This is a genomic window from Microbacterium sp. CH-015 (genome assembly GCF_049707015.1).
Classification (GTDB): Bacteria; Actinomycetota; Actinomycetes; order Actinomycetales; family Microbacteriaceae; genus Microbacterium; species Microbacterium aurum.
Window position 1 is genome coordinate 1 of the sequence record NZ_JBNAFJ010000002.1, and the last position, 110,163, is coordinate 110,163.

Below are 110,163 nucleotides of genomic sequence, written 5' to 3' on the forward strand. Positions count from 1 at the left end.
CGCGGACCGCTACCCAGTCGCCGCGCCCGCGCTACCCAGTCGCCGCATCCGCGCTACCCGAAGCCCCGGCTAAACACCGGTTCCAGGCGATCGTTGCATGCGGTCGGACGCGGTAGTAGTCGAGACGACAGGCGTTGACATGCCCGACGAGCAGAAGGCCATTGCGGACCTCATCGCATAACAGCCACCCGTACTTCATCGTCCCGAACCCGCGCCCGCGCGACCCCTGCTGCCCGGGCGTGCGCGCCTTCGTGCGCACGCGCCACGGCTCGCGGCGGGTGGCGGGGTTCGGGCCCGTCAGTTCCTTCGCGGACGCCGCCCTAGCACGCACGGCGCGCCTGCGACACTCCCGCTGGTAGTTCGCCCGCGGGAGTGGGGTGCCCATCTTGACGGGTCATCGCCCACACCTTCCCGTGCCCCATGCCGGGTGCGCCTTCGCGTGACCGACTACGGCGTCGCGGACCGCGTCACGAGTCGGCTGCGGCCACGGCCCCTTCGGTGTCCGATCGGAGCGGGCCTTCTCACCAAAATGCTTGCCAGATACTGAGACCTGCCGCACCCAACCAGAGCAATCCTCCGATGAAACCGGCCGAAACCTCCAGCCCCCACAGGCGCCCGGCGAGGAACCCTCCCACGACCCCAAACGGCAACGGTCCCACCCATCCTATGAATGTGACTAGCCCGTTCCCGAAGGTACCTGGAATGCTGTGCTCGACTGCAGCACGCTGACAGATCAGGAGTGCGCCGAGACCAACGACGATATAGCCAACGAATATGACAGCGCTCAGATAGGGACTCGGTCGAGCCACGACAGGCGAGGAAGGCCTGACCGGCATCGAGGAAGTCGAGCCCGAACTGGCCGCCCCCATAACCGGCCGGCCCTTGGTGGCACGAGGCGTCGTGGTCGACGAAGCAGCGACGCGCCCAGCCGCCGAGTTTGGATTCGGGCGCATCGCCGCGTACCCAGCCCGCGACCTAATCGGTTTCGGACCCCCAAGGTTCGCTTGGCGACTCGTGCCTGCGCTGGAAGCTGACGTGGGGGGTGGGCTCGTCACGGCTGGCATCGCGACCTGCGAAGGGGGCGGTCCAGTGCGCCTCACGGCTATTTCGCACCATGGACAATTCTCGTTATTCGCCGGGTAGACGTGAGTTGGATTCGCTGCGCATATGGGCACCCGTCGTTCTTACCAGACAGGAGTGCCCGCTAGTCGTATGCGGCAAGCCGGCGACAACACCGCTCGCGAAACGCTCGCGGAGCCTGATCCGGATGAGGACCGATCAGAGCGAAGGATCAGGCCCGCGCCCGACCCGATCGGCCGTGAGCCAGCGGAAGACCGTCAACGAGGACGTCGGCGATGCGACATGTGCGCGGAGGTAGCCGCGGCTGGCGAACTCGAGCGCGTGCCGACGCGGCTCCGTGTACACGTCGAGGGGCAGCATCCCGCCCCGGAAGCGCGCGCGGGACACCTCAGCGACCCGCGCACGCAACTCGACCTCATGCTCGACGAAGTACTCGTCCGCGATGGCGAGGATCTCGCGCACGACGCGACGGTTGTCCGAACGTTCATGGAGGGCGTGGATTAGCTCGGGAGGCGTCGGCTCGTCCTGAGCTCGGATTCGAGCGACGTCCTCACCGGTGCGCTTGAGGGCGAAGAAGGCATCCGCCGCCGCATCGTTGTGGCGTCGCTCCGGTGCATGCACGCGGTGCAACTGGCGTTCTGGAAGCCCGGCCCGCGCTCGATGACGCGCCTGGCGCCGCGCTTCGTTTTCGCGCTCACGATACGTCGCCCGCTGATCGGGGGTCGGTGACCAGGTCGCGTCGCGGCCGGCCTCCCGGGCCCGGTCGACGGCGCGCCGACGTGCCTCGTTCGCCCTCTGCGGGTCCGCTGCCTCACGAGCGCGTCGGCGTTCGGCGATCGCCTCGCGATTCCGGTGGTAGTAGTCGCGCTGAGCCTGCTTGTACGCCTCCGGATGCTTCTGCTTGTACCGTTCGCGGGCTTGCTGTCGCTCCTCGGGGTGCTCCTTCGCCCACGCCTTCGCGCGCTCGATCCCCTTCTTGCGCCGCTCCTTCTCGTCACGCTCGCGCTGAGCCTGATCGCGCATGTACTCGCGGTTCTTTCGGCGGATCTCCTCGCGGTTCCGGTCGCGGTACTCGGCGTAGTACGTCGGGTGAGCGTCGTTCCATGCCTTGCGCTGTGCGGCGAGCTGCGCCGCACGCTCGTCATCGCGCGATTGCGCGTCACTCATGGCCAGCCGCCGTGAGCACGCCGTCGAGCTCCGCGAGCGCCGTGAACAATTCCTCGCGCGTCGCCGTCGGGTCGGTAATCGCTCGCGCGAAGAGCCCGCTCATCCGTTCGCGTTCGGCGTCGGACACGTCACCGAGCCGTACGAGACACCACTCGATGTCCTCGGCGAGGCTGTAGCCCGGATCATGTACCTCGATGCCGGGGTAGTACAGAAACGCGAGCACAGCCACGTGCTCCAGGACAGCGTCAACGCGCTCACGATCGCTCATGGCAGAAAGGTGCGTGTGCCGCGCCCACCAGCCGTTAGGTGATGTCTGGGAGCCGTTCTACGCTCATCCGTGTTCGGCCGGAGGGAGGACGCTCGTGGCCGAACAGAGCCGGTGGCACCCGCTTCTTGCAGCGCGGGAAGGTCCGACGGGCACGTGGAGCTTGCTCGACGCGTTCGACCGCGTCTACGGAACCATTGAGCTTCGTCGTGTGAGCGCCACCGACCTCCGCTACCGCGTCAGCTTCCGCGGCGAGCTCATCGGCTGGTCAACGACCCTCCGCATCGCGTGTGAGCGGCTGCACGCCGAGTTCCTTCGCAACCACGGCCCCAACGGCGGACCGATCGCAAGCTGGGGCACGGGCAAACTGGAGCGATAGGCCGGGAGCCCTACGCCGCTTCGATGTCTTCCTGATCGAGGAAACCCAGCGCGGGGAACTCGGCCACGCCATCATCGTTCGAAAGAAGCGAAGCATCGGGGTTCTCGCGGCGCAGGGTCCGCTCGAGAATTCCTGCGGGCCCTCGATCCACGGTGCGGTCGGGCTCGATGTAATGCCCTTCGGTGATCGCGGTCGAGCCGTGTCCTAGGAAGGTGGCGGCCGCGTCGGCACTCGCCCCGCGTGCGATGACTGTCGCGCCCGTTCGCCGATACCAGCGAAGTGTGATCCCCTCCCCAGCGAGATCAGCCAACTCAAGGAAGGCGCGGAAGGTCCGTCGAACGTTGAACGGGCTGAGAGGCCTGCCCGCGCGATTTGCGAAGATCGTCCGCTGCGGGTCGCTGGTCGGGATGCCGACTAGCCGTGCGCGAATCACGGCAGCAGCGAATTCAGGGACCGCGATGCGGCGGATGGAGTGCTCGGTCTTGGGATGGTCCTGCCGGACCGCGCCGCTACCGGTGCGCAACACGACCGTTCCTGTCACGGAGATCGTCATCCCGCCAGGACCGTCGTCGACATCACATACGCGAAGCGCCAGGCACTCGCCGATGCGCAGCGCAGTGCCGAGGAGCACTTCGATGATGTCGCGAACCTGACCGTCGGGCTTGGGTCCCTTGACGTCGGGACCGGTCCGCCAGCGACTGGCGGCGTCGCGGATTGCACCGATCTGATCGATGTTCAGCGCCTGCCGCTCGCCCTTCGGTCTCCGCAACGGGCTTGTCCCCTGCACGGGATTCCGCGGGATCGCATCATGTCGGAGCGCAAACGCGAAGAGCTGGTTGAGGACGGTTCGCGAGTGGTGCGCGCGAGAGAAGGACGCTGCGCTCTCTGATCTGAGGAACCACTCCACGCGGCCCGTGGTGATCTCCCCGAGCGAGAAGTGCTCGAACTGTGGCCTCACTCGGAGCCTGAGATCGTCGCGATAGTTCTTCTTCGTCCCGTCCGACAGCTCGCGCAACTCCAAATCCTCGAGCCACAGGTCAGCGAGGTCTCCGAAGGAGCTGCTGAGGTCGAGCAGGCCGCCGGCTCCGAAACCGGGTCTGTCGAGGAGACGCTCCTTCAAACGGGCTCGCGCCGCAGATTCGCTGCGAGCAGCACCGGTGACTCTGCGCAAGCGACCGTCGGCGTCACGAATGCGCGCGAGCGCCACGTAAGAGGTGCCGCGCCTGGTGATGCTGATGGTCCCGTAGGAGCCGATCAGGGTCCGTGGCCGTCCGCCGTTCATGCGGCACCGCCGGCATGGCGCTGCTCGTCAGCCTGTTCCATGCGCTCGACCCACGCATCGATCTCGGCCTTGCGGAACCTCAACTGGGTGCCGACACGGAATCCATGCGGCCCACGGCCCTTGCTCCGTAGGTCATAGATCGTCTGGACGGAGACCTTCAACTCGGCGGCAAGCTCAGCCAGCGAGACGTAGTTGCCGCGTCCCGACTCAGAGGTGCCACCGCCATCCATATAGCCAAGGTGCGCGGGCGTCACCGCGTACCTTCCAGATAGCTCCAGAAGGCTCGAGAGCGCCCTGCGGCGACTTGGCGAAGTGTCCAGTACTTGACTACCAAACATTCAAACTCCCTGATCAGGGAGTGAAGTTTCGGCGCTTTACCGGGAGTTTTGGTGGACCTGAGGGGACTCGAACCCCTGACCCCCTGCATGCCATGCAGGTGCGCTACCAGCTGCGCCACAGGCCCATTCTTTGGGTTGTCACCGCTGTCGCGGCAACCCTTCGATGCTACTACATCTCCGGAGAGGCCATGACCACCCGCTACTCCGTCGCGGCCGGTGCGGTGCTCTCGATCGGGACGATCGGGCAGTCCTTCCACAGCCGCTCCAGGCCGTAGAATACCCGCTCCTGCTCGTGGAAGACGTGCACGACGAGGTCGCCGAAGTCGAGCAGCACCCAGCGCGATTCCTGGCGACCCTCTCGCCGCAGACGCTTCACGCCCTGCTCCAGCATCGCCTCCTCCACGGCATCCGCGATGGCGGCGACGTTGCGCTCGCTCGACCCGGTCGCCAGGAGGAAGACGTCCACGAGCGGCAGGGGCTCGGAGACGTCGAACGCCAGCAGATCCTCGGCGCCCTTGCTCTCCGCGGCGGCCGCCGCGATCTGGACGAGCTCACGCGTGCGCGCTGCGGCGGTCATCCGATGGCTCCCGTCACGAGGGCGACGATCAGGACGCCGGTCAGCGCGAGTGCGAGCGCGCCGGCGGTGATGACGAGGGCGAGCATCAGCCGGCTGCCCTTCTCGGGCGCCGGCGGTTTGATGATGTCCTCGGCGCTCTTGATGGTGCTGATCGCCGAGCTCGCCGCGATCGGGGTGGGCGAGGACGATGCCGGCAGCTCGCCGTCGACGAGGACCGCGTCGGTCTCCTTGTTGTCGGCGGCGCCAGGCATGGTCCCCGTCGCCCCGAACGAGTCAGGCAGCGAGAACGTCCCGGTGATCAGCACCTCCCCCGTTGCGGCGATCGGCGACGTGAACGAGCCCGTCTCCGGCGTCTGCGAGAGGATCAGCGCATTCGGCGCCGACAGTGCGCCCGTCGCCGTGCTCCCCCGGCCCAGGAGCTGGTCGAAGGATGCCGGGAGTTCGAGCTCGACGCCTTCTCCCGACAGCAGGCCGGAGCCGAAGGTGGGGGCGACGACGGGACGCTCGGTCTCGCGGTCGTCTTCACCGTCCGCCTCGTCTTTCGGGCGGAACAGGGCGTGCGCGTCGTCGGCCGGGCTCTCGTCGGAGGCGGGACCGGCGTCAGCATCCGCGTCGGCGTCATCGGCCTCGTCGGCGGCGACATCGTCGACGGCGGACTCCGCAGGAGCATCGAACACGAGCTCGGCATCGACGGTGGGTTCGGCCGCAGATTCGGCGTCGGCCGCGGGCACCTCATCGATGACGACCGGCTCCTCGGCGGCGGGCGCCTCCTCGTCCATCGTCTCCTCGGCGGCGGGTGCCTCCTCGATGACCGGCGCCTCCTCGGCGGCGGGTGCCTCCTCGATGACCGGCGTCTCCTCGATGACCGGCGCCTCCTCGATGACCGGCGCCTCCTCGATGACCGGCGCGTCGTCGGTGGCGGGCGCGTCGGCGTCCTGCGCCTCGGCGGCATCGTCGGGCGTCTCCGCCGGCCCGTCCGCGTCCGCCGGGGCATCGGCCTCGTCCTCATCGATGACGGGTACGGATGCCGTGCGCAGCCGCTCCTGCTGTCGCTTGGCGCGTCGGGTCAGCGCGGGCGAGCCCAGGTCGACGTCCGCGGCGGCGGCCGGGACCTCGGCGATGATCGGTTCCGCCGCGCGCGGCAGCGGCGCGACAACGGCTGGTGCCGGCTCGGCGGTCTGGCTCTGCTCGATGTCTTCGGGCGTGATGATCGGCGTCGATGCGGTGTTGCGCAACTCACGCAGCTGACGACGCGTCAGCTGCGGAGTGTCGGGCTGGTCGGGTGTGCTCATGCCTCGCTCCGATAAAGGTGGTGCTTCGCAATGTATTGGACGACCCCGTCGGGAACGAGGTACCACACCGGGTGTCCGTTCTTCACGCGGGCGCGGCAGTCGGTGGACGAGATCGCCAGCGCCGGGATCTCGAGCCGGCTGACCACCTCTTCGGGCAGTCCGTCCGTGGACAGGATGTGACCGGGCCGCGACACCGCGACGAAGTGCGCGAGGTCCCACAGCTCGCCGTGGTCGCGCCATCCGAGGATCTGTGCGATCGCGTCGGCTCCGGTGATGAAGAACAGTTCCGCGTCGGGACGCGCCGTCTTCAGGTCGCGCAGCGTATCGATCGTGTAGGTCGGCCCGTCGCGGTCGATGTCGACGCGGCTGACCGTGAACTGCGGGTTGGATGCCGTCGCGATCACTGTCATGAGGTAGCGATGCTCCCCCGCGGTCACCTTCTCCTTCTGCCACGGCATGCCTGTGGGGACGAAGACGACCTCATCCAGATCGAACGACTGCGCGACTTCACTCGCGGCGACGAGGTGGCCGTGGTGGATCGGGTCGAACGTACCGCCCATGACCCCGATCCGCGGGGCGCGCGCCGTTGTCATACCGCGGCCTCAGTGGTGGCCGTGCCCCACCTGCGCCTGGTCGACGGGGTGAGCCTTCGCATAGGCCTCGGCCTTGTGCGCGTGGCGGTTGGCCACGTTGCGGTACGACATGGTGACGAGCCCGATCGCCATGAAGACGATGAACGCGATCAGGCCGAAGATGAAGGTCTCCGCCTGCACGTTGCCGTGGTGCTCGGCCTCCTCCGCTGCGAAGGCGAGGATGGTGGCGAAGGTCATGCGGGCTCCGTTCGTTTTCGGGTGGTCTCAGTTTAGGCGGTCAGGCGCGGATCTGCCCGGACCCGCGCGCGAGCCACTTGGTACTGGTCAGCTCCGGCAGGCCCATGGGGCCGCGGGCGTGGAGCTTCTGCGTCGAGATGCCGACTTCGGCGCCGAACCCGAACTCGCCGCCGTCGGTGAACCGTGTCGAGGCGTTGGCCATGACGACGGCCGAGTCGACCTCGGCGAGGAATCGCTCGGCGCGGGCGTCGTCGGCCGTCACGATCGACTCGGTGTGGTGCGTGGAGTACCGGCGGATGTGCGCGAGCGCCTCGTCGAGGTCGTCGACCACGCGCATGGACAGATCGAGGCTCATGTGCTCGGTGGCCCAGTCGGCCTCGGTCGCCGGGAGGGCGTCCGCCACGAGCGCCCGCACCGCATCGTCGCCGTGGATGGTGACCCCGGCATCCTGCAGGGCCGCCGTGACCGGCGGGATGAGGCGCTCGGCGGCGTCGCGCAGCACCAGCACCGTCTCGACCGCGTTGCAGACGCTCGGGCGCTGCACCTTCGCGTTCACGACGATCTGCTCGGCCCACTCGAGCGGCGCCGAGGAGTCGAGCACGATGTGGACCACGCCGGCGCCGGTTTCGATGACGGGGACGGCCGATTGCGTGACGACCGTCTCGATGAGCTCCGCGCTGCCGCGGGGCACGAGCACGTCGACGAGGCCGCGCGCCTGCATGAGCGCGTGCGCGCCGTCGCGACCGAAGTCGTCGACGGTCTGGATCGCTTCGGGGTCCACTCCGCACTCCGCGAGCGCATCGCGCATGACCGCGACCAGGGCGGCGTTGGTGGACTGCGCCGCCGTGCCACCGCGCAGCACCACGGCGTTGCCCGAGCGCAGCGCGAGCGCGGCGATGTCGACGGTCACGTTGGGGCGGGCTTCGTAGATCGAGCCGACCACGCCGAACGGCACCGAGACCTTCTGCAGCGCGACGCCGTTCGGGAGCGTGCGCTCTTCGATCATGCGCCCGACGGGGTCGGGCAACGCGGCGACGTCGCGCACCGCCGCGGCGAGAGCCGCGACGCGTGCGGCGTCGAGCCGCAGGCGATCGAGGAGCCCGTCCGACAGGCCGTTCTCCTGGCCGCGCGCCAGATCGTCGGCGTTGGCCGCGACGATCTGCGGCGTCGCGGCCTCGATCGCATCGGCGATCGCGCGCAGCGCGTCGGCCTTCGCGGCATCCGGCAGCAGCCCCACTCCGCGTGCGGCGTCGTGCGCCCGTTCCAGGCGCTCCTGCACGGTCGTGGCGATCGTCGTGGTCATCCGCTCAGTCTACCGAGCGGGGTGCGCTCGCCCGGTCGCAGCGCTCAGGCGCCGGTGCGGACGGGAGCGGTGGCGGACGACGGCGTCACGGCGGGATTCGGCGCGAACCAAGTGCCGATTGACGCCCCCGAGAGGGCCTCGTCGACGAGGTCGGCGCTCGTGACGAGCACGCCGATGCCGGATACCGCCGCGAGCCGCGCGGCAGAGGCTTTCGTCGCCGCTCCCCCGGTGCCGACGCTGTTGACGACGGTAGCGCCGAACTCGAACCCGCTGAGGTCGTCGTCGTGCGCGACCGTATCGATCGGCCGGGCACCGGGCTCGGACGGCGGGCGGGTGTACAGCGCCTCGATGTCGCTGAGCAGCACGAGCGCGTCCGCGCCGATGAGCTCGGCGACCATGGCCGCCAGCCGGTCATTGTCGCCGAAGCGGATCTCGTGGGTGGCGACGGTGTCGTTCTCATTGACGATGGGGAGGATGCGCAGACCCAGCAGGCGCTCCATCGCCCGGCGGGCGTTGGAACGGTGGGTGGCGTTCTCGAGGTCGCCGGCGGTCAGCAGCACCTGGCCGGCGACGATCTGGAACGGGCGCAGCGCGTCCTGGTAGCGGTAGATCAGCACGTTCTGTCCCACGGCCGCGGCCGCCTGCTGCGTCGCGAGATCGACGGGTCGCTCATCCAGCGACAGGTACGGCATGCCGGTCGCGATGGCGCCGGACGAGACCAGCACGACCTCGGTGCCGCGCGCGTGCGCGGCGGCGAGCCCGTCGACGATCGTCTGGATCTTGTGGGCGTTCTCGCCGCTGATCGACGACGAGCCGACCTTGACGACGACGCGCCGTGCTCCCGCTAGCTCCGCCCGTTCTCTCACGCTCACGCTTCCTCGTCGTCCTCCCGGTCGTAGCCGGCGCCGCCGGCGCCCAGGCGCTCCGCCTCGAGCTCGGCACGCGCCTCGGCCTTGGCGTCCATGCGCTCGTGATAGCGCTCGCGGCGCTGCGACGTCGTGCGCCGGGGGTTGAGGTCCAGACGCGGGTCGGTGCCGCGCGGCGCCGTCATCAGCTCCGCCGCCGACGAGAGCGAGGGGTGCCAGTCGAAGACGATTCCGTCGCCCGGGCCGATGACCACCGTGGAGCCGGCCACGGCACCGGCGCGGTACAGCTCGTCTTCCACGCCCAGCTTCTCGAGCCGGTCGGCGAGGAAGCCGACGGCCTCCTCGTTCTGGAAGTCGGTCTGCTGCACCCAGCGCACCGGCTTGTCGCCGAGGATGCGGTAGACGTTGCCGTAGGTGCCGCCTTCGACGCGGATCTCGAAGTCGCGCTCGGCGCCCCGCGGCCGGATGACGACCCGCTCCGGGGCCGGCGCCGCGGCCTGCTCGGCGCGGTGCCTGGCCACGATGTCGCCGAGGGCGAACGTCAGCGGGCGCAGGCCCTCGTGGCTGACGGTGGAGATCTCGAACACGCGGTAGCCGCGCTCCTCGAGGTCGCCGCGCACGAGGTCGGCGAGGTCCTTCGCCTCCGGCACGTCCACCTTGTTCAGCGCGACGAGTTGCGGGCGCTCCAGCAGCGGGACCTGCCCCTCGGGGACGGGGTAGCTCGCGAGCTCTTCGCGGATCACCTCGAGGTCGCTCAGCGGGTCGCGACCCGGCTCGAGCGTCGCGCAGTCCAGCACGTGCACGAGCGCGGTGCAGCGCTCGACGTGACGGAGGAACTCCAGACCGAGACCCTTGCCTTCGCTGGCGCCCTCGATGAGACCCGGCACATCGGCGACGGTGAAGCGCGTCTCCCCCGCCTGCACCACCCCGAGGTTGGGGTGCAGCGTCGTGAACGGGTAGTCCGCGATCTTCGGCCGCGCCGCGGAGATCGCCGCGATGAGGCTCGACTTGCCCGCGGAGGGGAAGCCGACGAGCGCGACGTCGGCGACGGTCTTCAGCTCCAGCTGGACATCGCCCTCCCAGCCGGGCGTGCCGAGCAGCGCGAACCCGGGTGCCTTGCGCTTGGGGTTGGCCAATGCGGCGTTGCCGAGCCCGCCTTGGCCGCCGGGGGCGACGACGAAGCGCGTTCCGGGGACGATGAGGTCGGCGAGCGGCTCCCCGTCGGCATCCTTCACGACCGTGCCGACGGGAACCGGCAGCTCGAGGCTCTCACCGGCGGCGCCCGAGCGGTTGTCGCCCATGCCGAACCCGCCGTTGCCGGCGGAGCGATGCGGCGAGTGGTGGTAGGACAGCAGCGTCGTCACCTGCGGGTCGGCGACGAGCACGACGTCGCCGCCGTGACCGCCGTTGCCGCCGTCGGGGCCGGCCAGCGGCTTGAACTTCTCGCGGCGCACCGAGACGCACCCGTTGCCGCCCTTGCCGGCGCGCAGATGCAGCGTCACCCGGTCGACGAAGGTCACCATGTCGGTCTCCTGACGAGAAAACAGCAAGGGGCGAGCCGAAGCCCGCCCCTCACTTCACTGTGAACCCTTACGGTTCCTGAGCTTGTCGAAGGATCACTCCGCGACAGCGACGATGTTGACGACCTTGCGGCCGCCCTTGGTGCCGAACTCCACCGCGCCGGCGGCGAGGGCGAACAGCGTGTCGTCGCCGCCCCGGCCGACGCCGGTGCCCGGGTGGAAGTGCGTGCCGCGCTGGCGGACGAGGATCTCGCCGGCGTTGACGGTCTGGCCGCCGAAACGCTTCACGCCCAGTCGCTGGGCGTTGGAGTCACGACCGTTGCGGGTGGAGCTTGCGCCCTTTTTGTGTGCCATGTCTGTGTCTCCCTGGCTTACTTGATACCGGTGATCTTGACGCGCGTGAGGTCCTGACGGTGGCCCTGGCGCTTCTTGTAGCCGGTCTTGTTCTTGAACTTCTGGATGACGATCTTCGGACCGCGCTCCTCGCCGAGCACCTCGGCGGTGACGGTCACCTTCGCGAGCTTGTCGGCGTCGGTCGTGACGGTGTCGCCGTCGACGAACAGCACGGCGGGAAGCTCGAGCTTGTCGCCGACCTTCGCCTGCTGACGGTCGAGAACGACGATCGTGCCGACCTCCACCTTCTCCTGCCGGCCGCCGGCGCGCACAACTGCGTAAACCACTTCACACCTGTTTTTCTTCTGCGGAGCACACGGCTCCAGCTGTCTTCATGGGACGAGCACGCCCCGAAAGTCCGTGCTTCACTCTCGATGCGGAGGCGGAACTCGACGCACCAAGGGTCCACTTTACCGGATGCCGCGGTGATGGGCAAAAGCAGGCGAGGGCGTGTCGCGGCGCGACCTAGACTTCCGTCATGGCCATCCTGATCGACGATCCGCGATGGCCGGCACACGGCCGGTTGTGGGCGCACCTGGTCAGCGACACCGATCTGGCCGAACTGCACGCGTTCGCGCGCGCCGGCGGCATCCCGTCTCGCGCGTTCGACCTCGATCACTACGACGTTCCGGAGGACGCCGTGCCGCGCCTCATCGCCGCCGGCGCCCAGCACGTGAGCGGGCACGAGCTCGTCACCCGCCTCATCGCGTCGGGGCTGCGGGTGACGGCGCGGGAGCGCCGCGGACTCTAGGAGTCCGCGCCCTCCGGCGTCGCGGCGACCGGCGTTCCGCTGAGCGCGGCCGTCGTGACGCGTCGCCGGCCCCTCCCCTGCCCGGGCGCCTTCGGCTCGGGCAGCGCGTTGAGCACGGAATCGAGCAGGAGGTCCTTCTCGGTGCGCTCGGCGGACTTGCCCCCCTCACCGCGCTTCTTGCGGGGCTTCTTGGGGCGCTCCGCGGTCGGCTCCGCCGCGGGAGCGACCGCGAGGTCGCCGAGCGGCAGCGTGACGTCGGCGGCGGGCTCCTCGTGGGAGTGGATGGTCGACGCCGCGATCTGCGCGAGCGCGGACTTCGCGCTCTCGGTGATCACGTGTGTGCCGCCGCCCGCACCGGCCGGGGCGGAGGGGCCGTTCTGCCGGGTGCGACGCCCGCCGGAGGACTGCTGCTGCGGGCCGCGGTGCTTGACCACCGGGTCGTGGTGCACGATGACGCCGCGACCGGCGCACACCTCGCACGGCTCGCTGAAGGTCTCCAGGAGCCCCAGGCCGAGCTTCTTGCGCGTCATCTGGACGAGGCCGAGCGAGGTGACCTCGGCGACCTGGTGCTTCGTCCGGTCACGGCTCAGGCACTCGACGAGACGTCGCAGCACGAGGTCGCGGTTGGACTCCAGCACCATGTCGATGAAGTCGACGACGATGATGCCGCCGATGTCGCGCAGTCGCAGCTGGCGGACGATCTCCTCGGCCGCCTCGAGGTTGTTCTTGGTGACGGTCTCCTCGAGGTTTCCGCCGGATCCGACGAACTTGCCCGTGTTGACGTCGACGACCGTCATCGCCTCGGTGCGGTCGATGACGAGCGAACCGCCCGAGGGCAGCCAGACCTTGCGGTCCAGCGCCTTCTCGATCTGCTCGGTGACGCGGAAGCGGTCGAACGGATCCTGCTCGTCCTCGTACTTCTCGATGCGCTCGAGCAGGTCGGGGGCGACGCCGGTCAGGTACGACGTGATGGTCTGGTACGCCTCTTCGCCCTGGATGAGCATCTTCGAGAAGTCCTCGTTGAAGACGTCGCGGACGATCTTGACGAGCAGGTCGGGCTCGGAGTGCAGCAGCGCGGGGGCCTGGATCGACTCGACTTGGCTGGAGATATGCTCCCACTGCGACGTCAGGCGCTGCACGTCACGGGTCAGCTGGTCTTCGGTCGCGCCCTCGGCCGCGGTGCGCACGATGACGCCACTGGACTCCGGGAGCACCTCCTTGAGGATGCGCTTCAGGCGCGCGCGCTCGGTGTCGGGGAGCTTGCGGGAGATGCCGTTCATGGCGCCGCCGGGCACGTACACAAGGTAGCGGCCGGGGAGCGAGATCTGGCTCGTGAGGCGCGCGCCCTTGTGGCCGACGGGGTCCTTCGTCACCTGCACGAGCACGCGGTCGCCGCTCTTGAGGGCGAGCTCGATGCGCCGCGGCTGGTTGCCGGTCTCGACGGCATCCCAGTCCACTTCGCCCGAGTACAGCACGGCGTTGCGGCCCCGGCCGATGTCGACGAACGCCGCCTCCATCGACGGCAGCACGTTCTGCACGCGACCGAGGTAGACGTTGCCGATGAGCGAGGACTCCTGGCTGCGGGCGACGTAGTGCTCGACGAGGACGTTGTCCTCGAGCACCGCGATCTGGATGCGGCCGTTCTTGGAGCGGACGATCATGTCGCGGTCGACGGCCTCGCGACGGGCGAGGAACTCGGCCTCGGTGACGACGGTGCGCCGGCGTCCGGCCTCACGGCCGTCGCGGCGGCGCTGCTTCTTGGCCTCCAGGCGCGTGGAGCCCTTGATGCGCTGCGGCTCGGTGATGAGCTCGACGGCGCGGCGGCGCGGTGCGCTCTGACCGCCCGTCGTGTCGTCGGCGTCGGATGCCGGTGACCCGCCGCCGCGGCGACGGTTGCGCCGCCGGGCGCTCGAACCGCCCTGCGAGCCCTGACCGGACGCGTCGTGCTGGTCTTCGCGGTCCTCGCGCGCCGACCCCGGGCGCGCCGGCAGCGGCACGATCTCGGGCGCGTAGAACACCAGCTGCGTGGACACGCTGGAGACGAACTCCGCCGGCAGGAGCCCGAGGCTTACGGCGGTGGGCGGCTCGGGCGTGGTCGGCTCGGGGGCGGCGGGCGCCTGTGCCTCGGTCTCGGCCGTCTCGGCCACGCGTGACTCGGCCTCGGGTGACTCGGCCTCGGGTGACTCGGGGCCGGCCGCCTCGGCCGCCCTGTCCTCGGCGGCGGGCGTCTCGGCCGCCGTGTCGTCGGCGGCGGGCGCCTCGGCCTCGGGCTTCACAGCCGCGGGCACCTCGGAGGCGGCGGTGTCGGCATCCGTCACCTCGACCACGGCGAGCACCTCGGCGGTGTCGAGGCGGGACGGGTCCGCGGCGGCATCCGCGACGGCGTCGGTCTCTGCGATGTCGGCGGAGATCTCGATCTGCACGTCGTCGATGGTCTCGACGGTGGGCTCGTCGGTGGTCTCGGGCGTCAGCGCCAGCTCTTCGTGGGCGGGAGTGGTCTGGTCGTTGTGCTCATCGGCCATCTCTGGCTTACTCCTAGCCGGCGGCTCCGCGGGCCGTCTGGCGAAATCTGGCGGCGTCACCCAGGTGCTGGGGAACCGCGAACTCACTCGGTCTGCAGCCTCACCCGCTCCCTGGCGGGGCTCGTGCTGCGAAGGGCGTTCATCGCCCGAAGTCTTCGGCGATGCCGTGCGCGGCGCGGCCGCGGAGCATCGGCGACCATTATCGCACTTTCATCCGCGGAATGCGCGAAGCCCCACAGCCGGGTCGCCCGGCCGCCTCCCGAGGCCGCCCGACGACACAGGCGGCACAGGCGCGGATGGGATAATCGCGCTCATGTCCCCGCGCACGATCAACGCCCGCCCCGTCGCCCTCGCTGTGTGGCTGGTGATCGCGGGGGTCATCGGCTGGATCGCGGCGTTCGCCCTCACCCTGGAGAAGTTCCACGCCTATGCGAACCCGGGTACGGCCGCGTCGTGCGACTTCAGCATCGTCGTGCAGTGCACGGAGAATCTGAACTCGCCCCAGGGCAGCGTGTTCGGTTTCCCGAACCCGATCCTCGGTCTCACCGGCTGGGTGGCGCCGATCGTGGTCGGCACGGCGATCCTGGCCGGAGCGCGGTTCGCCCGCTGGTTCTGGTGGGCTTTCTTCGCGGGGATCACGTTCGCGTTCGGTTTCGTACTGTGGCTCATCAGTCAGAGCATCTACGTGCTCGGCACGCTGTGCCCGTGGTGCATGGTGACCTGGCTCGTCACGATCCCGACGTTCTACGCCGTCGCCGTGCACCTCGTCCGCTCGGGCGTCGTGTCCGACGCGCCGCGCGTCCGTGCAGCCGGTGCCGCGCTCGCGGCCTGGGTGCCGCTCATGGCGTTCGTCACCTACGCCGTCGTGCTGCTGCTCGCGCAGCTGCGCCTCGACGCGATCCCCCAGCTCATCGACGTCATCTTCTGACGCGCCCGGCATCTTCTGACGCCCGGTGCGCTCACGTGGCGCGCGCTGAGGATCAGAACCAGATGTCCAGCTCGCGCGCCGCGGACTCGGGGCTGTCGCTGCCGTGGACGAGGTTCTGCTGCACCTTCACTCCCCAGTCACGGCCGAAGTCGCCGCGGATCGTGCCGGGCGCGGCCGTCGTGGGGTCGGTCGTCCCGGCGAGCGACCGGAAACCTTCGATCACGCGGTTGCCGGCGAGGCGGATGGCCACCGACGGACCGGAGAGCATGAACTCCAGCAGCGGCTCGTAGAAGGGCTTGCCGGCGTGCTCGGCGTAGTGCTGCTCGAGCAGGTCGCGGTCGGGATCGACGAGCTTGATGTCGACCAGGGCGTAGCCCTTCGCCTCGATGCGCGCCAGGATCGCGCCGGTGAGGCCGCGCGCCACACCGTCGGGCTTGACCAGGACGAGAGTCTCTTCGGTGGGCATGTCAGTCTCCGTTCGTTGCGGGCGGTGAGGTCGTCTGAGCGCGCTGCGCGTTGCGGCGGTCCAAGGCGCCGCCCTTGATCGTCGCATACGCGTACATCGCGCCGAAAATGAGCCCCACGAGGGCGAGGGCGGGTACGAGGAAGGCGCCGAGGACCACGACGAGCTGCCACGCCCAGCCGAGGGCGATTCCCCACCGGTACCGGACGAGGCCGGTCGTGGCGATCATGAGGAGCGCCAGGATCGAGCCGGCGACGATGCCCCACCACTGCGGCACGGCATCGGGGAGCGCGCCCAGGCCGTACGCGGCGAGGCCGCCCAAGAAGACGATGACCGACTCGAAGCCGAGGACGATCTGCGCGAGCGACTCCTCCGCACCGCGCGCCCGTCGCGCCCTCCCGGGCGCCGGCGTGCCCGACGGATCCGGTGCGCTCATCCCTGCCACCCGTCCTTCCAGTCCTCCGCCGCCGCGAGCTGCACGGCCTCACCGGCGAGGACGACGCTCCCGGCGATGACCACGGCACGACGATCGGATGCCGCGGCCCACTCCCGCGCCGCCTCCGCGGCGTCAGCGAGGTCACGGTGCACCGTGACGGGGATGCCGGCCGCCTCGACGAGGTCGGCGAGACGGTCGGGGTCGGCGGCACGGTCGGAGTCCGGCGCGGTGACGAAGACCTGGGTCGCCGCCGGCGCCAGCGTCGACACGATGCCGGCGGTGTCCTTGTCGCCGAAGGCGCCGAACACGATTCCCCATTCATCGAAGTCGAACGAGTCACCCAGCGCCGCCACGAGAGCGCGCGCGCCGTGCGGATTATGGGCACTGTCGACGAGCACGGTCGGCGCGACGCCGACGAGCTGCAGGCGGCCGGGCGAGGTCACCTGGGCGAGCCCCTCGGTGAGGACGTCGCCGGTCAGCGGCTGGGTGCCCCCGCCGATGAGGGATTCGACCGCGGCGATGGCGAGAGCGGCGTTGTGGCCTTGATGTGCGCCGTACAGCGGCAGATACAGGTCCTCGTACGTGCCCGCGAGACCCTGCACACTCAGCTGCTGCCCGCCGACGGCGAGGCGCTGCGCGGTGAGCCCGAAGCCCTCGCCCTCGACCGCGAGGCTCGCGCGGCGGGCCGCGGCGGCCGTCTCCAGCACGCGCAGGGCCGCGGCATCCTGCTGCGCGGAGACGACGGCGGCACCGTCCTTGATGATCCCGGACTTCACGGTCGCGATCTCGGCGATCGTGCCGCCGAGCTTGTCGGCGTGGTCGATGTCGATCGGCGCGAACACCGCGACGTCGCCGTCGGCGGTGTTCGTGGAGTCCCACGCACCGCCCATGCCCACCTCGATGACCGCGACATCCACCGGAGCGTCGGCGAACGCGACGAAGGCGAGCACGGTGAGCAGCTCGAAGAAGGTCAGCGGCGCGTCGCCCTTCGCGGCGAGCTCGGCGTCGACGAGGTCGACGAACGGCGCGATCTCCTCCCAGGCGTCGGCGATCAGACCGTCGTCGATGGGCTCGCCGTCGATCATGACCCGCTCCGTGAAGCGCTCCAGGTGCGGGCTCGTGAACAGGCCCGTGCGCAGGCCGTGGGCACGCACGATCGACTCGATGATGCGACTCGTCGAGGTCTTGCCGTTCGTGCCGGTGACGTGGATGACCCGGTAGCTGCGCTGCGGGTCGTCCAGCAGCTCCAGCACCCGACGGGCGCGCTCCACCCGGGGCTGCACCCACTGCTCGCCCTGCCGTGTCAGCAGCGCGGCGTAGACGGCATCGGCACGGTTGCGGTCGCTCATGAGGTCCTCCCCACGCGGGTCACCGCGATGGTCACTTCTCCGACGTTGGCGTAGGCGCCCGCAGCGACGGATGCCGTGTACTCGGCGTCGATCGTCTCGGCGCCCGCCAGGACCGACCCTTCGCCGACCAGCACCGTGCGCTCGGGGGCGACGACGGCGTACTCGACCGCGAGGGTCTCCCCCGCGACGTCGGCGGCGGTGAACGCCGAGGCGACGGCCGCGGCATCCTGCGCATCGGCGAACAGCAGCTGCAGGCGGATGCGATCGCTGACATCGAACCCGGCCGCGCGCCGGCTCTCCTGCACGGCGCGGATGACATCGCGCGCGAGGCCCTCGGCCTCGAGTTCGGGTGTCGTCGTGGTATCCAGTAGGACGAAGCCGCCGCCGGACAGCAGCGAGATCGCGGTGCCCTCCGCGACGCCTCCCGCCTCGAGCGTCAGCTCGTACTCCGACGGCTCGAGCGCGACGCCGTCGACGATCACGACGCCGTCCACGACCGACCACACGCCCGCTTTGGCGCCCGCGATGACGTGCTGCACCTGCTTGCCCAGCCGCGGCCCGGCCGCGCGGGCGTTGACCGCGAGGCGCTGACTGATGCCGTACTGCTCGGCGAGCCCCTCCGTCAGCTCGATGACCTGCACCGACTTCACGTTGAGCTCGTCGCGCACGATGTCCTCGAACTGCGAGAGCGCGGCGGCATCGGTCACGGCGACGGTGAGCGCCGGCAGCGGCAGGCGCACGCGCTTGCCCTCCTTCTTGCGGAGGGCGTTCGCGACACTCGAGACCTCGCGGACGGTGTCCATCGCGGCGCGGATATCGGCCGCCGCGGGGAACGCGTCGGCATCCGGCCAGTCCTCCAGGTGCACGCTGCGCCCGCCGGTCAGGCCCTGCCAGACGCGCTCGGTGACCAGCGGCAGCAGCGGCGCAGCGACGCGCGTGAGCGTCTCGAGCACCGTGTACAGGGTGTCGAAGGCCTCGGTGGTGCTCTCGTCGCCGGGGACGACGCCGACCCAGAACCGATCGCGGGAGCGGCGGATGTACCAGTTGGTCAGAGCCTCGGCGAAGTCGCGGAGCTTCGCGGCGGCGGTCGTCGAGTCGAGCACCTCGAGCTCGGCGGCGACGTCACGGACGAGGTCGCCCGTCAGAGCGAGGATGTAGCGGTCGAGGACGTTCGTCGAATCGGTGCGCCAGCGCGCGGTGTAGCCGGTGCCGGGCGGGGCCGCGTCGCCGGCGGACGCCGCGTTCGCATAGGTGGCGAAGAAGTACCACGCGTTCCACAGCGGCAGCAGGAACTCCCGCACGCCCGCACGGATGCCCTCCTCCGTCACGATGAGGTTGCCGCCGCGGAGCACCGACGACGCCATGAGGAACCAGCGCATCGCGTCGGAGCCGTCGCGGTCGAACACCTCGCTCACGTCGGGATAGTTCCGCAGCGACTTGCTCATCTTCTGGCCGTCGCTGCCGAGCACGATGCCGTGGCAGGCGACCCCGGTGAAGGCGGGACGGTCGAACAGCGCACCGGAGAGGACGTGCATGACGTAGAACCAGCCGCGGGTCTGACCGATGTACTCGACGATGAAGTCGGCCGGCGCGTGCTCGTCGAACCACTCCCGGTTCTCGAACGGGTAGTGCACCTGCGCGTACGGCATCGACCCGGAGTCGAACCAGACGTCGAAGACGTCCTCGATGCGACGCATGGTGGACCGTCCCGACGGGTCGTCGGGGTTCGGCCGCGTCAGTTCATCGATGTACGGACGGTGCAGGTCGACCTCGCCGGACTCGTTGCGCGGCAGGCGCCCGAAGTCGCGTTCGAGGTCGGCCAGCGAGCCGTAGACGTCGATGCGCGGGTGCTCCGGATCGTCGCTGCGCCACACCGGGATCGGCGACCCCCAGAACCGGTTGCGGCTGATCGACCAGTCCCGGGCGCCCTCGAGCCACTTGCCGAACTGGCCGTGCTTGACGTTCTCGGGCGCCCAGGTGATCTGCTCGTTCAGCTCGACCAGGCGGTCTTTGATCGCCGTCACGCGCACGAACCAGCTCGAGACGGCCTTGTAGATGAGGGGGTTCCGGCAACGCCAGCAGTGCGGGTAGGAGTGCTCGTAGGAGGCCTCGCGCAACAGGCGCCCCTCGGCCTTGAGCAGTCGGATGAGCGGGCGGTTGGCGTCCATCCACAGCTGACCGGCGACGTCGGTGACCTGCGGCAGGAACTTTCCGCCGTCGTCGAGGCTCATGATGAGGGGGATGCCGGCGGCCTCGGTCACGCGCTGGTCGTCCTCACCGTAGGCGGGCGCCTGGTGCACGATGCCGGTGCCGTCGCTGGTCGTGACGTAGTCATCGACGAGGATGCGCCACGCGCGACCCGTGCCCCACACCTCGGCATCCGCGTAGTAGTCGAAGAGCCGGTCGTACTGCACGTCGGCCAGCTCGGCGCCCGAGATCGTGCGCTCGACGGCGTCGGCGGCGTCGGCGGGGTTCTCGTAGCCGAGGTCCTTCGCGTAGCCGGCGAGCAGCTCGGCGGCGAGCAGGTACCGGTGGGCGGTGGCCTCCTCGGCATCCTGCAGAACATCCGCCGCGCCACGGGGACCGCCCGGGACGACGACGTAGGTGATGTCCGGACCCACCGCGAGGGCGAGGTTCGTCGGAAGCGTCCAGGGGGTCGTCGTCCAGGCGAGCGCACGCACGCCGGTGAGCCCGAGGGCCTCGGCCTTCGCGCCGACGAGGGGGAAGGTGACGGTGACCGACGGGTCCTGGCGCATCTTGTAGACGTCGTCGTCCATGCGCAGCTCGTGGTTGGACAGCGGGGTCTCGTCACGCCAGCAGTACGGCAGGACGCGGTAGCCCTCGTAGGCGAGCCCCTTGTCCCACAGCTCCTTGAAGGCCCAGAGGACCGACTCCATGAAGCCGACGTCGAGCGTCTTGTAGCCGCGCTCGAAGTCGACCCAGCGGGCCTGACGGGTGACGTAGTCCTGCCACTGCTGGGTGTACTCGAGCACCGACTCGCGGGCTTTGGCGTTGAACGCCGCGAGCCCCATGGCCTCGATCTCGCTCTTCTCGGTGATGCCGAGCTGCTTCATGGCCTCGAGCTCTGCGGGCAGGCCGTGGGTGTCCCAGCCGAACACGCGGTCGACCTTCTTGCCGCGCATGGTCTGGAACCGCGGGAAGAGGTCCTTCGCGTAGCCGGTGAGCAGATGCCCGTAGTGCGGCAGGCCGTTGGCGAACGGCGGGCCGTCGTAGAAGACCCATTCCTCGGCGCCCTCGCGCTGGGCGATCGACGCGCGGAAGGTGTCGTCGCGGGCCCAGAAGTCGAGCACGTCGCGCTCGATGTCGGGGAACCGCGGGCTCGGCACCAGTGCGCCGCGGTCGGCGGCTGCGGCGTCTGCGGCGGCGGTGTCCGCGGCGGCCCCGAAGGAGCTTGTCGAAGGGCGAGGGTAGGTCATGTCACTCCAGCAGGTGCTCGTGCGTCTTGCAGCGCTTCCTGCGAGGACGATCGCCGTGCGACCGCGGTACCACCCCGCTTGCCGTCGGTCGGAGACCTCGGGCCACTCACTCTGCGGCTGTGACGGGCCTGCCCCGCGCGGTTCTAATGAGCGCCGCCCCGCGCGTGCCGGGGTCGTGCTGTTCTTCCGCGAGCTCCCCGGTGATGGCCGGATCGATGCCGATGCGTCCATCATACGCGGGCCTACGCTGAAGCACATGGCTCGCCGCACCACCGCCCCCACGCCGCCGCGCGATCACACGCCCGACCTCCCGCCGCGCCTGGAGGAGCACACCGGACTCGCGCCGCGCGCCGACGTCGTCGGGGCGCAGGTCGCGCTGGACGCCGGGGACACGGATGCCGCACACGGACGCATCGCCGAGTCGCGGCTGGCCGCGGCATCCGTCGGCCGTCTCGACCTCACCGGAGCGACGCTGACCGACGTCGTGGTGACCGACCTGCGCGCTGTGGAGCTCGTCAGCCGCGACGGGACGTGGCGCAATGTGGTCGTCGAGGGCGGCCGCATCGGAACGCTCGACGCGTTGCGCGCCGGGTGGGACGGCGTGACCCTCCGCAGCGTCCGCATCGACTACCTCTCCCTCCCGTCCGCGGCGCTGGGCGATGTCCGGATCGTGGGGTGCGAGATCGGAACCCTCGACGTGCCCGAGGCGCGGCTGACGCGGGTGCGGTTCGACGACGCGCGTGCCGACGAGGTCGATACGCGGGGGCTCCGGTCGACGGATGTCGACCTCACGGGGCTGGAGGCGCTGTCCTTCACCGATCCGCGGGGTCTCGCGGGTGCGTGGCTGTCTCCGCGGCAGAGCGAGCTGCACGCGGCGTCGTTCGCGCACGCCCTCGGCATCCGGATCGCCCCGTGACGATCGCGACCGCGCGGCTCGATCTGCGTGAGATGAGCGAGGCCGACCTGCCTGCCCTGGCGGCGATTCTCACCGATCCCGTCGCCATGGTCGCCTACGAGGGCGCGTTCAGCGCGGGTGAGGTCGAGGAGTGGCTGCAGCGGCAGCGCGACCGGTACGCGCGCGACGGTTTCGGGCTGTGGGCGGTGGTGCTGCGCGCGAGCGGGGAGATGATCGGCCAGTGCGGCATCACGCTGCAGCGCATCGACGACGACGAGGTGACCGAGGTCGGCTACCTGTTCCAGCGGGCGCACTGGCATCGGGGCTACGCGCTCGAAGCAGCCGCCGCATGTCGGGACTGGGCCTTCGAGCACCTGGCGATCGACGACCTCTACGCGAAGGTCCGTTCGACCAACGTCGCCTCCATGAACGTCGCCATCCGACTCGGCATGACGGTCCGCCGCACCTTCACGACGCACTACCGCGGTGTCGACATGCCGCACCTCGCGTTCGCGCTGGATCGGGTCGCGTGGGACCGCCGCGTGCCGGCGCCGGTGCCGACGGCGTAGGCGTCTGTCGTTCGGCCGATTCCGAGGAGAAAGGCGGATTCCGAGGAGCGGATGCCGGCTTCTGCTCCTCGGAATCCGCCATCTCCGCGGCATCCGCCCGTCCCCTCGCGTCGAGAAGCGCGGCGCTCACCGCACCAGGTGAAGGCCTTGCGCGATCGCGCGCTGCACGAGCGACTGCACCTCGTGCCAGCGGTTCACGACCTGGTCGTAGCCGACCCGGATCACGTGATAGCCGAGGAGCATGAGCTGCGCGTCGTGGCGGATGTCGCTGTCGCGCTGCGCGCCGACGTGGGTGCCGCCGTCGATCTGCAGGACGAGTCGGTCGCCGATGAGAAAGTCGACCCGGTGCCCCGCCAGCCACACCTGCGGTGTGATCGGCACCCGCAACCACGCCAGTCGGGGCGGGATGAACGACTCGAGCCCCGAGCCGGAGTACGGCGATGCCTGCTCCAGGATCTCCTGCGCGCGACCGCGGAAGGGCAGGCGCCGCAGCTCCGGCAGGGTGACCAGGCGCTTGTCGAGCGCCGACTCCCAGACCGCGAGCGCCTCCTCGAACGGCACACAGCCGGCCACGAGTGCGAGCGTGTTCTCGATCGTGTCCTCCACCGCATCGGGATGCCGCGGCACGATCGGCTGCGCCCAGTGCACGACCGCCTTCGGCTCGCCCGTCGCCGCATCGGTGCCGATGTGGACAGTGCTCGAGCACGGCGGCGCGGCCACGTGCGGCCGGTCCGGCGCGTCCAGCACCCACAGGCCCATCCGTTGGGCGCGTGTCACGCACGAGATGACCACCCCCGCGCGCGTGGCCGACAGCAGCAGCGGATCGGCGCCGGGGAGCGCCACCCAGCCCTTCCGTGGCCGCACCAGCTCCCTGGCATCGACGGCGCGCCGCACGGCCCGCTCGCTCCAGCCGTGGTGACGCAAAGTCCGCAGACGCACGATCCCGCCGGCACGCCGCACCGATTCCGTAACTGTTATGCGTGCCAGCCTGGGACTCGGGGCGCCGCCGTAGGGCGCCCGCCCCGGCATCCGTGGACAATTCGGCACGAAGGCGTCCTGTGGAGGAGGCGATGGTCGGCGCGGATTCCGAGGAGAAAACCCGATACCGAGGAGCGGATGCCGGCTTCTGCTCCTCGGAATCCGCCATCTCCGCGGCATCCGCGCTGCGCGGCATCCGACTCGGGCAGCGCCCCCGGGTGCCTGCGGCGGCGCTCCCCGGTAGAATGGGCCCACAACCCACACTCAGGCACGCTCACACAGTGCCGCCTATATCGCTCGAGGAGACCACCATGTCGACGACCATTCCCGACAAGCCCGCGCTGGAAGGCCTCGAGCAGAAGTGGGATGCCGCGTGGAGCGCGGCCGGAACGTACCTGTTCGACCGCGACGCCGCCAAGGCGAAGGGTCGTGCGGGGGTCTTCTCCGTCGACACTCCCCCGCCGACGGCATCCGGGAGCCTCCACATCGGCCACGTCTTCAGCTACACGCACACCGACGTGAAGACGCGCTTCGAGCGCATGCGCGGCAAGACCGTGTTCTACCCGATGGGCTGGGACGACAACGGGCTTCCGACCGAGCGCCGCGTGCAGAACTTCTACGGCGTGCGCTGCGACACCGCCCTGCCGTACGACCCCGACTTCACCCCGCCGTTCCACGGGGATGCCAAGAGCCTCAAGCCCGCCGATCAGGTGCCGATCAGTCGCCGCAACTTCATCGAGCTGTGCGAAGAGCTGACGCTCGAGGACGAGAAGGCATTCGAGGCGGTCTTCCGCCAGCTGGGGCTCTCCGTCGACTGGACGCAGACCTACCGCACGATCTCCGACGAGACCATCCGCACGAGCCAGCTCGCGTTCCTCCGCAACCTCGAGCGGGGTGAGGCCTACCAGTCGCTCGCGCCGACGCTGTGGGACATCGACTTCCGCTCGGCGATCGCGCAGGCCGAGCTCGAGGACCGCGAGCAGCAGGCCAGCTACCACCGCATCGCGTTCCACAAGACCGACGGATCGGGTGACATCCACATCGAGACGACGCGGCCCGAGCTGCTCGCGGCGTGCGTCGCCCTCGTCGCGAACCCCGACGACGAGCGCTACCAGCCCCACTTCGGCACGACCGTGCGCACCCCGATCTTCGACGTCGAGGTGCCCGTGCTCGCGCATCACCTCGCGCAGCAAGACAAGGGCTCGGGCATCGCGATGATCTGCACGTTCGGCGACGTGACCGACATCATCTGGTGGCGCGAGCTCGACCTCCCCAACCGCACGATCCTCGGGCAGGACGGCCGCATCGTCGCCGACGCCCCTGAGGTGCTCGTGACGGATGCCGCGAAGGCCGCCTACGCCGAGATCGCGGGCCTGACGGTGTTCAGCGCGAAGAAGAAGATGGTCGAGCTGCTGGAGGCCTCCGGTGAGCTGCTCGAGGTGTCGAAGCCCTTCAGCCACCCGGTGAAGTTCTACGAGAAGGGCGACCGGGCTCTCGAGATCGTCTCGACGCGGCAGTGGTACCTGCGCAACGGCGCCCGCGATGAGGCCCTGCGCGACAAGCTCATCGCGCTCGGCCGCGGCATGGATTGGCACCCCGACTTCATGCGGGTGCGCTACGAGAACTGGACGAACGGCCTGACGGGCGACTGGCTCATCTCGCGCCAGCGCTTCTTCGGCGTGCCGATTCCGGTCTGGTACCCGCTCGACGAGAACGGAGAGCGCATCGACGGCGAGGTGATCACCGCCGACGTGGCCGCGCTGCCGGTCGACCCGACGACCGACGCGCCCGCGGGCTACACCGAGGACCAGCGCGGCGTCCCGGGCGGCTTCGAGGGCGAGAAGGACATCTTCGACACCTGGGCGACCTCGTCCCTCACGCCGCAGCTGGCCGGCGGCTGGCAGCGCGACGAGGAGCTGTGGAACCTCGTCGCGCCGTTCGACCTGCGCCCGCAGGGCCAGGACATCATCCGCACGTGGCTGTTCTCCACGATGGTGCGCTCGGCTCTCGAAGACGGCCGCGCGCCGTGGACGGATGCCGCGATCAGCGGCTTCATCGTCGACCCCGACCGCAAGAAGATGTCGAAGTCGAAGGGCAACGTCGTCACGCCCGCCGACATCCTCGAGGCCCACGGCACCGACGCGGTGCGGTACTGGTCCGCATCGAGCCGCCTGGGCGCCGACGCCGCCTTCGATCCGCAGAACCCGACGCAGGTGAAGATCGGCCGGCGTCTCGCGATCAAGGTGCTCAACGCCGCGAAGTTCGTGCTGTCGTTCCCGGTGCCCGCGGGTGCCCACGTGACGCACGCGCTGGATGCCGCGATGCTCGCGACCCTCGATCAGGTGGTGCGCGACGCGACGAAGGCCTTCGAGGCCTACGACCACGCCCGCGCACTGGAGGTCACCGAGGCGTTCTTCTGGACCTTCTGCGACGACTATCTCGAGCTCGTCAAGGAGCGCGCCTACAACCAGACCGACGCCGGGCAGGCCTCCGCCGCACTCGCCCTGCGTCTCGCGCTGTCGACGCTGCTGCGTCTGCTCGCCCCCGTCCTCGCCTTCGCAACGGAGGAGGCCTGGTCGTGGTTCGAGGACGGGTCCATCCACACCACCGCATGGCCTGAGCCGCTCGAGATCGCGGGCGACCCCGCGGTGCTCGCCGCGGCATCCGCCGCGCTCATCGGCATCCGTCGCGCGAAGACCGAGGCGAAGGCCTCGCAGAAGACGCCGGTCGCCCGCCTCGTGCTGCGCGCCGACGACGCGACGATCGCCGCGCTGCGGTCAGCCGAGGGTGACCTCAAGGCCGTCGGGCGCATCGCCGAACTGGAACTCATCGGTGGCGGCGACGCTCTCGCCGTCGACGCCGTCGAACTCGCCACCGAGGAGGCCTGACATGCAGCTCGGTACACGCTGGACGAGCGGTGACGAGCCGCCTGCGGCGGTACCGGCCGTGTTGCGCCCGCAGATCGCGGCCGTCGACCGGGCGATGCCGCGGGACGACCTCGGTCAGCCGCGCCCGCGGTGGACGCTGACGTTCCTCGAGGGGCGGCCGATCGCCGAACTCGACACCGGCGTCATCGTGGAGGCGAGCGCCTCGGGCGAGGTCGTCGTCCGTCACGACGACGAGGACGAGTTCGGCTGATCCTCAGCGGCGGATGCCGAGAAGGTGCGCGCGCATCGCGCACTGATCCCACGCCGACTCGGCGACGCGCGCACGTCGGCAGTCGTTACGGAATCGGCGGCGCTCGATGCGCTCGATGACCCCGACCTCCAGCGCCACCGCAATGCGCAGGGCGACCCGGTCCGCGAGCGTCAGGCGTACCGGCGGGGTCGCGATGGCGGCCATCAGCGGGCATCCCGCGCGCGCGGAGGGTTCTGGGAGGGCAGGATGTCGAGGCGAACGCTGTAGCGCACCGCCTCTTCGTCGTCCTGGTCGCGGGTGTCCTCGGCGACCTCGTCGATGATCGCCTGCAGTCGCTGAGCGAGCTGCTCGTACTGCGGCACCGTGAGGGACAGGTTGGCGAACGTCAGGTGCGCATCCCACTGCTCGCTCGGGCGCGCCAGCCGCTCCTGGAGGGTCCGCACGAACCACTCGCCGCGCTGACGGTAGAGCTCGGTGAGCGCCAACTGGGTGGCGGCGAGCCCCGCGGGGGTTGCCGAGGTCTCCTCGCTCCCCACCAGCACCCGTCCCCGCGGCAGCATCCACCAGCGTTCGCGGGCGTTGCCGCGGGTGGTGTCCTCTTCGATGAGGTGGGCGCGGGCGAGGATGCGGAGGTGGTAGCTCGTCGAGCCGCTGGACTCCCCCGTCATTTCCGACAGGCTGCTCGAGGTCTGGGCGCCCTCGCGGCTGAGGATGTCGAAGATCCGCACCCGCAGCGGGTGCCCGAGCGCACGCAGCGCCGCGGTGTCCAGTTCGCGCATCTGCTGTTCGGCCATGATGCAAAGATACCTTTGCCTTGCTTGTTTTGCAAACATACCTTTGTGGTTCACGCCAACCGCGGACTCTAGGGTGGATCCATGACGGATGCCGCGACGAACCCCCTTCTCCTCGAGAGCACGCTCCCCTACGGCCTGCCGGACTACCGGCAGATCCGTCCGGAGCACTATCTCCCGGCCTTCGAAGCGGCGTTCGCGGAGCATCGGCGCGAGATCGAGAACATCACCCGGGTGCGCTCGATGCCGACGTTCGAGAACACGATGGTCGCGCTGGAGCGGTCCGGGGATCTGCTGGGACGCGTCGCGCGCACCTTCTACACGGTGTCCTCGGCGGATGCGACGGCACAGATCCAGGAGATCGACGAGGCTCTCGCGCCGCTCATGGCCGCTCATCAGGACGCCGTGCAGCTCGACGGTCAGCTGTACGGGCGCGTCAAGACGCTGCACGACCGGCTCGACGACCTCGCGCTCGAGCCCGAGCAGCGCTATCTCGTCGAGCGTCACTTCCGCGAGATGACGCACGCCGGCGCCGGGCTCGATGACGCACAGAAGCAGCAGCTCACAGAACTGAACCAGCGACTCTCGGTGCTGACCACGACCTTCGAGAAGAATCTGCTCGCCGACACCAACGACCTCGCGGTCGTGTTCGACGACGCGGCCGAACTCGACGGACTGACCGAGGGCGAGCTGTCGGCGGCGGCGCAGAACGCCACCGATCGAGGGCTGGATGGCCGCTATGTCGTCACGCTGACGCTGTTCACCGGGCATCCGTATCTGTCGAGTCTCACCAATCGCGAGAGCCGACGACGGCTGATGGAAGCCTCACGCAGTCGCGGTTCTCGCGGTAACGAGCACGACAACCGCGAGGTCCTCCGCGAGATGGTCCGGCTGCGGGCCGAGCGCGCGGCGCTGCTCGGGTACGACAGCCACGCGGCGTATGTCACGAGCGACGAGACCGCGGGTTCGCCCGAAGCAGTGCACGCGCTGCTGCGCCGGCTCGCCGTGCCGGCGGCCCGCAACGCGCGCGCCGAGCAGGAGGCGCTGCAGCGGATCGTGGATGCCGAGGCGGCGCCCTTCGCCCTCGAGGCCCACGACTGGGCGTTCTACACCGAGAAGGTGCGCGCGGCGGAGTACGACCTGGATCGCACAGCGCTGCGCCCCTGGTTCGAGGCGGAGCGCGTCCTGCAGGACGGCGTCTTCCGCGCCGCGACCGCGCTCTACGGGATCACGTTCACCGAGCGGGAGGACCTGCCGGCGTACCACCCCGACGCGCGCGTGTTCGAGGTGCACAATGCCGACGGATCGCCGCAGGGTCTGTTCATCCTCGATCTGTACACACGCGACACGAAGCGCGGCGGCGCGTGGATGAACTCGATCGTGTCGCAGTCGCGACTGCGGGGAACCCTGCCGATCGTCGTGAACAACCTGAACGTCCCGAAGCCCGCGGCCGGACAGCCGACTCTGCTCACCCTCGACGAGGTGACGACGCTGTTCCACGAGTTCGGCCACGCCCTGCACGGACTGTTCGCGACCGTCACCTACCCCCGCTTCGCGGGGACGGCGGTGTTCCGCGACTTCGTGGAGTTCCCCAGCCAGGTCAACGAGATGTGGATCCTGTGGCCCGAGGTCCTCGCCGCGTACGCCCGTCATCGCGAGACGGGTGAGCCGCTGCCGCAGGAGGTCGTCGACAAGCTGCATGCGTCGGAGGCGTTCAACCAGGGCTTCGCGACGAGCGAGTACCTCGCGGCATCCTGGATCGATCAGGCCTGGCACGCGCTGGACGCGCACGCGGCCGCCGAGGTCACCGACGTCGCGGCCTTCGAAGCCGCGGCCCTCGCCGACATCGGACTCGACAACCCGACGGTGCCGACGCGGTACTCGTCGACCTACTTCGCGCACGTGTTCTCGGGCGGCTACAGCGCCGGCTATTACTCGTACATCTGGAGCGAGGTGCTCGACGCCGACACCGTCGAGTGGTTCCGCGAGAACGGCGGCCTCACCCGCGAGAACGGCGACCGGTTCCGCCAGCGCCTCCTCGGCGTCGGCGGCTCGAAGGATCCGCTCGAGGCCTACCGCGACTTCCGCGGACGCGATGCCGACATCGCCCCACTGCTGAAGCGCCGCGGCCTCGACGCCTGACAGGATGTGGGCGCAACTGGTCGCTGCGCGCGCGGGAAGCGACGATCTGCGCCCACTTCTCGTCCGGTGAGCAGCATGGGTCAGCGCGTAGGGGCTGCCGTGACCTCGTAACACAGACGCGCGAACTGGCCGGCGGCGGATGCCGACAGCAGACGGAGCCGGTTCGACTCCAGCCGCCGCGGCAGGAGCGGTGCTCCCCCGTTCAGCAGAACCGGCGCGATCGAGACGGCGATCTCGTCGAGCGCGCCGGCATCGAGGAACTGGCCGGCGAGCTCTCCCCCGCCGACAATCCACACGTCGCCGTCTCCGGCGGCTGACCGGATGGCGGGGAGGGCGTCGGTGACCGCGCCGGACACGAACCGGACATCCGCGCCCTCCGGGACGGGCAACGCCCGCGTCGTGAACACGAACGTCGGCCGATCGCCGTGGAAGTTCCGCCACTTCTCGGGGTGCGCGAGGATGTCCTCGTGCTCGAGGACCCACTGATACGTCGTGGCGCCCTCCACGAGCACCGTCGCGTTCTGCGGCACGAGTGAGGCGTCGGGCTCGGCGCCGCCTTCCACGGCGAACAGCCAATCGAGCGAGTTCTGCTCGTCGGCGATCCAGCCGTTGAGGGTCGTGGCGGTGTCGAAGAGGAATCGGTTCATGCCGGCATCCTACGAACCGGCGCCCACACGCCTCAGGCGCTCTTGCGCTTGCGCTCCAGCACGAGGGTGGGCGGCGCGCCCTCCGTCACCGACGCGCGCGTCACGATGACCTTCGCGACATCGTCGGTCGACGGGATATCGAACATGATCGGGCCGAGCACATCCTCGAGGATCGCGCGGAGACCTCGGGCGCCGGTCTTGCGGGCGACGGCCAGGTCGGCGATGGCGCGCAGCGCCTCGTCCTCGAACTCCAACTCAGCGCCGTCGAGCTCGAACATGCGCTGGTACTGCTTCACGAACGCGTTCTTCGGACCGGTCAGGATCTCGATGAGCGCTTCCTGATCGAGCGGCGCGACCGAGGTGACGACCGGCAGACGGCCGATGAACTCCGGGATGAGACCGAACTTGTGGAGGTCCTCGGGGCGCACCTCGCTGAAGAGGTCGAGCTCCTTGCCCTTCTCCTGCAGCGGGGCGCCGAAACCGACGCCATGCTTGCCCACGCGCGAAGAGATGATGTCCTCGAGACCCGCGAAAGCGCCCGCGACGATGAAGAGCACGTTCGTCGTGTCGATCTGGATGAACTCCTGATGCGGATGCTTGCGGCCGCCCTGCGGCGGCACGGAGGCGACCGTGCCCTCCAGGATCTTCAGCAGCGCCTGCTGCACGCCCTCACCCGACACGTCGCGCGTGATCGATGGGTTCTCGGCCTTGCGGGCGATCTTGTCGACCTCGTCGATGTAGATGATGCCCGTCTCGGCCCGCTTGACGTCGAAGTCGGCGGCCTGCAGCAGCTTCAGCAGGATGTTCTCGACGTCCTCGCCGACGTACCCGGCCTCGGTGAGGGCGGTGGCGTCGGCGACCGCGAACGGGACGTTCAGGCGCTTGGCGAGCGTCTGCGCGAGATAGGTCTTGCCGCAGCCGGTCGGGCCGAGCAGCAGGATGTTGCTCTTGGCGATCTCGACCTCGTCGGCGCGCTGCTCGGCGCTCTGCAGGGTGCCGTGGGCGCGGACGCGCTTGTAGTGGTTGTAGACGGCGACCGAGAGCGCCTTCTTGGCGGCATCCTGCCCCACCACGTACTCCTCGAGGAACGCGTAGATCTCGCGGGGCTTCGGGAGGTCGAAGTCGGCCACGACGCCGTCGCCGGACTCGGCCATCCGCTCTTCGATGATCTCGTTGCACAGCTCCACGCACTCATCGCAGATGTAGACGCCGGGGCCTGCGATGAGTTGCTGGACCTGCTTCTGGCTCTTGCCGCAGAAGGAGCACTTGAACAGGTCGGCGCTCTCACCGATTCGAGCCATGGTGCTCCTCCTTCAGAGAACTCTCAGGTGCGGTTCGAGCCTAACCGCTGTCCGGGACATCCCGGCGGATTGCGACGCCGATGCGGAGATCGTGTGCAACGACGAAGTCCCGCCGCCCGGGTCAACGGTGCGCGGCGGGACTTCGCGGGAGGGCACGCTCAGGACGTGATCGCGGCGGGCTGACGCTTGCGCGAGGTCAGCACCTGGTCGACGATGCCGTACTCGAGAGCCTCGGTCGCCGACAGGATCTTGTCGCGGTCGATGTCCTTGTTGACCTGCTCCTGCGTGCGGTTGGTGTGACGGGCCATCGTCTCCTCGAGCCACGTGCGCATGCGCAGGATCTCGGCCGCCTGGATCTCGATGTCGGACGCCTGACCGTGCCCGGCCTCGCCGACGGCGGGCTGGTGGATCAGGATGCGGGCGTTCGGCAGCGCGAGACGCTTGCCGGGCGCGCCGGCCGCGAGCAGCACGGACGCCGCCGACGCCGCCTGTCCGAGTACGACCGTCTGGATCTGCGGCGAGACGTACTGCATCGTGTCGTAGATCGCGGTCATGGCCGTGAACGAGCCGCCGGGCGAGTTGATGTACATGATGATGTCGCGGTCGGGGTCCTGCGACTCGAGCACGAGCAGCTGGGCCATGACATCGTCGGCCGAGGCGTCGTCGACCTGCACGCCGAGGAAGATGACGCGGTCCTCGAACAGCTTGTTGTACGGGTCCTGACGCTTGTAGCCGTACGCCGTGCGCTCTTCGAACTGCGGCAGGATGTAGCGGCTGGACGGCATCTGGATGCCGGAGTGCTGCGGGATGCCGAAGGCGGGGGTGTTCATTCGTTGTGCTCCTTCGGGTCAGTTCGTGGCGGTCGCGTCGGTGCCGCCGCCGCCGATGACGTCGGTCGCCGACTCGCGGATGTGGTCGACGAAGCCGTAGGCGAGCGCCTCGTCGGCCGTGAACCAGCGGTCGCGGTCACCGTCGGCGTTGACCTGCTCGACCGACTTGCCGGTCTGCGCGGCGGTGATCTCGGCGAGGCGACGCTTCATGTCGAGGATGAGCTGCGCCTGCGTCTGGATGTCGCTCGAGGTGCCGCCGAAGCCGCCGTGCGGCTGGTGCAGCAGCACGCGGGCGTTCGGCGTGATGTAGCGCTTGCCCTTCGTGCCCGCTGTCAGCAGCAGCTGCCCCATCGAGGCGGCCATGCCGATGCCGACCGTGACGATGTCGTTCGGCACGAACTGCATCGTGTCGTAGATCGCCATGCCGGCCGTGATCGAGCCGCCGGGAGAGTTGATGTAGAGGTAGATGTCGCGCTCGGAGTCTTCGGCGGCGAGCAGCAGGATCTTGGCGCAGATCTCGTTGGCGTTCTCGTCGCGCACCTCCGACCCGAGCCAGATGATGCGGTCTTTCAGCAGTCTGTCGAAGACGCTCGTGGCGAGAAGTGGTTCAGCCATGGATGCTCCTGATTCCGGGTTACCGTTCGCCATCGAATCTACCCAGCCGCGCACGGCACCCCGGCCGTGTTCGCCGTCGGCGGAGCGCCGTGTCGGCCGCGCCGCCCGGGAACGACGAAGGGTCCGGATGCCGAGGCATCCGGACCCTTCGCTGAGCCGGGCTTACTCGGCGTCGGCCTTCTTCGCCGGAGCCTTCTTGGCGGCGGGCTTGCGCGCGGGCGCCTTCTTCGCGGGGGCGTCCTCGGCGGGCGCCTCCTCGGCATCCTTCTTCGCGGCCGGCTTCTTCGCGGCCGGCTTCTTCGCGGCCGGCTTCTTCGCGGCCGGCTTCTTCGCGGCGGGCTTCTCCTCGGCCGCAGCCTCGTCGGCGGCCTCGTCCTCGTCGTCGACGGCGGCGAAGCCGGTGAGGTCGACCGACGCGCCGTTCGTGTCGACGACGGTGACCTTGCCGAGGGCGATCGCGAGCGCCTTGTTGCGGGCGACCTCGCCGACCATCATCGGCAGCTGGTTGCCCTGCTGCAGCGCGTCGACGAACTCCTGCGGGGCCATGCCGTACTGCGCGGCCGACTGGATGAGGTACTGCGTGAGCTCTTCCTGCGAGACCTGCACCTCGTGCGCCTCGGCGAGCTTGTCGAGGATCATCTGCGTGCGGAACTGCTTCTCGCTCGCCTCGGTGACCTCCGCGCGGTGCACGTCGTCCTCCAGGCGCCCTTCGCCCTCGAGGTGCTGGTGCACCTCGTCTTCGACGAGCTGAGCCGGCACGGGGATGTCGGTCGCAGCGATGAGCGCGTCGACCAGCTTGTCGCGCGCTGCGGCGCCCTGCGTGAAGACGGCCTGCTCGCCGACGCGGGCGACGAGGCTCTCACGGAGCTCGCCGATCGTGTCGAACTCGCTCGCCATCTGGGCGAAGTCGTCGTCGGCCTCGGGCAGCTCGCGCTCCTTGACGGCGACGACGGTGACGGAGACCTCGGCCTCCTGACCGGCGTTGTCGCCGCCCACGAGGGTCGAGCGGAAGGTGGTGTCCTCACCGGCGGTGAGCGAGTCGACGGCCTCGTCGATGCCCTCGAGCAGTTCGCCCGAGCCGACCTCGTACGACACGCCCTCGGCGCGGTCGATCTCGGCGCCGTCGATCGTGGCGACGAGGTTCAGCTCGACGAAGTCACCCTTGGCGGCGGGGCGGTCGACCGTCACGAGCGTGCCGAAGCGGCCGCGGAGGCGGTCGAGCTCGGCATCCACGGCGGCCTCGTCGGTCTCGACGGCGTCGATCTCGACGGTCACGGTGTCGAGGGCCGGAAGCTCGAACTCGGGGCGCACGTCGACCTCGACCTCGACCTTGAGGTCGCCGGAGAAGTCCTTGTCGCTCGGCCAGTCGACGACCTCGGCCGAGGGGCGACCCACGGTGCGCACCTCGTTCGCCTGCACAGCCTCGCGGTAGAACCCGTCGAGGCCCTCGCTGACGGCGTGCTCGATGACGGCGCCGCGGCCGACGCGCTGGTCGATGATCGGCGCGGGGACCTTGCCCTTGCGGAAGCCGGGGATCTGGATGTCCTGCGCGATGTGCTCGTAGGCGTGCGCGATGGCGGGCTTGAGCTCGTCGGGGGTGACCGAGATGTGCAGCTTCACCCGGGTGGGGCTCAGCGTCTCGACGGTGCTGGTGACCATGCCTGTTCGTTCTCCTCGTGTCCGGTCGCGCGGGCGCGCGGCCGTGGTTCTGGGTGTCGTGGTGTTCAGGGGGCCGATCGTCGGGGCGACAGGATTTGAACCTGCGGCCTCCCGCTCCCAAAGCGGGCGCTCTACCAAGCTGAGCTACGCCCCGGGCGCGCACGCGAGCGAGCGCCGAAAAACGGCCGTTGGTCAGTCTAGCCGACGCGACCTTGTAGACTCTTCGAGGCACCGCGTCAGCGCGGCTGCGGGGATGTAGCTCAATGGTAGAGCTTCAGTCTTCCAAACTGACGGCGCGGGTTCGATTCCCGTCATCCCCTCCACATCGCCATCGCACGCACCTCGCTCAGTGCGTGACGAAGGCCTTCAGCAGGATCAGCACGACGCCGAAGGATGCCGCGACGACCGATCCCACGATGCGTGCGGCCCAGCTCTCACTCCACCGCGAGATGGCGATCCAGCCGAGGACGGCGAGCATGACCGTATTGACGACGAGCGCCGCCCAGTTCGCGGTGGTGTCCGGAATGACGTGAGTCGTGCCGAGGGCCAGGATGACGACCGGCACGACCGCGGCGACGAGCAGCCCCGACGACTGGCGGGCCGCATGCGCGAGGGCGTGCCGCAGATGCCCCGTGCGCCCGACCGCGGCGAGCCGCGCGACGGCGCCCGCATACACGTGCGCCGCATAGAACACCGCGACGGTGACGATGACGGTGACGAGCACCTCGATCGACGCGGTGCCGGACTGCCCGCTGACGACGATCATCCCCGAAACGAGGATGAGCCCGTAGATCGCCTCTTCGGTCAGGAGGACCTGGTGCACACGCCAGTTCGGCTCGGACGCGCCGTCCTCCGTCATCGCCCGCCCGCTTTCGCGAGCCGGCGCCGCCGCACCGCCTTCTCGCCTTCGACGAAGAGGGGCACGATCAGCGCGAGGCCGAGGCAGATGAGCCACTGCGGGCCGTCGAGCGACGTCGTGCCGACGAGCCGCTGCAGGAACCCGATCTCCACGGCGGCGATGGTCAGCGCGAGAGGGATCGACAGCCACTTGACCGCCACCAGGATGGGTGCGGCCAGGCCCGACTGGGGGTCCCGACGCATCACGAGGCCACTGAAGATCGACCCGAACGCGGCGATCACGAACACCATCGTGACCGGCACATTGGGCTCGGTCGAACTGGCCTGCTCCGGCCAGATCAGCAGCGGCAGCAGCGATGTGAGGAAGATCGCCCCGCCGTACAGGAACCACAGGGTCACGGCGCCGCCGTTCGCGATCGTCTTCTTCGGGTCACGTGGCGGCAGGGACATGATGCCCTCCGGCGCGGGGTCGAGCAGGATCGCGATCACCGGGAAGATCGTGATGAAGAAGTTGAGGAACAGCACCATGATCGGCGTGAGCGGCATGCCGTCGTTGATGTTGAACAGGCTCGCCACGAGGAACAGCAGCACGAGCGAGAACAGCTGCGACATCTGGTAGCGGACGTAGCTGACGATCTTGTCGTAGATGACGCGCCCCAGCCGCACCGCCGTCACGAGGGTGCCGAAGTTGTCGTCGACGAGGATCATCTTGCCGGCCTGCTTCGTCACCTCGCTGCCCGACCCCATCGCGACGCCGATGTCGGCCTGCTTGAGGGCGGCGGCATCGTTGACGGCGTCGCCGGTCATCGCGACGACCGCGCCCTGCTCCTGCATCAGCCGGGCGAGCCGCAGCTTGTCCTCGGGCGTCACGCGACCGAACACGTGCAGGTGCGGCAGCTTCGCCTTCAGCTCGTCGTCGGTCATCGCCTGGATGTCGGCGCCACTCGCGGCCCCGTCGCCGAGCCCCAGCTTCGCGCCGATCGCGGCGGCCGTGATGGCGTGGTCGCCGGTGATCATCCGCACCTCGATGCCCGCCTCGCGGGCGATCCGCACGGCCTCCTTCGACGACGGGCGCAGCGGGTCGATGATGCCGACGAGCCCGACGAGCGTGAGGTCGGTCACCTCCGCCATCGGGTCGGCCGGGACTTCGGCGCCCGGCGCGAAGCGACGGAAGGCGATCGCCAGCACTCGCAGGCCCTGCTCCGACAGCTCACGGTTCGCGTCAAGCACCGCCTGCCGCTGCGCGGCGATGGGCGCGGGTCCGTCGGCCGTGTACACCGACCCGCAGCGCTCGAGCACGACGTCGGGGCCGCCCTTGACGACAGAGACCAGCCGGCCACCGTCCGCGCCGGGAAGCTCGTGGTAGGTCGCCATGAACTTGTACGCGGAGTCGAACGGCACTTCGGCGAGGCGCGGATACTGCGCGCGGGTCAGCTCGGCATCCGCCCCCATCTTCGCGGCGAGCACGACCAGAGCCGCCTCCGTCGGGTCGCCCACGACGACGCCGTCATCCGACACGGTCGAGTCGTTGCACAGCGTCAGCGCGAGGGCGAGCTGCGTGAAGTCGGGGTTCGGAGTGCCCGCTGCGCGGCGGATCTCGCCCGACTTCTCGTAGCCCGAACCCGCCACCGTGAACCACTCGCCCGCCGCGTACATCGATTCGACGGTCATCTCGTTCATCGTGAGCGTGCCGGTCTTGTCGGAGTTGATCGCGCTCGTCGCGCCAAGCGTCTCGACGTCGGTGAGGTTCTTCACGACCGCCTTGTGCTCGGCGAGCTGACGCGAGCCGAACGAGAGCATCGCCTGCACGAACGAGGGCATGCCGGTCGGGATCGCCGAGATCGCCATCGAGATACCGAGCAGGATCACCGAGGCGATCTCCTGCCCACGCAGCAGCCCCGCGATGATGATGATCGCGACGGCACCCCAGGCGATCCACCCGAGCACGCCGGTCAGCGAGTCGAGCTCGCGCTGCAGGGGCGACTTCGCCGGCTTGACCGCCGACAGCATCGAGGCGATCCGGCCCATCTGCGTGGTCATGCCGGTGTCGGTGATCACGACGATCGCCGTCCCGCGGGTGACCTGCGTGTTCTGGAACACCATGTTCGCGCGGTCGCCGAGGGTCGTCTCGGCGTCGGCGATCGTGCCGGCGTCCTTCGCGATCGGCGCGCTCTCCCCCGTGAGCGCGGCCTCCTGCGTCTCGAGGGTCGCCGACCGCAGGATGCGCCCGTCGGCGGGCACGACATCGCCCGCCTCAAGGGCGACGATGTCTCCCGGCACAAGCGTCGTGGCATCCACCTGCACGCGCGTGCCCCCGCGGATGACCTTCGCCTGCGGGATCTGCATCTTCGCGAGCGCGTCGACGGATGCCTTGGCCTTGAGCTCCTGCCGCGCACCGAGCACGACGTTGAGCACGACGAGCGCGCCGACCAGGATGCCGACGCTCAGCTGGTTGATGAAGAGGCTGATCACCGCCACCGCGATCAGCATGACGTTCATCGGGTCGGCGACCTGCCGCAGCGCCACCTGCCACACCGAGGGCGCGGGCTCGGCGGCGATCGCGTTGGGTCCGTGCTCGGCCAGACGGCGCTGCGCCTCGGCATCGGTCAGCCCGGCATCGCGGTCGCTCGACAGTGCAGCGACCACCTCCCCGGCATCCTGCGTGAACCACGGGGTCTCGGTGTTCTCGGCCACGGCGCTCATGCTCCGATCGTAGGGGTTCGGCGCTCGACACTGCGTCAGCGACGAACCGATGGATACAGCGCCAGTGTAGGGGTCTGCACAGCTGCGACCGCAACGGCTCGCACGCCGCGCTCGACGCCGCCCTCGCGCCTGTGCTTCACTGCCGGAATGGCACCTGCGGAAGACGGGCGATTCAACACCCGACTGGCGATCCTGATGGCGATGGCGATGTTCGTCCTGGTGGTCGACACCTCGCTCATGAACGTGTCGATCTCCGCTGTCGTCCGCGATCTCGGAGCCACAGCGAGCGGGGTCCAGGGGGCCATCGCGCTCGAGGCCCTGGTGTCGGCGGCGTTCATCCTCATCGGCGGCAAGACCGGCGACCTCATCGGCCGCAAGCGCGCCTATCTGCTCGGCCTCGTCGGCTACGCGATCGGCGCGCTGGCGATGACTCTCGCGCAGGACCTGACGACCGTCATCATCTTCTGGGCGGTCATCGGCGGGCTCGGCGCCGCCCTCCTGCTGCCGTCGATGCAGTCGCTCATCCACGGCAACTTCGCCGGCGCCCACCGGAAGCGCGTCTACGCGCTCGTCGGCGCCGCGGCCGCGATCGCCGCCGCGGTCGGCCCTCTGCTCGGCGGCGCGATCACGACGTACCTCTCCTGGCGGGTCGGCTTCCTGCTGGAGGCGCTCGTGATCGCCGTCGTCCTCATCGGCGCGCCGCTGCTGAAGGACGTCCGATACACGGGCGAGCGGTCGATCGATCTCGTCGGCTCCGCGCTCTCGATCATCGGCATGGGCGGCATCGTCTTCGGCATCCTGCTGTGGCAGGAGGGTGGCGAGTACGTCGCGCTGACGATCGCGGTCGGGCTCGCGTCGCTGGTCGCCCTCGGCCTCTGGCTCGTGCGCCGCAAGCGCTCCGGACGCGCGACCCTGCTCGACCCGGGACTGTTCGCCTCGAAGCCGTTCCGCGTGGGCGCGACCGGACAGCTCCTGCAGCAGGTGACCCTCGGGGGCACCATGATCGTGCTTCCGCTGTACCTCCAGATGGTCCTGCAGTACAACGCCATGCAGGCGGGCCTGTCGATCGCACCGCTGTCTCTCAGCATGTTCGTCATCGCGATCCTCGCCGGGCGGGGCACGCGACGTCGGCCCGCGACGCTGATCCTCATCGGGTTCACCCTCGCGCTGGTCGGACTGATCGCCATCGTGCCGATCGTCCCCGTCGCCGACAGCGGGTGGTACCTGGTCGTGCCGCTCATCATCTGCGGATCAGGTCTCGGCCTGCTCGTCTCGCAGCTGAACAACTACACGCTCTCCCCCATCGAAGAAGAGCGCGTCAGCGAGGCCGCCGGCGTCAACTCCGCTGCCGGGTCGTTCGGGCTGTCGTTCGGCCTCGCCTTCGCGGGCGCGATCATGCTCGCCGCCCTCGCCTCGCTGTTCACCGGCTTGAGCAATGCCAGCACCGTGCTCTCCGACGATCAGAAGTCCCACGTCGCGCAGGTACTCGAGACGGATGCCGAACTCATGTCCGCGACGGCGCTCGAAGATCGGCTGACCGGCGAGTCGCCGGAGGTCGCGGCCGAGATCATCCGCATCAACGACGAAGCCGGACCGATCGCACTCCAGATCGCGCTGGGTGTGCCGATCCTCGCGGCCCTCGCGGGCGGGCTCAACGCCTTCCGGATGCGGCGCCTGTCCGATCCCGATCCCTCGGTGGATCGGGAAACGGTCGGGGGCTGAGCCCTTCCGGACCCAGCCCCCGATCGGTGCGCTCAGCGCGTCAGATCACTTCTCGCGCAGTTCCTTGCCGTGCGCGGTCAGCGCGTAGATGACCAGCACATCGATCGCGATGACGATGAGCGACCACCACGGCTGCGCCGGCACCAGCAGGAGCTGCACGACGGCGCTCAGCGCGGCGAGGATGATCGCCACCACGCGCGCCCACGTCTGCCCGGCGAACAGCGCCAGACCCGTGGCGATGAGGCCCAGGCCGATCAGCAGGTTCCACCAGCCCCACCCCGCCACGTCGAACACGAACAGCCGCTCGTCGGTGACGAGGTAGTAGGCGTTCGGGCCGATGACGGCGACGAGACCCTGCACGGCGCTGAAGACGCCGCTGATGAGGATGATGACGCCCGCGAAGACGCCCCACCCCACCCATCCACTCACGTGCTTGTCGTTACTCATGAAAGTTCCCTCTCGGTCCGTGTCGTCAGCTCAGCAGCTTGGCCTTCGCCGACGCGAATTCCGCGTCGGAGAGGATGCCCTGGCTGTGCAGGCTCGCGAGCTGCGTCAACTTCGACGTCAGATCGTCCGCCGGCGCGGCCGGGGCGGGGGGTGCGGGCGGCGCGGCGTTGGCGACGGCGCGCGCCGCGGCGGCATCCATCGCGTCCTGCTGCGCCTGCGCCTCGTAGGCCTCCTGCTGGTACTGCTCGTTCGCCCGCGCCTGCTGGCGACGCTGCACGTTTCCGGACACGGCCGTGGCGGTGCCCGCCACGACGGCCGTGCGTGCCGCCATCCCGATCAGACCGGGACGTCCTCTGCGCAACATGTCCTTCTCCTTCAGTTCTCGTTCTCGGACAGGAAGAGATTCACGACCGGGGCCGGCACGGTCTCGCGACCGATGACCGCGCCGCCCGCGTCGTAGAGCGCCTGCGAAAAGGCCTTCGCCCAGGCGAGCTCGACGACGAGGATCGCCGCGGACGAGCCGGGCGGAAGGTCCGCCGCGAGGTCCGTGACGTCCTCCTCACCGGCGAGGCCGTCGAGCTCGAGGGCCAACATGTCGCTGTCGGGTGTGTCGGCGAACTCGATGATGTCGAGCTCACCGTCCTCGCTCCGGCGCACGAACACGAGGTCGAGCAGATTGACGGTGCCGGACTTCACCAGGTCGTCGATCGCTTTCAGGACACCAGGCCCGGGGTGGTCGCCATCGAAGCCGATGGCGTAGAACTCGACGGGGCCGTAGTCGAACGTCGTCATGACTGTGCTTCTCTCCCGGACTCAGCCCGCGAGCGCCTTGGCCTTGACGGCGTCGAACTCGGCCTGGGTCAGCGCGCCCGCGTCGAGGAGCGTCTTCGCCTTGGCGATCTCATCGGCCGGCGACGACGCCGATCCCGCGGTGGCGCGGATGTACGCGTCCTGCTCCTTGCGGATGGCCGTCGCCTGCTCGATCGAGCGCTTCTGCATTCCGGACCCGCGGGCGATCAGGTAGACCAGCGCGGTCAGGAACGGAACGAAGATCAGGAAGATGATCCAGATCGCTCGGAGCCAGCCGTTCAACGATTGGTCGCGGAAGATGTCGGAAATGATGGAGAAGACGACCATCAGGTACGCGACGAAGACGAAGACCCAGAAGAACCAGGCGACCCAGCTCCAGATATCCATGTGAACCATTCCTTCTGTCAAGCCCCTTGCCTGACTGGTTCACACCGTACTATCAGGGTCGTCGCGTCTGCATCATCTTTTCCACGAGTCCGCCGCATCGCGGTAACCGGTCTCACGCTGACGCAGAAACGGCGTGGTTCAGAGAATGCGCGCGGTACAGTTGCGCGTTCCGGAGGATGCCGTCGCGCTCGTCCTCGCTGAGGGCGCGCCGCACCTTCGCGGGCACCCCGGCGACAAGAGAACCATCGGGGATGATCGTGCCCTCCAGCACCACCGCTCCCCCGGCGACGAGGCACCCGGCGCCGATCACGGCGCCGGAAAGGACGACACTGCCCATCCCGATCAGGCTGCCGTCGCCGATCGTGCATCCGTGCACGACCGCGTTGTGCCCCACCGACACGTCCGTGCCGATGACGACGGGCGCCGCGGCATCCACGTGCACGGTCACGTTGTCCTGCAGATTGCTGCCCGCGCCGAGCACGATCGAGTTGCTGTCACCGCGCACGACCGCGTTGTACCAGACACTCGCGCCCTCGCCGAGCGTGACGTCGCCGATCACCCTCGCCCCGGCGGCGACGAACGCGGACTCGGGCACGCGCGGAGCGCGGCCGGAAACGGTCAGGATCGAGGCGTCCTCGGCGATCGTCATACCCCGACGATAGCCCCGCAGACACGCGCATGCCGACGAGTGAGCGCAGGCTTGTCTTGCTTGCGGAATGCCCCGCGCTGAGTAGCGTTGGAAAGGAAGACGGGCCTGTTCACGCCCCGACGCACGAGTGGAGGAGACATCATGACCAAGACGCAGACGATATCGATGACCGCAGCGGGCCCCGAGGCGGCCGCCGGCACCGCCCAGTTCCTCACCCCCGTGGTCCTCGGCCTGCAGTCGCTCGCCGTCAACGGCAAGCAGGCGCACTGGAACGTGCGCGGCACCAACTTCATCGCGATCCACGAGCTGCTCGACACCGTGGTCGCGAACGCGCAGGGCTTCGCCGACCTCGCCGCGGAGCGCATCGTCGCCCTCGGCCTGCCCGTCGACGCACGCCTGTCGACGATCGCCGACAAGACCACGGCGACGAACGTCCCCGCCGGGTTCGCCCAGTGGCAGGACGTCATCGCCGCCGTCGTGACCGACATGGACGTCGTCATCGCCGACGTCCAGTCGGCGATCGACGGCCTCGACGAGACCGACCTCACCAGCCAGGACGTCGCCATCGCGATCAAGGCGGGCCTCGAGAAGGACCGCTGGTTCCTCTCCGCGCACCTCGCCGCGTGACACACACGCGCCGACACGACGGATGCCCCGGGCCGAGCGCCCGGGGCATCCGTCTTTCTCGTGGGCGGAGTCCCGGCCGACAGGCAGACACAACGGCGGACATTCGAGCCGACACGCCGAGGCTCGCGCCCCCATCCCGGCGTGTCGTGACGAATGTCCGCCGTTGTGTTCGGCGCGCGCCGCCGGCCGAGACAGGCTTGAGCCTCAGGCGACGTGCGTGAGGCGTCCGGCGAGGAGCGTCGCGGCGACCCGCGTCGCGCGCAGCGCCGGCTCGTCGGCCGTGAGCGGGTCTCGGTCGACGACCGCGAGGTCGGCGACGTCGCCGGGCATGAGCGTCGCCCGGGCAAGCGACCCGAGTTCGGTGGATGCGGCGAGCGCCGTGCCGGCATCCAGCCCCTGCTCGGGCCGCCACGCGGGGCGACCGTCCCGCGTGCGGTGCACGGCGGCGGCCATCGCCGCCCACGGATCGAGCGGCGAGACCGGCGCATCCGACCCGAACAGCAGGTTCGCGCCGGCGTCGGCCAGGGCGCGCAGCGGATAGGGCACCGCGGTCTGCTGCGCCCAGATCGCGTCGGTGAGGTCGCGATCGTCGATCGCATGCTCAGGCTGCACGCTCGCGCCGATGCCGAGGCGGGCGAACCGCGGGATGTCGGCGTGCGCGACGAGCTGCGCATGCTCGATGGTGCCCGTCGCGCCGGTCGCCGCGAACGCGTCGAGGGCGTGCGAGTTGGCGACGTCGCCGATGGCGTGCACCGCGCAGGACAGTCCGCCGCCGGTCGCCCGGGTCAGGAGTGCGACCAGCTCGTCCGGTGGAACGGTCAGGATGCCGTGGTTGTGCGGATCACCGGGGTAGGCGTGCGAGCACGCCGCAGTGCGCGTGCCGAGCGATCCGTCGGTGATGACCTTCAACGACCCGACCCGCACGAGACCCGCGGCATCGAGTGCGTCACCCGTCTCGAGTCCCTCCGCGATCGCACGCTCGAGCTGCGGCGGGTAGATCCCGAACCGGATGCGCGTCGTGTCGAACCCCGCCGCCAGTCGGCGCGCCCACGCCTCGGCGTTCCAGGCCATGTCGAGATCCACCACCCCGACGACACCCCGCCCCGCCGCGGCGGCGAGAGCCTCGCCGACGAGCGCGTCGGAGGTCGCGGGGTCGGCCGCGTTGAGGCGGCGGGAGATCTCGAAGGCCGGCTCCTCGCGCAGCATGCCCGACGGGTCGAGCGCGAAGCCCTCCCGGCGGAAGGCGGCGGAGTTCAGCCACACGCTGTGCACGTCGGCGTTGATCAGATACGTCGGCACGTCGCCGGTCGCACCGTCGAGCATCTCGAGGGTCGGCGTGTCGGGCCACAGCGCGTCGCGGAAGCCCGTGCCGACACGCCGCCCGTCGGCGAGCACCGGGGCCCGTCCCATGGCCGCCGCGGCCGACGCCGCGGACGCCATCCTCCCCATGTCCTCGCGCTGCGCGACGAGGGCCCACTGGACCGTGTGGACATGATGGTCCCACAGGCCCGGGATGATCCAGCCGCCCGCGCCGTCGACGACCGCGCCGCGCCGCGCGAGCGCTCCCGCCGGCGCGATGTCCGCGATCACGCCGTTCGCGAGGTGCACGTCGACGACGTCGTCGCCGAACGGGTCGAGGCGACCACCACCGGTGAGGCGGACGTTCGCGACGACGTCCGGGCGCTCGCCGCGCATCACGACGCAGCCCCCCGGGCCGCCGAACGCGCCGCGCGCAACGCGTCGTGCGCGCGGCGCATCTCGGCGGGCAGCCGCGGGTCGACGTACGGGCCCGCACCCGACTCGAGTTCGGCGATGATCGTGTCGACCACCTCGTCCGGCTTGTTCTGGCTGAGCTTGCGTTTCGCGACGACCTTCGTGGGAGTCAGCCGGAACCCGACCGTGCCCCGTTCCAGCCGGCGCACGTACTCCTCGTCGTTGGGCGGCTGCCACATCAGTCGCGGCTGCGGCAGGCCCGATTCGAACCGGGCGACCAAGCGTTCGAGCACCCGCAGATTCTCCTCCGCCGTCAGCACCTCGGGCACGCCGCTCAGATGCACCGAGACGAAGTTCCAGGTCGGCACGTTCGGTCCGTCGCCGTACCAGCCGGGCGAGATGTAGCCGTGCGGGCCCTGCACGATCACGAGCAGCTCCTGCTCGCCCAGTCCGTGGATCGCGTCATCGGGCTTGCCCACATGCCCCACCACCGTGAGGTCGTCGCGGTCCTCGTCGAGGAGCACGGCGTAGTGAGAGGCGACCAGCCCCTGCTCCGTCGCGCTCACGAGCGTCATCCACGGGTTCGCGTCGATGACGCGGCGCAGCTCCCCGGCATCCGTCATCGCGAAACTCGGATTCTGTCTCATCGGCGCACTCCTCTCGGCACGGCCACGCGCGGCGCTACTTCTGGCACGAGGGGCACCAGTACAGCGTGCGACTCGCCATCTCTTCGAGCACGATCTCGGTGCCGCACACCCGGCAGGGCAGGCCGGCGCGGTGGTACACCCAGTGGCGGTCGTCGCGGTGCGCCATCGCCCGCCGGTACGCCTCGGCATCGAGGTCGTCCATCGTCATCATCTGGCCGGTCTGGACGCCGATGCGCAGCAGGCGCACCCAGTCGCGCCAGATGTCGCGTACGACGCCTTCGGGCACGAGCTTTCCGGGCGTGTGCGGGTCGAGCAGCGCGCGGTACAGCAGTTCGGCGCGGTAGACGTTGCCGATGCCGCTCACGACGGACTGGTCCATCAGCAGCAGGCCGATGGGTGTCGGCTTGCGCCGCACGATCGCCGTGAACCGCTCCTCGCCCGCGGTCGGGTCGTCGACCAGCGGGTCGGGCCCGAGCTTCGCGATCGTCGCCTGCACCTGGTCGGGAGACTGCAGCTCGCACGCCGTCGGCCCCCGCAGGTCGGCGCACGTCGTGTCGGTCAGCAGTCGCAGACGCACCTGGCCGACGACGGGCGGCGGCCAGTCGGCGAGATCCTCCTCGTCGAGGCCCCTGGTCTGTTCGCTCATCCGCACCCGCCCGCGCGCACGCCGGGGCGCGCCGATCGAGGCGAGCGAGTTCTCTCCCGCCATGTCGAAAACCGGCGAGTCGGATGCCGCAGCGAGGTCGGTCCCCCGCTGGTTCGTCTGCCCCATACGTCCGTTCGCCGACGCGATCGTCGGGTCGACGAGGATCTCGCCGGCGAAGTCCCAGGCGCCGTACATGCCCAGGTGCACGCGCAGCCACAGGTCGCCATCGAACTCGAGGAACATCTGCTTGCCGACCGCGCGGACGGATGCCGCCTCGCGCCCGTCGAGCAGCGCCGCGCCCTCGGCGAAGCGGCCCTGCGGGCTGGATGCCGAGACGCGGCGGCCGACGATGTTGCGGTCGAACTGCCGGGCGATGCGGTGGACGGAGTGACCCTCAGGCATACGGGCGCGTCAGCCGGCTTCGGGGTCGAACGCGTCGACCGACTCGCCCCCGGTCGGCGCGGCGATGCCCCCGCCGACGGCGCGCGGGTCGGGCAGCAGCGACCCGTCACGCTCGAAGTCGGCGAGCTGCGCGATGCGCCGCGCGTGCCGCTCCTCGCCCGAGAACGGCGTCGCGATGAAGCGGTCGATGAACGCGATCGCCTCGGCGACCGTGTGCTGCCGCGCACCGATGGCGATGACGTTGGCGTCGTTGTGCTCGCGGGCGAGCTCGGCCGTCGCGATGCTCCACACGAGGGCGGCGCGGACCCCGTGCACCTTGTTCGCTGCGATCTGCTCGCCGTTGCCGGAGCCGCCGAACACGACGCCCAGGGTCTGGATACCGGCGGCCTGGTCGCGGACGACGGCCTGCGCCGCGCGGATGCAGAACGCCGGGTAGTCGTCGAGCGGGTCGTACTCGATCGGTCCGTGATCGACGACCTCGTGCCCCTGCGCCGCCAGGTGGTGCTGGAGCTGGGTCGAGAACTCGAGACCGGCGTGGTCGGTCGCGATGTGGATGCGCATGCTCTCATCCTAGAGTCGGGCCGTCCGCGCCCGGCCGCGGTCCTCGTGCGCCACCGACCTGCGCGGCATCTGCGCGGGAGTCGCACACCGCGCGTAGGCTGGTCCGGTTGCCGACGGGCGCCAGCAGCGTCAGGCGACATCCACACACCCTCACCATCGGGAGTACCGCAGTGCCTGGAGAGAACCTCACCCGCATCGAGGCGCAGCAGCGCCGCGCGATCGTCGACACGCAGTCGTACGAGATCGCGCTCGACCTCACGAAGGGCGCCGAGGTCTTCGGTTCGCGCACCGTCGTGCGCTTCACGGCGACCGAGGGCGCATCGACCTTCATCGATCTGATCGCGGGCGAGGTGCGCGAGATCACCCTCAACGGCGTGGCGCTCGAGCCGGCATCCGTCTTCGCCGACTCGCGCATCGCGCTCGACGGCCTCGCCGCACAGAACGAGCTCGTCGTCGACGCCGACTGCCTCTACACGAACACCGGCGAGGGTCTGCACCGCTTCGTCGACCCCGTCGACGGCGAGGTCTACCTCTACTCGCAGTTCGAGGTGCCCGATTCGCGGCGCGTGTTCGCCGTGTTCGAGCAGCCCGACCTGAAGGCCGAGTTCTCCTTCACGGTCACGGCCCCGGCCGCCTGGAAGGTCATCTCGAACTCCCCCACGCCCGAGCCGATCGTGCGCGAGGAAGAGGGCAAGGCGACGTGGGCGTTCGAGCCGACGCCGCGCATCTCGTCGTACATCACCGCGATCGTCGCCGGCCCCTACGAAGAGACCTTCTCCGAGCTCACGAGCGCGTCGGGTCGGGTCATCCCGCTCGGCGTGTACGGCCGCAAGAGCCTGTGGCAGCACCTCGACGCCGACTACATCTTCGACAAGACGCGCGAGGGCTTCGCCTACTACGAGGAGAAGTTCGGCGTCCCGTACCCGTTCGCGAAGTACGACCAGCTGTTCGTCCCCGAGTTCAACGCGGGGGCGATGGAGAACGCCGGCGCCGTCACGTTCACCGAGACCTACGTCTTCCGCTCCAAGGTCACCGACGCCGTCAAGGAGCGTCGCGTCGTGACGATCCTGCACGAGCTGGCCCACATGTGGTTCGGCGACCTCGTCACGATGAAGTGGTGGAACGACCTGTGGCTCAACGAGTCGTTCGCCGAGTGGGCGTCGACGATCGCGACCGCCGAGGCCACCGAGTGGACCGAGGCGTGGACGACCTTCAACGCGATGGAGAAGACCTGGGCCTACCGGCAGGACCAGCTGCCCTCGACCCACCCCGTCGTCGCGGAGATCAACGACCTCGAGGACGTGCAGGTCAACTTCGACGGCATCACGTACGCCAAGGGCGGCTCGGTGCTCAAGCAGCTCGCGGCGTGGGTCGGCATCGACGCCTTCTTCGCCGGCGTCGGCGCGTACTTCCAGAAGCACGCGTTCGGCAACACCGAGCTCAGCGACCTGCTCGTCGAGCTCGAGGCGACGAGCGGCCGTGAGCTGTCGACCTGGTCGAAGAAGTGGCTCGAGACCGCGGGCGTCAATACGCTCTCGCCCGAGCTGAAGACGGGCCCCTCGGCAGGCTCAGGGACCGGTGAGGTGATCACGCGCTTCGCGATCGTGCAGACCGCTCCGGCCGACTACCCGACGATCCGCCCGCACCGGCTCGGCGTCGGCTTCTACACCCTCGACGGCGACGCGCTCGTGCGCACGCACCACGTCGAGATCGACGTCGACGGCGACCTCACCGAGGTCGCGGAGCTGACCGGCATCACGCAGCCCGACCTGATCCTGCTGAACGACGACGACCTGGCCTACGCGAAGATCCGCCTCGACGAGCGCTCGCTGCAGACCGCGATCGCCCACCTCGCGAAGATCAGCGACCCGCTCGCGCGGTCGCTCGTCTGGGGCGCCGCGTGGGACCAGACGCGCGACGCGGAGGCATCGGCATCCGACTACGTCGACCTCGTGCTCGCTAACATCGGCAGCGAGACCGAGTCGACGACGGTCCGCACGACGCTCGCCCAGCTGCAGCTCGCGGCGAACGCCTACGTCGCCCCCGAGCAGCGCGAAGCGACCCGGGCGAAGGTCGCCGACGCGCTGTGGGCGCTCGCGCAGGCCGCGGATGCCGGCAGCGACAGCCAACTGCAGTTCGTCACCGCCTTCGCGAGCGCCGCGGCGACGGATGCCCAGTGGCAGCAGGTGCGCGCGCTGCGCGCCGGCGACACGGGGCTGGAGGGTCTCGAGATCGACGCCGACCTCTCCTGGGCGCTGCTCGTCTCGCTCGCGGCAGGTGGGCTCGTCACGGCCGCCGAGATCGACGAGGCGCTGGCGGCGGACAACACCGCGAAGGGCGGCGAGTTCGCCGCGCAGGCGAAGGCCGCCCTCCCGGGCGAGGCCGACAAGCGCGCCGCCTGGTCGTCGCTCATCGACAGCGCAGACCTGCCCAACACGGTCGTGCGTTCGGCCGCACTCGGGTTCGTGCACCCGGCATCCGTCACCACGCTGGCCGCTTTCGTCGAGCCGTACTTCGACATGCTGCTGCCGATCTGGAACGGTCGCACCTACCAGATCGCGAACTACCTGATCACGGGTCTGTACCCGGCGCCGCTCGCGAACACCGCTCTGCGCGACGCGACCCGCGGCTGGCTCGCGGACCACGCCGACGCTCCGGCGGCCCTGCGCCGCCTCGTGCAGGAGAACCTCGCCGGCGTCGAGCGGGCCCTCGCGGTGCAGGAGCGCGACGCGCAGTAAGAGGCGCACCCTCATCCTCCAGACGGAGGCGGATCGGCCGGAAGTTACGACTTCCGGCCGATTCTGCGTTCGGCGCCCGCGCGTAGCGTGGAGGCATGATCACAGCAGAAGGCCTGACGAAGCGCTACGGCGAGAAGACCGCCGTCTCGGACGCCACGTTCACGGTGCAGACGGGCAAGGTCACCGGGTTCCTCGGGCCCAACGGCGCCGGCAAGTCCACGACGATGCGCATGATCGTCGGCCTCGACGCCCCCACCGCCGGCAGCGTCGCGATCGACGGACGGCCCTACCGCGCGTTCCGCTCTCCGCTCACCGAGGTCGGTGCGCTGCTGGATGCCAAGGCCGTGCACACCGGGCGCTCCGCGCGCGACCACCTGCGCGTGATGGCCGCGACCCACGGCATCCCGCGACGCCGCGTCGACGAGGTCATCGAGCTCGCCGGGCTCACATCGGTCGCGAGCAAGCGGGCCGGCAAGTTCTCGCTCGGCATGGGGCAGCGCCTCGGCATCGCGAGCGCGCTGCTCGGCGACCCGCACACGCTCATCCTCGACGAGCCCGTCAACGGTCTCGACCCCGAGGGCGTGCGCTGGGTGCGCGGCTTCGTCCGCGCGCTGGCCGCCGAGGGTCGCACGGTGCTGCTCTCCAGCCATCTGATGAGCGAGATGTCGCTCACCGCCGACCACGTCATCGTGCTCGGCCGCGGTCGGGTGCTCGCCGACGCGCCGATCGACCGGCTCGTGCAGGACTGGACGCAGCGCGGCGTCGCGGTCGCGTCCCCGCGGCTCACCGAACTGGCCGCCCTCCTCTCGGCGCCCGACGTCACGATCACACCGACCGGCGACGGGACGGCGCAGGTGGAGGGCCTCGGTGCACCCGCGATCGGCGACATCGCCGCCGCCCACGGCATCCCGCTGCACGCCCTCGCCGAGACGACCGGTTCGCTCGAGGACGCGTACATGGCGCTGACGGCGGATGCCGTCGAGTACACCTCGAAGGAGCTCTCATGACCACCGCGACCACCGCCGCCCCCGACCTGCGTTCCCGGGACCGTGCCGCCTCGCCGTACCGGCTGAGCGCGGGGCGTCTCGTGCGCGCCGAGTTCCTCAAGCTGCTCACCCTCCGCTCGACGTGGTGGTCGCTGGCGCTCACGCTGCTGCTGACCGTCGGCATGGCGATGCTCATCGGCGCCGCGTCGGAGGGGAACGTCGAACCCGTCACGGCGGCGGTGCTGCCGATCCAGTTCACGATGCTGCTCGCCGGCATCCTCGGCGCGATCGCCGTCTCGGGCGAATACTCGACCGGAATGATCCGCTCGACCCTGACCGCCGAGCCGCGCCGCGGCGCGGTGCTCGCGTCGAAGGCCCTCGCGGTCGCCGTCACGGTCTTCGTCGCGACGCTCGTGACGTTCGTCGCCGCCGCCCTCGTCGTCGCGGCGACGACCGGCGCGGCCATCGCGTGGGACGACCCCGAGTCGTCGCTGCTGCCGCTGCTGTACGCCGCGCTCTCGATGGCCGCGTTCGCGCTGCTCGGCGTCGGGTTCGGGTTCGCGCTGCGCAACGGACCCGCCGCGATCGCCTCGACGGTCGGCGTGCTGTTCGTCCTGCCGATCGCGATGCAGATCGTCGGCGCGGTGGCGACCGCGTGGACGTGGGTCGGCGAGGTGGCGCAGTACCTGCCGATGACCGCCGCGCAGGCGTTCATCATGCCCGGCGCCGATCTCAGCCAGGGCGCCGCCGCACTCACGCTCGCCCTGTGGGTCGTGGCGCTGCTCGGGGCGGGCTGGCTCGTCCTGCGCACGCGCGACGCCTGACCCGCCGCCGACATCCGCCCAGGTTGGCGTGAAGCGGGGTCGGTAGGATCGTGACGATGTTCGCGCCACTCGACACCACCGATCCCGACCCCGGCCAGACCGACCCCGCGACGCTCGACTGGGCCGGGATCGGCCAGGATCTGCTCGCGTTCTTCACGAGCCTCGGCTGGGTCGTGCTCACGATCGTCGCGATCATCGTCGCGGCTTTCGCGCTCTCCTGGGTGATGAAGCGCCTCATCGCGCGCGTCGTCGACCGCATCGTGCGCGGTGCGAAGAACAAGGCCGCCACCGACGACACACGCGCCGTCGACAACTCGCCGCTCGCGCAGGTGCGCATCATCCAGCGCACCCGTACGCTCGGGTCGATCCTCACGAACGTCGTGAACACGACGATCGTCCTGGTCGCGCTGATCCTCGTGGTCTACGCGATCAACCCCGGCGTGCTCGGCTCGTTCACCCTGCTCACCGCCGCGATCGGCGCCGGGCTCGGCTTCGGCGCGCAGAACATCGTCAAGGACGTGCTGAACGGCATCTTCATCGTCGCGGAGGATCAGGTCGGCATCGGCGATGTCGTCGACCTCGGCCTCGCGACGGGAATCGTCGAGTACGTGAGCGTCCGCGTGACGCACGTGCGCGACGTCAACGGCACCCTCTGGTACGTCCGCAACGGCGAGATCACCCGCATCGGCAACATGTCGCAGGGCTGGTCGCGCGTCATCATCGATCTCGCGATCCCGACGGATGCCGACATCTCCGCCGTCGAGAAGACCCTGCTCGACACGGCGAAGGGTCTCGTGAAGGACCCGAAGTGGCGCACCCGGATGATCGAGCAGCCCGAGGTGTGGGGGCTCGAGTCGATCAGCGGCGATGCGCTCGTCATCCGCCTCGTGCAGAAGACGCGCACCAACGCGAAGGACGACGTCGCCCGCGAGCTGCGCATGCGCCTCAAGCACGCGATGGACGAGCAGGGCATCACCCTGCCGCAGTTGAACTCGATCGTGCTGAGCGGCCCCGAGGGCGCGCAGCGGGTGCGCGGGGCGAACCCGCCCAAGACGAAGCCCAACCCCGTGACAACCGTCGCCGACGCGTCGCCGGTGTGGAAGCCGCGGCGGACGAAGAAGCCGAAGGGCATGCCCCACACGCCCGATGCGCCGGACACCCCCGACACTCCCGACTCGCCCGGAGGGCCGGCGGCATGAGCGACGACCAGCGCATCATCAGCTTCTACGACGAGGTCGGCGGGCACGAGACCTTCGTGAAACTCGTCGACGCCTTCTACCGCGGCGTCGCGACGGACGAGGTGCTGAAGCCGATGTACCCGGAAGAGGACCTGCGGCCGGCCGCCGAGCGGCTCACCCTGTTCCTGGAGCAGTACTGGGGCGGACCGACGACCTACAGCGAGCAGCGAGGGCATCCGCGCCTGCGCATGCGGCACATGCCGTTCCACGTCGACCCCGATGCGCGCGACCGGTGGCTGCACCACATGCGCGTCGCGGTCGACGAACTCGGCCTGTCGCCGCTGCACGAGGCGACACTGTGGGATTATCTGCAACGGGCCGCCTTCGCGATGGTGAACACCTTCGAGCCATCCGGAATCGGACCCGCTCGGCATCCCGGGTCACCCGCGCTGCCCATCCACCCCGAGCCGTAGGCAGACGGAGCACTCTCCCGAACCGAGGCACCCCGAACGACACAGGAGTCGTCATGCCCGCAGCCGCCACCCACCAGGCCGACGTCCTCGTCATCGGATGGGGGTTGGCGGGCCTCGTCGCCGCCTCGGAGGCGGCGGCCGCCGGCAAGAGCGTCGTGATCGTCGACCAGGAGCCGCGGACAAACCTCGGCGGCCAGGCGTTCTGGTCGTTCGGGGGCCTGCTGTTCATCGACTCACCCGAGCAGCGGCGCATGGGCATCAAGGACTCGCTCGACCTCGCCCGGCAGGACTGGTTCGCCACCGCCGGATTCGATCGCGAAGACGACCACTGGCCGAAGCAGTGGGCCGAGGCCTACCTCGACTTCGCGCACCGCGAGAAGCGGGCGTGGCTGCGCGAGAAGGGCGTCGGATTCTTCCCCGTCGTCGGCTGGGCCGAGCGCGGCGGCTACACGGCGACCGGCCCCGGCAATTCGGTCCCCCGCTTCCACATCACGTGGGGCACCGGCCCGGGCCTCGTCGCCCCGTTCCACGCGGCCGTCGAGCGCGGCGAGGCCGAAGGACGCGTCACGATCCTCCCCCGCCACAAGGTGACGACGCTCGAGACGCACGACGGCACCGTCACGGGGGCGTCCGGAGACGTCCTGGCCCCGTCCGGCGCGGCACGCGGCGTCGCCACGTCACGCCAGGTCGTGGGCTCGTTCACGGTCACGGCATCCGCCACGATCGTCGCTTCTGGCGGCATTGGTGGCAACCACGACCTCGTTCGGGCGCAGTGGCCCGCGCGGTTGGGCACCGCACCGGAGACCATGATCACGGGCGTGCCCGCCTTCGTCGACGGCTCCATGCAGCCCGTGTCGGCGGCGGCCGGCGCGCGACTCATCAACGGCGACCGCATGTGGCACTACGTCGAGGGCATCCAGAACTGGAACCCGATCTGGCCGCAGCACGGCATCCGAATCCTGCCGGGGCCGTCGTCGGTCTGGCTGGATGCCACCGGCGCGCGCCTCCCCGTGCCGCTGTTCCCCGGGTTCGACACGCTGGGCACGCTCGCGCACCTGCGCGCGACGGGACACGACCACTCGTGGTTCGTGCTGTCGCAGCAGATCATCGAGAAGGAGTTCACGCTCTCCGGCAGCGAGCAGAACCCCGATCTCACCGGCAAGGACGTGCGCCTGCTGCTGAAGTCGCGCCTCGGCAAGGGCGCGGCCGGCCCCGTGCAGGCGTTCCTCGACCACGGCGCCGACTTCGTCGTGCGCCGCAGCCTCGACGAGCTCATCGCCGGGATGCAGGCGCTCCCCGGCGGCGACGTGCTCGACGGCGATCTCGTCCGCCGCGAGGTCGAGGCGCGCGACCGCGAGATGGACAACGACTTCACGAAGGATGCACAGGTCGCGATGCTGCGCTCCGCGCGCTCGTACCGCGGCGACAAGCTCATCCGCACCGCCTCGCCGCACCGCATCCTCGACCCGAAGTCCGGGCCGCTCATCGCGGTCAAGCTGCACGTGCTGACGCGCAAATCGCTCGGTGGGATCGAGACGGACCTGTCGGGGCGCGCGCTCGGCCAGGGCGGCGCGCCCATCCCCGGCCTGTACGCGGCGGGCGAGGCCTCGGGGTTCGGCGGCGGCGGCGTGCACGGCTACCGTGCGCTGGAGGGCACCTTCGTCGGAGGCTGCCTGTTCTCGGGTCGCGTCGCGGGGCGGGCGGCCGCGGCCGCCTGCTGAACCGCCACGCGGTCCGGGTCCCCCGGGTCAGTCGGGTCAGTCGGGTCAGCCCGTCACGCCGGTGCGCCGCACCTCGGTGAGGCCGCTGCGCACCGTGCCGCGCGTGAGGACGTGCCCGCGCTGCAGGCTCACGCGGGTCCACGGGCCGCTCCGTCGCACGTGCCCGACTTCCTCCCCCGCGATGAAGCCCAGCGCGAACGCCGCGAACGCGATACCCAGCGGCAGCCCCAGGAGGTCGTCGTCGGAGGCGCCCCACACCGCGGATCGCACAGCACGGACGGCATCTTCACCGGCATCCGTCGGCACGCTCTCGGCCACCGCGGCGATGCCCCACTGCGCGCGCGCCGCGAGGGTCGCCGCGGAGATCTCACCGGCCGCGGTCCAGCCGGAGCGCGGCGGCGACACACCCGCCCACGGTGCCGTGCGCGCCGAGTCGGGCAGCGCGAGCGCGTTCGGCTCGTCGGATGCCGTCAGCGAGCCGCCGTCGACGACCAGGTCGCACACGAGCTCAGGGTCGACCGCCGCGATCCGCATGCCGAGCACCGTCGGCGTCGCCTCCAGCAGCGTCTGCGGCGCGAGGGGCGCGCACGTGACGACGAGGGCTCCGTCGAGGGCGCGCAACCGGACGAGACCGTCCCCGGTCGCCGCCGCCCGCTGCGCGAACACGAGGACGTCCGACGCGGTGGGCGGATCCGGGAAGAGCAGGCGTGCGGGCATCCGCATAAACTACCAAGCGGCGACGAGCGCCGCGGACGGGAGCGCAGTGGACGATTCGGTGGCGACGATGCTCGCGGTGCTCGATCTCGACTCGGGCGCCGCCCGCACCACCGAAGACATCTTCACCGGGCTGTCGCATCCCATGCCCGGCGGGCGCATCTTCGGCGGTCAGGTGCTCGCGCAGGCGATCCTCGCGGCCGACCGCACGACGGGTGACGACCGCGTGCCGCACTCGATGCACGGCTACTTCCTACGCCCCGGCGACTCCGCGCAGGGGCTCACCCTCGCCGTCGATCGCATCCACGACGGGCGGTCGTTCTCGACCCGTCGTACGCAGGCGTTCCAGCACGGCGTGCCGATCTTCTCGATGATCGCCTCGTTCGAGGACGAAGACCCGGGGCTCGATCACCAAGCGTCCGCACCGGATGACGTCATGCCACCCGAAGAGGCGCTCCTTCTCACCGAGGCGGCGGCCACGCATCCACTCTCCCGCCGGCTGCTGTCGGACAGCCCCATCGAGCTCGCCCACCCCGACGGCGCGATCTACGAGTCCGTGCCCGGTCCGCCTGCTCCCCGCCAGCGCGTCTGGATGCGCACGCGTCGCCCGATCGGCGACGACCCGGCGATCCATCGCGCCGTGCTCGCCTACATGAGCGATCTGACCATCCAGGAGTCGGTGTTGCGTGCGCACGGGGTGACCTGGTCGCAGCCGGGCCTCAAGGTCGCGAGTCTAGACCACGCGATGTGGTGGCACCGGCCCGCCCGGGTCGACGAGTGGCTGCTGTACGAACAGGAGTCGCCGAGCGCCCGGGGCGGCCGCGGCCTCGCGACGGGCCGCATCTTCACGCGTGACGGCGTGCTGGTCGCCTCCGTCGCTCAGGAGATCATGGTGCGGGTTCCGGACGAGAGGCGCTGACCGACTCAGCGGCGGTGGCCGTAGACGATCGGCTCGCCGACGTACGGCTCCCACGCCTCGCGCATCGCCTCGGTGAGGCGGACGGGGCGCCCCGACACGGCATCCACCATCACGACGACCGCCGTCGCCCGCGCATACAGCACCGGAGACGCGCCGATGGGCGCGTGCACCTCGAAGCAGACCTCGACGCTCGATCCGCCGATCTTGCCGAACCACAGCTGCACGTCGAGAGGCTCGCGGCGGTAGGGCACCGGCGCGAGGTACTCGATCTCCTGCCGCGCGATGAGCGTCAGCGTGCCCGCGTCGATGCCGGAGGAGACGACCGCCGTCGGCGGCGCCTGCTCGCCGGGCTCGGGCGTCCAGAACACCCGCACCCGCGCCTCTTCGAGCAGCTTGAGCATCGAGGTGTTGTTGACATGGTTGAACGCGTCGAGGTCGCCCCACCGGAGGTGGATCGGCACGTGGATGCGCGCGCCCCCCGTCGTATGCGCCGCGCCGGTCGCGTCGTCAGTCACGCGTGAGCTTGCGGTACGTCGACTTGGCCGGGTTGGCCGCGTCGGGGCCGAGACGCTCCACCTTGTTGGCCTCGTACGCCTCGAAGTTGCCCTCGAACCAATACCACTTGTCCGGCTCTTCGTCGGTGCCCTCGTAAGCGAGGATGTGCGTGGCGATGCGGTCCAGGAACCACCGGTCGTGGGTGATGACCACCGCGCAGCCGGGGAACTCGAGCAGCGCGTTCTCCAGCGAGCTCAGCGTCTCGACGTCGAGGTCGTTCGTCGGCTCGTCGAGGAGGAGCAGGTTGCCGCCCTCCTTGAGGGTCAACGCGAGGTTGAGGCGGTTGCGCTCACCACCGGAGAGCACGCCGGCCTTCTTCTGCTGATCCGGACCCTTGAAGCCGAACTTCGAGACGTAGGCACGCGAAGGGATCTCCGTCTTGCCGACCGTGATGATGTCGAGGCCGTCGGAGACGACCTCCCACAGCGTCTTGTTCGGATCGATGTTGGCGCGGCTCTGGTCGACGTAGCTGATCTTGACCGTCTCGCCGACCTTCAGGTCGCCGCCGTCGAGCGGCTCGAGACCCACGATCGTCTTGAACAGGGTCGTCTTGCCGACGCCGTTGGGGCCGATGACGCCGACGATGCCGTTCGGCGGCAGGCTGAAGCTGAGCCCGTCGATGAGCGAACGGTCGCCGAAGCCCTTCTGCAGCTTCTTCGCCTCGATGACGACGTTGCCCAGACGCGGGCCGGCCGGGATCTGGATCTCCTCGAAATCGAGCTTCCGGGTGCGCTCGGCCTCTGCGGCCATCTCCTCGTAGCGGGCGAGGCGCGCCTTCGACTTCGTCTGGCGGCCCTTCGCCGAGGAACGCACCCACTCCAGCTCGTCCTTGAGGCGCTTGGCCAGCTTGGCGTCCTTCTTGCCCTGGATGTCGAGGCGCTCGGCCTTCTTCTCCAGGTAGGTCGAGTAGTTGCCCTCGTAGCCGATGAGGCGGCCGCGGTCGACCTCGGCGATCCATTCCGCGACGTTGTCGAGGAAGTACCGGTCGTGGGTGATCGCGATGACCGCGCCCTTGTAGGACTGCAGGTGCTGCTCGAGCCAGAGAACGCTCTCGGCATCGAGGTGGTTGGTGGGCTCGTCGAGCAGCAGCAGATCGGGCTTCTGCAGCAGCAGCTTCGCGAGCGCCACGCGACGGCGCTCACCGCCGGAGAGCTTCGTGACCGGCTCGTCACCGGGTGGCGTGCGCAGCGCATCCATCGCCTGCTCGAGCTGCGAGTCGAGGTCCCAGCCGTCCGCGGCGTCGATCTCCTCCTGCAGCACGCCCATCTCGGCCAGCAGGGCGTCGAAGTCGGCGTCCGGGTCGGCCATGAGCGCCGAGATCTCGTTGAAGCGGTCGAGCTTCGCCTTGATCGCTACGCCCTCCTGGATGTTCTCCAGGACGGTCTTGGTCTCGTCGAGTTCGGGCTCCTGCATGAGGATGCCGACGGTGTAGCCGGGGGTCAGCTTCGCCTCGCCGTTGGAAGGGGTGTCCAGGCCCGCCATGATCTTCAGGATCGTCGACTTACCGGCACCGTTGGGGCCGACCATGCCGATCTTCGCCCCGGGCAGGAACGACATGGTGACGTCGTCGAGGATCAGCTTCTCGCCCACCGCTTTGCGGGCGCGGACCATGGAGTAGATGTATTCGGCCATAACGACCCAAGTCTACGCGGACGGTGGTGCGTCCCAGGCCCTCGTCACCAGTCGATGGGGCGTGTCTGACCGATCAGGCACGTGCCGCCGGGCACCTCGGGCAGCACCAGGGCCGTCGGTGCCGGGGTGGAGGGTCCGACCTGGCCCACAAGGCATTCGCCGTCCCACCGCACCGAGAACTGGATCGCGTCGGCGGGGTTGCCCACCGTCGTGAGGTCCTGCGTGACCTCCATGTCGGCCTTGTCGAAGCCCGCCGCCACCAGGGCGTCGATGTACGCCCGCCCCTGCACCGCCCGATCGGTCGCCGCGACCTGGTTCACGATCGCCGCGAAGAGCGGGAGGTTGTCCGCGGCGGTGCCGTCGGGCACCAGCACGGGTCCGGTGGGCGTCGGCGTCGCGGTGGGCGACGGCGAGCTCGGTGACGAGGATGCCGGTGGGGGCACCGGTCCCGGCGTGCAGCCGGCGAGGGCGATGGCCAGGATGGCGCCCGCCGCCGCGAGTCCCCAGCGCGGGCGGTGGTCGATAGGTCGCACCCCTCGAGTCTAGGCGGCCCGCCGGTGGGGACCCGCGGCGCCCTCGCGCTCAGAACGGCGTGGTGTCCTCCATCGGCGGTGTCCACGCCCCGGCGGGAACGAGCTCGCGCTCCTGCTGCCCGTCGGGCGCGGCCGAGGGGGCCGGCACCTCGCTCGGGGTGGCCGACGGCTCGTTCAGCGCGGTCGACGCCGCCACGCCCGGGCCGCCGGATTCGCCGGGGGTCGCCGTGGCCCACGCGTCCGTCGCCGGAGCGGGTCCCGCCTCGGCGGGCGCCGCGCTGCGGTGGAAGGTCGTCGTGCCGAACATCAGGTCCGGCCCGAGTCCATCCGCGTCGATCTCCGCCGCCGAGCCCGACTTGCCGCCCGACTCCCACTGCTTGACGCGGAAGCGCCCGGTGACGATCACGCGCTGCCCCTTCTCCAGCGAGCTCAGCGCGTGCTCGGCGAGCTTGCGGTACGCCGACACGGAGTACCAGTTGGTGTGGACGTCGACCCATTGCCCGCCGTCCAGGCGACGCTGGGTGGAGGCCAGCCGGAAGCCGACGGCGATGCCGCCGCCGGGCAGCTCCCGGCGCTCCGGGACGGATGCGATGTTGCCGATGACGGTGATGTGGTCGGTCATGTCGAATTCCTCTCTCTGATCGGTGCGGACGGTCCGCGCCCGCTCCGGCACCCGAGTGTTCGTGCCCGCCGGGTGCCGGAGCACAGCCAGCATGCGCCGACCGGCCACGCCGTGGGACGCGCGCGGCGCGATCTGTGGACGGATCGCACGATTGGCGAGCTGGGGAGAGGGTGATGACCGCGCCTGCGATGTCGGAGGCCGTCACTAGCGTCGTATCGGGAGGCAACCATGACCACCGTCACCGATATCCCCACCCCCGCTGTCCGCGGCGTCCGCCTGCTGCCGGTCTCCGCGCGGCGCTGGCGCGTGCTCGATCGGCGCGGCGTCGTGATCGGGCACCTCCGTGCCGACACGGTCGCCGCCGGCATCCGGTTTCGCGCCGAACGCTTCGATCTCGCTGCGGCACGCATGCGTCCGATCGGGTCGTTCTGGAACGCGCACGAGGCGGTCGAGTGCCTGCGGCACCTGCGCTGACCCGAGGCTCTCAGAGGGTCAGACGACCGCCTCGAGCAGGTCCCTCGCGCTCTCCGGTGCCGCGGAGCGGACGGTCGGCCAGACGCGGGCCAGCACCGTCACGGCCCGGTGCAGTTCGACCGCGGGCGCGGTGAACGGGATGCGCAGATGACGATCGTGCACGGAATCGACCCCGAACCGCGAGCCGGCCGACAGATAGACGCCGTGACCGCGCGCCGCCAGCACCAGACCCGAACTCAGCGGCGCGTCGAGTTCGACCCACAGCGCGACGCCGCCGGCGACCTCCGGGATCCGCCAGGCCGGCAGCTGGGACGACAACGCAGCGGTCAGCGTGTCGCGGCCCTGTCGCAGCAGCGCCGAGCGCTGCCGCAGGATCTCCGGCATGCGCTCGATCAGCCGCGCAGCGACCGCTTGCTCGAACTCCGGGGTGCCGAGGTCGCGAGAGGGGCGCGCGGCCACGAGGCGGTGAACGAGGTCCTCGTCGGCTCGGATCCATCCCACCCGCAGCCCGCCCCACACAGTTTTGCCGAGCGATCCGACGCGCACGACATCTGCCGTCGTGAACGCCGGCCCTACCGCGGCGTCGATGGCGAGCTCGCCCGTCGTCTCGTCGATCACCAAAGTCGTGCCGGCCCGCCGGCCCGCGTCGGCGAACGCTGCCTCCTCCCTCCCCGTCATCGTGCGCCCCGTGGGGTTCTGGAACCGCGGCATCAGGTATGCCAGAGCCGGGGTCGTGCGGGCGAACGCCTGAGTCGCACGGTCGACGTCCCAGCCCGCGGCCGTCGTGACCGGCACGCCGACCAGCCGTGCCCCCGCGGCGCGCAGCGCTTCGGCCGCGTGCGGGTATGTCGGGGTCTCGATCAGCGCGCGGTCGCCGCGGCGCAGCAGCGTCTCGGCCAGCAGCCGGATCGCTGCCTGCGCTCCGGAGGTCACCATGACGTGCTCGGCGCCGGTGGGCACGCCGAGCGCCGTGTAGCGCTCGGCGATGGCGCTCCGCAGCGGGAGGGAGCCTCGGATGTCGTAGCCGGCGCGCGCGACGAGCGTCGCGGCATCCGTCGCCACCTCGCTCATCACCCCCGCAAGACCCGGCCACGCCGAGGGACTCGCCTGCTGCAGATCGATCGCGTCCCCCGACACGCTGACGCGGCCCGGCTCGCGCTGCGGTCGCGGCAGCGTCACACTGCCCGATCCGCGCAGGCTCTGGATGTGTCCGCTGTCGCGGAGGCTCCGGTAGGCGGTCGCGACCGTCGTACGGCTGAGTCCCAGCACGGCGGCGAGCTCGCGCTCGGCCGGCAGGAGGGTGCGCACCGCGAGGCGATTGTCGAGGCACAGCAGGCGGATGCCGTCGGCCAGCGCCTCATACGCGGGTTCGCGCGTGCGCCAGCCGCCGAGCGCCGCCGCCAGCGCCCGCGCGCCGATTCGGGAGTCCATCCGGCCACGATAGTGGAATTGGACTGGAACGCGCATGCCAATCGTGCGGTGAAATGGGAACATGACATTGCGGATCGCCCAACTGCTGATCGGGCTGGCGCTCTACGGCGCCGGCTGCGCGGTCATGGTGCGCGCCGGCATCGGGCTCGATCCGTGGACCGTGTTCGCCCAGGGCCTGTCGCTGCAGACCGGAGTCGGGATCGGATGGATCACCAACATCGTCGGATTCCTCGTGCTGCTGCTGTGGATCCCGCTGCGCCAGCGCCCGGGCGTGGGGACCGTGGCGAACATCCTGCTCGTCGGGACGAGCATGCAGGCGACCCTCGCCGTGGTTCCGCCGGTCAGCGGGTTCGTCTGGGAACTGCTGGTGTTCGTCGGCGGCATGGTGATGGTGGCCGTCGCCTCGGGGCTCTACATCGGTGCGCGTTTCGGCCCAGGGCCGCGCGACGGACTCATGACAGGTCTGCACGCACGATTCGGCTGGCCGATCTGGGCGTGCCGGCTCAGCGTGGAGGCCACGGTGCTCATCGCGGGCTGGCTGCTCGGCGGCACGGTGGGGATCGGAACGGTGCTCTTCGCCGCAGCGATCGGACCACTCGTGCACCTCGCCCTGCCGCTGTTCGACCGTAGCAGCGGGCGGCGCGTTCCGCACCGCGACACGGATGCCGAGCCCGTCGCGGCCTGACATCCGAGCGGAGCGGACGTGCTGCGCCGACTCGAGGAGTCAGTGCTCGCGGAACTGCGGCCAGTCCGATCCCGGCGGAAGGTGACCGTGCAGGGCGTTCTTGGCGATATCCATCGTGGGGTAGGTGCCGATGCTCTCGGACGCGCCGGCGATCGTGGAGGTGTATCCCTCGTCGGTCTTGCGGACCGTGCCGACGACGTTGCCTTCGGCCCCATACGCGACCCAGAGCGTGGACGATGCGGTGCTCATGGCGAGATTCCTTTCGTCGTTGCCGACGCTACGCCTCCCGGCGCGTGCGCGCCAGCATCCGGGTCGGATCGCCATGCGCGTCGCGGCGCCGAGACGATACGGTAGAGAGGTTCCCTTCACCCTCCATAGCTCAGTGGACAGAGCGAGCGGTTTCTACCCGCCAGGTCGGGGGTTCGAATCCTCCTGGAGGGACTTTTTTTCCCCACCCGCGGGCGCGGGCGGGCATGCGCGCAGATCGGTGCGTCGGACCCGCTCGTTAGGATGAAGGACATGGTGCACGCCGCGGAGAACGACCGTCTCGTCTGGATCGACTGCGAGATGACGGGGCTCGATCTCGCGGTCGATGAACTCGTCGAGATCGCGATCGTCGTCACCGATTTCGACCTGAACGTGCTCGATCCCGGCTTCCAGATCGTCATCAAGCCCGACCCATCCGCGCTGGCGAACATGAACGACTTCGTCACGAAGATGCACGAGACCTCGGGACTGCTGGCCGAGATCCCCTACGGCGTGTCTCTCGCCGAGGCGGAGTTCGAGGCACTCGAGTACATCCAGCGGTTCGTCCCGGAGGGCAAGGCGCCACTGGCGGGAAACACCATCGGCACCGACCGGATGTTCCTCGCCAAGTACATGCCCCGGGTCGACCGGTGGCTGCACTACCGCAACGTCGACGTGTCCAGCGTCAAAGAGCTGTCGCGGCGCTGGTACCCGCGCGCGTACTTCAACGCCCCCGCGAAAGACGGCGGCCACCGCGCCCTCGCCGACATCCGCGAGTCGATCCGCGAGCTCGCCTACTACCGCGAGACCGTGTTCGTCGCCGCCCCCGGGCCCACCAGCGACGCGGCGCGGGAGGCCGCGGCGTCGGCCGTGTCATCGTATGCCCCGGGACTGTAATACAATCGTGTGGTTGCCCGGGAACGGGCACATGGTGGCTATAGCTCAGTTGGTAGAGCACCGCGTTGTGGTCGCGGGGGTCGCGGGTTCAAGCCCCGTTAGCCACCCCAAACGGGTCAGGTGTGAACTTGCGACCAAGGGGCCACCCTTGGTCGCGGTTCGCGCCTGGCCCATTTTCTTCGCCTCGGCGGCCCAGCTCAGGGCGTCGGCGTGGAGGCCGGGGATGCTCAGCCCGTCGTACCTTTGTGCTGTCTGCACTCACCCGACCCGCGGTGACGTTCATCACCGTTGGAAGGGAATCCCGTCAATGACGAGCATGACACTCGACCCGCCGCTGCCCAACCCGCTGTCTCCAGCGGTCGAGCTGGTCGCCGGCGTCGATACGCACAAGAACACGCATCACGTCGCGATCCTGGATCTCGTCGGCAGACCCGTCGCCGACCGTGAGTTCCGCGCTGATGGTCGCGGCTACGCGCAGGTCATCGCGTTCCTCCGCGCGCACGGCGACGTCGTGCGCGTCGGCGTGGAGGGCACAGGCTCCTACGGGGCTGGTCTCTCACGCGCGCTGAACGCCGCGGGGCTGACCGTCGTCGAAGTCGCACGGCAGGACCGGCAAGCCCGGCGGCGTCGAGGCAAGTCCGACCCGCTCGACGCGCACCAGGCTGCTGTCGCCGTGCTCGCCGGCACCGACACCGCGATTCCGAAGACTGGTGACGGGGCAGTGGAGTCGATGCGGATCCTGCTGGCAGAGCGACGCTCCGCGGCGAAGGCCAGGGCGCAGGTGATGAACCAGATCCATGCGCTGCTGATCACCGCGCCCGAGCTGGTGCGACAAGCGTTCCGGGCCCTCAGCGGGCAGCGACTGGTGACCACGCTCGCCAAGACCAGGCCCGGAGCGATCGCGTCCCCCGATCCCGAGGTCGTCGCCCGCCAGACACTACGACGGTTCGCGGTCCGACACCTCACGATGCAAGCCGAGATCGACCTGATAGAACAACAGTTGGAGATGCTCGTCCGGCAGGTCAACCCCACACTGCTGTCCCTGAGCGGAGTCGGTCCCGTCACCGCAGCGACGCTCCTGGTCGCCGCGGGCGACAACCCCGAGCGGCTCGGAACCCGCGCCAGCTTCGCCGCTCTCGCCGGCGTCGCCCCGATCCCCGCCTCCTCCGGACAACGCACACGGCACCGGCTCTCTCGCGGCGGGAACCGGCACGCCAACGCCGCCCTGCACCGGATCGTGCTTCTACGCATGCGACACCGCGAGCCTCGAACGATGGCCTACTTCGAACGGCGCCGCGCGGAGCAACTCACCGACCGTGACATCATGCGCTGCCTCAAACGACACGTCGCGAACGAGATCTACGCCGCCCTGCTCAACCCCGCCACCGACAACCCAGCCGGGCGCGAACTCCGAGCACGCCGACAAGCGATCGGCATCCCGATCAGCGTCCTCGCCGCCACTCTCGGCGTCCCCTACCAGCGGCTCCGACGACTCGAGATCGGCACCCGCGCCGACCCCGACCTCGAAGCTCGAGCGACCGCCGTCCTGGAACGAATCAGCCCACCACTGGCCGCTTGACAGCAATAGGAGCATCCACACCACGGGACTTGACCGTTAGAGGAGCCCATTATGATCCGCCTACTGTGGACAGCCAGCACGGTGGTCCGCTACTTCCTGCGTCGTTACATGCCGGGCAACATCCTGCTCGACCTGATCCGAACGAGGAACGGACTGAAGTGGGGCGTGCCAGCGATGCTGCTGGCCGCTCCGTACCTGGGCGTCGCTGCCTGGTGCACTACTCTCATTGAGTCCGGCGGCCCCGGATGGCTTCACCTCGTGGTCCTGATCTGCATCTGGAACGCTCTGAAGATGATCGTCATCGGCCCGGTAAGCGTGGTGCTGCTCGTGAGGGCACGCGCCAAGGAACGCCAGGCCCGGAAGCGTGCCGAGCGCGCGGTAGACGCTAAGGTGTCTAAGCGTGAACTCACTCGCAGCATCCGATGAGAGACACTTCCATCCGTCCAACCGTTGACGAGCAGCTACAACGAACGTGTTGGTTCAGGCGTAGCCGGACGGACTCGATCCGCATCAACTTGCGGACGCGGCGCTGAGACTTGGCGAGCGTTGCCGCGTTTCCCCAGGCGCGCAAGATCGGCGCTGTCTGCGACCAGCGACGCGGTGCCTTCCCGTAGCAGACGATGGGGACCGACGCTCGCGGCGCTCGTCACCGGACCAGGCACCGCTCCCACGCTTCGACCCAGCTCGAATGCGTACTGCGCCACCCCCAACGAGCCTGACCGACCTGCCGCCTCGACGATGACCGTCGTAGACGCGAGCGCCGCCATTAGCCGCCCGCGAGCGATGAACCGATGCCGCGTGGGAACGGCGCCAGGTGGCACCTCGCTGACGAGAAGCCCGACATCAGCCCCGCGGTCGAGTAGGTCGCGGTGACCAGCAGGGTAAGGACGGTCGACTCCGTTTGCGAGGATCGCGATGGTGTCTCCGCCTGCGGCGAGCGCAGCTTGGTGTGCAAAGCCTTCGATCCCATACGCGCCGCCAGCGACGACCACTCGTTCATCCGCAGCCGTCGAAGCGGCGAGTTCGCGGGCAACATGGTCGCCGTAGGGAGTGGATGCGCGTGACCCGGTGATCGTGACGAAGTCCTGCAACGGGCGTGAGAGGAACGATGAGGCGCCGCGCGTCCATAACACGTATGGGGCGAGATCGCCAAGGTCGTTGAGGGCGACGGGCCAGTTGGTGTCGCCTGGGACGAGAACCTGGATGCCTGACTGCTGAGCCTGGTCAAGACGGGCGGCGATGTCCTTCGCCGCAGGTGCGTCGAAGTGGTCGCGCCAGACCTGCGCGTCGACGGTGCTGAGACCTACCACCGCGCCGTCGTGCTCAGCAAGCCGGAGCGTCTCCATCGCCCCGAGTCCATTCAGGACCCGGCCCGTCACCGGATCATTGGGCTCGACAAGCATGGACAGCACCATCCGCGCGGTTCGCTCGTCACCTGCAACATCACTCAAGCCAGCCATCATCGGTTCCTCTCGGCATTCGATGCCTACGAGGTGCGCCTGCGGCGCCCACGGTCGGGGTGCAACTCAGCGCTCCTCCTTGGTCGTGCAGCGACATGGGCGCAGCTCCTGAGGCTCATCCGACAGGCTCCGACACGCCGACCTTCTTGCGAGTGCATCCGCGTGGCGAAGCACCTTGGCGGCTGTAACGACTAGTATCCGTAACATGAAGTCTTTGGGCAGCCTGAGTGATGTGGGGCTTACCGAACTTGATCGCGCGTTGCGTCATGAACGCCTACGCCGCCGGGAGGCATGGCGAGACTGCGAGCACTGCGACCAGGCGTTCCTTGGCCGAGGTGACGCTCGCTTCTGCTCAGCCCGATGCCGTGTTGCCGCACACCGTGCGAGGAAGGACTCCAATGACTGACAGCCTGCGTGTCATCGGGTCACGGCGATACGGCACACTCTCACCGTTGAGATACCCCGGCGGAAAAGCTGCGCTTGCTGGCTTCTTCGCTGACATCATCGAGGTTCTTGGTATCACGGATGCCCGCTACATTGAGCCCTACGCCGGAGGTGTGGGCGCAGGGATCGCACTCCTGCGAGAGGGCATCGTCCAACACCTGGTAGTCAACGACATCGACCCAGCCGTCCACGCATTCTGGAAGTCTGTCGTTGCCTACAATGCAAGCTTTGTAGAGCTGGTCGAGTCAACGCCGCTGACCATTGACGAGTGGCAGAGACAACGAGAGATATACCGCTCCCGAGACGAGAGCGATGTGCTGCGCCTAGGATTCGCCTTCTTCTTCCTCAACCGAACAAATCGCTCGGGGATTCTGAACGCAGGCGTTATCGGCGGGCAGCGCCAGGAAGGGAAGTACAAGATTGATGCCCGGTTCAACCGGCAAACCCTCGTTGAGCGGTTGACCGCAATCGGCGAGCTGGCAGATCGGATCACGGTCTCTGACCTCGATGGCAGGACAGTAATTCAGCAGTACTCTCACGACGAGCGATCGTTCATGTATATCGACCCGCCCTACGTGCAGGCAGGCTCGCAACTCTACCTAAACGCCTTCGACGGACGGGACCACAAGGCCCTCTCGGCGATCGTCAACTCGGTTGAAAAGGCGCACTGGCTGGTGACCTATGACACGGCCCCACTGATCGAGAAACTGTACAAGGATCAGTTCCAGTGCCGGCTGGAACTCACCTACTCTGCCAGATACCCAGGGCAAGCCGAAGAGCTACTGGTGGCATCCCCGTCGGTCGCACAGGCGATCAAGACGTTGCAGTTGACGCCTGTGAGATCGGACGCAACAAGCGCCTGAGCAGCGGGTTCACAACCTTCCACGCCTGCCGCACGTCGTCCGCGCTAACGGAAGCATCGGCGCTGTGCGCGATGAGGTTGAACCACTGGATCGACCCGTGCTTGTGAGCGTTACCCGACTGAATAGTGGCAATAGTCGACTTGAGAGACTTCTCTTGTCCGTAGGACTGCACGACATGCTTGAATACATCGCTCAACTGGCCGGTGACGGGGGTCGGGCCGCCCTCGAAATGGACCTTGATGGTCGCCTCCAATACTGAGCGCATGAGAATCGCGGCCGCGATCGAGAGGTTCGAGAGGCTGATCCTGCGCAGCTCGAAGTATCGCAGCTTGAGATTCAGTGGCGCGTTCTCGTAGTCAAGCCCCGACAGATCAAGCGTGTCCTTCGTGTCTGGATGGTTGGGTCCACGGCTGCCGGTGCCACCAGGTGAACCAGGCGGGGTCGGACCAGTTCCATTCCCACCAGTGCCGGAGCCGCCGGGCGCACCGGATGGACCACCTTGGGATGGTCCTGATGGCGTTGGTTGCGTGGGAGGATTGGGCGGTGCTGGTTGCGGCGGGGCAGGAGTCGAGACGCCGTTCAGACGATTCACCAGGGACTGATATTCCTGGTTGCGTTTCTTGAACTCTGGTGAGCGAGTGTTGAGATGGCCCGCGCGAAACTCGCTGACGAGGTACTCCAAAGCGTTGAGCTTCTTCTTCGTCAACTTCGTGGCGATCTTCTCGGGCGTCGATGCCCGCGGCAGGAGCATGCCGTCCTTGTCGAACTCCACGCCGATCGCGGAAGCAATCTCCTTGCTTCGGTAGGCATACTCGAAGGCTGACATCGCCAGGTCATCACTCGCCGCGTACTGCCGGAGGGTGTGGTCGGAGAATGGCGCTGCGCTGAGGAAGCGCCGCATCACGGCCATCCTCATGAACCTGGCAACCTCGACGTCCGGGTACTGCGCCTTCACATCGTCGACCGTGGTCTGCTCGTCGACGAGCGAATAGTAGAAGGTGGCCTGCTGATCGCGGCTCCAGCGCCTCTTCGAGATGCCAGTGTGCAACCTCGCTACATGAGGTGCAGCTGTCGCCCGGTCGGGAGCGACGATGACACGGATCCGTTCCGGGAGATTCTCCGCCTCCACTGCGTACCGCTTCAGCAAGGCTCGAATCTCTGCCTCATGGCCGGGCACGATCGTCGGGTCCTGGAGCGCCTTGAGCGCGCTCACTCGACGGTTGCCTTCCAGCACGGTGTATGGGGAGCCGCTGCCGGAGGCCGATGCCGATGTCACGATCGGGACTTCGTTGTCGAAGTAGCCGTCGCGGAGGATCAGTCGCGCGGCTCCGAGGACGTCCTCAGATGCAAACAGGTACTTCAGGGCACCTGCTTCGTCGTCGCGACGCGTCGGTATGCGGTAGTTCTCCAGGTCGAGAAGGAGCTGATCGAGGTCGACCTCAACTATCGGTAGCTGCTCGTAAGCCATATCCAGCCCTGCTCTCGTGCTCCGTCCGGCGATCCGCGCCCTCGGTGCCGAACTGGCGAGAGCAGTCGTTCATCCCCAACGGTATCTGTCTGCCTCGGTCCCTGGGCTGAGACACGTCGGGAGCGATGATGTCCGCCAAAGCTCTTCGCGCGACCAGCGGCCCGGAACGGCGCTACGAGCCATCGCTGGCTTCCTCCACAAAGAGTCCAGCCTCGACCAGCGCTGCGCGTACGGCCTTGCGGTCCACACCCATCCGGCGTCCGATCGCACGCATCGAGACGCCCGCTCGCGCCAGGCGCACAGCCTCTGCCTTCTCGTCGAGTCCAAGTCCCGGTCGGCGGCTCGGCACGTCGCGGCGGCGAAGGTGGGAGAACACCGTGGTGCGGTGGATGCCGTACCTCTCAACAAGAGCCTTCACACCCATCCCGGCCAGGTAGTCACCGACGAGCGCGTCCACCTCAGCGGCGGTGAGAAAAGTTTGAGCCGTCTCGACAGTCCTCACGACGGGGGCCACGCTCGTCCTTCGGAGCGGTATCCTGGGGACGTCGAGAGACGTCGTAGACCCCACGGTCTAGGCGGTTGACCAGGGTTTTCGTCTTGGGGGCGGAGTTGCCGAACGTGCTACTCAGGCACCCCACTTCCTCCCCGGTACGGAGGTCCGCATGATCCAGATGGATGCCGACACGTTCGGCGATCTGGTGGAGGACGAGCTCGACCTCCTTCCGGATGACATGATCGACGGCCTCGACAACGTCGTGTTCGTCGTCGAGGATCGCCCCGAGGACGGCTCGCTGGACCTGCTGGGCCTCTATGACGGCCTCGCGCTCACCGAGCGCGACCGCTACGGCATCGGCGAACTGCCCGACCGCATCATCGTGTATCGGGAGCCGCACCTGCACGCGTGCGAGACCGTGGCTGAGCTGCGCGACGAGGTGCACACGACGCTGGTGCACGAGATCGCGCACTTCTACGGCATCGACGACGATCGTCTGCACGAGCTGGGCTGGGCATGACCCTCCCCCTCGAAGACGTCCGTCTGGACGAGCAGCAGTCGGCCGACACGCCCTGGCAGGCGGTCGTCTGGAACGATCCGGTCAACCTCATGAGCTACGTGGTGCATGTCTTCCGCACCTACTTCGGGTTCTCGCCCGAGCGTGCCCAGCGCCTCATGCTCGCGGTTCACCACGAGGGCCACGCTGTCGTCGCGGAGGGGGCCCGGGAGCAGATGGAGCTCCACGTGCAGGCGATGCACGACTACGGCCTGTGGGCCACCGTCCGGAAAGGACCGCAATGACCGGCCGCACCGTGCTGATGGAGATCTCGCTCCTCGAAGCCGCGCACCTGACCGATCTCGTCGCCCAGTTCGCCGAACTGCTCGACACCACCCTCGACACGGATCCCCGGACCGACCCGGCGCTCGCGCGCCTGGTTCCCGACGCCTACGCCGACGATGCCACCGCGTCCGGCGAGTTCCGGCGCCTGACGCAGGACGACCTCCTCGACCGGCGTCGCGCCGACGTCGCCACTGTGACGACGAGTCTATTGCGCGACGGCCACACCCTGCGCTCCGGTGCCCTCGACCGCGTGGACGCCGAGACGGCGATGGTGATCGAACTCGACGACGACGCGGCATCGGCGTGGCTGCGCACGCTCGCCTCGCTGCGCCTCGTGCTCGCGTCGAGGTTGGGGATCGCCTCCGAAGACGACCACGATCCCGACGATCCCCGCTTCGGGGTCTACGACTGGCTGGGCTACCGTCTCGAGGGGCTGCTGCAGGCGCTCGAAGGCTGAGACGCCCTACGGGATCTCCGCCACGAGCGTCGCCCAGTGGCGCGGGTGGTCGCGGGCGAGATGGATGTCCTCTTGCGCGGCCCAACGCTCCCAGTGCGGCCGGTACGTGTCGCCGTCGCGGCGCAAGGCCCGCTCGCGGCGAGAGCCGGCTGGCGACTCCAGCCAGATGCGGACATCTGCCAGAGCCGCGGATGCCGGGGTCAGCACCCCGGATCCCTCGACGATGAGCCCGGTGCCCGGCCCCACGGCATCCGACTCTCCCTGCCGCTGCGCGGACCAGTCCCACCGCCGCCATCGCGCGGGACGCCCCGCGCGATGCGGCGCGAGGATCTCTTCTCGGGCGGTCTCTGCTCCCTGCGCGAGGCCGTCCCACCCTGGGTAGATGTCGTCGAGGGCCACGACGCGGACCGGGCTGGGCCAGTCCGCGGCGATCAACGCCGCCAGCGTGGTCTTGCCCGACCCGGAGCGGCCGTCGATGAGGACGACCGGCGCGGTGGGCGACGAGGACGCGGCGCTCACCTGCGCCAGCGCAGCGGTCGCCGCGTCGCGCAGCGCCGTCGCGACCGGATCGTCAGCGCTTGAGGGCACGGATGACGCGACTGAGCGCGCGACCGGCGACCCACACGAACGGGATCCCCACCGCCACCAGCGACACCAGGTTCGGCTCGAACCTCAGGTCGTCGCCCTTGCGGATGTAGGCGCCCAGGGGCACGGCGAATCCGCCGCCACCGCCGCCGCTGCCGCGATCCTCGTCCTCACCGGCGCCGAAGCCCGACCAGGAGAGGGCGACGGGAACCAGACGGATGCCATCGACGTCCTGCTGTTCGCCATAGACGCTGCTGACGCCGAGGGACGCGGCCTGCTTACCGAGTTCAAGTGCGAGGTTGGGCATGCCTCCACCGTAGTGCGCCGCGTCGCCGCCGGGTAGGCGGGCGGCTGCGCCGTCACTCGGTGCGCGGCAGGCGCGGGTTCGTGGGCAGTGCGTTCACGTCGCGGCGTGGGCCCAGCACGCTGGCCCGCGTGACCGCTCCCCCGCCGAAGCGCTCACGTGCGTCGTCGAGCGCGGCGTCGACCCGTCGCCACTCGGCATCGTCGTCCCAGAGCGGCATGAGCCCGCCACCGGCATGCTGCAGCTTCTCCGCGCGCACACCGATCAGTCGTACCGGCTGCGTCAGCTGCAGCGCCTCGAACAGGCCGATCGCGACGTCGCCGATGCGCTGGCCGACGTCCGTGGGTTCGGGAAGGCTCGACGCCCGGCTCAGTGTCGTGAAATCGGCGTACCGCAGCTTCAACGCGATCGTCCGCGCCCGGAACCCGCCGTCGCGCAGCCGCGCGGCGACCCGGTCGGAGAGCCGCCGCAACTCGCTGCGGAGCACCGTCGGGTCGGCGATGTCGTGCAGGAAGGTCTCCTCGTGCCCGATGCTCTTCTCTACCCGGTCGGTCTCCACGCTGCGCGGATCCACGCCGTGCGCCAGCTGCCACACCCGCTCGCCGCCGGCGGGACCGAGGGCTCGTTCGATGACGCTGCGGGGGGACGCGAGGATGTCGGCGACGAGACGGATGCCGCGATTCTCCAGCGACTCGGCCGCTTTCGGCCCGACGCCCCAGAGCGCTGAGACCGGCAGCGCGGCGAGGAACGAGGCCGTGTCGGGCGCGCTGACGATCAGCATCCCGTCGGGCTTCGCGCGCGTCGAGGCGATCTTCGCGACGTGCTTGGTCGCGGCGACGCCGACGCTGCACACGAGACCGGTCTCGGCTTTCACCCTCGTCCGCAGCATCCGTGCGATCTGTCCCGGCGTGCCCCAGAGCCGGCGCGCACCGGAGACGTCGAGGAACGCTTCGTCGATCGACAGCGGCTCGACGAGCGGCGTGATGTCGTGGAAGATCCCCATGACCTGTCGGGAGAGGGCCGCGTATCGCTCGAAGTGCGGCACGACGACGGTCGCGTGCGGGCACAGCCGCAGCGCGACCTGGACGGACATCGCCGAGCGCACGCCGTAGCGCCGCGCCTCGTAGGAGGCGCTGGAGACGACGCCGCGCCCCTCCATGCCGCCGACGATGAGCGGCTTGCCGGCCAGCGACGGGTCGTCGAGCACCTCGACCGACGCGTAGAACGCGTCCATGTCGACGTGGAGGATGCGGGTGCCGGTGTCGTCGGCATCGTCGGGCGAGACCATCCGCCCGCTGCCGTCTCCTCGCCCCATGCCTCCATCCTCCCCCGACCCGCCGACACCGGCGCGCCCCTCGCGGGGTGCGAGCCGGTCAGCCGGTGGCGCGCTCCAGGACGAGCTCGCGGACGCGGGCGGCGTCGGCCTGGCCGCGCATCGCCTTCATGACCGCGCCGATGACGGCGCCGGCGGCCTGCACCTTGCCGTCGCGGATCTTCGCCAGCACATCGGGCTGCGCCGCGAGGGCCTCGTCGATCGCGGCGATGAGGGCGCCGTCGTCCGAGACGACCGCGAGCCCGCGGGCGTCCACGACCTCCTGCGGCGTGCCCTCACCGGCGATGACGCCCTCGAGCACCTGACGCGCGAGCTTGTCGGTGAGCGTGCCCGCGTCGACGAGGTGCTGCAGGGCGGCGACGGATGCCGGCTCGACCAGCGAGCTCGCCTCCACACCCTGGGCGTTCGCGATGCGACTGATCTCGCCCGTCCACCACTTGCGCGCCGCCGCCGGCGACGCGCCGGCCGCGACCGTCGCCTCGATCTCGGCGAGGAGCCCGCCGTTGACGACATCCTGGAACTCCAGGTCGGTGAAGCCCCAGTCCGTCTTCAGGCGCCTGCGGCGCACCGCGGGCGGCTCGGGCAGCGCGGCGCGCAGGCTCTCGATGAGCTCAGCCGACGGCGCGACGGGCAGCAGGTCGGGCTCCGGGAAGTAGCGGTAGTCGTCGGCATCCGACTTGGGACGGCCGGGCGAGGTCGTTCCGGTGTCCTCGTGCCAGTGGCGGGTCTCCTGGGTGATGGTGCCACCGGCGGCGAGGATCGCGGCCTGGCGCTGGATCTCGTAGCGCACCGCGCGCTCGACCGAACGCATCGAGTTGACGTTCTTCGTCTCGGTGCGGGTGCCAAGCTTCTCCTGACCGCGCGGCCGCAGCGACACGTTGGCGTCGCAGCGGAGGTTACCGCGCTCCATGCGCGACTCGGAGATGCCGAGACCGATGACGATGTCGCGGATCGCCCGCACATAGGCGGCCGCGAGCTCGGGCGCGCGGTGCTCGGCGCCGAAGATCGGCTTCGTGACGATCTCGACGAGCGGCACGCCCGCGCGGTTGTAGTCGACGAGCGAGAACTCCGCGCCCTGGATGCGCCCCGTCGCGCCGCCGACGTGTGTCAGCTTGCCGGCATCCTCCTCCATGTGCGCGCGCTCGATCGGCACCTCGAAGGTCGTGCCGTCGGCGAGCTCGACCTCGACCTGGCCCTCGAACGCGATCGGCTCGTCGTACTGGCTGATCTGGTAGTTCTTGCCGAGGTCGGGGTAGAAGTAGTTCTTGCGCGCGAAGCGGCTCGACGGCGCGATCGAGCAGCCGAGGGCGAGACCCAGCGAGATCGAGTACCGCACGGCCGTCTCGTTGACGACCGGCAGCGATCCCGGCAGGCCCATGTCGACGGGCGCGACGAGCGTGTTGGGCGCGGCGCCGTGGTAGCGCTCGTTCGCGGGGTTCCCCGCGGGAGAGAACATCTTGGTCTCGGTGTTGAGCTCGACGTGCACCTCGAACCCGAGCACCGGCTCGAACAGCTCGAGGGCCTTGTCGAAGTCCATCAGGGCGGCCTTGGCCATCAGCGGTTCCCTCCCAGCGCGGGCGCGCGGTCCAGCAGCGGGCCGCCCCACGAGTCGATGAGCAGCGTCTCGAGCGCGGCGCCGACGCGGTACAGGCGCGCGTCTTCACGAGCCGGCGCGACGAACTGGATGCCGACGGGCAGCCCGTCCTCCTCGGCGAGGCCCGACGGGACCGAGATCCCCGGGACACCGGCGAGGTTCACCGGGATCGTCGTCACATCGTTGAGGTACATCTGGATCGGGTCGTCGATCTTCTCCCCGAGGCGGAACGCGGTCGTGGGCGCGGACGGCGTCGCGATGACGTCGACCTGCGCGAACGCCGCGTCGAAGTCGCGCTGAATGAGCGTGCGGACCTTCTGCGCGCTGCCGTAGTACGCGTCGTAGTAGCCCGCGGACAGGGCGTAGGTGCCGAGGATGATGCGGCGCTTGACCTCGTCGCCGAACCCGACATCGCGCGAACGCGCCATGACGTCTTCGACGGTGCCGCCGGGGACGTCGACGCGCAGGCCGAAGCGCACCGAGTCGAACTTCGCGAGGTTGCTCGACGCCTCGGCGGGCAGGATCAGGTAGTAGGCGGCGACGCCGTACTCGAAGTGCGGCGCGCTGACCTCGACGATCTCCGCGCCCTGCGCCTCCAGCAGCGCGAGCGAGGCACGGAAGGAAGCCGCGACGCCGGCCTGGAAGCCGGAGTCCGGCAACTCCCGGATCACGCCGACGCGCAGCCCCTTCAGCACCTCGCCGGTCGCACCCTCTCGGGCCGCGGCGGCGAACGACGGCCAGGCGTCGGTCAGCGACGTCGCGTCGTGCGGGTCGTGCCCGGCGATGACATCGTGCAGCAGCGCCGAGTCGAGCACGGTACGCGAGACCGGGCCGACCTGGTCGAGCGAGGAGGCCAGCGCGATCGCGCCGTAGCGGCTGACGCCGCCATAGGTCGGCTTCATGCCGACGGTGCCGGTGACATGCGCGGGCTGACGGATCGATCCGCCGGTGTCGGACCCGAGCGCGATGGGCGCCTCGAACGCGGCGACGGCCGCGGCGGACCCGCCGCCGGACCCACCGGGGATGCGGTCGAGATCCCACGGGTTGTGCGTCGGCCCGTAGGCGGAGTGCTCCGTCGAGGAGCCCATAGCGAACTCGTCCATATTGGTCTTGCCGAGGGGAACCAGTCCCGCGGCGCGCGCACGAGCGACGACGGTGGCGTCGTAGGGCGACATGAACCCGTCGAGGATCTTCGACCCGCTCGTGGACGGCATGTCGGTCGTGACGAGCACGTCCTTGATCGCGAGCGGAACGCCGGCGAGCTGCCCGAGCTGTTCACCGGCAGCACGGCGCCGGTCGATGTCCTGGGCGACGTCGAGCGCGTGGTCGCTGACGTGCAGGTAGGCGTGCACGTCGCCGTCGACGGCGGCGATGCGGTCGAGATGAGCCTGCGTCGCCTCGACGCTGGACACCTCGCCGGCGACGAGCTTCGCGGCGAGGTCAGCGGCGCTCAGGCGCGTGAGATCGGTCACTGCTCCTCCGGCGCTCATTGCTCTTCACCGAGGATCGCGGTCACCCGGAAACGGCCCTCCGCGGCATCCGGAGCGTTCTGCAGCACCTGCTCGACGGTCAGCATGTCGCCGACGACGTCGGGGTGGAAGACGTTCTCCAGCGGGATCGGGTGACTCGTCGCGGGCACGTCGGGGGTTGCGACCTCCGACACCTTCGCGATGTTGTCGACGATGACGGAGAGCTGCCCGGTCAGGCGCTGCACTTCGTCGTCATCGAGCTGAATCCGGGCCAGCACGCCGAGATGGCGCACGAGTTCAGGGGTGATTTCAGACACCCGTCGATTCTAGACGGCCGCGGTCGAGGCTCCGCGGCGCGGGATCGGCTCTAGGATGAGCGCGTGACGACGTACGAGCCGCCCCGCCCCTGGATCGCCAGCTACGCGGAGGGCGTCCCCGCCGACCTGGAGCCCGTCGCAGGCAATCTGCTGGACATCGTGGCGGCGTCGGCGCGCGACTATCCCGAGGCGCCCGCCCTTCAGTTCTTCGGGCGGGAGACGACGTATCGCGCGCTGACGGATGCCGTCGAGCACGCCGCCGCGGGGCTGCGCGCTCTCGGCGTCGGCAAGGGCGACACCGTCGCGATCGTCCTCCCCAACTGCCCGCAGCACATCATCGCGTTCTACGCGATCCTGCGCCTCGGTGCGATCGCGGTCGAGCACAATCCGCTCTACACGCCGCGGGAGCTGCGCAAGCAGTTCGAGGACCACGGCGCGAAGACCGCGATCGTGTGGAGCAAGGTCGTCGCGACGGTCCAGGAGTTCCCTGCGGACCTCGCGGTGACGAACCTGATCGCCGTCGACGTCACGAAGGCGATGCCCGCGACGCTGCGGTTCGCCCTGCGGCTGCCGATCGCGAAGGCGCGCGCCTCGCGTGAGGCGCTCACCGAGCGGACGCGCGGCGCGATCGCGTGGGAGAAGCTGCTGCAGGCGCCGGCGCTGCCGGCATCCTTCCCGGGGCCTGCCACCGACGACGTCGCGATCATCCAGTACACGAGCGGTACCACCGGAACGCCCAAGGGCGCGGTGCTGACGCATCGCAACCTGCTGTCCAACGCCAGGCAGGCGCAGGCGTGGGTGCCGCAGATCCAACGCGGCAAGGGTTGCGTCGTGTACGCCGTGCTGCCGATGTTCCACGCGTACGGGCTCACGCTGTGCCTCACGTTCGCGATGTCGATGGGCGCGCGACTCGTCCTGTTCCCCCGGTTCGAGCCCGCCATGGTGCTCGAGGTCACGAAGAAGCACCCGGCGACGTTCCTCCCGCTCGTCCCGCCGATCGCCGACCGACTGCTGAAGGCGGCACGGGCCGAGGGGGTGTCGCTCGCCGGCACCGAAGTCGCGATCTCCGGCGCCATGACGCTCCCGCACGATCTCGTCGTGCCGTTCGAGGAGGCGACCGGCGGCTACCTCGTCGAGGGCTACGGTCTGTCGGAGTGCTCCCCCGTGCTCATGGCCAACCCGGTCGCCGAGAACCGGAAGCCGGGCACGGTCGGCCTACCCCTGCCGGGCACCGAGTGCCGTGTCGTCGACCCCGACGACCCCACGGTAGACGTCCCGGCAGGTGAGCGCGGGGAGCTCGTCGTCCGCGGTCCGCAGGTGTTCCAGGGGTATTACGGCAAGCCCGAGGCGACCGAGGAGGTGTTCGCCGACGGCTGGTTCCGCACCGGCGACATCGTGCAGATCGACGAGGACGGGTTCGTCCGCATCGTCGACCGCATCAAGGAGCTCATCATCACCGGCGGCTTCAACGTCGCGCCGACGGAGGTCGAGAACGCGCTGCGCCAGCACCCGGACGTCATCGACGCCGCCGTCGTGGGCCTGCCGAGCAACCACTCCGGCGAGGAGGTCGTCGCGGCCGTCGTCCTCGACCCCGAGGCGAAGGATGCCGACGTCGAGGGCATCCGGGAGTTCGCGCGCAGCATCCTCACCCCGTACAAGGTGCCGCGGCGCATCTTCGTCGTCGATGAGCTGCCGACATCGCTCATCGGCAAGGTGCTGCGCCGCCAGGTCCGCGAGTCGCTGCTGCAGCTCACCCAGCCGTCGGAGTGATCACCCCGCGTCGGGGTCGAGCGCATCGAGCGCGGCGGGACCCTGCTCGACGAGGATGCGGAACTGCGCGGCGTCGATGATACGGATGCCGAGATCTTCGGCCTTACCGAGCTTCGAACCCGCACCCGGGCCCGCTGCGACGAAGTCGGTCTTCTTCGAAACGCTGGAGGCGGCCTTGCCGCCGGCGGCGATGATCGCCTCCTGCGCCCCCTCCCGGGTGTAGCCCTCGAGCGAGCCGGTCGCGACGACGGTGACGCCCTCCAGCACGCCGCCCGCGGCGGCAGCCGCGCCGGGACCGGGGTGTCCGGGGATCTCCAGCCGCGCGCCCGCGGCCTCCCAGCGCTCGACGATCTCGCGATGCCAGTCGACCTCGAACCATTCCAGGAGCGAGTCGGCGATGATCCCGCCGACGCCTTCCACCGCCGCCAGCTCCTCGCGGCTCGCGGCGCGGATCGCGGCCATCGACCCGAACCACTGGGCCAGCGCGCGCGCCGCGACGGGGCCGACGTGACGGATGCTGAGGGCCACGAGGAAGCGCCAGAGGTCCTTCGTCTTCGCCTTCTCGAGTTCTTCGATGAGGGTCAGCGCCTGCGCGGAGGGCTGCGGGCCGGTGAGGCCCTCCTTCTTCTCGGCCGGGGACGGCTGCCGGCGGAACGGCGCGCGGGTCACCGGCTCGCCGCTCTGCTCGTCGAGCTTGGGCTCGCCCGTCTCGGCGTCGCGCACGACGACCTCGATCGGGACGAGTTCGTCGAGCGTGAGGTCGAACAGCCCCGCCTCGGTGCGCAGCGGCGGCTCCGCCGGCACGGTCGGCTGGGTGAGCGCGGCGGCGGTGACCTCGCCGAGCGCCTCGATGTCGAGCGCGCCGCGCGAGCCGATGTGCTCGACACGTCCGCGCACCTGGGCGGGGCACGTCCGCGTGTTGGGGCAGCGCAGGTCGATGTCGCCCTCTTTCGCGGGCGCGAGGGTGGCTCCGCACTCGGGGCACTGCGTCGGCATGACGAACGCGCGCTCGCTGCCGTCGCGCAGCTCGACCACCGGGCCGAGCACCTCGGGGATGACGTCGCCGGCCTTCCGCAGCACGACGGTGTCGCCGATGAGCACGCCCTTGGCGACGACGACCTCCTGATTGTGGAGGGTCGCCTGCCGCACCACCGACCCCGCGACCCGCGCGGGCGCCATCACCGCGAACGGCGTCGCGCGGCCGGTCCGCCCGACCGACACCACGATGTCGAGCAGCTTCGTGTTGACCTGCTCGGGCGGGTACTTGTAGGCGATCGCCCAGCGCGGGGCGCGGCTCGTCGCCCCGAGTTCGTCGTGCAGGGCGAGCTCGTCGACCTTGACGACGACACCGTCGATCTCGTGTTCGACGTCGTGCCGGTGCTCGCCGTAGTGCGTGACGAAGTCGAGCACGCCGTCGATGTCGTCCGCCGTGCGGAAGTAGGGGCTCGTCGGCAGTCCCCACTCCGCCAGCAGTGCGTACACCTCGCTCTGCGACTGCACGGGCGGCGCGGGCCAGGCGCCGATGCCGTGCACGAACAGGCGCAGCGAGTCCAGCCGCGCGCGTCCGGCCTCCAACTCCATCCCGCTCTTCTTCTCCAGCTGCTGGCGCAGCCCGCCGCTGGCGGCGTTGCGCGGATTGGCGAAGGCCGGAAAGCGGCGCGCAGCACTACGCGTGAGCTTCTCCTCGTCGCCGCCCCGCGCCAGGCCGTCCGCGATGACGCGCTCGCGCAGTCGCGCCTGCAGCGCGTTCAATTCATCGAATGCCGCGACGGGAATATAGACCTCACCGCGCACCTCCACGAGCGGCGGATGGCCGGTGCCGGACAACCGCGAGGGGATGCCGGCGACCTGCACGGCATTGACCGTCACGTCCTCTCCGACGCGCCCGTCGCCCCGTGTCGCCGCCGAGACCAGCACGCCGTTCTCGTAGCGGAGGTTGATCGCAAGGCCGTCGATCTTGAGCTCGAGCAGCCAGCGCACAGCCCGTCCCGCGGCCCCCTGCGTCTTGACGCACCAGTCGCGCAGCTCGTCGGCACTGAAGACGTTGTCGAGGCTCAGCATCCGCTCCGCGTGCTCGACGGGAGCGAACATCGAGGCCTGCGCGGCTCCCACCGACAGCGTCGGCGAGTCCTGACCCTGCACCTCCGGGTAGGCGCGCTCGATCGCCTCGAGGGCGCGCATCCACCCGTCGTACGTCGCGTCGTCGACGATCTCGGCGTCGCGGCCGTAGTACGCCTCGCGCGCTCCGACGATCAGCTCGATGAGCCGGTCGGACGCGGCGCGGGCCTCGTCGAGCGTCGCGGGAAGCTCCTCTGCAGTATCGGTCACACCGAGAGTCTAGGAGGGGGTGCCGACACCGCCGGGGCGCTTGCGTGCGGACGCAGGATGCGCTTACGCGGTGACCGGCACGGCGGAGACCGTCCGGTCGATCGTGAACTGGCCGATGACACGGGTGCCGTCGTACAGCACCGCCGTCTGGCCGGGTGCGACGCCGTCGAAGGGCACCGCGGGGGTCACCGTGAGAGCGCCGCCGACGAAGGCAGCCCGTGCGGGCACCGGCTCGGCATGGGCGCGGATCTGCACGTCGCAGTCGAAGGCGTCGGATGCCGGGGCGCGCCCCGCCCACGTGTATCGCTCCCCCGCGATCTCCGCGGTCGCGAGCGCCTCCTTCGGACCGACGACGACCGTGTTGGAGACGGGGCGCACCTCGAGGACGAACCGCGGCTTGCCGTCCGAGGCGGGAACGCCGAGCTTGAGGCCGCGCCGCTGGCCCACGGTGTACGCGTGCGCGCCCTCGTGACTGCCGACGACGGCGCCCGAGCGGTCCACGATCGCTCCGGCCTGCGCACCGACCCGGTCGGCGAGCCAGCCGCGGGTGTCGCCGTCGGGGATGAAGCAGATGTCATGGCTGTCGGGCTTCTGCGCGACCGTCAGGCCGCGCGCGGCCGCCTCGGCCCGCACGAGCGCCTTCGACGGCGTCGAGCCCAGCGGGAAGTAGGTGTGGGCGAGCTGCTCGGCCGTCAGCACGCCGAGCACGTACGACTGATCCTTCGCCTCGTCGCTCGCACGGTGCAGCTCCCGCCCGTCCGGCCCGTCGACGAGGGTCGCGTAGTGCCCCGTGCAGACGGCGTCGAAGCCCAGTTCGATCGCACGCTCCAGCAGCGCGGCGAACTTGATCTTCTCGTTGCAGCGCATGCACGGGTTCGGCGTGCGGCCGGCCCGGTACTCGGCCACGAAGTCGTCGATGACGTCGTCGCGGAACCGCTCGGAGAAGTCCCACACGTAGAACGGGATGCCGAGGCGGTCCGCCGCCCGGCGGGCGTCCATCGCGTCCTCGATCGTGCAGCAGCCGCGGCTGCCGGTGCGCAGGGTTCCACCGGCGCGTGACAGCGCGAGATGCACGCCGACGAGGTCGTGCCCCGCCTCCACGGCCCGCGCGGCCGCGACGGCGGAGTCCACTCCGCCGCTCATCGCCGCCAAGATCCGCATGCCTCCAGTCTACGAGCGCGACAGCGGGGCGGTCGCGGCGGAGGCGACGGTCAGCGGCCGGCGGAGGCGAGGGCGCGCGCGTACGCGTCGGGAAGGGCCGCCAGCACCGCATCCACGTCGGCATCCGTCGTCGTGCGTCCCAGCGTGATGCGCAGCACCGACCGGGCGGCGCGCTCGTCGCGGCCGAGCGCGAGGACGACGTGCGAGGGCTCGGCGACGCCGGCCTGACAGGCGGAGCCGGTGGAGACGGCGATCCCGGCGACGTCGAGGAGGAACAGCAGCGTCTCCCCCGCCGCCCCCGGGAAGAGCACGTGCACGTTCCCGGGGAGCCGGTGCCGCGGATCGCCCAGAAGCTCGGCGTCGGGCACTCCGGTGCGGATGCCGGCGATGAGCCGATCGCGCAGCCCCGACAGGCGCTGCGACTCCGCGACCCGTTCCGCCTCGGCCTCGGTCAGGGCGGCCGCCAGCGCGGCGGCCCCCGCGACGTCCGGCGTGCCCGACCGCAGCGCGCGCTGCTGCCCGCCGCCGTGGAGGAGCGGCGCGAGCGCGGCGTGCCGCGAGACGACGAGGGCACCGGTGCCCACCGGCGCGCCCACCTTGTGCCCCGACAGGCTCAACGCCACGAGCCCCGCGGCGTCGCGGGCATCCCCACGCCAGCGCGCGAAGTCGACGGGGAGATGCCCGAGGGCGCCGACGGCGTCCAGGTGCAGCGGCACACCGGCGGATGCCGCGGCAGCGGCGAGTGCGGCGGCATCCTGCACCGTGCCCACCTCGTTGTTCGCCACCAGCGCCGTCGCAAGCGCGGCGGGGCGCTCCCCGTCGTCCGCGCACGCGGCGGCGAAGCCGTCCGAGTCGATGCGGCCGACCCCGTCGAGCGGGACGGCCCGGAGCCGCGCCCCCTGCGTCTGCAGCCACGCCGCCGTGTCGAGCGTGGCGTGGTGCTCGCCGCCCGGCAGCACGATCGCCTCCGCGCCCGCCGGCCGTGCCCACCACAGCCCCTTGAGGGCGAGGTTGACCGACTCGGTCCCGCCGGAAGTGAGCACGACCTCGATCGGGTCGCAGTCCACGACCGCGGCGATCGCCTCCCGCGACTCCTCGAGCAGCCGGCGCGCCGCCTGGCCGGCGCCGTGCACCGACGAGGCGTTGCCGGTGATGGCAGACGCCGCGAGCCACGCATCGCGCGCGACGGCTCGCACCGGAGCCGAGGCGGCGTGGTCGAGGTAGATCGTCATGACGCTCCCCCGCTGCTCACGCGGCCGGCTCACCGCGTTACTACTGTAGAGCGCATGGTCAGCCCGCACCCGACGAGCACCGCGCCCCTCGGCATCCCCTCGGCGACGGGTGACGTCCCGCCGATCCCCGCGTTCCTCGGCGCCGCCTACGACGATCTCGGCGTCACCCTGGGCCCCGAGGGGGCGTCGTTGCGCGTCTGGTCGGAGGGCGCGACGAGCATCGACCTGGTGATCTTCGACGCCGTCGACCTCGACTGGATCACGGCGACCCTGCCGCTGGCGCCCGTCGGCGAGGACGTCTGGGAGGTCCGCACCGCCGACCTGCGGGTCGGCACCCGGTACGCGCTGCGGGTCGATGGCCCGGCGGGCGCCGGTCACATGTTCAACCCGTCGAGCCTGCTCATCGACCCCTACGCCCGCGGGCTCGTGCCGGTGCGCCTCGGCGAATGGCGCTCGGTCGTCGTCGATGACGCGTTCGACTGGCAGGGCGTCGCGGCGCCGCGCACGCCGCTCGATCGCACGGTCGTCTACGAGGCCCACGTCACGGGGCTGACCAAGCGTCACCCGGACATCCCGCCGGCGCTGCACGGCACGTACGCGGGGCTCGGGCACCCCGCGATGATCGAGCATCTGCAGCGACTGGGCATCACCGCCGTCGAGCTCCTCCCGATCCACGCGTTCGAGACCGAGCCGCGGCTGCTGCACCAGGGCCGCACCAACTACTGGGGCTACAACTCGCTGGCGTTCTTCGCGCCGCACGCGCCCTACGCCACCGCCGAGGCGATCGCGGCCGGTCCGGATGCGGTGCTGCGCGAGCTCAAGGAGATGGTGCGGGCTCTCCACGCGGCCGGCATCGAGGTCATCCTCGACGTCGTCTACAACCACACCGCGGAACTGGGCATCGGCGGCCCTCGATCCAGCTTCCGCGGCATCGACAACCGCGCCTACTACCGCCAGCACGACGACGGCGCCTACATCGACGTCACCGGATGCGGCAATTCGTTGAACACGGCGACGGATGCCGCGGCCCGCCTCGTGATCGACTCACTGCGCTACTGGGCGCGAGAGGTGCACATCGACGGCTTCCGGTTCGATCTCGCCGTGACGCTCGGGCGCGACGGCGCGCACGCCTTCTCGCCCGATCACCCCCTGCTGCGGGCGATCGTCGATGATCCGGCGCTGGCGGGCGTGAAGCTCATCGCCGAGCCGTGGGACGTCGGGATCGGCGGATGGCAGACCGGCAACTTCGGCGCGGGCTGGTCGGAGTGGAACGACCGCTATCGCGACCGGGTGCGCAACTTCTGGCTGAGCGACATCGACTATGCGCGGCGCGCGGCGACCTCACCGGTCGGCATCGGCGGGTTCGCGACGCGCCTCGCCGGCTCCTCGAACACGTTCAGCGAGGAACGCGGTCCGCTCGCCAGCGTCAACTTCGTCACGGCCCACGACGGCTTCACTCTGCGCGACCTGGTGTCGTACGACGTCAAGCACAACCTCGGCAACGGCGAGCAGAACCGTGACGGCGCCGACACGAACCGCTCCTTCAACCACGGCGCGGAGGGCGCCACCGACGATCCCCACATCCTCGCGACGCGCCGCAAGGCGATGCGGAATCTCCTCGGCACGCTGCTGCTCTCGGCCGGTGTGCCGATGATCACGGCCGGCGACGAGATCGGACGCACCCAGCGCGGCAACAACAACGCGTACTGCCATGACTCCCCCCTCACCTGGCTGAACTGGCAGCTCGCGCCGTGGCAGGAGGATCTCCTCGCCCACGTGCGCCGTCTCGTCCGGCTGCGCCACGACAACCCGGCGCTGCGCCCGCACCGCTACGCCCACGCCGCGTACGAGGTGCCGAACTCGTCCGTCATCGACTGGTACGACGAGCACGGCGAGACGATGTCGATCGAGCGCTGGACGAACCCCGCGCACCGGACGCTGCAGTATCTCGCGCAGTCCACGCCGGAACAGGGCGAGCCCAACCGCATCCTCCTCATCGTCCACGGCACCGAGCACCCCATCGACGTGACCCTTCCGGAGATCGAGGACGTCACCGGCTACGTCTCGCTGTGGTCGAGCGTTCCCGAGCGGCCCGACGAGGACGAGCCGGTCCGCGCGCCGGGAGAGGTCATCGCGCTCCCCGGCACGGCCATGCATCTGTTCCGGATCATCTGAATCCGGGTAGGTTCGAGTCGTGGCATCAACGACGCGTTCCGCTCCCCCCGCATCCTCGCCCGGCGCGGCGGCGCCGACGCTGCGCAGCACGGCGCAGATCCCGCTGCGGCCCGCCGTCGCCCTCCCCGACGCGCCCGAGAGCGGCGTCGGGCGGATCCCGCTGCTGCTGCCGCGCCCGGCGGTCCCCACCGGGCTGCACCGCCCGTCGGCGTTCGTCGGCGAAGCCGTCGTGTTCGGCGTCACCGCGTTCCGTGAGGGCCACGATCTCATCGGCGCGCACCTGCGGCTGACCTCGCCGTCGGGAGCGTCATCGCTGCACCGGCTGACGCCGCTCGGTGACGGGTTCGATCGGTGGGAGGTGGAGGTGGCGCCGCTGGAGGAGGGTGTCTGGACCTTCCGCTTCGAGGCATTCGCGGACGATTACGCGACATGGGAGCACGCCGCCGAACTGAAGATCGCGGCCGGCGTGGACAGCGCGCTCATGCGCGAGATGGGCGCGCTGCTGCTGACCGCTGCCGCCGCCGAGAAGGACCGCCCCGCGGCGCAGCGCCGCGCGCTCACCGGCGCCGCGGCCGCCCTGCGCGATGAGGCGACGACCGACGAGGAGGCTCTGATCGTCGTCCGTGACCCGGCGATCGCCGCGTTCTTCCGGGAGCGCCCGGTGGCGAGCCTCACCACGGCCGGCCGGCCGCAGGAGCTCCTCGTCGAACGCGAGCGGGCCGGCGTCGGCGCCTGGTACGAGTTCTTCCCCCGCTCCGAAGGGGCCAAGCGTCTGAAGGACGGGACCATCAAGAGCGGCACGTTCCGCACCGCGACCAGGCGTCTGCCGGCTGTCGCGGCGATGGGGTTCGACGTGCTGTACCTGCCGCCCATCCACCCGATCGGCGAAGTGAACCGCAAAGGCCCGAACAACACCCTCACCGCGGGAGAGGGCGACCCCGGGTCGCCGTGGGCGATCGGCTCGGCTGCCGGCGGACACGACGCGGTGCACCCGGACCTCGGCAGTCTCGCCGACTTCCGTGCGTTCGTGCGCGCCGCGAGGGCCGAGGGCCTGGAGATCGCCCTCGACCTCGCGCTGCAGGCCGCACCCGACCACCCGTGGGTGCGAGAGCACCCGGAGTGGTTCACGACCCTGCCGGATGGATCGATCGCGTACGCCGAGAACCCGCCCAAGAAGTACCAGGACATCTATCCGATCAACTTCGACAACGACCCGGCGGGCATCCGCGCCGAGGTCCTGCGGATCGTGCGCCACTGGATCGCGCAGGGAGTGAAGATCTTCCGCGTCGACAACCCGCACACCAAGCCCCTGCAGTTCTGGGAGTGGCTCATCGCGACGGTGAACGCCGAGCACCCCGACGTCGTCTTCCTCGCCGAGGCGTTTACCCGTCCCCGCCCGATGCAGGCGCTCGCGCAGGCCGGCTTCCAGCAGAGCTACTCGTACTTCACGTGGCGCAACACCAAGAGCGAGCTCGAGGAGTTCTTCCATTCGATCTCCCACGAGACCGCCGACTTCATGCGGCCGAACCTGTTCGTGAACACGCCGGACATCCTCACGGAGTACCTGCAGTACGGCGGTCGTCCCGCGTACAAGATCCGCGCCGCCCTCGCCGCCACCGCGGGCGCGTCCTACGGCGTCTACGCGGGGTACGAGCTCGTCGAGAACGTCGCCCGGCCCGGTTCCGAGGAGAACATCGACAACGAGAAGTACGAGTACAAGCTCCGTGATTGGGATGCCGCGGCATCCGCTGGCACGACGCTGGCGCCGTATCTGACGCGTCTCAACGAGATCCGCCGCGCGCACCCGGCGCTGCGGCAGCTGCGGAACCTCACGATCCACTGGAGCGACGACGACGCCATCCTCGTCTACGTCAAGCACCTCCCCGCCGCTCTCAGCCCGACCGGGCAGGCCGACACGATCATCGTCGTCGCCAACGTCGACCCGCATTCCACGCGCCAAACGACTGTCCATATCGACAGTTCGGTCTTCGGCATCCCCCGCGGTCACGACTACGCCGTCGAAGACCTCATCACGGGTGCGCAGTGGACCTGGAACCAGGACAACTTCGTCCGCCTCGACGCGTTCGACGAACCCGTCCACATCCTGCACGTCAAGGAGTCCCGATGAGCGCCGTTTCCGACGAGATCCTCGACGCCGTCGCGACCGGCTCCTACCACGCGCCGCACGACGTGCTGGGACCCCATCGCCTGCCCGACGGCACCTGGGTGATCCGCACCCGCCGGCCCATGGCGCGGACGGTGGCCGCTGAGCTGGACGACGGCACCGCGGTCACCCTCGCGCACGTGCGGAGCGGCGTCTGGGAGGGGACCACGCCCCACCAGCCCCGGGCGTACGAGATCGTCGCGACCTACGACGGCGCACCGGACTTCCGGGCCGACGACCCCTACCGTCACCTGCCGTCGCTCGGCGAGATGGACCAGTACCTCATCGGGGAGGGACGTCACGAGGAGCTATGGCGCGTCCTCGGTGCGCACGTGCGGCACTACGACGGCGTCAGCGGTGTGTCGTTCGCGGTGTGGGCGCCGCACGCGCGGGCGGTGCGGGTGACCGGTGACTTCAACGCGTGGGACGGTCAGGGGCACGCGCTGCGCAGTCTCGGCTCCAGCGGCGTGTGGGAGCTGTTCGTCCCCGGCCTCGGCGCCGGCACGACGTACAAGTACGAGATCCTCACGCATCGCGGCGAGTGGATCCTCAAGGCCGACCCGATGGCCCAGTGGGCGGAGGTGCCGCCGGCGACCGGCTCGGTGGTCACCGAGAGCACGTACACGTGGGGGGATGCCGAGTGGCTCGCGCGCCGCGCCGCCGGTGACGTCCTGTCGCAGCCGATGTCGACCTACGAGCTGCACCTCGGCTCCTGGCGTCCGGGACTCGGCTACCGCGACGCGGCCGACCCGCTCATCGACTACCTCACCGAGGTCGGCTACACGCACGTGGAGTTCCTGCCGCTGGCCGAGCACCCCTTCGGTGGCTCGTGGGGCTACCAGGTCTCGGGCTACTACGCCCCGACGAGTCGCTTCGGAACCCCGGACGACCTGCGCTACCTCATCGACCGGCTCCACCAGGCCGGCTTCGGGGTCATCATGGACTGGGTCCCCGGGCACTTCCCGAAAGACGCGTTCGCCCTCGCCCGCTTCGACGGCGAGGCGCTCTACGAGCACCCCGACCCTCGCCGCGGCGAGCACAAGGACTGGGGAACGCTGATCTTCGACTACGGCCGCAACGAGGTGCGCAACTTCCTCGTCGCGAACGCGCTGTACTGGCTCGAGGAGTTCCACGTCGACGGTCTGCGCGTGGATGCGGTGGCCTCGATGCTGTACCTCGACTACTCGCGCGAGGCGGGCGAGTGGGAGCCCAACATCCACGGCGGTCGCGAGAACCTCGAAGCCATCCGCTTCCTGCAGGAGGTCAACGCCACCGCCTACAAGCGCTACCCCGGCATCGCGATGATCGCCGAGGAGTCCACGAGCTACCCCGGAGTCACCGCCCCCACCAGCGCCGGCGGGCTCGGATTCGGCCTCAAGTGGAACATGGGGTGGATGAACGACTCGCTGGAGTACATCAAGCGGGACCCGATGTACCGGTCCCACCACGAGGGCGAGCTGTCGTTCTCGTTCGTCTACGCGTTCAGCGAGCACTTCGTGCTGCCGATCAGTCACGACGAGGTCGTGCACGGCAAGGGGACGCTGTTCACGCGCATGCCGGGCGATCACTGGCAGAAGCTCGCGAACACGCGGGCCTTCCTCGCCTACATGTGGGGCCACCCCGGCAAGCAGCTGCTGTTCATGGGTCAGGACTTCGGTCAGCTGTCGGAATGGTCCGAAGGACGGGGCCTGGACTGGTGGATGCTCGACCAGCCGCCGCACCGTCAGCTCCTCGACTTCGTCGGCGCCCTCAACCGCGTCTACCGGGAGAATGCGCCGCTGTGGGCCCGCGACAGCGACGGATCCGCCTTCGCGCGCATCGGCGCGCCGACCTGGAACCCGAATGTCATCGCGATGGCGCGGCACGACCATCACGGCAACTGCGTCGTCGTGGTCGCGAACTTCTCCGGGGTGCCGATCCACGACTACGTGCTCGATCTGCCGGGCGGCGGTGAATGGACGGAGCTGCTGAACTCCGACGCCGCCGCCTACGGCGGATCGGGCGTCGGCAACCTCGGCGCCGTCCACGCGGACGACAACGGCCGCGCGACGATGGTGCTTCCCCCGCTCGGCGTCCTCTGGCTCGGCCGGCGCGGCTGAGGTCAGAACAGCAGGCTGGCGAGGCGTCCGCGAGCGCGGATGACCCGCGCGTCACCGTCGCCGACGAGCCCGAACAGCTCCAGCAGGCGCTCCCGCACGGGGGCACGCTCGTCGGCAGGCAGCTGCGCGAACAGATCGAGCAGTCGGGCGAAGGCGTCGTCCACGTGACCGCCCGCGATGTCGAGGTCGGCGACGGCGAACTGGGCGTCTACGTCGAGCGGGGCGGATGCCGCGGCATCCCTCGCCTGCTGCAGATCCACGCCCTGCACACGCTGCAGCAGGCGCACCTGGCCGAGCCCGGCGCGGGCCTGCTCGTCGCGCGGATCCTGTGCGAGAGCCTGCTCGTACGCAGTGACGGCGCGCGCATAGTCGCCCGCCTCGATCGCGTCGAAGGCTTCCTGATGCAGCGGAGGCATCGCCGGTTCGGCGGGCTCGGCGACATCCGGTGCCGCCTCGCCCACGGGCACCGTGCCGGTCACGCCGTGCTGCGCCGCGAGCTGGAGCAGCTGGGCGAACACCTCGCGCACCTGCTGCTCGGGCACGGCGCCGGTGAACAGCGGCACCGGCTGGCCCGCGATGAGCGCGACGACCATCGGGATCGACTGGGCGCGGAAGCCCTGCGCGAGCTGCGGGTTCGCGTCGACGTCGACCTTCGCGAGCACCAGGCGCCCGCCGAGCTCGACGACCACCTTCTCGAGGATCGGGCTCAGCTGCGTGCACGGCCCGCACCACTCCGCCCACAAGTCCACCACGACAGGCACCGTGCGCGAGAGCTCGAGCACCTGGCCGAACGACTCATCGGTCGCGTCGAAGACCAGCGACGGCGCGCCGTTGCGAGCCTCCGCGCCGGTCGCCGGCGCGGAAGCGGCCGCGCGGGAGCGGAGTGAGGACAGGTCGACGGCGCCGCGCATCACGGCGCCGGGCGTGGGATTGGACACTACGGGACCACCTTCGCGTCGAGGATTGCGGACGAGTACCCGAGCAGTTGGATGCGCTTGCTGGAGCTCTGCGAGGGCACGAAGAAGAAGAGCTGGTCGAGATAGGTCGTCGTGAAGCCCGTGGACGACTGGGTGACGCCGGTGAGGGTCTGCACCAGCGGGTTGTTGTCCAGCTTGATCACGGCGTCGGTGTTCGTCGGCACCACCGTGTCGGTCTCGTTCACCGTGACCGCGACGATCGCGCCGGAGTCCAGCGTCGCGAGCGAGATCGGCTCCTCCGCCCCGGCGCTGGCGCTGAACGTCAGCGTGCCGGTCTGCGCGGCGGTCTGGTTGAACGCGTCCATGCGCTCGGCGCGGTTCTGCGCCACGAGGGTGCGGAACGGATCGCTGGACGCATCGAACAGGTCGGCGTAGGTGCTGGCATCGCCGTTGGTGATGATGTCGGCGTAGGCCGCGGCGACCTCGCTGGGCGGCAGCGTGAGGAAGGGGGACTCCGGGTCGATCGCGACGGCACCCACGTAGGTCGGCGCGAGGTTGAGGCTCGCATCGGCGACGAGCTCGGATTCGTTCGTCAGCTTGTAGGGCGACCACGGGTCGGCCTGCGTCAGGCTCATGATGACATCGGCGGTCGTCGTGCCGGTCTCGACGACGGCGAAGAACGTGCGGGGCCACTGGTCGTAGGCCTCGGGCAGGACGACCCGCACCGGCGACGCGGGGACGGCGGCGGGGACCGGCGCGTCGGCGACGTCCTTCAGCGTGTACGCGGTCTCGCGGGTGGCCAGCGCGGGCCCGGTGAGGCGGACCGCGGCAGCAGCCGGGTCCTTCGCCTCATCCGCCGCGGCGACGCCCTCGGACACACGTGCCAGGATCCGCTCGGCCTGCGCCTGCGTCACGACCGGACTGCCCTGGTCATCGGGGACGACGACCGACGGCGACGGCGAGGCCGTCGGCGTCGAGCCGAACTGCGGCCATGCGTCGGCGGAGCAGCCGGCGAACAGCAGCGCGCTGACCGCGACGGCGGGAACGACGACCATGCGGCGCCCACCTCGGCCCAGCTGTCGGCGGCTCGGAGTCGCACTGATGACGCCCTTGTCGGCCTCTTCGACGGACAGATCGATCGGCTCGGTGACCGGCAGGGGCAGCCCCTTGCGTCGCGGTCCGCGGGAGCGCCGCGCGTGTCGGACGCCGAGGATGTACAGCACGATCCCGCCCAGCAGCAGGATGCTGCCGCCGACGATCAGCGACCCCGCCCACGGCGTGGTGGCGCCGGTCGGCCAGGTGAGGCTCAGGCTGCTGGGTGCGGGCTCGACGCCGTCCGTGGCCACCAGCAGGCTCATGTCCGCGGGGAGCTGCAGCGGCGTGATGAGCACGTCGTCCTGCTGGAACTCATCGAGCCACAGGTCCGAGCCCACGGGGCTGATCGGCACGCTGCCGGCTGCTGGCGGGTTCTTCGCCGACACGGCCTCCGAGGCGATCTCGCCGTCGTCCTCCGTGATGTGCGTGTAGTCCGAGGGGGTCAGCCATGCCTCGAGGTCGGCGGTGCGGCCGTAGGCGGCGAAGATCGTGCCGTCCTCCTGGACCCGCAGCGTCTGCGACCCGTCGTGGCTGTTGAGCACGGCGCCGTCGATGAGCACGTACGGCGCGTCCCCGGTGACCGAGATCGCCTGGCTCTGCGTCTTCGGTCCTTGGAAGACGGTGCGCTGTGCGATGCCGGCACCGATCATGAGGGCGGCGAGCACGAAGGCCGTCACAGCCCAGACGAAACGCACGAAACGACACCTCCCTGCACTCCGCTCGGGGTCGCGGAGCACAACATCGACGTTTCAGACTAGCGAAAAGCGTCTGAATGTCGCCCGGGAGGGCACGTCTTGCCTGTCGCGAGGGTCCCCGTGCGTACTCTTGCAAGGCGGCCGCGCACAGACGGCGGGCCGTCGGCATCCTGACTCGAGGGTTCGGGGGAACCATGAAACTGCAGCACCCGTTCCGCACCGCGCTCATCGCGACGCTCGGCGTGGGCGTCGGCATCCTGCTCATCACGAGTGTGCAGACGCTGTCGACGATCCTGCTCTACGTGGGCACGGCGCTCTTCCTCGCGCTGGGCCTCGACCCCGCGGTCTCGTGGCTCGAGCGACGGGGACTCCCCCGCTGGGCGGCCCTGCTCATCACGTTCGCCGCCGTGCTGGCGGCGTTCGCGGGAATCATTCTCATCGTGATCCCCGTTCTCGTGGGGCAGATCTCGCAGCTGGTGGCGCAGATCCAGAAGCTGGTGCAGAGCGCCGTCGACGGCGACTGGAACCCCGTCGATGCGCTCTCGGACTGGCTGCACAGCGTGTTCCCCGCGCTCGACGTCGACAAGGTCTTCACCTCCATCTCGCAGTGGTACGAGTCGCTGGACCTCGGCCAGATCGGCGGCGCCGCGACCGGGGCGGTCCTCTCGATCGGTGCCGGCATCGTCGCGGGATTCACCGGCGCGATCATCGTGCTGATCCTGACGATCTACTTCACCGCCTCCACCCCGAGCCTCAAGGCATCGGTGTACCAGCTCGTGCCGGCATCCAAGCGCGCGCGCTTCATCGACCTGTCCGAGCAGATCACGGCGTCCGTCGGCTACTACGTCATGGGGCAGGTCAGCCTCGGTGTCATCAACGGCATCCTGAGCGCGATCTTCCTCACGATCATCCAGGCGCCCTTCCCGGCCGTGCTCGCCGTCGTGGCCTTCTTCTTCTCGCTGATCCCGCTCGTGGGAACGCTGACGGGCTCGGCGATCATCATCCTCGTCTGCCTCACCCCGGGGCTCGGCTCGCCGCTGACGGCGCTCGTCGCCCTCATCTGGTACGCCGTGTACATGCAGGTGGAGGCCTACGTCCTCGCCCCGCGCATCATGAACCGCGCCGTCTCGGTGCCCGGCGCCGTCGTCGTGATCGCCGCTCTCGCCGGCGGGTCGCTCCTGGGCCTGCTGGGCGCGCTCATCGCGATCCCGGTCGCCGCGAGCATCCTGATCATCTACCGCCAGGTGATCATCCCGCGGCAGAACGAGCTGTGACCGGCAGGGCGCGGCGCGGGCCGGTCAGTCCTCGGACCATTCCGTCGGCAGCGGCAGAGCGTCGGGGTTGACGGCCGCGACGATCTCGGTGAGCACGCGACGGGTCTGGTTCTCCCCCACCCACAGGTGCTTGCCGCCCTCGACGGGGATGAGCGTCGCGTGGTCGATGGGTGCGAAGCGGCGACGCGCCTCCTCGGGGCGCAGGTAGTCGTCGAACTCGGGAACGAGCACGACGACGGCGCGCGGCTCCCCCGCCCACGCCGCGACGTCCGCATCCGTCGCACGGTGCAGCGGCGGCGAGAGGAGGATGATGCCGTCCACCGGGTGATCCCGGCCGTACTTGAGTGCGAGTTCCGTGCCGAACGACCACCCGACGAGCCAGGGATGCGGCAGGGCGCGCTCGCGGACGAACTCCATCGCCGCCGCGACGTCGAACGCTTCCCCGCGGCCACCGTCGAAGGCACCCTCGCTCGTCCCGCGGGCCGACGTCGTCCCCCGCGTGTTGAACCGCAGCACGGCGAGATCGGCGAGAGCGGGCAGCCGTCCGGCGGCCTTGCGCAGGATGTGGGAGTCCATGAAACCGCCCGCGGTCGGCAGGGGGTGCAGCGTGACGAGGGTCGCCACCGGCGGACGCTCGAGCGGCGTCGCGAGCTCCCCGACGAGGGTGAGCCCGTCGAGGGTGTGCAGTTCGATGTCCTCGCGCTGCGCGGGCAGCAGCACGGGTCCGCGGATCTCCATCAGCCGATCCTCCAGCAGGCGGTGTGCCAGTGACGGCGCGCGGCGAGGTCGGCGGCGTCGCCGAGCACCCCGTCGGCGCGCCACACCACGAGGTGCGCGGTGCGGGGCGTGATGTCACGGCCGCACCCGGGGCACGTGTACGTCTTCTGCGCTTGGGACTCACCGACGGGCTGCACGGTGTAGGACACGCCGCGGCGGGTCTCCGTGCGCTTCCAGCCGCTCAGCAGCCGGGCGAACGAGTCCTCGGCGGGTTCCGGCTGGCGCCGGTTCGCGCGGGGCATGCGCTCAGTACCAGCCCTTGGCCTGCGAGTGCCCCCACGCGCCGCACGGGGTGCCGTACCGGCCGGAGATGTAGCCGAGGCCCCAGGTGATCTGCGTCGCGGGGTTCGTCTCCCAGTCCGCACCGGCGGAAGCCATCTTGCTTCCGGGGAGTGCCTGCGGAATGCCGTAGGCGCCGCTGCCGGCGTTGTAGGCGCCCACGCGCCAGCCCGATTCCTTGTTCCACAGTGCGACCAGGCACGCGAACTCGTCGTCGCCCCAGCCGCGCTCAAGCACCATCGAATAGGCGATGGCCTGCGCCGTGCCGGGGTCCGGTGCGACGAACGGCGGGGTCCAGGACCGGGAGCCGGACGCCGACGATGAGCCGGTCGGGGTCGGGGTCGGGGTGGGGGTGGGCTTGGGGGTGACGTACACGGAGTAGACGATGTCGTCGCGCCCGAGACCGCTCGCCTGCTTCTGCCCGGCGCCGGCCTCCGACGCCGCGAGATACGCCTGGGCGTCGGCGATGGTCGAGGCGTACAGCGACACCGGGTCGAGCTCGGCGGCATGCGCGTCCGTGCCCGTTGCCGTCAGCGGACCGACGTAGGCCGCGCCGAAGCCCAACACGGCGAGCACCGCGAACACGCTCATCGCGCCGCGACGCCGCGACCAGCGGGCGGGCTGCTGGGGCGGGCGCGATGCCGTGGCGCGCACCGCGGCATCCGCCCGTCGCGTGCGGTCGGCTGTCGGGGTCAGCTCGGCATCGGAAGTCACAGTGTTCCGATTCTAGCCAGCCGCCCGCATCGTGTCATGCGACGCGTCAGACGACGGCGAGCATGACCTCGACGGTCGCGTCGAGCACCGCATCCACCTGCGCCTCGTTGTACCCGCGCCGCTGCATCCGGAAGGCGACGGAACGCACCTGGTCGACCGTCACCGTCTCCCCCTCCTCCAGGAAGCGGGCGAGCTTGTCGGCGACGAGGTCCACCTCATCGACGCGATAGCCGAAGCGCAGCATCCCCACGCGGCGGAAGCGGCGCCCCTTGGGACGCGTGAGACGGTCGAGGATCTCCTGCGCCAGCTGGCGCGACTGGCCGACCCACGCGCGGGCGCCGGCGCGCGAGAGCGCCTGCTCGCGCTCCCGTGCGGCGAAGGCGTCTTCGATGCGGCCGAGCGCCGCATCCACGGCGGCGACCTGGTAGCCCCGCTTGACGAGCGGGAACGCGACCGTGCGCACCGTCGAGGAGTCGATGTCGGAGCTCTCGGGCGCCTCGAACGCGGCGCGGGCGCGGGCGAGGAACGCGTCCACGTCCTCGGGCCGGTACCCGCGTGTGCGTCCGGTCGTGCGAGGGAAGGGACTGGCTGCGGCGGCGGGGGCGTCAGCGATCACAGTGTCGGTCATGTGCTCACCATCGGAAAGAACAGGAAATACAGCGCCAGGGCGGCCGCCGCGGAGGGAAGGATCGAATCCAGGCGGTCGAGCACACCGCCGTGACCGGGCAGCCAGGAGCTCATGTCCTTGATGCCGAGGTCGCGCTTGATCATCGACTCGCCGAGGTCGCCCACGGTGGCGCAGCCGAGGATGACGACGCCGAAGACGATGCCGACCCAGATGGGGACGTGGAGGACGAGCAGTCCGTACCCGCCGGCGATCGCGATCGTGGCCACGGCGCCACCGGCGAAGCCCTCCCAGGTCTTCTTGGGGCTGATGCGCGGCGCCATCGGGTGCTTGCCGAAGGCGAGCCCACTGGCGTAGGCGCCGGTGTCGGCCGCGACGACGGCGACGATCATGCCGAGCAGCCAGTACTCGCCCTGCTCCTGCCGCAGCAGCACGAGCGTGAGACTGGCCAAGAACGAGACGTACACGGCGACGAAGCCGGTCACCAGCACGTCGGTGAGGACGTCGCCGTAGCGGCGGCCGTCGTGGGCGGTCATCTGCGCGAGCAGACGCCAGACGATCAGCGCCGCCACGCACGCGAAGGTGATGACCCAGTGGGTCCAGTGCCCCAGGAAGAATCCCGACAGCACGATGATGGCGCCGACGACCAGCTGCGGCACGACGTCGATGCGCCGCCCCGCCGTCTGGAGGGCGCGACTGAATTCGAACACGCCCAGCAGGCACACCGGGATCGCGAAGATCAGGAACAGCGACTTCACGAACAGGAGTGACCCGAGCACCACCGCGCCGATCGCGAGACCGATGAGAGTGGCCAGCAGCAGGTTGCGGCCGGTGCGGGCGTTGATGCGGTCATTGACCTGCTCGAAGTCGGCTTTGGCGCGGTCGATCTGCTGCTCGAACTCGCTGCGCGCCGCCCTCACGTGAGCCTGGAAGCTCGATCCGGCGTCGGCGTCGGCGTCGGCGATCGCGCGTCGGGCCTCCGCACGCGTCTGCGGCGGCGCGTCCGGCGCCCCCGCGTCCCCGGCATCGGGATCGCGGAACGCGGGAGGTTCGCCGGAGGGATCGGTCATGCCTTCGCCTCAGACCTCGAGGAGTTCGGCCTCTTTGCGCTTGAGCGCGTCGTCGATCTCATCGACGTGCGAACGCGTGATCGCGTCGAGCTCCTTCTCCGCGCGCACCAGCTCGTCCTCGCCGACCTCGCTCTTGAGCGCATCCAGCTCGTCCTTGGACTTGCGACGGATGCCGCGCAGGTGCACCTTCGCGTCCTCGCCCTTGCTGCGCACGAGCTTGACGTACTCCTTGCGCCGCTCGGCGGTGAGCTCGGGCATCGTGACGCGCACGATGTTGCCGTCGTTCGACGGGTTCGCGCCGAGGTTCGGCATGTCGCGGATCGCCTGCTCGATGGCCTTCAGCGCCGACTTGTCGTACGGGGTCACCACGAGCGTGCGCGCTTCGGGGGTGTTCAGCGAGGCCAGCTGCGCGAGCGGCGTCGGCGAGCCGTAGTAGTCGACCAGGATCTTCTGGAACAGCTGGGGGTTCGCGCGTCCCGTGCGGACGGTGGCGAAGTCGTCCTTCGCCGCCTCCACAGCACGGTCCATGCGGGCGGTCGTGTCGGCCAGGATCTCGGCGATCACGGTCACTCCATTCGTCGTTGCGTCAGGGGAAAGTCTAGTGCGGGCGGATGCCGCGACTCAGACCGTGACGAGCGTGCCGATCGACTCCCCGAGGAGCGCGCGGGTCACGTTGCCGGCCGGCTCCATGCCGAACACGCGCATGTCGATGCCGTTGTCCATGCACAGGCTGAACGCCGTCGAGTCGACGACCTTCAGGCCGCGCTGCAGGGCATCCTGGTAGGTGATGCGGTCGATCTTGGTGGCCGTGGCATCCTTCTTCGGATCTGCCGTGTACACGCCGTCCACGCCGTTCTTGGCGACGAGCACCTCGTCGGCGCCGATCTCCAGCGCGCGCTGGGCGGCGACGGTGTCGGTGGAGAAGTAGGGCAGGCCCGCGCCGGCGCCGAAGATGACGACGCGACCCTTCTCCATGTGCCGCTCCGCGCGGCGCGGGATGTAGGGCTCGGCGACCTGGGTCATCGAGATCGCGGACTGCACCCGGGTGGCGGCTCCGGCCTGCTCGAGAAAGTCCTGCAGGGCGAGGGCGTTCATGACGGTGCCGAGCATGCCCATGTAGTCGGCACGACCGCGGTCCATGCCGCGCTGGCTGAGCTCGGCGCCACGGAAGAAGTTGCCACCGCCGACGACGATCGACACCTCGACGCGGTCGACGGCCGCCGCGATCTCGCGGGCGATCTGGCCGACGACGTCGGGGTTGACCCCGAGCTGCCCTCCCCCGAACGCCTCGCCGGACAGCTTCAGCAGGACGCGGCGGCGTCCGGTGTTCTCATCGATCACGCAGGGGTTCCTCTCGTCGGATGCAGACTATCGAAGCGGGCATGGGAAAGGGGGCCCGCATCCGTGAATGCGGGCCCCCTTTCGCGGCTTACGCGCCGACCTTGAAACGGGCGAAGTCGGTGATCGTGATCCCCGCGTCGCCAGCGACCTTGGCGACGGACAGCTTGTTGTCCTTCGCGTAGTCCTGGTCGAGCAGGGCGACCTGCTTGAAGAACGCGTTCACACGGCCCTCGACGATCTTCGGCAGGGCGGCCTCGGGCTTGCCCTCGTTGCGGGAGATCTCCGTGACGATCTCGCGCTCCTTCTCGACCTCGGCGGCCGGCACCTCGTCGCGGCTGAGGTAGGAGGGGTTCGCGAAGGAGATGTGCTGCGCGATCGAGCGGGCGGTCTCCGCGTCGTCGCCGGTGTAGGCGAGGACGACGCCGACCTGGGGCGGCAGGTCCTTGCTGGTCTTGTGCAGGTAGATCTCGAACTTGTCGCCCGAGAGGGTGCGCACGCGACGCAGTTCGACCTTCTCGCCGATGATCGCGGCCTCGTCGGAGATGACGTCGGCGACGGGCTTGCCGTCGGCATCCGCGGCCAGAGCCGCCTCGACCGAGTCGGCGCCGACGGCGGCGGCCGCGGCGAGCACCTTGTCGGCGAGGGCGAGGAAGCGGTCGTTCTTCGCGACGAAGTCGGTCTCGGTGTTCAGCTCGAGGATCGTGACCTTGCCGTCCTTCTCCGTGGCGGCGACGAGGCCCTCCGAGGTGGAGCGGTCGGCACGCTTGGCGTTGCCCTTCGCGCCCTTCAGGCGGAGGATCTCGACGGCCTTCTCGAGGTCGCCGTCGGCCTCCTCGAGAGCCTTCTTGGTGTCGACCATGCCCGTGCCGAGCTGCTCGCGCAGGGCCTTGATGTCGGCGATGGTGAAGTTGGCCATGGGTGGTGGCTCCTTGACTAGTGAATTCTGCGTGGTGAGTTCTCGTGGATGATGGTGCGGGATCGCCGCGATCGCGACGATCCCGCACCGGCGGGAAGCTGTCTTACTCGGCAGCGACGGCCGCGGCGTCGCCTTCGGCCTTGGCCTCGGCACCGGCGGCGTCGGCAGCCGACTCCGTCGCGATGGTCTCGACCTCGGCGACCTCGGTGACGACCGGCGTCTCGGCCTCGGCGGCGGGCGCCTCGGCGGTGCCGCCCTGCTCGAGCAGCTCGCGCTCCCAGTCGGCGAGGGGCTCCGCCTCGGCGGACTCGTCGGTGGGCTGGTGGCGCTGGATGAGGCCCTCGGCGGCGGCGTCGGCGATGATGCGGGTGAGCAGGCCCACCGAGCGGATCGCGTCGTCGTTGCCCGGGATCGGGAACTGGAACTCGTCGGGGTCGGCGTTGGTGTCGAGGATGCCGATCACCGGGATGCCGAGCTTCTTGGCCTCGTCGATGGCGAGGTGCTCGCGCTTGGCGTCGACGACCCAGATCGCGGACGGCGTCTTCTGCAGGTTGCGGATGCCGCCGAGCGACTTGTGCAGCTTGTCGAGCTCGCGCTTCTTCAGCAGGAGCTCCTTCTTGGTGAAGCCGCTGTCGGCGGGGTTGTCGAAGTCGAGCTCCTCGAGCTCCTTCATGCGCGCCAGCCGCTTGCTGACGGTCTGGAAGTTGGTGAGGAGCCCACCCAGCCAGCGCTGGTTGACGTAGGGCTGGCCGACGCGGGTCGCCTGCTCGGCGATGACCTCCTGGGCCTGCTTCTTGGTGCCGACGAACAGGACGGTGCCGCCGTGGGCGACCGTCTCGCGGACGTACTCGTACGCCTTGTCGATGTACGACAGCGACTGCTGCAGGTCGATGATGTGGATGCCGGAGCGCTCCGTCAGGATGAAGCGCTTGACCTTCGGGTTCCACCGGCGGGTCTGGTGTCCGAAGTGAACGCCGCTGTCGAGCAGCTGGCGAATGGTGACGACGGCCATGGCCGTTCTCCTTTGTTTCTGGGTTGATCGCGTAGGCCGGTCGGCCCGTGCGCCTGGTGCCCGGCACGCACCCGCTCCCGTTCGCACGGTGAGACCTCTGGGTGTGGATGCCGCGAGTCCCCGTCTGGGACAGGGCGTCGCTGTGGGCACGCGGAGTCACCCCGACGCGCGGGGTGCGTCTGCCAGTGTATCAGCCGCATCGCTCTCTCCCCCGCCGGCGAATCCGCGGATCTGTCCACAGATCGGGCATCTTCGCCGCCGCGGTGCGCCGCGCAGGAGCACGGTGGGGGGCATGTCTTCACTCGCTCGCTGCATCGCCGCCGTCGCGCTGGCCGTGTGCGTCGTGCTGGCGTGCCCCTGGCCGGCTACGGGGCGCATCGGCGTCGTCGCTGGAGCGGCCGCCGTGGCCGCGCCCGGGGCCGCGGGCGACGCGGGTCCGGTCGCAGCGGGGTGGCGGTGGCCGGTCAGTCCCGCCGTGGTCGTGGCGCCGTATCGTGCCCCCGCCCACGCCTACGGCGCCGGGCACCGGGGCATCGATCTGCAGGCGGAACCGGGCTCGCCGGTCGTCGCTCCGGCGGACGGGATGATCGCGTTCGCGGGGACGGTGGTGGATCGGCCCCTGCTGACGATCGACCACGGCGAGGGGCACGTGACGACACTCGAGCCTGTCCTCCCCGCCGTCGCGATCGGCGCGCGGGTCGCCGCGGGCGAGGTCGTGGGAACCGTCGCGGCCGGAGGTCACACGACACGCGGCGCGGTGCACTTCGGGGTGCGCGAAGCAGGCGAGTACATCACCCCGCTGCTGCTGCTGGGGACGGTGCCGCGCGCCGTCCTGCTGCCCTGTTGCTGAGGCGCGCTCTCAGGCGCGCGGGTGCGCGAGCCGGTAGGCGGCGGCAAGCTTCTCCGCGGAGACGTGGGTGTAGATCTGCGTCGTTCCGAGGCTCGCATGACCGAGCATCTCCTGCACGGTGCGCAGATCCGCTCCCCCGTCGAGCAGGTGCGTGGCCGCGGAGTGACGGAGCGTGTGGGGCCCGGTGGTCTCCGTGCCGAGAGCGGGGGCGACGGCACGGGAGACGACGTCGTACGCCGCGCGGGTCCCGAGCCGCCCGCCGCGGGCTCCCAGGAACACGGCCGGGCTCCCCTGGCCGCGTGCGGCGAGGACCGGGCGGCCGCGCACGAGATAGGCGTCGAGGGCGGATGCCGCCGGCCCCCCGAACGGCACGATGCGCTCCTTGGATCCCTTGCCGATGACCCGGACGGTGCGGCGGTGAGCGTCGATGTCGTCCACGTCCATCCCGCACAGCTCGGCGACGCGCAGCGCGGATGCATACAGCAGCTCCAGGATGGCGGCGTCGCGCAGCGCGATGGCGTCGCCCTCCCCGGCGCGCGCGGCCGCTGCGTCGAGGACGGCGGTCATCGCCGGCGCGGTCGCGACTTTCGGCAGGGTGCGCGCACGCTTGGGGGCGACCAGACGCAGGCTCGGATCGACCGCGATGATCCCGTGCTCCTGCGCCCAGGCGAAGAACCCCCGCACCGACGCCGTGCGCCGGGCGAGCGTGGCGCGCGCGTCACCGCGCTGCGTCGCCCGCCACAGCCACTCGCGCAGGCTCTCGAGGTCGATCTCGGCGAGCTCGATGTCGCCCGTCGCGTTCTGCAGATCGCGAAGGTCCGCGGCGTAGGCGCGAACCGTCGCCGGGGAGAGCCGGCGCACGTGCGCGAGGTCGTCGGCGTAGGCCGCCGTCGCCGCCGCGAGTCTCATGCCTCCAGCATGCCTGCCCGTTCCCCGACGGCGGCGACGGCGCACCGCACCGACGCGCGAGGCGATCTCACCATAGCGTCGCCGCCGCGCGATGCCGCGCCCGGACCCATCCGCCCGGGCGCCGTTCCACTGTGCCCTCCAACTCCAGGAGACCGAGGAGCGCGGTCGCCTCCTCCGGTCCGAAGCCTGCACGGCGCGCGATGTCGTGTCCACTGCGCGCGCTGCGGTCGCTGAGCGCGTCGAGGATGCGGGTGAGATCGCCCGCACCCTGATCCGCGCCCGGCGGCACCGCGCCGGGCGCATGGTTGTCCAGCCCCAGCAGCTCCATCATGTCGGCGACGGAAGTGATGCACTCGGCCTGCGCCTCACGCAGCAATCGGTGGCAGCCGGCGGATGAGGCGCTCGTGACCGGCCCCGGAACGGCGCCGAGCGGCCGACCGAGCGCCGCCGCATGATGCGCCGTGTTGAGCGAGCCGCTGCGCCATCCGGCCTCGACGACGACGGTCGCGTCGCTCATGGCCGCGATCAGCCTGTTGCGCGCGAGGAAGCGCCACTTCGTCGGTGACGATGCGCACGGCACCTCGGCGGCCACGGTCCCCTCCGCGGCGATGCGCTCCAGCAGGTCGCGGTGCCCCGCCGGGTACGGGCGGTCCACCCCGCCGGCCAGCAGCGCCGTGGTCGCGCCGCCCGCCGCCAGCGCACCGCGATGCGCCGACCCGTCGATGCCGTACGCCGCGCCGGAGATCACGGCGACCCCGGCCGCGGCGGCCCCCGCGGCGAGATCGTCCGCCAGCATGTCGCCGTAACCGCTCGCCGCCCGCGCACCGACCACCGCCACGGCGGGACACGACGCCCCGAGCGCGTCGACGTCGCCGAGCACCCACAGGCACACCGGCGCGAACGGCCCGAGGTCCGCGACGCGCTCGGGCCACGCGTGATCCTCCGGGGTGACCAGACGGGCGCCCGCGCGTCGTGCCGCCGCGATGCGCTCGGCGACGTCGCCGCGGCGTGGATGCCACCGGGTGCGCGCTTTGTCGAGCTCGCCCAGCTCGATCCCGGCGGCGTGGGCGACCTCTGCGCCTCCCGTGGTGGCTACGGCGATCTCGAGCGCGCGCACCGGCCCGCACGTCGCGATCAGTGCCCCGGCGACGCGGTCGCCGGGTTCGACCAGGCAGGACCAGACCGCGCGCGCGTAGGCCACGACGAGATCATCGTCTTCGCTCAGCGCATCCGCGATGCCGGCGAGCTCCCGGCGCGCGTGCTCCGGTGTCGGTTCGAGGATGTTCACCCCCGCACCCCCTTCTTCAGATACAGCGCCCGGCCGATGTCGGCCACCTCGAGCCGGTCACGCCCGGCGAGATCGGCGACCGACCAGGCGACCCTCAAAACCCGGTCGTAGCCGCGGAGGGTGAGCGACCCGCGGTGCAGCGCGGCGTCGAGCGGCCGGCGGATCGCCGGCTCAGGCGCGAGCGGTCCGTCGCGCAGCCACGCGCCGGACACCTCCGCGTTCATCCGCCACGGTGTGTCGCGGAGTCGATGGGCGGCACGATCGCGCGCGGCGCGCACGCGTTCCCGCGCGGCGGCCGAGCCGGCGCCGCCGCTGCGGTCGCGCAGCCGGGCGACCGAAACGCGCTGCAGCGACAGCTCGATGTCGATGCGATCCAGCAGCGGGCCGGACAGCTTGCCGAGGTAGCGCCGGATCGCGAGCGACGGGCAGGTGCACTCCGCCCCCGGCACGCCGTAGTTGCCGCAGGGGCAGGGGTTCGTCGCGAGCACGAGCTGGAACCGTGCCGGGAACGTGGCCCGGAACCCCGCGCGATGGATCTCGATGCTGCCCGACTCGAGGGGCTGACGCAGGGCATCCAGGGCACGTCCCCCGTACTCGCCGGCTTCATCCAGGAACAGCACTCCCCCGCTCGCGCGGGCGATCGCGCCCGGCCGGACGGTGCGGCTGCCGCCACCGACGAGCGCCGCGACGCTCGCACTGTGGTGTGGCGCCTCGAAGGGCGGCGTGCGCCGCAGTTCGGCCACCGGCATCCCCGACAGCGACCGCAGCGAGGCGGCCTGGATGGCCGCGTCGTCGTCGAGATCGGGCAGGATGCCGGGCAGTCGTCGCGCCAGCATTGTCTTGCCGGCGCCGGGCGGCCCGCTCATGAGGAGGTGGTGACCGCCGGCGGCGGCGACGATCAGCGCGTCCACGGCATCGGCCTGACCGATCACATCCGCGAGGTCGAGCTCCGTATCTCCGACCGGTTCGGCCGCGACAGGCGCCGGAACCGGCTCCAGGTCGACCTCGTCCACGTCGAGCCCGTGACGGCGCGCCACGTCGCGCAGGCTCACCGCCCCGAAGACCTCGACGCCGGGGACCAGTTCCGCCTCGGCGCGGTTGGCGTACGGCACGACGACGCGGCGCATGCCGGCGCGGGCCGCGGCCGCGACGGCGGGAAGCACGCCCGGCACCGGACGCAGCCGCCCATCCAGGCCCAGCTCGCCGATGTGGACGGTCTCGGCCAGTGAGCCGGCGTCGATGTCGCGCTCGGTCGCGAGCGAGGCGATGGCGATCGCGACATCGAGCCCCGTGCCCTGCTTCGGCAGGTTCGCCGGCGACAGGTTCGCGGTCAGTCGCCGCCGCGGCAACGGCAGGTCGCTGTTGGCGCAGGCGTTGTGCACCCGCTGGTGCGCTTCGCCCACCGCGCGGTCGGCGAGCCCGATGATGCAGAAGGCGGGCGTCTGGTTCGACAGGTCGGCCTCGACCTCGACGAGATCGCCCTGAAGCCCCGTGAGCACGACGCCCCACGTGCGACCGACGGTCATCGCAGGTCCACGAGGTGCTCGATGGCGGCCGAGGCGGGGTCCTCACCGGTGACGCCGATCACGTCCAGACGCAGCCGGCGCCGACCCGCGAGATCGGGGTGGGCGGCGATCCACGCGCACGCCACACGCCACAGCCGGTCGCGCTTGCGGGCGTCGACCGCCTCGAACGGATGCCCGAACCCGTCCGTGCGCCGCGTCTTGACCTCGACGACCACCAGGTCGCCGCCGCGAGCGGCGACGATGTCGAGCTCACCGGCCCGACAGCGCCAGTTGCGGTCGAGCACCGTGAAACCGTTGTCGGCGAGGTAGCGCGCGGCGCGTTCCTCGCCGGCGCGTCCGCGCACGTCCTTGTCTGCCATGACGGCATGGTGCCGTGTCGCCGACCCGCGTGGGGGCGCCCATCACGGCATCCGTGGACAACTCCGCCGATCACCCGGTTGGGGAGAGGGCGATGAGCTCAGGAATCCAGCGAGAGTTCCTCGGGCAGCTGGAAGTCGCGACGCTGCAGCTCCTCGACGTTGACGTCCTTGAACGTCAGCACGCGCACCGACTTCACGAAGCGGTCGGCGCGATAGATGTCCCAGACCCAGACGTCGGTCATCGAGATCTCGAAGTAGAAATCGTGCTCCGTGTCGCGGCGCACGACGTTCACGTCGTTGGCGAGATAGAACCGGCGCTCGGTCTCGATGACATACGCGAACTGCGAGACGACGTCCCGGTACTCCTTGTACAGCGCCAACTCGAGTTCGCGGTCGTAGTCGTCAAAGCCCTCGTCGTCCATGGTGCTCCCATCCTATGCGGCGGGGGTGCGACCCGGCGCCAGATCGGGGCCGCGTGCGCGCCGCGACAGCGGGTCAGAACAGCGTGGGCGCGTCGGCGATCGCCCACGAGGCGCGATGATGCGCACTCAGCCCGTGGGACCGGATGGCGTCGCGGTGCTCCGCGCTCGCGTAGCCCTTGTTGCGCTCCCAGCGGTAGACCGGATGCTCCTCGTGCAACCGCGTCATGAGGTCGTCGCGCGCCACTTTCGCCAGCACCGACGCCGCCGCGGCGGAGGCGCAGTCGCGGTCGGCCTTCACGATGGGCTGCACCCGAAGTCCGCCGCCGCCCGCCGGCGTGATGTAGTCGTGGTTGCCGTCGAGGATCACGATCGCCTCTTCGGGGACGATGCCCTGGGCGCGCAGGTCGGCGATGGCGCGGAGCGCCGCCAGCCCCAGGGCGCGGATGATGCCGACGCGGTCGATCTCGTCCGCCGTCGCCCATCCCACCGACGCGGCCCCGACCCACCCGGCAGCGCGCTCGGCGACGGCGTGCCGGTGGTGCTCGGCGACGAGCTTGGAGTCGCGGAGTCCCTCCGGGATGCGGCGGCGCGCCCGGGCGGCGTCGATGACCGCGGCGCCGACGGCGACCGGACCGGCCAAGGCGCCGCGGCCGACCTCGTCGCAGGCGATGACGAGCGCGTGCTCGCGCAGCAGCCGTCGCTCGACGGTCAACCGCGGCACGGCGACGGTCATCGTCCCGCGGCGGGGGTGGCGGAGGGAACCCCCGAGAACACCTCGTGGTGCCCGTCGATCGTGCCGAACCGGTTCAGCGGCCAGGTGATGAGGAAGGCCCGGCCGACGACGTTGTCGATCGGGACGAAACCGTGCGAGGGCTGGTCCATGTTGTACCGCGAGTCGCGGGAGTGGTCGCGATTGTCGCCGAGCACCCACAGCGACCCGTCCGGGACGGTCACGTCGAACGGCACCACCTCCGGCGCACTCTGCCCGGGTGCGAGATCGAGGTACGGCGTCTCGTCGATGGGCGTGCCGTTGACAGTGATCTGGCCGATGGCGTTGCAGCACACCACGTGATCGCCCGGCAGGCCGATGAGGCGCTTGATGAGGTGCTCGTCGCTGTCCGACGCCGTGATCCCCAGGAGAGACAGCAGCCAGTCACCGGCCTGCACGAGCGGTGACTGGTCGGCGGGTGCGGGCGACACCGGCAGCCAGCCGCCGGGATCGCGGAAGACCACGACATCGCCGCGCTCGTATCCGGTGAAGCGGGGGGTCAGCTCGTCGACGAGGATGCGGTCCTTCACGAGCAGCGTCTGCTCCATCGACCCCGACGGGATGTAGAACGAGCGTACGAGGAACGTCTTGATCACCAGCGACACCACGATGGCGATCACGACGATGACGAGGATGTCGCGCACGAGCGACCAGAAGCCGCGGCGACGGGAGACCGGCGGGACCAGGGGTGCGGCGTCGGTCGGGTGATCGGAGGTCATGCAGCGTCTTTCTCGTCGGCGCGCCCGTGGGTCGGTTGCCGCCCCTCAAGGGTCGCACATCCCGGGCGCGATCCACGTCGCGCCACGACCGCGATCCGCGCCCGGGAACGACGGATGCCCCGGACCAACGGTCCGGGGCATCCAAGAGGCCGAGCTCAGTGCTCGCGCTTCTCCTTGATCTTCGCCTTCTTGCCGCGGAGGTTGCGCAGGTAGTACAGCTTGGCGCGGCGCACGTCACCACGGGTGACGACCTCGATGTGGTCGATCACGGGGCTGTGCACCGGGAAGGTGCGCTCCACGCCCACCTGGAAGCTGATCTTGCGGACCGTGAAGGTCTCGCGCACACCGTCGCCGGAGCGGCCGATGACGACGCCCTGGAAGACCTGGATGCGGGAGCGGTTGCCCTCGGTGATGTTGACGTGCACCTTGACGGTGTCACCGGGACCGAAAGCGGGGATGTCGCTGCGCAGCGATGCTGCGTCGACGGCGTCGAGGATCTGCATGATCTTCACTTCCTGCAGCCGCCACAGGTCGACCGCGAGAGTTCTGGAAAGGATGGGTTCGTGCCCCCGGCATCCGTCACCGGATCCGTGCTCCCCTGAGGCAGAGCCTGTTCAGGGCACAAGCATCCATTCTGCCATGGATGGCGCACCCCACCAAACGCACTCAGGCGGGCGGCGGGGTCTTCTCGCGGATGATGACGATCCCCTCGTCGACCACTCGCGGCGCCTCCGGGCGAGGGGCGGGCACGTACCCGACCCCGTCGGGCGTGCGCAGCAGCACGGGCGCCGGCTTCGCCTCACGCCACAGCTGCGACAGCGATGTCCACATGGCCGCGATACCCACGGCGATCGTCAGGGCGAACACCGGCCACCACCAGCGTCCGTCGAAGACGCCGAGCGCAATGACGAGCACGTGCCAGGCGCCGACCACGCCGAGGTCGGTCCAGGAGACCGCGCGCCCCGCGCGCACTGTCCCTCGGGCGCGGATGAGGAGAGTCAGGATGACCTGCCACACGAGCACGATCGGGGCGGAGACGATGACCCACAGCAGCGCCCACGGGTTCGCGCCGAAGACGATCCAGCCGATGAGCAGCCACAACGGCAGCAGGAACGCTGCCGGGATCAGCCACCGGAAGAACGCTTGACGCAACCACATGCCTTCGATGCTACGCCGGTCAGCCACAATGGATGCTGACGAAAGGATCACGATGATCGAGCTGCGCACCCCCGCCGAGATCGAGGCGATGCGTCCCGCGGGACGGTTCGTCGCCGAGACCCTCGCGACGCTCCGGGCCGAGACGACGGTGGGCACGAACCTTCTGGCGATCGACCGGCGCGCGCACGAGCTGATCCGGCAGGCCGGCGCCGAGTCGTGCTACATCGACTACCACCCCTCGTTCGGCGCGAGCCCGTTCGGCAAGGTCATCTGCACCTCGGTGAACGACGCGGTCCTGCACGGACTGCCGCACGACTACGCCCTGCGCGACGGCGACCTCGTCTCCCTCGACTTCGCGGTCGCCGTCGACGGCTGGGTGGCCGACTCCGCCGTCTCGTTCGTCGTCGGCACCCCGCGTGACGAGGACCTCGCGCTCATCGACACGACCGAGCGCGCGCTGGATGCCGCCATCGCGGCCGCCGTGGTCGGCAACCGCATCGGCGACATCTCGCACGCGATCGCCGAGATCGCGCACGCCGACGGGTACGCCATCAACACCGACTTCGGCGGCCACGGCGTCGGCCGTGTGATGCACGGCGACCCGCACGTGCCCAACGACGGCAAGCCCGGCCGGGGCTACCCGCTGCGCGCCGGACTCGTGCTGGCCCTGGAGCCCTGGTTCCTCCAGTCGACCGATGAGCTGGTCACCGATCCCGACGGCTGGACGCTGCGCAGCGTCGACGGCTCCCGCGGCGCGCACTCGGAGCACACGATCGCGATCACCGAGACCGGTCCGATCGTGCTCACCGACCGGTCGCACCTCGGCTGATCCGCGCCGCGCTGCGGAGCGCAGTTCCCGAGGAGAATGCACGATAACGAGGAGCGGATGCCGGGGATTTCTCCTCGGCATCCGCCATCTCCTCGGCAACCTACGCGATTGGTTCGGCGTCCGGTTCCGTCCAGATCACGATCGGTTCGGTCGGAGGCCGCACGATGTCGGCGGGGCCGGCGCCGGTCAGCATCCGCTCGCTCCGTCGTCGCACGGGTCCAGCTTGCCGTAGGGCGTCCCACCCGCCGGGCGCCGAAGGCGACGAGGAAGGTCTCCGACATGATGTCCTCGGCCCGGTGGTCTCCCATCCGCTGCGCGGCGTAGCGATAGATCGCCGGCGCATGACGGTCGAAGAGAACCGCGAACGCCCCCGGCTCATCGCCGGAACGTTCGATCACCTCGGAGTCTGTGCTCACATCCGTATTGCGCGATTCAGGCGGACGAGTTCACGGAATCTTCGGATTCAGTCGGGCAGGAGGTCCGGCCGGCGCTCGCGGGTGCGCTGGACCTGCTGGTCGCGGCGCCACTGCGCGACGCGACCGTGGTGACCGCTCAGCAGCACGTCGGGGACGTCGTACCCCCGCCACGACGCGGGCTTGGTGTAGGACGGATACTCCAGCAGGCCGTCCTCGTGGGACTCCTCGACGAGACTGTCCGGGTTGCCCACGACGCCCGGGACGAGCCGCCCGACCGCCTCGATCATCGCCATCGCGGCGACCTCTCCTCCGTTGAGGACGTAGTCGCCGAGGCTGACCAGCCGCACCTCGCCGAGGGTCGCCGCATAGGCGAACACCCGCTCGTCGATGCCCTCGTAACGCCCGCAGCCGAAGACGAGGTGCGGTGCCGCGGACAGCTCGCGCGCCATCGCCTGCGTGAACCGCTCGCCCGCCGGGGAGGGGAAGAGAAAAGTCGGGCGCGCGTCGCCGGCATCCGCCACGAT

The 110,163-nt window shown here is 70.1% G+C and carries 110 protein-coding genes and 5 tRNA genes (1 of these 115 only partly in view); 36 read left to right on the top strand and 79 right to left on the bottom strand.

All coding sequences use genetic code 11. The features are described 5' to 3' along the window. Nucleotides 1–1,278: 1,278 nt before the first annotated feature. Both ACPYN4_RS04740 and ACPYN4_RS04745 read right to left on the bottom strand, forming a co-directional pair. Nucleotides 1,279–2,247, bottom strand: coding sequence for a hypothetical protein (locus ACPYN4_RS04740; RefSeq protein WP_424445752.1), 969 nt, complete (start codon nt 2,245–2,247; stop codon nt 1,279–1,281). After that, complete coding sequence (locus ACPYN4_RS04745) at nt 2,240–2,515, bottom strand: hypothetical protein (protein ID WP_424445753.1); 276 nt, start codon at nt 2,513–2,515, stop codon at nt 2,240–2,242. The genes ACPYN4_RS04740 and ACPYN4_RS04745 overlap by 8 nt, the downstream gene beginning before the upstream one ends. 208 nt (nt 2,516–2,723) lie before the next feature. On the opposite strand from ACPYN4_RS04745, the gene ACPYN4_RS04750 reads away from it, so the two are divergent. Continuing rightward, nucleotides 2,724–2,891 (top strand): hypothetical protein, encoded by a 168-nt coding sequence (locus ACPYN4_RS04750; RefSeq protein ID WP_424445754.1) that lies wholly within the window; start codon nt 2,724–2,726, stop codon nt 2,889–2,891. Between the two features lie 10 nt (nt 2,892–2,901). On the opposite strand, the gene ACPYN4_RS04755 is transcribed toward ACPYN4_RS04750, so the two are convergent. The 12 genes from ACPYN4_RS04755 to rplU all read right to left on the bottom strand — a co-directional run bounded on the left by ACPYN4_RS04755 (nt 2,902) and on the right by rplU (nt 11,579). Next, nucleotides 2,902–4,173, bottom strand: a complete 1,272-nt coding sequence (locus ACPYN4_RS04755; RefSeq protein WP_424445755.1) for a site-specific integrase — start codon at nt 4,171–4,173, stop codon at nt 2,902–2,904. Further along, nucleotides 4,170–4,427, bottom strand: coding sequence for a helix-turn-helix transcriptional regulator (locus ACPYN4_RS04760; protein WP_424445756.1), 258 nt, complete (start codon nt 4,425–4,427; stop codon nt 4,170–4,172). The genes ACPYN4_RS04755 and ACPYN4_RS04760 overlap by 4 nt, the downstream gene beginning before the upstream one ends. Before the next feature lie 133 nt (nt 4,428–4,560). After that, nucleotides 4,561–4,636 (bottom strand) — tRNA-Ala (locus tag ACPYN4_RS04765). Nucleotides 4,637–4,710: 74 nt separating this feature from the next. Continuing rightward, on the bottom strand, nt 4,711–5,088 hold the full coding sequence (rsfS, locus tag ACPYN4_RS04770) for a ribosome silencing factor (protein WP_312678524.1): 378 nt from the start codon (nt 5,086–5,088) through the stop codon (nt 4,711–4,713). Then, on the bottom strand, nt 5,085–6,380 hold the full coding sequence (locus ACPYN4_RS04775; RefSeq protein WP_424445757.1) for a hypothetical protein: 1,296 nt from the start codon (nt 6,378–6,380) through the stop codon (nt 5,085–5,087). Before ACPYN4_RS04775 ends, rsfS begins: the two co-directional genes overlap by 4 nt. Next, nucleotides 6,377–6,973, bottom strand: coding sequence for a nicotinate-nucleotide adenylyltransferase (gene nadD / locus ACPYN4_RS04780; RefSeq protein WP_076690730.1), 597 nt, complete (start codon nt 6,971–6,973; stop codon nt 6,377–6,379). The genes ACPYN4_RS04775 and nadD overlap by 4 nt, the downstream gene beginning before the upstream one ends. 9 nt (nt 6,974–6,982) lie before the next feature. Continuing rightward, on the bottom strand, nt 6,983–7,210 hold the full coding sequence (locus ACPYN4_RS04785; protein WP_076690729.1) for a hypothetical protein: 228 nt from the start codon (nt 7,208–7,210) through the stop codon (nt 6,983–6,985). A gap of 40 nt (nt 7,211–7,250) precedes the next feature. Continuing rightward, nucleotides 7,251–8,513 (bottom strand): glutamate-5-semialdehyde dehydrogenase, encoded by a 1,263-nt coding sequence (locus ACPYN4_RS04790; RefSeq protein WP_424445758.1) that lies wholly within the window; start codon nt 8,511–8,513, stop codon nt 7,251–7,253. 44 nt (nt 8,514–8,557) lie between these two features. Continuing rightward, entirely contained in the window at nt 8,558–9,385 is an 828-nt protein-coding gene (gene proB / locus ACPYN4_RS04795) for a glutamate 5-kinase (protein ID WP_424445759.1), read from the bottom strand. Further along, nucleotides 9,382–10,902, bottom strand: a complete 1,521-nt coding sequence (gene obgE / locus ACPYN4_RS04800) for a GTPase ObgE (RefSeq protein WP_424445760.1) — start codon at nt 10,900–10,902, stop codon at nt 9,382–9,384. The genes proB and obgE overlap by 4 nt, the downstream gene beginning before the upstream one ends. 93 nt (nt 10,903–10,995) lie before the next feature. Further along, on the bottom strand, nt 10,996–11,253 hold the full coding sequence (gene rpmA, locus ACPYN4_RS04805) for a 50S ribosomal protein L27 (RefSeq protein ID WP_239280780.1): 258 nt from the start codon (nt 11,251–11,253) through the stop codon (nt 10,996–10,998). A 17-nt stretch (nt 11,254–11,270) separates the two neighbouring features. Continuing rightward, the gene (gene rplU / locus ACPYN4_RS04810) at nt 11,271–11,579 is read right to left on the bottom strand and encodes a 50S ribosomal protein L21 (RefSeq protein ID WP_076690724.1); all 309 of its coding nucleotides are present in this window, start codon (nt 11,577–11,579) and stop codon (nt 11,271–11,273) included. A gap of 191 nt (nt 11,580–11,770) precedes the next feature. Here rplU and ACPYN4_RS04815 point away from each other — a divergent pair, with 191 nt between their 5' ends. Further along, nucleotides 11,771–12,043 (top strand): DUF4031 domain-containing protein, encoded by a 273-nt coding sequence (locus tag ACPYN4_RS04815; protein WP_424445761.1) that lies wholly within the window; start codon nt 11,771–11,773, stop codon nt 12,041–12,043. Here ACPYN4_RS04815 and ACPYN4_RS04820 read toward each other — a convergent pair. Continuing rightward, nucleotides 12,040–14,565, bottom strand: coding sequence for an Rne/Rng family ribonuclease (locus ACPYN4_RS04820; protein ID WP_424445762.1), 2,526 nt, complete (start codon nt 14,563–14,565; stop codon nt 12,040–12,042). The genes ACPYN4_RS04815 and ACPYN4_RS04820 overlap by 4 nt on opposite strands. Nucleotides 14,566–14,878: 313 nt before the next feature. Between ACPYN4_RS04820 and ACPYN4_RS04825 the strand changes: the two genes are divergently transcribed. Then, entirely contained in the window at nt 14,879–15,493 is a 615-nt protein-coding gene (locus tag ACPYN4_RS04825) for a vitamin K epoxide reductase family protein (RefSeq protein ID WP_424445763.1), read from the top strand. 52 nt (nt 15,494–15,545) lie between these two features. On the opposite strand, the gene ndk is transcribed toward ACPYN4_RS04825, so the two are convergent. The 4 genes from ndk to ileS are packed head-to-tail and all read right to left on the bottom strand — an operon-like array spanning nt 15,546 to nt 21,178. Continuing rightward, entirely contained in the window at nt 15,546–15,959 is a 414-nt protein-coding gene (gene ndk / locus ACPYN4_RS04830; protein ID WP_424445764.1) for a nucleoside-diphosphate kinase, read from the bottom strand. A gap of 1 nt (nt 15,960) precedes the next feature. Then, nucleotides 15,961–16,392 carry a DUF4233 domain-containing protein gene (locus ACPYN4_RS04835; RefSeq protein WP_076690720.1) on the bottom strand — a complete coding sequence of 144 codons (432 nt, stop codon included), beginning with the start codon at nt 16,390–16,392 and terminating at the stop codon, nt 15,961–15,963. Further along, complete coding sequence (locus ACPYN4_RS04840; RefSeq protein WP_424445765.1) at nt 16,389–17,741, bottom strand: bifunctional folylpolyglutamate synthase/dihydrofolate synthase; 1,353 nt, start codon at nt 17,739–17,741, stop codon at nt 16,389–16,391. The genes ACPYN4_RS04835 and ACPYN4_RS04840 overlap by 4 nt, the downstream gene beginning before the upstream one ends. Next, nucleotides 17,738–21,178, bottom strand: coding sequence for an isoleucine--tRNA ligase (ileS, locus tag ACPYN4_RS04845; RefSeq protein WP_424445766.1), 3,441 nt, complete (start codon nt 21,176–21,178; stop codon nt 17,738–17,740). Before ileS ends, ACPYN4_RS04840 begins: the two co-directional genes overlap by 4 nt. A 256-nt stretch (nt 21,179–21,434) precedes the next feature. On the opposite strand from ileS, the gene ACPYN4_RS04850 reads away from it, so the two are divergent. Together ACPYN4_RS04850 and ACPYN4_RS04855 are read left to right on the top strand one after the other, a co-directional pair. Next, nucleotides 21,435–22,094, top strand: coding sequence for a hypothetical protein (locus ACPYN4_RS04850; RefSeq protein ID WP_424445767.1), 660 nt, complete (start codon nt 21,435–21,437; stop codon nt 22,092–22,094). Next, nucleotides 22,091–22,642, top strand: coding sequence for a GNAT family N-acetyltransferase (locus ACPYN4_RS04855; RefSeq protein WP_424445768.1), 552 nt, complete (start codon nt 22,091–22,093; stop codon nt 22,640–22,642). Before ACPYN4_RS04850 ends, ACPYN4_RS04855 begins: the two co-directional genes overlap by 4 nt. A 126-nt stretch (nt 22,643–22,768) precedes the next feature. Here ACPYN4_RS04855 and ACPYN4_RS04860 read toward each other — a convergent pair whose 3' ends face one another. Continuing rightward, nucleotides 22,769–23,536 (bottom strand): endonuclease domain-containing protein, encoded by a 768-nt coding sequence (locus ACPYN4_RS04860; protein ID WP_424445769.1) that lies wholly within the window; start codon nt 23,534–23,536, stop codon nt 22,769–22,771. A gap of 395 nt (nt 23,537–23,931) precedes the next feature. On the opposite strand from ACPYN4_RS04860, the gene valS reads away from it, so the two are divergent. After that, nucleotides 23,932–26,508: a valine--tRNA ligase gene (gene valS, locus ACPYN4_RS04865; RefSeq protein WP_424445770.1), complete on the top strand. Its 2,577-nt coding sequence runs from the start codon at nt 23,932–23,934 to the stop codon at nt 26,506–26,508. A gap of 1 nt (nt 26,509) precedes the next feature. Then, nucleotides 26,510–26,758: a hypothetical protein gene (locus tag ACPYN4_RS04870; RefSeq protein ID WP_076690715.1), complete on the top strand. Its 249-nt coding sequence runs from the start codon at nt 26,510–26,512 to the stop codon at nt 26,756–26,758. Between the two features lie 3 nt (nt 26,759–26,761). Here ACPYN4_RS04870 and ACPYN4_RS04875 read toward each other — a convergent pair whose 3' ends face one another. Beyond that, nucleotides 26,762–26,962, bottom strand: a complete 201-nt coding sequence (locus ACPYN4_RS04875; protein ID WP_424445771.1) for a hypothetical protein — start codon at nt 26,960–26,962, stop codon at nt 26,762–26,764. Further along, nucleotides 26,962–27,552, bottom strand: coding sequence for a helix-turn-helix domain-containing protein (locus ACPYN4_RS04880; RefSeq protein WP_424445772.1), 591 nt, complete (start codon nt 27,550–27,552; stop codon nt 26,962–26,964). The genes ACPYN4_RS04875 and ACPYN4_RS04880 overlap by 1 nt, the downstream gene beginning before the upstream one ends. Nucleotides 27,553–27,633: 81 nt before the next feature. On the opposite strand from ACPYN4_RS04880, the gene ACPYN4_RS04885 reads away from it, so the two are divergent. Further along, complete coding sequence (locus ACPYN4_RS04885; RefSeq protein ID WP_424445773.1) at nt 27,634–29,691, top strand: M3 family metallopeptidase; 2,058 nt, start codon at nt 27,634–27,636, stop codon at nt 29,689–29,691. 80 nt (nt 29,692–29,771) lie between these two features. On the opposite strand, the gene ACPYN4_RS04890 is transcribed toward ACPYN4_RS04885, so the two are convergent. The 6 genes from ACPYN4_RS04890 to ACPYN4_RS04915 all read right to left on the bottom strand — a co-directional run bounded on the left by ACPYN4_RS04890 (nt 29,772) and on the right by ACPYN4_RS04915 (nt 34,897). Beyond that, a complete protein-coding gene (locus tag ACPYN4_RS04890; protein WP_076690710.1) occupies nt 29,772–30,338 on the bottom strand; it encodes a dihydrofolate reductase family protein in 567 nt (188 codons plus the stop codon). Nucleotides 30,339–30,370: 32 nt separating this feature from the next. Further along, nucleotides 30,371–31,639, bottom strand: a complete 1,269-nt coding sequence (gene clpX, locus ACPYN4_RS04895; RefSeq protein WP_281653218.1) for an ATP-dependent Clp protease ATP-binding subunit ClpX — start codon at nt 31,637–31,639, stop codon at nt 30,371–30,373. A gap of 158 nt (nt 31,640–31,797) precedes the next feature. Beyond that, entirely contained in the window at nt 31,798–32,469 is a 672-nt protein-coding gene (locus ACPYN4_RS04900) for an ATP-dependent Clp protease proteolytic subunit (protein ID WP_281653219.1), read from the bottom strand. An 18-nt stretch (nt 32,470–32,487) separates the two neighbouring features. Continuing rightward, entirely contained in the window at nt 32,488–33,084 is a 597-nt protein-coding gene (locus tag ACPYN4_RS04905; RefSeq protein ID WP_239280749.1) for an ATP-dependent Clp protease proteolytic subunit, read from the bottom strand. A gap of 162 nt (nt 33,085–33,246) precedes the next feature. Beyond that, nucleotides 33,247–34,743, bottom strand: coding sequence for a trigger factor (gene tig / locus ACPYN4_RS04910; protein ID WP_281653220.1), 1,497 nt, complete (start codon nt 34,741–34,743; stop codon nt 33,247–33,249). 80 nt (nt 34,744–34,823) lie between these two features. Then, nucleotides 34,824–34,897 (bottom strand) — tRNA-Pro (locus tag ACPYN4_RS04915). A gap of 95 nt (nt 34,898–34,992) precedes the next feature. Between ACPYN4_RS04915 and ACPYN4_RS04920 the strand changes: the two genes are divergently transcribed. Next, nucleotides 34,993–35,066: transfer RNA gene (locus tag ACPYN4_RS04920), tRNA-Gly, on the top strand. Between the two features lie 23 nt (nt 35,067–35,089). Here ACPYN4_RS04920 and ACPYN4_RS04925 read toward each other — a convergent pair. Further along, nucleotides 35,090–35,602 carry a hypothetical protein gene (locus ACPYN4_RS04925; protein ID WP_239280747.1) on the bottom strand — a complete coding sequence of 171 codons (513 nt, stop codon included), beginning with the start codon at nt 35,600–35,602 and terminating at the stop codon, nt 35,090–35,092. Beyond that, on the bottom strand, nt 35,599–38,304 hold the full coding sequence (locus ACPYN4_RS04930; RefSeq protein ID WP_281653221.1) for a cation-translocating P-type ATPase: 2,706 nt from the start codon (nt 38,302–38,304) through the stop codon (nt 35,599–35,601). Before ACPYN4_RS04930 ends, ACPYN4_RS04925 begins: the two co-directional genes overlap by 4 nt. Nucleotides 38,305–38,451: 147 nt before the next feature. On the opposite strand from ACPYN4_RS04930, the gene ACPYN4_RS04935 reads away from it, so the two are divergent. Beyond that, a complete protein-coding gene (locus ACPYN4_RS04935; RefSeq protein ID WP_239280745.1) occupies nt 38,452–40,026 on the top strand; it encodes an MFS transporter in 1,575 nt (524 codons plus the stop codon). A gap of 45 nt (nt 40,027–40,071) precedes the next feature. On the opposite strand, the gene ACPYN4_RS04940 is transcribed toward ACPYN4_RS04935, so the two are convergent. The 5 genes from ACPYN4_RS04940 to ACPYN4_RS04960 all read right to left on the bottom strand — a co-directional run bounded on the left by ACPYN4_RS04940 (nt 40,072) and on the right by ACPYN4_RS04960 (nt 42,319). Further along, on the bottom strand, nt 40,072–40,473 hold the full coding sequence (locus ACPYN4_RS04940; RefSeq protein ID WP_239280744.1) for a DUF7144 family membrane protein: 402 nt from the start codon (nt 40,471–40,473) through the stop codon (nt 40,072–40,074). A 25-nt stretch (nt 40,474–40,498) separates the two neighbouring features. After that, nucleotides 40,499–40,837, bottom strand: coding sequence for an SHOCT domain-containing protein (locus tag ACPYN4_RS04945; protein WP_281653222.1), 339 nt, complete (start codon nt 40,835–40,837; stop codon nt 40,499–40,501). An 11-nt stretch (nt 40,838–40,848) separates the two neighbouring features. Further along, nucleotides 40,849–41,265 carry a DUF6325 family protein gene (locus tag ACPYN4_RS04950; protein WP_239280742.1) on the bottom strand — a complete coding sequence of 139 codons (417 nt, stop codon included), beginning with the start codon at nt 41,263–41,265 and terminating at the stop codon, nt 40,849–40,851. 21 nt (nt 41,266–41,286) lie between these two features. After that, entirely contained in the window at nt 41,287–41,670 is a 384-nt protein-coding gene (locus ACPYN4_RS04955; protein ID WP_239280741.1) for an SHOCT domain-containing protein, read from the bottom strand. 112 nt (nt 41,671–41,782) lie between these two features. Further along, nucleotides 41,783–42,319, bottom strand: coding sequence for a gamma carbonic anhydrase family protein (locus ACPYN4_RS04960; protein ID WP_239280739.1), 537 nt, complete (start codon nt 42,317–42,319; stop codon nt 41,783–41,785). A 141-nt stretch (nt 42,320–42,460) separates the two neighbouring features. Between ACPYN4_RS04960 and ACPYN4_RS04965 the strand changes: the two genes are divergently transcribed. Next, nucleotides 42,461–42,946, top strand: coding sequence for a Dps family protein (locus ACPYN4_RS04965; protein WP_239280737.1), 486 nt, complete (start codon nt 42,461–42,463; stop codon nt 42,944–42,946). A 204-nt stretch (nt 42,947–43,150) separates the two neighbouring features. Here the strand turns inward: ACPYN4_RS04965 and ACPYN4_RS04970 are convergent, their stop codons facing one another. The 4 genes from ACPYN4_RS04970 to ACPYN4_RS04985 are packed head-to-tail and all read right to left on the bottom strand — an operon-like array spanning nt 43,151 to nt 46,915. Next, on the bottom strand, nt 43,151–44,641 hold the full coding sequence (locus tag ACPYN4_RS04970; protein WP_281653223.1) for an amidohydrolase: 1,491 nt from the start codon (nt 44,639–44,641) through the stop codon (nt 43,151–43,153). Beyond that, nucleotides 44,641–45,306, bottom strand: coding sequence for an FMN-binding negative transcriptional regulator (locus ACPYN4_RS04975; protein WP_281653224.1), 666 nt, complete (start codon nt 45,304–45,306; stop codon nt 44,641–44,643). Before ACPYN4_RS04975 ends, ACPYN4_RS04970 begins: the two co-directional genes overlap by 1 nt. Nucleotides 45,307–45,340: 34 nt before the next feature. Further along, entirely contained in the window at nt 45,341–46,354 is a 1,014-nt protein-coding gene (locus ACPYN4_RS04980) for an Fpg/Nei family DNA glycosylase (RefSeq protein WP_424445775.1), read from the bottom strand. 9 nt (nt 46,355–46,363) lie between these two features. Then, a complete protein-coding gene (locus ACPYN4_RS04985; RefSeq protein WP_281653226.1) occupies nt 46,364–46,915 on the bottom strand; it encodes a ribose-5-phosphate isomerase in 552 nt (183 codons plus the stop codon). Between the two features lie 170 nt (nt 46,916–47,085). Between ACPYN4_RS04985 and pepN the strand changes: the two genes are divergently transcribed. The 6 genes from pepN (at nt 47,086) to ACPYN4_RS05015 (ending at nt 54,835) form a co-directional block, all read left to right on the top strand. Next, nucleotides 47,086–49,653 (top strand): aminopeptidase N, encoded by a 2,568-nt coding sequence (gene pepN, locus ACPYN4_RS04990; RefSeq protein WP_281653227.1) that lies wholly within the window; start codon nt 47,086–47,088, stop codon nt 49,651–49,653. A 95-nt stretch (nt 49,654–49,748) separates the two neighbouring features. Then, a complete protein-coding gene (locus ACPYN4_RS04995) occupies nt 49,749–50,660 on the top strand; it encodes an ABC transporter ATP-binding protein (RefSeq protein WP_281653228.1) in 912 nt (303 codons plus the stop codon). Next, nucleotides 50,657–51,463: an ABC transporter permease subunit gene (locus ACPYN4_RS05000; protein ID WP_281653229.1), complete on the top strand. Its 807-nt coding sequence runs from the start codon at nt 50,657–50,659 to the stop codon at nt 51,461–51,463. The genes ACPYN4_RS04995 and ACPYN4_RS05000 overlap by 4 nt, the downstream gene beginning before the upstream one ends. A 56-nt stretch (nt 51,464–51,519) precedes the next feature. Beyond that, nucleotides 51,520–52,662 (top strand): mechanosensitive ion channel family protein, encoded by a 1,143-nt coding sequence (locus tag ACPYN4_RS05005; protein WP_281653230.1) that lies wholly within the window; start codon nt 51,520–51,522, stop codon nt 52,660–52,662. Then, the gene (locus ACPYN4_RS05010; protein ID WP_281653231.1) at nt 52,659–53,114 is read left to right on the top strand and encodes a globin; all 456 of its coding nucleotides are present in this window, start codon (nt 52,659–52,661) and stop codon (nt 53,112–53,114) included. The genes ACPYN4_RS05005 and ACPYN4_RS05010 overlap by 4 nt, the downstream gene beginning before the upstream one ends. A gap of 53 nt (nt 53,115–53,167) precedes the next feature. Continuing rightward, complete coding sequence (locus ACPYN4_RS05015; protein WP_281653232.1) at nt 53,168–54,835, top strand: FAD-binding dehydrogenase; 1,668 nt, start codon at nt 53,168–53,170, stop codon at nt 54,833–54,835. 45 nt (nt 54,836–54,880) lie between these two features. Here the strand turns inward: ACPYN4_RS05015 and ACPYN4_RS05020 are convergent, their stop codons facing one another. Beyond that, a complete protein-coding gene (locus ACPYN4_RS05020; RefSeq protein ID WP_281653233.1) occupies nt 54,881–55,552 on the bottom strand; it encodes a hypothetical protein in 672 nt (223 codons plus the stop codon). 67 nt (nt 55,553–55,619) lie between these two features. Between ACPYN4_RS05020 and ACPYN4_RS05025 the strand changes: the two genes are divergently transcribed. Continuing rightward, nucleotides 55,620–56,468, top strand: coding sequence for an acyl-CoA thioesterase (locus tag ACPYN4_RS05025; protein ID WP_281653246.1), 849 nt, complete (start codon nt 55,620–55,622; stop codon nt 56,466–56,468). A gap of 5 nt (nt 56,469–56,473) precedes the next feature. Here ACPYN4_RS05025 and ACPYN4_RS05030 read toward each other — a convergent pair whose 3' ends face one another. Genes ACPYN4_RS05030 through ACPYN4_RS05045 form a run of 4 tightly spaced genes read right to left on the bottom strand, consistent with a single transcriptional unit; the run spans nt 56,474 to nt 59,810 of the window. Beyond that, the gene (locus ACPYN4_RS05030; protein ID WP_281653234.1) at nt 56,474–56,983 is read right to left on the bottom strand and encodes an acyl-CoA thioesterase; all 510 of its coding nucleotides are present in this window, start codon (nt 56,981–56,983) and stop codon (nt 56,474–56,476) included. Next, nucleotides 56,976–58,655 carry an energy-dependent translational throttle protein EttA gene (gene ettA, locus ACPYN4_RS05035; protein WP_281653235.1) on the bottom strand — a complete coding sequence of 560 codons (1,680 nt, stop codon included), beginning with the start codon at nt 58,653–58,655 and terminating at the stop codon, nt 56,976–56,978. Before ettA ends, ACPYN4_RS05030 begins: the two co-directional genes overlap by 8 nt. A gap of 44 nt (nt 58,656–58,699) precedes the next feature. Beyond that, nucleotides 58,700–59,188 carry a DUF6993 domain-containing protein gene (locus ACPYN4_RS05040; RefSeq protein WP_424445776.1) on the bottom strand — a complete coding sequence of 163 codons (489 nt, stop codon included), beginning with the start codon at nt 59,186–59,188 and terminating at the stop codon, nt 58,700–58,702. 49 nt (nt 59,189–59,237) lie between these two features. Next, nucleotides 59,238–59,810, bottom strand: coding sequence for a single-stranded DNA-binding protein (locus tag ACPYN4_RS05045; RefSeq protein WP_084201991.1), 573 nt, complete (start codon nt 59,808–59,810; stop codon nt 59,238–59,240). A 228-nt stretch (nt 59,811–60,038) separates the two neighbouring features. On the opposite strand from ACPYN4_RS05045, the gene ACPYN4_RS05050 reads away from it, so the two are divergent. Beyond that, nucleotides 60,039–60,284: a DNA mismatch repair protein gene (locus ACPYN4_RS05050; protein WP_076690688.1), complete on the top strand. Its 246-nt coding sequence runs from the start codon at nt 60,039–60,041 to the stop codon at nt 60,282–60,284. Between the two features lie 18 nt (nt 60,285–60,302). Here ACPYN4_RS05050 and ACPYN4_RS05055 read toward each other — a convergent pair whose 3' ends face one another. Further along, nucleotides 60,303–61,715: a PLP-dependent aminotransferase family protein gene (locus ACPYN4_RS05055; protein WP_281653237.1), complete on the bottom strand. Its 1,413-nt coding sequence runs from the start codon at nt 61,713–61,715 to the stop codon at nt 60,303–60,305. 61 nt (nt 61,716–61,776) lie between these two features. Here ACPYN4_RS05055 and ACPYN4_RS05060 point away from each other — a divergent pair, with 61 nt between their 5' ends. Next, complete coding sequence (locus ACPYN4_RS05060) at nt 61,777–62,400, top strand: YczE/YyaS/YitT family protein (protein WP_424445777.1); 624 nt, start codon at nt 61,777–61,779, stop codon at nt 62,398–62,400. Nucleotides 62,401–62,439: 39 nt separating this feature from the next. Here ACPYN4_RS05060 and ACPYN4_RS05065 read toward each other — a convergent pair whose 3' ends face one another. Continuing rightward, complete coding sequence (locus tag ACPYN4_RS05065) at nt 62,440–62,649, bottom strand: methyltransferase (protein WP_076690685.1); 210 nt, start codon at nt 62,647–62,649, stop codon at nt 62,440–62,442. Nucleotides 62,650–62,768: 119 nt separating this feature from the next. On the opposite strand from ACPYN4_RS05065, the gene ACPYN4_RS05070 reads away from it, so the two are divergent. From ACPYN4_RS05070 to ACPYN4_RS05090, 5 genes are all read left to right on the top strand, one after another. Continuing rightward, nucleotides 62,769–62,841, top strand: a tRNA-Arg gene (locus tag ACPYN4_RS05070). A gap of 78 nt (nt 62,842–62,919) precedes the next feature. Next, nucleotides 62,920–63,543 (top strand): oligoribonuclease, encoded by a 624-nt coding sequence (gene orn / locus ACPYN4_RS05075; protein ID WP_239280707.1) that lies wholly within the window; start codon nt 62,920–62,922, stop codon nt 63,541–63,543. A gap of 34 nt (nt 63,544–63,577) precedes the next feature. Next, nucleotides 63,578–63,653: transfer RNA gene (locus ACPYN4_RS05080), tRNA-His, on the top strand. 206 nt (nt 63,654–63,859) lie between these two features. Next, nucleotides 63,860–65,122, top strand: a complete 1,263-nt coding sequence (locus ACPYN4_RS05085) for an IS110 family transposase (protein WP_424445778.1) — start codon at nt 63,860–63,862, stop codon at nt 65,120–65,122. A gap of 51 nt (nt 65,123–65,173) precedes the next feature. Further along, nucleotides 65,174–65,548 (top strand): sulfate permease, encoded by a 375-nt coding sequence (locus ACPYN4_RS05090; RefSeq protein ID WP_424445779.1) that lies wholly within the window; start codon nt 65,174–65,176, stop codon nt 65,546–65,548. Between the two features lie 35 nt (nt 65,549–65,583). Here the strand turns inward: ACPYN4_RS05090 and ACPYN4_RS05095 are convergent, their stop codons facing one another. After that, nucleotides 65,584–66,582, bottom strand: coding sequence for a DNA-processing protein DprA (locus ACPYN4_RS05095; RefSeq protein ID WP_424445780.1), 999 nt, complete (start codon nt 66,580–66,582; stop codon nt 65,584–65,586). A 398-nt stretch (nt 66,583–66,980) separates the two neighbouring features. Between ACPYN4_RS05095 and ACPYN4_RS05100 the strand changes: the two genes are divergently transcribed. Next, on the top strand, nt 66,981–67,889 hold the full coding sequence (locus tag ACPYN4_RS05100) for a DNA adenine methylase (protein ID WP_424445781.1): 909 nt from the start codon (nt 66,981–66,983) through the stop codon (nt 67,887–67,889). On the opposite strand, the gene ACPYN4_RS05105 is transcribed toward ACPYN4_RS05100, so the two are convergent. Next, the gene (locus ACPYN4_RS05105) at nt 67,840–69,357 is read right to left on the bottom strand and encodes a hypothetical protein (RefSeq protein WP_424445782.1); all 1,518 of its coding nucleotides are present in this window, start codon (nt 69,355–69,357) and stop codon (nt 67,840–67,842) included. The two genes, ACPYN4_RS05100 and ACPYN4_RS05105, sit on opposite strands and share 50 nt — an antisense overlap. Nucleotides 69,358–69,529: 172 nt before the next feature. Further along, entirely contained in the window at nt 69,530–69,871 is a 342-nt protein-coding gene (locus ACPYN4_RS05110) for a helix-turn-helix domain-containing protein (RefSeq protein ID WP_424445783.1), read from the bottom strand. A gap of 148 nt (nt 69,872–70,019) precedes the next feature. Between ACPYN4_RS05110 and ACPYN4_RS05115 the strand changes: the two genes are divergently transcribed. The 3 genes from ACPYN4_RS05115 to ACPYN4_RS05125 are packed head-to-tail and all read left to right on the top strand — an operon-like array spanning nt 70,020 to nt 71,148. Next, entirely contained in the window at nt 70,020–70,370 is a 351-nt protein-coding gene (locus ACPYN4_RS05115) for a metallopeptidase family protein (protein ID WP_239280705.1), read from the top strand. Next, nucleotides 70,367–70,651 carry an ATP-dependent Clp protease adapter ClpS gene (gene clpS, locus ACPYN4_RS05120; protein WP_424445784.1) on the top strand — a complete coding sequence of 95 codons (285 nt, stop codon included), beginning with the start codon at nt 70,367–70,369 and terminating at the stop codon, nt 70,649–70,651. The genes ACPYN4_RS05115 and clpS overlap by 4 nt, the downstream gene beginning before the upstream one ends. Further along, on the top strand, nt 70,648–71,148 hold the full coding sequence (locus ACPYN4_RS05125; protein WP_424445785.1) for a DUF2017 family protein: 501 nt from the start codon (nt 70,648–70,650) through the stop codon (nt 71,146–71,148). The genes clpS and ACPYN4_RS05125 overlap by 4 nt, the downstream gene beginning before the upstream one ends. Nucleotides 71,149–71,154: 6 nt before the next feature. On the opposite strand, the gene ACPYN4_RS05130 is transcribed toward ACPYN4_RS05125, so the two are convergent. The 6 genes from ACPYN4_RS05130 to gatC are packed head-to-tail and all read right to left on the bottom strand — an operon-like array spanning nt 71,155 to nt 76,750. Then, nucleotides 71,155–71,736, bottom strand: coding sequence for a hypothetical protein (locus ACPYN4_RS05130; protein ID WP_424445786.1), 582 nt, complete (start codon nt 71,734–71,736; stop codon nt 71,155–71,157). Continuing rightward, on the bottom strand, nt 71,720–72,040 hold the full coding sequence (locus tag ACPYN4_RS05135; RefSeq protein WP_239280696.1) for a hypothetical protein: 321 nt from the start codon (nt 72,038–72,040) through the stop codon (nt 71,720–71,722). Before ACPYN4_RS05135 ends, ACPYN4_RS05130 begins: the two co-directional genes overlap by 17 nt. Before the next feature lie 52 nt (nt 72,041–72,092). Beyond that, nucleotides 72,093–73,352 (bottom strand): DNA polymerase IV, encoded by a 1,260-nt coding sequence (gene dinB, locus ACPYN4_RS05140; protein ID WP_239280694.1) that lies wholly within the window; start codon nt 73,350–73,352, stop codon nt 72,093–72,095. 58 nt (nt 73,353–73,410) lie between these two features. Continuing rightward, the gene (gatB, locus tag ACPYN4_RS05145; protein ID WP_424445787.1) at nt 73,411–74,925 is read right to left on the bottom strand and encodes an Asp-tRNA(Asn)/Glu-tRNA(Gln) amidotransferase subunit GatB; all 1,515 of its coding nucleotides are present in this window, start codon (nt 74,923–74,925) and stop codon (nt 73,411–73,413) included. Beyond that, a complete protein-coding gene (gene gatA / locus ACPYN4_RS05150; protein WP_424445788.1) occupies nt 74,925–76,436 on the bottom strand; it encodes an Asp-tRNA(Asn)/Glu-tRNA(Gln) amidotransferase subunit GatA in 1,512 nt (503 codons plus the stop codon). The genes gatB and gatA overlap by 1 nt, the downstream gene beginning before the upstream one ends. 14 nt (nt 76,437–76,450) lie before the next feature. Beyond that, on the bottom strand, nt 76,451–76,750 hold the full coding sequence (gatC, locus tag ACPYN4_RS05155; protein ID WP_424445789.1) for an Asp-tRNA(Asn)/Glu-tRNA(Gln) amidotransferase subunit GatC: 300 nt from the start codon (nt 76,748–76,750) through the stop codon (nt 76,451–76,453). Nucleotides 76,751–76,813: 63 nt separating this feature from the next. Here gatC and ACPYN4_RS05160 point away from each other — a divergent pair, with 63 nt between their 5' ends. After that, nucleotides 76,814–78,520, top strand: a complete 1,707-nt coding sequence (locus ACPYN4_RS05160; RefSeq protein ID WP_424445790.1) for a long-chain-fatty-acid--CoA ligase — start codon at nt 76,814–76,816, stop codon at nt 78,518–78,520. Here the strand turns inward: ACPYN4_RS05160 and ligA are convergent, their stop codons facing one another. The 3 genes from ligA to ACPYN4_RS05175 all read right to left on the bottom strand — a co-directional run bounded on the left by ligA (nt 78,521) and on the right by ACPYN4_RS05175 (nt 83,241). After that, complete coding sequence (gene ligA / locus ACPYN4_RS05165; protein ID WP_424445929.1) at nt 78,521–80,701, bottom strand: NAD-dependent DNA ligase LigA; 2,181 nt, start codon at nt 80,699–80,701, stop codon at nt 78,521–78,523. Nucleotides 80,702–80,911: 210 nt separating this feature from the next. Further along, nucleotides 80,912–82,009, bottom strand: coding sequence for a tRNA 2-thiouridine(34) synthase MnmA (gene mnmA, locus ACPYN4_RS05170; protein ID WP_424445791.1), 1,098 nt, complete (start codon nt 82,007–82,009; stop codon nt 80,912–80,914). A 50-nt stretch (nt 82,010–82,059) separates the two neighbouring features. After that, entirely contained in the window at nt 82,060–83,241 is a 1,182-nt protein-coding gene (locus tag ACPYN4_RS05175) for a cysteine desulfurase family protein (protein ID WP_424445930.1), read from the bottom strand. A gap of 54 nt (nt 83,242–83,295) precedes the next feature. Here ACPYN4_RS05175 and glgX point away from each other — a divergent pair, with 54 nt between their 5' ends. The 3 genes from glgX (at nt 83,296) to glgB (ending at nt 89,679) form a co-directional block, all read left to right on the top strand. Beyond that, the gene (gene glgX, locus ACPYN4_RS05180; RefSeq protein WP_424445792.1) at nt 83,296–85,416 is read left to right on the top strand and encodes a glycogen debranching protein GlgX; all 2,121 of its coding nucleotides are present in this window, start codon (nt 83,296–83,298) and stop codon (nt 85,414–85,416) included. A 160-nt stretch (nt 85,417–85,576) separates the two neighbouring features. Further along, nucleotides 85,577–87,544: a maltotransferase domain-containing protein gene (locus ACPYN4_RS05185; RefSeq protein WP_424445932.1), complete on the top strand. Its 1,968-nt coding sequence runs from the start codon at nt 85,577–85,579 to the stop codon at nt 87,542–87,544. Further along, entirely contained in the window at nt 87,541–89,679 is a 2,139-nt protein-coding gene (gene glgB, locus ACPYN4_RS05190) for a 1,4-alpha-glucan branching protein GlgB (RefSeq protein WP_424445793.1), read from the top strand. The genes ACPYN4_RS05185 and glgB overlap by 4 nt, the downstream gene beginning before the upstream one ends. Before the next feature lie 2 nt (nt 89,680–89,681). Here glgB and ACPYN4_RS05195 read toward each other — a convergent pair whose 3' ends face one another. Further along, nucleotides 89,682–90,617, bottom strand: a complete 936-nt coding sequence (locus ACPYN4_RS05195; RefSeq protein WP_424445794.1) for a tetratricopeptide repeat protein — start codon at nt 90,615–90,617, stop codon at nt 89,682–89,684. Beyond that, nucleotides 90,617–92,386: a glycosyl transferase gene (locus ACPYN4_RS05200; protein WP_424445795.1), complete on the bottom strand. Its 1,770-nt coding sequence runs from the start codon at nt 92,384–92,386 to the stop codon at nt 90,617–90,619. The genes ACPYN4_RS05195 and ACPYN4_RS05200 overlap by 1 nt, the downstream gene beginning before the upstream one ends. A 194-nt stretch (nt 92,387–92,580) precedes the next feature. On the opposite strand from ACPYN4_RS05200, the gene ACPYN4_RS05205 reads away from it, so the two are divergent. After that, nucleotides 92,581–93,660, top strand: coding sequence for an AI-2E family transporter (locus tag ACPYN4_RS05205; RefSeq protein ID WP_239280681.1), 1,080 nt, complete (start codon nt 92,581–92,583; stop codon nt 93,658–93,660). A gap of 24 nt (nt 93,661–93,684) precedes the next feature. On the opposite strand, the gene ACPYN4_RS05210 is transcribed toward ACPYN4_RS05205, so the two are convergent. From ACPYN4_RS05210 to rpsB, 9 genes are all read right to left on the bottom strand, one after another. Then, nucleotides 93,685–94,398, bottom strand: a complete 714-nt coding sequence (locus ACPYN4_RS05210) for an alpha/beta hydrolase (RefSeq protein ID WP_287268824.1) — start codon at nt 94,396–94,398, stop codon at nt 93,685–93,687. Continuing rightward, nucleotides 94,398–94,679, bottom strand: a complete 282-nt coding sequence (locus ACPYN4_RS05215) for a hypothetical protein (protein WP_315549132.1) — start codon at nt 94,677–94,679, stop codon at nt 94,398–94,400. Before ACPYN4_RS05215 ends, ACPYN4_RS05210 begins: the two co-directional genes overlap by 1 nt. Nucleotides 94,680–94,683: 4 nt before the next feature. Further along, on the bottom strand, nt 94,684–95,430 hold the full coding sequence (locus tag ACPYN4_RS05220; RefSeq protein WP_396655182.1) for a lytic transglycosylase domain-containing protein: 747 nt from the start codon (nt 95,428–95,430) through the stop codon (nt 94,684–94,686). Between the two features lie 46 nt (nt 95,431–95,476). After that, complete coding sequence (locus ACPYN4_RS05225) at nt 95,477–96,043, bottom strand: DivIVA domain-containing protein (protein WP_084202158.1); 567 nt, start codon at nt 96,041–96,043, stop codon at nt 95,477–95,479. Nucleotides 96,044–96,054: 11 nt separating this feature from the next. Next, nucleotides 96,055–97,125 (bottom strand): phosphatidate cytidylyltransferase, encoded by a 1,071-nt coding sequence (locus tag ACPYN4_RS05230; protein WP_315549129.1) that lies wholly within the window; start codon nt 97,123–97,125, stop codon nt 96,055–96,057. 9 nt (nt 97,126–97,134) lie between these two features. Beyond that, a complete protein-coding gene (gene frr, locus ACPYN4_RS05235) occupies nt 97,135–97,689 on the bottom strand; it encodes a ribosome recycling factor (RefSeq protein ID WP_239281880.1) in 555 nt (184 codons plus the stop codon). A gap of 57 nt (nt 97,690–97,746) precedes the next feature. Then, complete coding sequence (pyrH, locus tag ACPYN4_RS05240) at nt 97,747–98,466, bottom strand: UMP kinase (protein WP_076690661.1); 720 nt, start codon at nt 98,464–98,466, stop codon at nt 97,747–97,749. 88 nt (nt 98,467–98,554) lie between these two features. After that, nucleotides 98,555–99,382 (bottom strand): translation elongation factor Ts, encoded by an 828-nt coding sequence (tsf, locus tag ACPYN4_RS05245; protein WP_315549126.1) that lies wholly within the window; start codon nt 99,380–99,382, stop codon nt 98,555–98,557. A gap of 103 nt (nt 99,383–99,485) precedes the next feature. After that, nucleotides 99,486–100,394, bottom strand: a complete 909-nt coding sequence (gene rpsB, locus ACPYN4_RS05250) for a 30S ribosomal protein S2 (RefSeq protein WP_287269693.1) — start codon at nt 100,392–100,394, stop codon at nt 99,486–99,488. Nucleotides 100,395–100,686: 292 nt separating this feature from the next. Between rpsB and ACPYN4_RS05255 the strand changes: the two genes are divergently transcribed. After that, nucleotides 100,687–101,244: a murein hydrolase activator EnvC family protein gene (locus tag ACPYN4_RS05255; protein ID WP_424445796.1), complete on the top strand. Its 558-nt coding sequence runs from the start codon at nt 100,687–100,689 to the stop codon at nt 101,242–101,244. Between the two features lie 9 nt (nt 101,245–101,253). Here the strand turns inward: ACPYN4_RS05255 and ACPYN4_RS05260 are convergent, their stop codons facing one another. From ACPYN4_RS05260 to ACPYN4_RS05300, 9 genes are all read right to left on the bottom strand, one after another. Beyond that, nucleotides 101,254–102,153: a tyrosine-type recombinase/integrase gene (locus tag ACPYN4_RS05260; RefSeq protein WP_424445797.1), complete on the bottom strand. Its 900-nt coding sequence runs from the start codon at nt 102,151–102,153 to the stop codon at nt 101,254–101,256. Nucleotides 102,154–102,220: 67 nt separating this feature from the next. Beyond that, nucleotides 102,221–103,441: a DNA-processing protein DprA gene (gene dprA, locus ACPYN4_RS05265; RefSeq protein WP_424445798.1), complete on the bottom strand. Its 1,221-nt coding sequence runs from the start codon at nt 103,439–103,441 to the stop codon at nt 102,221–102,223. Further along, nucleotides 103,438–104,967: a YifB family Mg chelatase-like AAA ATPase gene (locus tag ACPYN4_RS05270; protein ID WP_424445799.1), complete on the bottom strand. Its 1,530-nt coding sequence runs from the start codon at nt 104,965–104,967 to the stop codon at nt 103,438–103,440. The genes dprA and ACPYN4_RS05270 overlap by 4 nt, the downstream gene beginning before the upstream one ends. Continuing rightward, entirely contained in the window at nt 104,964–105,326 is a 363-nt protein-coding gene (locus ACPYN4_RS05275; protein WP_424445800.1) for a YraN family protein, read from the bottom strand. Before ACPYN4_RS05275 ends, ACPYN4_RS05270 begins: the two co-directional genes overlap by 4 nt. A 98-nt stretch (nt 105,327–105,424) precedes the next feature. After that, nucleotides 105,425–105,748, bottom strand: a complete 324-nt coding sequence (locus ACPYN4_RS05280; RefSeq protein WP_076690654.1) for a DUF2469 family protein — start codon at nt 105,746–105,748, stop codon at nt 105,425–105,427. A gap of 73 nt (nt 105,749–105,821) precedes the next feature. Then, nucleotides 105,822–106,481, bottom strand: coding sequence for a ribonuclease HII (locus ACPYN4_RS05285; protein ID WP_076690653.1), 660 nt, complete (start codon nt 106,479–106,481; stop codon nt 105,822–105,824). Then, complete coding sequence (gene lepB, locus ACPYN4_RS05290) at nt 106,478–107,236, bottom strand: signal peptidase I (RefSeq protein WP_424445801.1); 759 nt, start codon at nt 107,234–107,236, stop codon at nt 106,478–106,480. Before lepB ends, ACPYN4_RS05285 begins: the two co-directional genes overlap by 4 nt. A gap of 155 nt (nt 107,237–107,391) precedes the next feature. Beyond that, nucleotides 107,392–107,739 carry a 50S ribosomal protein L19 gene (gene rplS / locus ACPYN4_RS05295; RefSeq protein WP_076692182.1) on the bottom strand — a complete coding sequence of 116 codons (348 nt, stop codon included), beginning with the start codon at nt 107,737–107,739 and terminating at the stop codon, nt 107,392–107,394. A 163-nt stretch (nt 107,740–107,902) separates the two neighbouring features. Continuing rightward, nucleotides 107,903–108,394: an MFS transporter permease gene (locus tag ACPYN4_RS05300; protein ID WP_239281869.1), complete on the bottom strand. Its 492-nt coding sequence runs from the start codon at nt 108,392–108,394 to the stop codon at nt 107,903–107,905. A 52-nt stretch (nt 108,395–108,446) separates the two neighbouring features. Between ACPYN4_RS05300 and map the strand changes: the two genes are divergently transcribed. Beyond that, nucleotides 108,447–109,223, top strand: a complete 777-nt coding sequence (gene map, locus ACPYN4_RS05305; RefSeq protein ID WP_239281867.1) for a type I methionyl aminopeptidase — start codon at nt 108,447–108,449, stop codon at nt 109,221–109,223. 463 nt (nt 109,224–109,686) lie between these two features. Here map and trmD read toward each other — a convergent pair whose 3' ends face one another. After that, nucleotides 109,687–110,163, bottom strand: the 3' portion of a protein-coding gene (trmD, locus tag ACPYN4_RS05310) for a tRNA (guanosine(37)-N1)-methyltransferase TrmD (RefSeq protein ID WP_076690647.1). Its footprint extends 216 nt past the window's final position; only the last 477 of its 693 coding nucleotides appear in the window; its start codon lies off the right edge, out of view — the gene reads right to left on this strand; its stop codon occupies nt 109,687–109,689.

What these genes read in the sequence shown, in the direction of transcription:
- ACPYN4_RS04740 (WP_424445752.1), bottom strand. Translation starts at nt 2,247, where the DNA reads ATGAGTGACGCGCAATCGCGCGATGACGAGCGTGCGGCGCAGCTCGCC.
- ACPYN4_RS04745 (WP_424445753.1), bottom strand. Translation starts at nt 2,515, where the DNA reads ATGAGCGATCGTGAGCGCGTTGACGCTGTCCTGGAGCACGTGGCTGTG.
- ACPYN4_RS04755 (WP_424445755.1), bottom strand. Translation starts at nt 4,173, where the DNA reads ATGAACGGCGGACGGCCACGGACCCTGATCGGCTCCTACGGGACCATC.
- rsfS (WP_312678524.1), bottom strand. Translation starts at nt 5,088, where the DNA reads ATGACCGCCGCAGCGCGCACGCGTGAGCTCGTCCAGATCGCGGCGGCC.
- ACPYN4_RS04775 (WP_424445757.1), bottom strand. Translation starts at nt 6,380, where the DNA reads ATGAGCACACCCGACCAGCCCGACACTCCGCAGCTGACGCGTCGTCAG.
- nadD (WP_076690730.1), bottom strand. Translation starts at nt 6,973, where the DNA reads ATGACAACGGCGCGCGCCCCGCGGATCGGGGTCATGGGCGGTACGTTC.
- ACPYN4_RS04785 (WP_076690729.1), bottom strand. Translation starts at nt 7,210, where the DNA reads ATGACCTTCGCCACCATCCTCGCCTTCGCAGCGGAGGAGGCCGAGCAC.
- ACPYN4_RS04790 (WP_424445758.1), bottom strand. Translation starts at nt 8,513, where the DNA reads ATGACCACGACGATCGCCACGACCGTGCAGGAGCGCCTGGAACGGGCG.
- obgE (WP_424445760.1), bottom strand. Translation starts at nt 10,902, where the DNA reads ATGGTGACCTTCGTCGACCGGGTGACGCTGCATCTGCGCGCCGGCAAG.
- rpmA (WP_239280780.1), bottom strand. Translation starts at nt 11,253, where the DNA reads ATGGCACACAAAAAGGGCGCAAGCTCCACCCGCAACGGTCGTGACTCC.
- ACPYN4_RS04815 (WP_424445761.1), top strand. Translation starts at nt 11,771, where the DNA reads ATGGCCATCCTGATCGACGATCCGCGATGGCCGGCACACGGCCGGTTG.
- ACPYN4_RS04820 (WP_424445762.1), bottom strand. Translation starts at nt 14,565, where the DNA reads ATGGCCGATGAGCACAACGACCAGACCACTCCCGCCCACGAAGAGCTG.
- ACPYN4_RS04825 (WP_424445763.1), top strand. Translation starts at nt 14,879, where the DNA reads ATGTCCCCGCGCACGATCAACGCCCGCCCCGTCGCCCTCGCTGTGTGG.
- ndk (WP_424445764.1), bottom strand. Translation starts at nt 15,959, where the DNA reads ATGCCCACCGAAGAGACTCTCGTCCTGGTCAAGCCCGACGGTGTGGCG.
- ACPYN4_RS04835 (WP_076690720.1), bottom strand. Translation starts at nt 16,392, where the DNA reads ATGAGCGCACCGGATCCGTCGGGCACGCCGGCGCCCGGGAGGGCGCGA.
- ACPYN4_RS04840 (WP_424445765.1), bottom strand. Translation starts at nt 17,741, where the DNA reads ATGAGCGACCGCAACCGTGCCGATGCCGTCTACGCCGCGCTGCTGACA.
- ileS (WP_424445766.1), bottom strand. Translation starts at nt 21,178, where the DNA reads ATGACCTACCCTCGCCCTTCGACAAGCTCCTTCGGGGCCGCCGCGGAC.
- ACPYN4_RS04850 (WP_424445767.1), top strand. Translation starts at nt 21,435, where the DNA reads ATGGCTCGCCGCACCACCGCCCCCACGCCGCCGCGCGATCACACGCCC.
- valS (WP_424445770.1), top strand. Translation starts at nt 23,932, where the DNA reads ATGTCGACGACCATTCCCGACAAGCCCGCGCTGGAAGGCCTCGAGCAG.
- ACPYN4_RS04870 (WP_076690715.1), top strand. Translation starts at nt 26,510, where the DNA reads ATGCAGCTCGGTACACGCTGGACGAGCGGTGACGAGCCGCCTGCGGCG.
- ACPYN4_RS04875 (WP_424445771.1), bottom strand. Translation starts at nt 26,962, where the DNA reads ATGGCCGCCATCGCGACCCCGCCGGTACGCCTGACGCTCGCGGACCGG.
- ACPYN4_RS04880 (WP_424445772.1), bottom strand. Translation starts at nt 27,552, where the DNA reads ATGGCCGAACAGCAGATGCGCGAACTGGACACCGCGGCGCTGCGTGCG.
- ACPYN4_RS04885 (WP_424445773.1), top strand. Translation starts at nt 27,634, where the DNA reads ATGACGGATGCCGCGACGAACCCCCTTCTCCTCGAGAGCACGCTCCCC.
- ACPYN4_RS04890 (WP_076690710.1), bottom strand. Translation starts at nt 30,338, where the DNA reads ATGAACCGATTCCTCTTCGACACCGCCACGACCCTCAACGGCTGGATC.
- clpX (WP_281653218.1), bottom strand. Translation starts at nt 31,639, where the DNA reads ATGGCTCGAATCGGTGAGAGCGCCGACCTGTTCAAGTGCTCCTTCTGC.
- ACPYN4_RS04900 (WP_281653219.1), bottom strand. Translation starts at nt 32,469, where the DNA reads ATGAACACCCCCGCCTTCGGCATCCCGCAGCACTCCGGCATCCAGATG.
- ACPYN4_RS04905 (WP_239280749.1), bottom strand. Translation starts at nt 33,084, where the DNA reads ATGGCTGAACCACTTCTCGCCACGAGCGTCTTCGACAGACTGCTGAAA.
- tig (WP_281653220.1), bottom strand. Translation starts at nt 34,743, where the DNA reads ATGGTCACCAGCACCGTCGAGACGCTGAGCCCCACCCGGGTGAAGCTG.
- ACPYN4_RS04925 (WP_239280747.1), bottom strand. Translation starts at nt 35,602, where the DNA reads ATGACGGAGGACGGCGCGTCCGAGCCGAACTGGCGTGTGCACCAGGTC.
- ACPYN4_RS04930 (WP_281653221.1), bottom strand. Translation starts at nt 38,304, where the DNA reads ATGAGCGCCGTGGCCGAGAACACCGAGACCCCGTGGTTCACGCAGGAT.
- ACPYN4_RS04935 (WP_239280745.1), top strand. Translation starts at nt 38,452, where the DNA reads ATGGCACCTGCGGAAGACGGGCGATTCAACACCCGACTGGCGATCCTG.
- ACPYN4_RS04940 (WP_239280744.1), bottom strand. Translation starts at nt 40,473, where the DNA reads ATGAGTAACGACAAGCACGTGAGTGGATGGGTGGGGTGGGGCGTCTTC.
- ACPYN4_RS04945 (WP_281653222.1), bottom strand. Translation starts at nt 40,837, where the DNA reads ATGTTGCGCAGAGGACGTCCCGGTCTGATCGGGATGGCGGCACGCACG.
- ACPYN4_RS04950 (WP_239280742.1), bottom strand. Translation starts at nt 41,265, where the DNA reads ATGACGACGTTCGACTACGGCCCCGTCGAGTTCTACGCCATCGGCTTC.
- ACPYN4_RS04955 (WP_239280741.1), bottom strand. Translation starts at nt 41,670, where the DNA reads ATGGATATCTGGAGCTGGGTCGCCTGGTTCTTCTGGGTCTTCGTCTTC.
- ACPYN4_RS04960 (WP_239280739.1), bottom strand. Translation starts at nt 42,319, where the DNA reads ATGACGATCGCCGAGGACGCCTCGATCCTGACCGTTTCCGGCCGCGCT.
- ACPYN4_RS04965 (WP_239280737.1), top strand. Translation starts at nt 42,461, where the DNA reads ATGACCAAGACGCAGACGATATCGATGACCGCAGCGGGCCCCGAGGCG.
- ACPYN4_RS04970 (WP_281653223.1), bottom strand. Translation starts at nt 44,641, where the DNA reads ATGCGCGGCGAGCGCCCGGACGTCGTCGCGAACGTCCGCCTCACCGGT.
- ACPYN4_RS04975 (WP_281653224.1), bottom strand. Translation starts at nt 45,306, where the DNA reads ATGAGACAGAATCCGAGTTTCGCGATGACGGATGCCGGGGAGCTGCGC.
- ACPYN4_RS04980 (WP_424445775.1), bottom strand. Translation starts at nt 46,354, where the DNA reads ATGCCTGAGGGTCACTCCGTCCACCGCATCGCCCGGCAGTTCGACCGC.
- ACPYN4_RS04985 (WP_281653226.1), bottom strand. Translation starts at nt 46,915, where the DNA reads ATGCGCATCCACATCGCGACCGACCACGCCGGTCTCGAGTTCTCGACC.
- ACPYN4_RS04995 (WP_281653228.1), top strand. Translation starts at nt 49,749, where the DNA reads ATGATCACAGCAGAAGGCCTGACGAAGCGCTACGGCGAGAAGACCGCC.
- ACPYN4_RS05000 (WP_281653229.1), top strand. Translation starts at nt 50,657, where the DNA reads ATGACCACCGCGACCACCGCCGCCCCCGACCTGCGTTCCCGGGACCGT.
- ACPYN4_RS05005 (WP_281653230.1), top strand. Translation starts at nt 51,520, where the DNA reads ATGTTCGCGCCACTCGACACCACCGATCCCGACCCCGGCCAGACCGAC.
- ACPYN4_RS05010 (WP_281653231.1), top strand. Translation starts at nt 52,659, where the DNA reads ATGAGCGACGACCAGCGCATCATCAGCTTCTACGACGAGGTCGGCGGG.
- ACPYN4_RS05015 (WP_281653232.1), top strand. Translation starts at nt 53,168, where the DNA reads ATGCCCGCAGCCGCCACCCACCAGGCCGACGTCCTCGTCATCGGATGG.
- ACPYN4_RS05020 (WP_281653233.1), bottom strand. Translation starts at nt 55,552, where the DNA reads ATGCCCGCACGCCTGCTCTTCCCGGATCCGCCCACCGCGTCGGACGTC.
- ACPYN4_RS05025 (WP_281653246.1), top strand. Translation starts at nt 55,620, where the DNA reads ATGCTCGCGGTGCTCGATCTCGACTCGGGCGCCGCCCGCACCACCGAA.
- ettA (WP_281653235.1), bottom strand. Translation starts at nt 58,655, where the DNA reads ATGGCCGAATACATCTACTCCATGGTCCGCGCCCGCAAAGCGGTGGGC.
- ACPYN4_RS05045 (WP_084201991.1), bottom strand. Translation starts at nt 59,810, where the DNA reads ATGACCGACCACATCACCGTCATCGGCAACATCGCATCCGTCCCGGAG.
- ACPYN4_RS05050 (WP_076690688.1), top strand. Translation starts at nt 60,039, where the DNA reads ATGACCACCGTCACCGATATCCCCACCCCCGCTGTCCGCGGCGTCCGC.
- ACPYN4_RS05055 (WP_281653237.1), bottom strand. Translation starts at nt 61,715, where the DNA reads ATGGACTCCCGAATCGGCGCGCGGGCGCTGGCGGCGGCGCTCGGCGGC.
- ACPYN4_RS05060 (WP_424445777.1), top strand. Translation starts at nt 61,777, where the DNA reads ATGACATTGCGGATCGCCCAACTGCTGATCGGGCTGGCGCTCTACGGC.
- ACPYN4_RS05065 (WP_076690685.1), bottom strand. Translation starts at nt 62,649, where the DNA reads ATGAGCACCGCATCGTCCACGCTCTGGGTCGCGTATGGGGCCGAAGGC.
- orn (WP_239280707.1), top strand. Translation starts at nt 62,920, where the DNA reads ATGGTGCACGCCGCGGAGAACGACCGTCTCGTCTGGATCGACTGCGAG.
- ACPYN4_RS05085 (WP_424445778.1), top strand. Translation starts at nt 63,860, where the DNA reads ATGACACTCGACCCGCCGCTGCCCAACCCGCTGTCTCCAGCGGTCGAG.
- ACPYN4_RS05090 (WP_424445779.1), top strand. Translation starts at nt 65,174, where the DNA reads ATGATCCGCCTACTGTGGACAGCCAGCACGGTGGTCCGCTACTTCCTG.
- ACPYN4_RS05095 (WP_424445780.1), bottom strand. Translation starts at nt 66,582, where the DNA reads ATGGCTGGCTTGAGTGATGTTGCAGGTGACGAGCGAACCGCGCGGATG.
- ACPYN4_RS05100 (WP_424445781.1), top strand. Translation starts at nt 66,981, where the DNA reads ATGACTGACAGCCTGCGTGTCATCGGGTCACGGCGATACGGCACACTC.
- ACPYN4_RS05105 (WP_424445782.1), bottom strand. Translation starts at nt 69,357, where the DNA reads ATGGCTTACGAGCAGCTACCGATAGTTGAGGTCGACCTCGATCAGCTC.
- ACPYN4_RS05115 (WP_239280705.1), top strand. Translation starts at nt 70,020, where the DNA reads ATGATCCAGATGGATGCCGACACGTTCGGCGATCTGGTGGAGGACGAG.
- clpS (WP_424445784.1), top strand. Translation starts at nt 70,367, where the DNA reads ATGACCCTCCCCCTCGAAGACGTCCGTCTGGACGAGCAGCAGTCGGCC.
- ACPYN4_RS05125 (WP_424445785.1), top strand. Translation starts at nt 70,648, where the DNA reads ATGACCGGCCGCACCGTGCTGATGGAGATCTCGCTCCTCGAAGCCGCG.
- ACPYN4_RS05135 (WP_239280696.1), bottom strand. Translation starts at nt 72,040, where the DNA reads ATGCCCAACCTCGCACTTGAACTCGGTAAGCAGGCCGCGTCCCTCGGC.
- dinB (WP_239280694.1), bottom strand. Translation starts at nt 73,352, where the DNA reads ATGGGGCGAGGAGACGGCAGCGGGCGGATGGTCTCGCCCGACGATGCC.
- gatB (WP_424445787.1), bottom strand. Translation starts at nt 74,925, where the DNA reads ATGGCCAAGGCCGCCCTGATGGACTTCGACAAGGCCCTCGAGCTGTTC.
- ligA (WP_424445929.1), bottom strand. Translation starts at nt 80,701, where the DNA reads ATGCGCGCCCTCGAGGCGATCGAGCGCGCCTACCCGGAGGTGCAGGGT.
- mnmA (WP_424445791.1), bottom strand. Translation starts at nt 82,009, where the DNA reads ATGCGGATCTTGGCGGCGATGAGCGGCGGAGTGGACTCCGCCGTCGCG.
- ACPYN4_RS05175 (WP_424445930.1), bottom strand. Translation starts at nt 83,241, where the DNA reads ATGACGATCTACCTCGACCACGCCGCCTCGGCTCCGGTGCGAGCCGTC.
- glgX (WP_424445792.1), top strand. Translation starts at nt 83,296, where the DNA reads ATGGTCAGCCCGCACCCGACGAGCACCGCGCCCCTCGGCATCCCCTCG.
- glgB (WP_424445793.1), top strand. Translation starts at nt 87,541, where the DNA reads ATGAGCGCCGTTTCCGACGAGATCCTCGACGCCGTCGCGACCGGCTCC.
- ACPYN4_RS05205 (WP_239280681.1), top strand. Translation starts at nt 92,581, where the DNA reads ATGAAACTGCAGCACCCGTTCCGCACCGCGCTCATCGCGACGCTCGGC.
- ACPYN4_RS05210 (WP_287268824.1), bottom strand. Translation starts at nt 94,398, where the DNA reads ATGGAGATCCGCGGACCCGTGCTGCTGCCCGCGCAGCGCGAGGACATC.
- ACPYN4_RS05215 (WP_315549132.1), bottom strand. Translation starts at nt 94,679, where the DNA reads ATGCCCCGCGCGAACCGGCGCCAGCCGGAACCCGCCGAGGACTCGTTC.
- ACPYN4_RS05230 (WP_315549129.1), bottom strand. Translation starts at nt 97,125, where the DNA reads ATGACCGATCCCTCCGGCGAACCTCCCGCGTTCCGCGATCCCGATGCC.
- tsf (WP_315549126.1), bottom strand. Translation starts at nt 99,382, where the DNA reads ATGGCCAACTTCACCATCGCCGACATCAAGGCCCTGCGCGAGCAGCTC.
- rpsB (WP_287269693.1), bottom strand. Translation starts at nt 100,394, where the DNA reads ATGGCCGTCGTCACCATTCGCCAGCTGCTCGACAGCGGCGTTCACTTC.
- ACPYN4_RS05255 (WP_424445796.1), top strand. Translation starts at nt 100,687, where the DNA reads ATGTCTTCACTCGCTCGCTGCATCGCCGCCGTCGCGCTGGCCGTGTGC.
- ACPYN4_RS05260 (WP_424445797.1), bottom strand. Translation starts at nt 102,153, where the DNA reads ATGAGACTCGCGGCGGCGACGGCGGCCTACGCCGACGACCTCGCGCAC.
- ACPYN4_RS05270 (WP_424445799.1), bottom strand. Translation starts at nt 104,967, where the DNA reads ATGACCGTCGGTCGCACGTGGGGCGTCGTGCTCACGGGGCTTCAGGGC.
- ACPYN4_RS05275 (WP_424445800.1), bottom strand. Translation starts at nt 105,326, where the DNA reads ATGGCAGACAAGGACGTGCGCGGACGCGCCGGCGAGGAACGCGCCGCG.
- ACPYN4_RS05280 (WP_076690654.1), bottom strand. Translation starts at nt 105,748, where the DNA reads ATGGACGACGAGGGCTTTGACGACTACGACCGCGAACTCGAGTTGGCG.
- ACPYN4_RS05285 (WP_076690653.1), bottom strand. Translation starts at nt 106,481, where the DNA reads ATGACCGTCGCCGTGCCGCGGTTGACCGTCGAGCGACGGCTGCTGCGC.
- lepB (WP_424445801.1), bottom strand. Translation starts at nt 107,236, where the DNA reads ATGACCTCCGATCACCCGACCGACGCCGCACCCCTGGTCCCGCCGGTC.
- rplS (WP_076692182.1), bottom strand. Translation starts at nt 107,739, where the DNA reads ATGCAGATCCTCGACGCCGTCGACGCAGCATCGCTGCGCAGCGACATC.
- ACPYN4_RS05300 (WP_239281869.1), bottom strand. Translation starts at nt 108,394, where the DNA reads ATGTGGTTGCGTCAAGCGTTCTTCCGGTGGCTGATCCCGGCAGCGTTC.
- map (WP_239281867.1), top strand. Translation starts at nt 108,447, where the DNA reads ATGATCGAGCTGCGCACCCCCGCCGAGATCGAGGCGATGCGTCCCGCG.